The organism is Sphingopyxis sp. MC1 (genome assembly GCF_000371385.1).
GTDB lineage: Bacteria > Pseudomonadota > Alphaproteobacteria > Sphingomonadales > Sphingomonadaceae > Sphingopyxis > Sphingopyxis terrae.
Window position 1 is genome coordinate 446,366 of record NZ_AOUN01000003.1, and the last position, 107,972, is coordinate 554,337.

Annotated in this window: 123 protein-coding genes (2 of these 123 running past the window's edge); 68 read left to right on the top strand and 55 right to left on the bottom strand. The window is 65.5% G+C overall.

The features are described from left to right. A protein-coding gene (locus EBMC1_RS05935; RefSeq protein ID WP_003042029.1) for a PAS domain-containing protein crosses the window boundary here: on the bottom strand, positions 1–48 show its beginning. It extends 1,353 nt beyond the left edge of the window; the window shows 48 of its 1,401 coding nt (coding positions 1–48); its start codon is at positions 46–48; the stop codon falls past the left edge of the window. A 96-nt stretch (positions 49–144) separates the two neighbouring features. After that, the gene (locus EBMC1_RS05940; RefSeq protein ID WP_003042032.1) at positions 145–525 is read right to left on the bottom strand and encodes an OsmC family protein; all 381 of its coding nucleotides are present in this window, start codon (positions 523–525) and stop codon (positions 145–147) included. A 102-nt stretch (positions 526–627) separates the two neighbouring features. On the opposite strand from EBMC1_RS05940, the gene EBMC1_RS05945 reads away from it, so the two are divergent. Both EBMC1_RS05945 and EBMC1_RS05950 read left to right on the top strand, forming a co-directional pair. Continuing rightward, positions 628–1,647 carry a DUF2804 domain-containing protein gene (locus tag EBMC1_RS05945; RefSeq protein ID WP_040589497.1) on the top strand — a complete coding sequence of 340 codons (1,020 nt, stop codon included), beginning with the start codon at positions 628–630 and terminating at the stop codon, positions 1,645–1,647. A 124-nt stretch (positions 1,648–1,771) separates the two neighbouring features. Next, positions 1,772–2,377 carry a Yip1 family protein gene (locus EBMC1_RS05950; protein ID WP_003042038.1) on the top strand — a complete coding sequence of 202 codons (606 nt, stop codon included), beginning with the start codon at positions 1,772–1,774 and terminating at the stop codon, positions 2,375–2,377. A 54-nt stretch (positions 2,378–2,431) separates the two neighbouring features. Here EBMC1_RS05950 and queG read toward each other — a convergent pair whose 3' ends face one another. Next, positions 2,432–3,484: a tRNA epoxyqueuosine(34) reductase QueG gene (gene queG, locus EBMC1_RS05955; protein WP_003042040.1), complete on the bottom strand. Its 1,053-nt coding sequence runs from the start codon at positions 3,482–3,484 to the stop codon at positions 2,432–2,434. Between the two features lie 57 nt (positions 3,485–3,541). On the opposite strand from queG, the gene EBMC1_RS05960 reads away from it, so the two are divergent. From EBMC1_RS05960 to msrB, 4 genes are all read left to right on the top strand, one after another. Beyond that, positions 3,542–4,531, top strand: coding sequence for an ABC transporter ATP-binding protein (locus EBMC1_RS05960; protein ID WP_003042043.1), 990 nt, complete (start codon positions 3,542–3,544; stop codon positions 4,529–4,531). Then, a complete protein-coding gene (locus tag EBMC1_RS05965) occupies positions 4,528–5,775 on the top strand; it encodes an ABC transporter permease (RefSeq protein WP_003042046.1) in 1,248 nt (415 codons plus the stop codon). The genes EBMC1_RS05960 and EBMC1_RS05965 overlap by 4 nt, the downstream gene beginning before the upstream one ends. Before the next feature lie 123 nt (positions 5,776–5,898). Further along, complete coding sequence (locus EBMC1_RS05970; RefSeq protein ID WP_003042048.1) at positions 5,899–7,155, top strand: cytochrome P450; 1,257 nt, start codon at positions 5,899–5,901, stop codon at positions 7,153–7,155. Between the two features lie 106 nt (positions 7,156–7,261). Next, on the top strand, positions 7,262–7,702 hold the full coding sequence (gene msrB, locus EBMC1_RS05975; RefSeq protein WP_051066367.1) for a peptide-methionine (R)-S-oxide reductase MsrB: 441 nt from the start codon (positions 7,262–7,264) through the stop codon (positions 7,700–7,702). Between the two features lie 84 nt (positions 7,703–7,786). Here the strand turns inward: msrB and EBMC1_RS05980 are convergent, their stop codons facing one another. Next, entirely contained in the window at positions 7,787–8,515 is a 729-nt protein-coding gene (locus EBMC1_RS05980; RefSeq protein WP_003042056.1) for a Bax inhibitor-1/YccA family protein, read from the bottom strand. A 139-nt stretch (positions 8,516–8,654) separates the two neighbouring features. Here EBMC1_RS05980 and thpR point away from each other — a divergent pair, with 139 nt between their 5' ends. Continuing rightward, positions 8,655–9,272 carry an RNA 2',3'-cyclic phosphodiesterase gene (gene thpR / locus EBMC1_RS05985; protein ID WP_003042060.1) on the top strand — a complete coding sequence of 206 codons (618 nt, stop codon included), beginning with the start codon at positions 8,655–8,657 and terminating at the stop codon, positions 9,270–9,272. On the opposite strand, the gene EBMC1_RS05990 is transcribed toward thpR, so the two are convergent. After that, complete coding sequence (locus tag EBMC1_RS05990; protein WP_003042063.1) at positions 9,179–9,667, bottom strand: low molecular weight protein-tyrosine-phosphatase; 489 nt, start codon at positions 9,665–9,667, stop codon at positions 9,179–9,181. The two genes, thpR and EBMC1_RS05990, sit on opposite strands and share 94 nt — an antisense overlap. A 105-nt stretch (positions 9,668–9,772) precedes the next feature. Between EBMC1_RS05990 and EBMC1_RS05995 the strand changes: the two genes are divergently transcribed. Further along, positions 9,773–11,377 carry a spinster family MFS transporter gene (locus tag EBMC1_RS05995; protein WP_003042064.1) on the top strand — a complete coding sequence of 535 codons (1,605 nt, stop codon included), beginning with the start codon at positions 9,773–9,775 and terminating at the stop codon, positions 11,375–11,377. 16 nt (positions 11,378–11,393) lie between these two features. Here the strand turns inward: EBMC1_RS05995 and EBMC1_RS06000 are convergent, their stop codons facing one another. From EBMC1_RS06000 to EBMC1_RS06020, 5 genes are all read right to left on the bottom strand, one after another. Beyond that, on the bottom strand, positions 11,394–11,966 hold the full coding sequence (locus tag EBMC1_RS06000) for a superoxide dismutase family protein (protein ID WP_003042066.1): 573 nt from the start codon (positions 11,964–11,966) through the stop codon (positions 11,394–11,396). A 189-nt stretch (positions 11,967–12,155) separates the two neighbouring features. Next, the gene (locus EBMC1_RS06005) at positions 12,156–12,581 is read right to left on the bottom strand and encodes an ExbD/TolR family protein (protein WP_040589500.1); all 426 of its coding nucleotides are present in this window, start codon (positions 12,579–12,581) and stop codon (positions 12,156–12,158) included. Between the two features lie 32 nt (positions 12,582–12,613). Continuing rightward, positions 12,614–13,105 (bottom strand): ExbD/TolR family protein, encoded by a 492-nt coding sequence (locus EBMC1_RS06010; RefSeq protein WP_003042070.1) that lies wholly within the window; start codon positions 13,103–13,105, stop codon positions 12,614–12,616. Between the two features lie 120 nt (positions 13,106–13,225). Continuing rightward, on the bottom strand, positions 13,226–13,981 hold the full coding sequence (locus EBMC1_RS06015; protein ID WP_051066368.1) for a MotA/TolQ/ExbB proton channel family protein: 756 nt from the start codon (positions 13,979–13,981) through the stop codon (positions 13,226–13,228). Between the two features lie 126 nt (positions 13,982–14,107). Beyond that, positions 14,108–14,764 carry an energy transducer TonB gene (locus EBMC1_RS06020; protein ID WP_040589502.1) on the bottom strand — a complete coding sequence of 219 codons (657 nt, stop codon included), beginning with the start codon at positions 14,762–14,764 and terminating at the stop codon, positions 14,108–14,110. A 267-nt stretch (positions 14,765–15,031) separates the two neighbouring features. On the opposite strand from EBMC1_RS06020, the gene EBMC1_RS06025 reads away from it, so the two are divergent. From EBMC1_RS06025 to EBMC1_RS06035, 3 genes are all read left to right on the top strand, one after another. Next, positions 15,032–15,916: a hypothetical protein gene (locus EBMC1_RS06025; RefSeq protein ID WP_003042082.1), complete on the top strand. Its 885-nt coding sequence runs from the start codon at positions 15,032–15,034 to the stop codon at positions 15,914–15,916. Positions 15,917–16,027: 111 nt separating this feature from the next. Beyond that, on the top strand, positions 16,028–17,347 hold the full coding sequence (locus EBMC1_RS06030; protein ID WP_003042083.1) for a homoserine dehydrogenase: 1,320 nt from the start codon (positions 16,028–16,030) through the stop codon (positions 17,345–17,347). A 60-nt stretch (positions 17,348–17,407) separates the two neighbouring features. Then, a complete protein-coding gene (locus EBMC1_RS06035; RefSeq protein WP_003042085.1) occupies positions 17,408–18,232 on the top strand; it encodes a hypothetical protein in 825 nt (274 codons plus the stop codon). A gap of 9 nt (positions 18,233–18,241) precedes the next feature. On the opposite strand, the gene EBMC1_RS06040 is transcribed toward EBMC1_RS06035, so the two are convergent. Next, positions 18,242–18,628 carry a hypothetical protein gene (locus EBMC1_RS06040; protein ID WP_231292871.1) on the bottom strand — a complete coding sequence of 129 codons (387 nt, stop codon included), beginning with the start codon at positions 18,626–18,628 and terminating at the stop codon, positions 18,242–18,244. A 129-nt stretch (positions 18,629–18,757) separates the two neighbouring features. On the opposite strand from EBMC1_RS06040, the gene glpX reads away from it, so the two are divergent. Further along, a complete protein-coding gene (gene glpX / locus EBMC1_RS06045) occupies positions 18,758–19,732 on the top strand; it encodes a class II fructose-bisphosphatase (protein ID WP_003042088.1) in 975 nt (324 codons plus the stop codon). Positions 19,733–19,766: 34 nt separating this feature from the next. Here glpX and EBMC1_RS06050 read toward each other — a convergent pair whose 3' ends face one another. The 9 genes from EBMC1_RS06050 to EBMC1_RS18315 all read right to left on the bottom strand — a co-directional run bounded on the left by EBMC1_RS06050 (position 19,767) and on the right by EBMC1_RS18315 (position 30,601). After that, the gene (locus EBMC1_RS06050) at positions 19,767–22,559 is read right to left on the bottom strand and encodes an MSCRAMM family protein (protein ID WP_003042089.1); all 2,793 of its coding nucleotides are present in this window, start codon (positions 22,557–22,559) and stop codon (positions 19,767–19,769) included. A 33-nt stretch (positions 22,560–22,592) separates the two neighbouring features. Next, positions 22,593–23,420, bottom strand: coding sequence for a fimbrial biogenesis chaperone (locus EBMC1_RS06055; protein ID WP_003042090.1), 828 nt, complete (start codon positions 23,418–23,420; stop codon positions 22,593–22,595). A 225-nt stretch (positions 23,421–23,645) separates the two neighbouring features. Continuing rightward, positions 23,646–24,143 (bottom strand): DUF4402 domain-containing protein, encoded by a 498-nt coding sequence (locus EBMC1_RS06060; RefSeq protein ID WP_003042091.1) that lies wholly within the window; start codon positions 24,141–24,143, stop codon positions 23,646–23,648. Between the two features lie 284 nt (positions 24,144–24,427). Beyond that, entirely contained in the window at positions 24,428–25,387 is a 960-nt protein-coding gene (locus tag EBMC1_RS06065; RefSeq protein WP_003042092.1) for a ParB/RepB/Spo0J family partition protein, read from the bottom strand. Continuing rightward, the gene (locus EBMC1_RS06070) at positions 25,388–26,170 is read right to left on the bottom strand and encodes a ParA family protein (RefSeq protein WP_003042095.1); all 783 of its coding nucleotides are present in this window, start codon (positions 26,168–26,170) and stop codon (positions 25,388–25,390) included. After that, positions 26,167–26,823 carry a 16S rRNA (guanine(527)-N(7))-methyltransferase RsmG gene (gene rsmG, locus EBMC1_RS06075; protein WP_003042098.1) on the bottom strand — a complete coding sequence of 219 codons (657 nt, stop codon included), beginning with the start codon at positions 26,821–26,823 and terminating at the stop codon, positions 26,167–26,169. The genes EBMC1_RS06070 and rsmG overlap by 4 nt, the downstream gene beginning before the upstream one ends. Before the next feature lie 195 nt (positions 26,824–27,018). Continuing rightward, positions 27,019–28,890: a tRNA uridine-5-carboxymethylaminomethyl(34) synthesis enzyme MnmG gene (gene mnmG, locus EBMC1_RS06080; protein WP_003042101.1), complete on the bottom strand. Its 1,872-nt coding sequence runs from the start codon at positions 28,888–28,890 to the stop codon at positions 27,019–27,021. Between the two features lie 86 nt (positions 28,891–28,976). Further along, entirely contained in the window at positions 28,977–30,296 is a 1,320-nt protein-coding gene (gene mnmE, locus EBMC1_RS06085; protein WP_081611145.1) for a tRNA uridine-5-carboxymethylaminomethyl(34) synthesis GTPase MnmE, read from the bottom strand. Positions 30,297–30,304: 8 nt separating this feature from the next. After that, on the bottom strand, positions 30,305–30,601 hold the full coding sequence (locus EBMC1_RS18315; protein WP_003042105.1) for a DUF6489 family protein: 297 nt from the start codon (positions 30,599–30,601) through the stop codon (positions 30,305–30,307). Between the two features lie 93 nt (positions 30,602–30,694). Between EBMC1_RS18315 and EBMC1_RS06095 the strand changes: the two genes are divergently transcribed. Genes EBMC1_RS06095 through EBMC1_RS06105 form a run of 3 tightly spaced genes read left to right on the top strand, consistent with a single transcriptional unit; the run spans position 30,695 to position 33,414 of the window. Then, positions 30,695–31,393, top strand: a complete 699-nt coding sequence (locus EBMC1_RS06095) for a dienelactone hydrolase family protein (protein WP_003042109.1) — start codon at positions 30,695–30,697, stop codon at positions 31,391–31,393. Next, complete coding sequence (locus EBMC1_RS06100) at positions 31,390–31,800, top strand: nuclear transport factor 2 family protein (protein WP_003042111.1); 411 nt, start codon at positions 31,390–31,392, stop codon at positions 31,798–31,800. The genes EBMC1_RS06095 and EBMC1_RS06100 overlap by 4 nt, the downstream gene beginning before the upstream one ends. A 15-nt stretch (positions 31,801–31,815) precedes the next feature. Then, positions 31,816–33,414: an FMN-binding glutamate synthase family protein gene (locus EBMC1_RS06105; RefSeq protein ID WP_003042114.1), complete on the top strand. Its 1,599-nt coding sequence runs from the start codon at positions 31,816–31,818 to the stop codon at positions 33,412–33,414. On the opposite strand, the gene EBMC1_RS06110 is transcribed toward EBMC1_RS06105, so the two are convergent. The 6 genes from EBMC1_RS06110 to hemE all read right to left on the bottom strand — a co-directional run bounded on the left by EBMC1_RS06110 (position 33,411) and on the right by hemE (position 37,829). Next, the gene (locus tag EBMC1_RS06110; RefSeq protein WP_003042117.1) at positions 33,411–33,812 is read right to left on the bottom strand and encodes a DUF1489 domain-containing protein; all 402 of its coding nucleotides are present in this window, start codon (positions 33,810–33,812) and stop codon (positions 33,411–33,413) included. The genes EBMC1_RS06105 and EBMC1_RS06110 overlap by 4 nt on opposite strands. A gap of 63 nt (positions 33,813–33,875) precedes the next feature. Next, a complete protein-coding gene (locus EBMC1_RS06115) occupies positions 33,876–34,586 on the bottom strand; it encodes a TerC family protein (RefSeq protein ID WP_040589709.1) in 711 nt (236 codons plus the stop codon). A gap of 8 nt (positions 34,587–34,594) precedes the next feature. After that, a complete protein-coding gene (locus EBMC1_RS06120; protein ID WP_003042123.1) occupies positions 34,595–34,888 on the bottom strand; it encodes an antibiotic biosynthesis monooxygenase family protein in 294 nt (97 codons plus the stop codon). A gap of 6 nt (positions 34,889–34,894) precedes the next feature. Further along, on the bottom strand, positions 34,895–36,151 hold the full coding sequence (gene rho / locus EBMC1_RS06125; protein ID WP_003042126.1) for a transcription termination factor Rho: 1,257 nt from the start codon (positions 36,149–36,151) through the stop codon (positions 34,895–34,897). Between the two features lie 192 nt (positions 36,152–36,343). Continuing rightward, the gene (locus tag EBMC1_RS06130; protein WP_003042130.1) at positions 36,344–36,796 is read right to left on the bottom strand and encodes a CopD family protein; all 453 of its coding nucleotides are present in this window, start codon (positions 36,794–36,796) and stop codon (positions 36,344–36,346) included. Positions 36,797–36,800: 4 nt separating this feature from the next. Next, on the bottom strand, positions 36,801–37,829 hold the full coding sequence (gene hemE / locus EBMC1_RS06135) for a uroporphyrinogen decarboxylase (protein WP_003042131.1): 1,029 nt from the start codon (positions 37,827–37,829) through the stop codon (positions 36,801–36,803). A 336-nt stretch (positions 37,830–38,165) separates the two neighbouring features. On the opposite strand from hemE, the gene EBMC1_RS06140 reads away from it, so the two are divergent. The 12 genes from EBMC1_RS06140 (at position 38,166) to EBMC1_RS06195 (ending at position 46,467) form a co-directional block, all read left to right on the top strand. Beyond that, the gene (locus tag EBMC1_RS06140) at positions 38,166–38,984 is read left to right on the top strand and encodes a pyruvate, water dikinase regulatory protein (RefSeq protein ID WP_003042133.1); all 819 of its coding nucleotides are present in this window, start codon (positions 38,166–38,168) and stop codon (positions 38,982–38,984) included. Then, positions 38,981–39,580, top strand: a complete 600-nt coding sequence (locus EBMC1_RS06145) for a Maf family protein (protein WP_003042135.1) — start codon at positions 38,981–38,983, stop codon at positions 39,578–39,580. Before EBMC1_RS06140 ends, EBMC1_RS06145 begins: the two co-directional genes overlap by 4 nt. Beyond that, positions 39,577–40,401, top strand: a complete 825-nt coding sequence (aroE, locus tag EBMC1_RS06150) for a shikimate dehydrogenase (protein ID WP_040589714.1) — start codon at positions 39,577–39,579, stop codon at positions 40,399–40,401. The genes EBMC1_RS06145 and aroE overlap by 4 nt, the downstream gene beginning before the upstream one ends. Further along, on the top strand, positions 40,398–41,021 hold the full coding sequence (gene coaE / locus EBMC1_RS06155) for a dephospho-CoA kinase (RefSeq protein ID WP_003042141.1): 624 nt from the start codon (positions 40,398–40,400) through the stop codon (positions 41,019–41,021). The genes aroE and coaE overlap by 4 nt, the downstream gene beginning before the upstream one ends. 19 nt (positions 41,022–41,040) lie before the next feature. Beyond that, entirely contained in the window at positions 41,041–41,742 is a 702-nt protein-coding gene (gene dnaQ / locus EBMC1_RS06160; protein ID WP_003042143.1) for a DNA polymerase III subunit epsilon, read from the top strand. A gap of 47 nt (positions 41,743–41,789) precedes the next feature. Next, a complete protein-coding gene (gene hpf / locus EBMC1_RS06165) occupies positions 41,790–42,365 on the top strand; it encodes a ribosome hibernation-promoting factor, HPF/YfiA family (protein ID WP_003042145.1) in 576 nt (191 codons plus the stop codon). Between the two features lie 164 nt (positions 42,366–42,529). Continuing rightward, positions 42,530–42,994 (top strand): PTS sugar transporter subunit IIA, encoded by a 465-nt coding sequence (locus tag EBMC1_RS06170; protein ID WP_003042148.1) that lies wholly within the window; start codon positions 42,530–42,532, stop codon positions 42,992–42,994. A 21-nt stretch (positions 42,995–43,015) separates the two neighbouring features. Next, complete coding sequence (locus EBMC1_RS06175) at positions 43,016–43,354, top strand: DUF1491 family protein (protein ID WP_003042150.1); 339 nt, start codon at positions 43,016–43,018, stop codon at positions 43,352–43,354. Between the two features lie 195 nt (positions 43,355–43,549). Next, positions 43,550–44,182, top strand: a complete 633-nt coding sequence (locus tag EBMC1_RS06180; protein WP_040589509.1) for a cell wall hydrolase — start codon at positions 43,550–43,552, stop codon at positions 44,180–44,182. A 73-nt stretch (positions 44,183–44,255) separates the two neighbouring features. Then, complete coding sequence (locus EBMC1_RS06185; protein ID WP_040589719.1) at positions 44,256–44,882, top strand: DUF4136 domain-containing protein; 627 nt, start codon at positions 44,256–44,258, stop codon at positions 44,880–44,882. Further along, positions 44,879–45,988, top strand: coding sequence for a M14 family metallopeptidase (locus EBMC1_RS06190; RefSeq protein WP_003042159.1), 1,110 nt, complete (start codon positions 44,879–44,881; stop codon positions 45,986–45,988). The genes EBMC1_RS06185 and EBMC1_RS06190 overlap by 4 nt, the downstream gene beginning before the upstream one ends. Continuing rightward, positions 45,985–46,467: a GNAT family N-acetyltransferase gene (locus tag EBMC1_RS06195; protein ID WP_003042162.1), complete on the top strand. Its 483-nt coding sequence runs from the start codon at positions 45,985–45,987 to the stop codon at positions 46,465–46,467. The genes EBMC1_RS06190 and EBMC1_RS06195 overlap by 4 nt, the downstream gene beginning before the upstream one ends. A gap of 82 nt (positions 46,468–46,549) precedes the next feature. On the opposite strand, the gene EBMC1_RS06200 is transcribed toward EBMC1_RS06195, so the two are convergent. After that, complete coding sequence (locus EBMC1_RS06200; RefSeq protein ID WP_003042165.1) at positions 46,550–47,005, bottom strand: Hsp20 family protein; 456 nt, start codon at positions 47,003–47,005, stop codon at positions 46,550–46,552. Between the two features lie 207 nt (positions 47,006–47,212). Between EBMC1_RS06200 and gpmA the strand changes: the two genes are divergently transcribed. Beyond that, the gene (gpmA, locus tag EBMC1_RS06205) at positions 47,213–47,899 is read left to right on the top strand and encodes a 2,3-diphosphoglycerate-dependent phosphoglycerate mutase (RefSeq protein WP_003042166.1); all 687 of its coding nucleotides are present in this window, start codon (positions 47,213–47,215) and stop codon (positions 47,897–47,899) included. A gap of 90 nt (positions 47,900–47,989) precedes the next feature. Here gpmA and dapD read toward each other — a convergent pair whose 3' ends face one another. Both dapD and EBMC1_RS06215 read right to left on the bottom strand, forming a co-directional pair. Then, positions 47,990–48,832 carry a 2,3,4,5-tetrahydropyridine-2,6-dicarboxylate N-succinyltransferase gene (dapD, locus tag EBMC1_RS06210; RefSeq protein WP_003042169.1) on the bottom strand — a complete coding sequence of 281 codons (843 nt, stop codon included), beginning with the start codon at positions 48,830–48,832 and terminating at the stop codon, positions 47,990–47,992. Between the two features lie 14 nt (positions 48,833–48,846). Continuing rightward, positions 48,847–49,521 (bottom strand): pyrimidine 5'-nucleotidase, encoded by a 675-nt coding sequence (locus tag EBMC1_RS06215; RefSeq protein ID WP_040589723.1) that lies wholly within the window; start codon positions 49,519–49,521, stop codon positions 48,847–48,849. A gap of 115 nt (positions 49,522–49,636) precedes the next feature. Between EBMC1_RS06215 and EBMC1_RS06220 the strand changes: the two genes are divergently transcribed. Continuing rightward, entirely contained in the window at positions 49,637–50,938 is a 1,302-nt protein-coding gene (locus EBMC1_RS06220; RefSeq protein WP_003042174.1) for a metal-dependent hydrolase family protein, read from the top strand. 97 nt (positions 50,939–51,035) lie between these two features. On the opposite strand, the gene EBMC1_RS06225 is transcribed toward EBMC1_RS06220, so the two are convergent. Then, positions 51,036–51,533, bottom strand: coding sequence for a DNA-deoxyinosine glycosylase (locus tag EBMC1_RS06225; RefSeq protein WP_003042177.1), 498 nt, complete (start codon positions 51,531–51,533; stop codon positions 51,036–51,038). Positions 51,534–51,822: 289 nt separating this feature from the next. On the opposite strand from EBMC1_RS06225, the gene rpsL reads away from it, so the two are divergent. The 29 genes from rpsL (at position 51,823) to EBMC1_RS06370 (ending at position 69,604) form a co-directional block, all read left to right on the top strand. Further along, positions 51,823–52,194, top strand: coding sequence for a 30S ribosomal protein S12 (gene rpsL, locus EBMC1_RS06230; RefSeq protein ID WP_003042180.1), 372 nt, complete (start codon positions 51,823–51,825; stop codon positions 52,192–52,194). Positions 52,195–52,267: 73 nt separating this feature from the next. After that, positions 52,268–52,738: a 30S ribosomal protein S7 gene (rpsG, locus tag EBMC1_RS06235; RefSeq protein ID WP_003042192.1), complete on the top strand. Its 471-nt coding sequence runs from the start codon at positions 52,268–52,270 to the stop codon at positions 52,736–52,738. 96 nt (positions 52,739–52,834) lie between these two features. Next, a complete protein-coding gene (fusA, locus tag EBMC1_RS06240; RefSeq protein ID WP_003042194.1) occupies positions 52,835–54,928 on the top strand; it encodes an elongation factor G in 2,094 nt (697 codons plus the stop codon). A gap of 153 nt (positions 54,929–55,081) precedes the next feature. Then, entirely contained in the window at positions 55,082–56,272 is a 1,191-nt protein-coding gene (tuf, locus tag EBMC1_RS06245) for an elongation factor Tu (RefSeq protein ID WP_003042197.1), read from the top strand. Positions 56,273–56,419: 147 nt separating this feature from the next. Next, the gene (rpsJ, locus tag EBMC1_RS06250) at positions 56,420–56,731 is read left to right on the top strand and encodes a 30S ribosomal protein S10 (protein WP_003042199.1); all 312 of its coding nucleotides are present in this window, start codon (positions 56,420–56,422) and stop codon (positions 56,729–56,731) included. Positions 56,732–57,034: 303 nt separating this feature from the next. Further along, on the top strand, positions 57,035–57,793 hold the full coding sequence (rplC, locus tag EBMC1_RS06255) for a 50S ribosomal protein L3 (protein ID WP_040589724.1): 759 nt from the start codon (positions 57,035–57,037) through the stop codon (positions 57,791–57,793). A gap of 2 nt (positions 57,794–57,795) precedes the next feature. Next, positions 57,796–58,422 (top strand): 50S ribosomal protein L4, encoded by a 627-nt coding sequence (rplD, locus tag EBMC1_RS06260; RefSeq protein WP_003042204.1) that lies wholly within the window; start codon positions 57,796–57,798, stop codon positions 58,420–58,422. Continuing rightward, the gene (locus EBMC1_RS06265; protein ID WP_003042207.1) at positions 58,415–58,723 is read left to right on the top strand and encodes a 50S ribosomal protein L23; all 309 of its coding nucleotides are present in this window, start codon (positions 58,415–58,417) and stop codon (positions 58,721–58,723) included. Before rplD ends, EBMC1_RS06265 begins: the two co-directional genes overlap by 8 nt. A gap of 22 nt (positions 58,724–58,745) precedes the next feature. Continuing rightward, the gene (rplB, locus tag EBMC1_RS06270; RefSeq protein ID WP_003042210.1) at positions 58,746–59,582 is read left to right on the top strand and encodes a 50S ribosomal protein L2; all 837 of its coding nucleotides are present in this window, start codon (positions 58,746–58,748) and stop codon (positions 59,580–59,582) included. A gap of 3 nt (positions 59,583–59,585) precedes the next feature. After that, on the top strand, positions 59,586–59,861 hold the full coding sequence (gene rpsS / locus EBMC1_RS06275; protein ID WP_003042215.1) for a 30S ribosomal protein S19: 276 nt from the start codon (positions 59,586–59,588) through the stop codon (positions 59,859–59,861). Beyond that, positions 59,861–60,241 carry a 50S ribosomal protein L22 gene (gene rplV, locus EBMC1_RS06280; protein WP_003042218.1) on the top strand — a complete coding sequence of 127 codons (381 nt, stop codon included), beginning with the start codon at positions 59,861–59,863 and terminating at the stop codon, positions 60,239–60,241. The genes rpsS and rplV overlap by 1 nt, the downstream gene beginning before the upstream one ends. Before the next feature lies 1 nt (position 60,242). Next, complete coding sequence (rpsC, locus tag EBMC1_RS06285) at positions 60,243–60,950, top strand: 30S ribosomal protein S3 (RefSeq protein WP_003042222.1); 708 nt, start codon at positions 60,243–60,245, stop codon at positions 60,948–60,950. Positions 60,951–60,961: 11 nt separating this feature from the next. Further along, a complete protein-coding gene (rplP, locus tag EBMC1_RS06290; RefSeq protein WP_003042223.1) occupies positions 60,962–61,393 on the top strand; it encodes a 50S ribosomal protein L16 in 432 nt (143 codons plus the stop codon). A 5-nt stretch (positions 61,394–61,398) separates the two neighbouring features. Then, a complete protein-coding gene (rpmC, locus tag EBMC1_RS06295; RefSeq protein ID WP_003042226.1) occupies positions 61,399–61,602 on the top strand; it encodes a 50S ribosomal protein L29 in 204 nt (67 codons plus the stop codon). A 10-nt stretch (positions 61,603–61,612) separates the two neighbouring features. Further along, positions 61,613–61,879, top strand: a complete 267-nt coding sequence (gene rpsQ, locus EBMC1_RS06300) for a 30S ribosomal protein S17 (RefSeq protein ID WP_003042229.1) — start codon at positions 61,613–61,615, stop codon at positions 61,877–61,879. A gap of 68 nt (positions 61,880–61,947) precedes the next feature. Further along, positions 61,948–62,316 (top strand): 50S ribosomal protein L14, encoded by a 369-nt coding sequence (gene rplN / locus EBMC1_RS06305; protein WP_003042233.1) that lies wholly within the window; start codon positions 61,948–61,950, stop codon positions 62,314–62,316. Positions 62,317–62,318: 2 nt separating this feature from the next. Further along, entirely contained in the window at positions 62,319–62,639 is a 321-nt protein-coding gene (gene rplX, locus EBMC1_RS06310) for a 50S ribosomal protein L24 (protein ID WP_040589516.1), read from the top strand. After that, positions 62,632–63,210 (top strand): 50S ribosomal protein L5, encoded by a 579-nt coding sequence (gene rplE, locus EBMC1_RS06315; RefSeq protein WP_003042239.1) that lies wholly within the window; start codon positions 62,632–62,634, stop codon positions 63,208–63,210. Before rplX ends, rplE begins: the two co-directional genes overlap by 8 nt. A gap of 52 nt (positions 63,211–63,262) precedes the next feature. Further along, on the top strand, positions 63,263–63,568 hold the full coding sequence (gene rpsN / locus EBMC1_RS06320; protein WP_003042242.1) for a 30S ribosomal protein S14: 306 nt from the start codon (positions 63,263–63,265) through the stop codon (positions 63,566–63,568). Positions 63,569–63,580: 12 nt separating this feature from the next. Further along, a complete protein-coding gene (rpsH, locus tag EBMC1_RS06325; RefSeq protein ID WP_003042244.1) occupies positions 63,581–63,985 on the top strand; it encodes a 30S ribosomal protein S8 in 405 nt (134 codons plus the stop codon). After that, positions 63,985–64,518 (top strand): 50S ribosomal protein L6, encoded by a 534-nt coding sequence (gene rplF / locus EBMC1_RS06330; protein WP_003042248.1) that lies wholly within the window; start codon positions 63,985–63,987, stop codon positions 64,516–64,518. Before rpsH ends, rplF begins: the two co-directional genes overlap by 1 nt. Before the next feature lie 3 nt (positions 64,519–64,521). Beyond that, the gene (gene rplR, locus EBMC1_RS06335) at positions 64,522–64,875 is read left to right on the top strand and encodes a 50S ribosomal protein L18 (RefSeq protein WP_003042250.1); all 354 of its coding nucleotides are present in this window, start codon (positions 64,522–64,524) and stop codon (positions 64,873–64,875) included. Positions 64,876–64,877: 2 nt separating this feature from the next. Then, positions 64,878–65,591, top strand: coding sequence for a 30S ribosomal protein S5 (gene rpsE / locus EBMC1_RS06340; protein WP_003042253.1), 714 nt, complete (start codon positions 64,878–64,880; stop codon positions 65,589–65,591). A 4-nt stretch (positions 65,592–65,595) separates the two neighbouring features. Continuing rightward, entirely contained in the window at positions 65,596–65,781 is a 186-nt protein-coding gene (gene rpmD / locus EBMC1_RS06345; RefSeq protein WP_003042255.1) for a 50S ribosomal protein L30, read from the top strand. Position 65,782: 1 nt separating this feature from the next. Beyond that, complete coding sequence (locus EBMC1_RS06350; RefSeq protein WP_003042257.1) at positions 65,783–65,989, top strand: DUF1737 domain-containing protein; 207 nt, start codon at positions 65,783–65,785, stop codon at positions 65,987–65,989. A 43-nt stretch (positions 65,990–66,032) separates the two neighbouring features. Continuing rightward, positions 66,033–66,515 (top strand): 50S ribosomal protein L15, encoded by a 483-nt coding sequence (rplO, locus tag EBMC1_RS06355; RefSeq protein ID WP_003042260.1) that lies wholly within the window; start codon positions 66,033–66,035, stop codon positions 66,513–66,515. 237 nt (positions 66,516–66,752) lie between these two features. After that, on the top strand, positions 66,753–68,126 hold the full coding sequence (gene secY, locus EBMC1_RS06360) for a preprotein translocase subunit SecY (protein ID WP_003042263.1): 1,374 nt from the start codon (positions 66,753–66,755) through the stop codon (positions 68,124–68,126). Between the two features lie 47 nt (positions 68,127–68,173). Next, positions 68,174–68,836: an adenylate kinase gene (locus EBMC1_RS06365; RefSeq protein ID WP_003042266.1), complete on the top strand. Its 663-nt coding sequence runs from the start codon at positions 68,174–68,176 to the stop codon at positions 68,834–68,836. Positions 68,837–68,884: 48 nt separating this feature from the next. Further along, entirely contained in the window at positions 68,885–69,604 is a 720-nt protein-coding gene (locus EBMC1_RS06370) for a hypothetical protein (protein ID WP_003042268.1), read from the top strand. Between the two features lie 15 nt (positions 69,605–69,619). Here the strand turns inward: EBMC1_RS06370 and EBMC1_RS06375 are convergent, their stop codons facing one another. Both EBMC1_RS06375 and EBMC1_RS06380 read right to left on the bottom strand, forming a co-directional pair. Further along, entirely contained in the window at positions 69,620–70,147 is a 528-nt protein-coding gene (locus tag EBMC1_RS06375; RefSeq protein ID WP_003042270.1) for a YceD family protein, read from the bottom strand. Then, entirely contained in the window at positions 70,144–70,674 is a 531-nt protein-coding gene (locus EBMC1_RS06380; protein ID WP_003042274.1) for a ubiquinol-cytochrome C chaperone family protein, read from the bottom strand. Before EBMC1_RS06380 ends, EBMC1_RS06375 begins: the two co-directional genes overlap by 4 nt. 171 nt (positions 70,675–70,845) lie before the next feature. On the opposite strand from EBMC1_RS06380, the gene EBMC1_RS06385 reads away from it, so the two are divergent. Next, on the top strand, positions 70,846–71,334 hold the full coding sequence (locus tag EBMC1_RS06385) for an outer membrane protein assembly factor BamE (protein ID WP_003042276.1): 489 nt from the start codon (positions 70,846–70,848) through the stop codon (positions 71,332–71,334). Between the two features lie 71 nt (positions 71,335–71,405). Here the strand turns inward: EBMC1_RS06385 and EBMC1_RS06390 are convergent, their stop codons facing one another. Continuing rightward, positions 71,406–73,670, bottom strand: coding sequence for an NADP-dependent malic enzyme (locus EBMC1_RS06390; RefSeq protein WP_003042279.1), 2,265 nt, complete (start codon positions 73,668–73,670; stop codon positions 71,406–71,408). 132 nt (positions 73,671–73,802) lie between these two features. Here EBMC1_RS06390 and mutS point away from each other — a divergent pair, with 132 nt between their 5' ends. Further along, positions 73,803–76,463 (top strand): DNA mismatch repair protein MutS, encoded by a 2,661-nt coding sequence (mutS, locus tag EBMC1_RS06395; RefSeq protein WP_003042283.1) that lies wholly within the window; start codon positions 73,803–73,805, stop codon positions 76,461–76,463. Continuing rightward, on the top strand, positions 76,460–79,216 hold the full coding sequence (locus EBMC1_RS06400) for a [protein-PII] uridylyltransferase (protein ID WP_003042285.1): 2,757 nt from the start codon (positions 76,460–76,462) through the stop codon (positions 79,214–79,216). The genes mutS and EBMC1_RS06400 overlap by 4 nt, the downstream gene beginning before the upstream one ends. Positions 79,217–79,218: 2 nt before the next feature. On the opposite strand, the gene EBMC1_RS06405 is transcribed toward EBMC1_RS06400, so the two are convergent. The 10 genes from EBMC1_RS06405 to EBMC1_RS06450 all read right to left on the bottom strand — a co-directional run bounded on the left by EBMC1_RS06405 (position 79,219) and on the right by EBMC1_RS06450 (position 88,888). Then, positions 79,219–79,638, bottom strand: a complete 420-nt coding sequence (locus EBMC1_RS06405) for a GFA family protein (protein ID WP_003042288.1) — start codon at positions 79,636–79,638, stop codon at positions 79,219–79,221. Next, complete coding sequence (locus tag EBMC1_RS06410) at positions 79,635–80,594, bottom strand: alpha/beta hydrolase (RefSeq protein ID WP_003042291.1); 960 nt, start codon at positions 80,592–80,594, stop codon at positions 79,635–79,637. Before EBMC1_RS06410 ends, EBMC1_RS06405 begins: the two co-directional genes overlap by 4 nt. Before the next feature lie 28 nt (positions 80,595–80,622). Beyond that, positions 80,623–83,004, bottom strand: coding sequence for a phenylalanine--tRNA ligase subunit beta (gene pheT / locus EBMC1_RS06415; RefSeq protein ID WP_003042295.1), 2,382 nt, complete (start codon positions 83,002–83,004; stop codon positions 80,623–80,625). Further along, complete coding sequence (pheS, locus tag EBMC1_RS06420) at positions 83,001–84,095, bottom strand: phenylalanine--tRNA ligase subunit alpha (protein WP_003042297.1); 1,095 nt, start codon at positions 84,093–84,095, stop codon at positions 83,001–83,003. Before pheS ends, pheT begins: the two co-directional genes overlap by 4 nt. Before the next feature lie 161 nt (positions 84,096–84,256). Further along, complete coding sequence (locus tag EBMC1_RS06425) at positions 84,257–85,159, bottom strand: helix-turn-helix domain-containing protein (protein ID WP_081611147.1); 903 nt, start codon at positions 85,157–85,159, stop codon at positions 84,257–84,259. Positions 85,160–85,484: 325 nt separating this feature from the next. Beyond that, positions 85,485–85,850, bottom strand: a complete 366-nt coding sequence (gene rplT / locus EBMC1_RS06430) for a 50S ribosomal protein L20 (protein WP_003042303.1) — start codon at positions 85,848–85,850, stop codon at positions 85,485–85,487. A gap of 14 nt (positions 85,851–85,864) precedes the next feature. Then, positions 85,865–86,068 carry a 50S ribosomal protein L35 gene (rpmI, locus tag EBMC1_RS06435; protein ID WP_003042306.1) on the bottom strand — a complete coding sequence of 68 codons (204 nt, stop codon included), beginning with the start codon at positions 86,066–86,068 and terminating at the stop codon, positions 85,865–85,867. Positions 86,069–86,291: 223 nt separating this feature from the next. Then, positions 86,292–87,074, bottom strand: a complete 783-nt coding sequence (gene hisN / locus EBMC1_RS06440; RefSeq protein ID WP_003042309.1) for a histidinol-phosphatase — start codon at positions 87,072–87,074, stop codon at positions 86,292–86,294. A gap of 4 nt (positions 87,075–87,078) precedes the next feature. Beyond that, on the bottom strand, positions 87,079–88,014 hold the full coding sequence (locus EBMC1_RS06445; RefSeq protein ID WP_003042312.1) for a ribose-phosphate pyrophosphokinase: 936 nt from the start codon (positions 88,012–88,014) through the stop codon (positions 87,079–87,081). A gap of 82 nt (positions 88,015–88,096) precedes the next feature. Beyond that, positions 88,097–88,888, bottom strand: a complete 792-nt coding sequence (locus tag EBMC1_RS06450) for a LytTR family DNA-binding domain-containing protein (protein ID WP_003042316.1) — start codon at positions 88,886–88,888, stop codon at positions 88,097–88,099. Positions 88,889–89,063: 175 nt separating this feature from the next. Here EBMC1_RS06450 and EBMC1_RS06455 point away from each other — a divergent pair, with 175 nt between their 5' ends. The 5 genes from EBMC1_RS06455 to rpmG all read left to right on the top strand — a co-directional run bounded on the left by EBMC1_RS06455 (position 89,064) and on the right by rpmG (position 93,884). Continuing rightward, positions 89,064–89,576, top strand: coding sequence for a DUF2306 domain-containing protein (locus tag EBMC1_RS06455; RefSeq protein ID WP_003042319.1), 513 nt, complete (start codon positions 89,064–89,066; stop codon positions 89,574–89,576). A 31-nt stretch (positions 89,577–89,607) separates the two neighbouring features. After that, positions 89,608–91,281, top strand: a complete 1,674-nt coding sequence (locus EBMC1_RS06460; protein WP_003042322.1) for an NAD+ synthase — start codon at positions 89,608–89,610, stop codon at positions 91,279–91,281. 35 nt (positions 91,282–91,316) lie between these two features. After that, positions 91,317–92,627, top strand: a complete 1,311-nt coding sequence (gene gltX, locus EBMC1_RS06465; protein ID WP_003042325.1) for a glutamate--tRNA ligase — start codon at positions 91,317–91,319, stop codon at positions 92,625–92,627. Between the two features lie 130 nt (positions 92,628–92,757). After that, entirely contained in the window at positions 92,758–93,486 is a 729-nt protein-coding gene (locus EBMC1_RS06470; protein ID WP_003042328.1) for an energy transducer TonB, read from the top strand. A gap of 230 nt (positions 93,487–93,716) precedes the next feature. Beyond that, positions 93,717–93,884, top strand: a complete 168-nt coding sequence (gene rpmG / locus EBMC1_RS06475; protein WP_003042331.1) for a 50S ribosomal protein L33 — start codon at positions 93,717–93,719, stop codon at positions 93,882–93,884. A 150-nt stretch (positions 93,885–94,034) separates the two neighbouring features. On the opposite strand, the gene EBMC1_RS06480 is transcribed toward rpmG, so the two are convergent. The 8 genes from EBMC1_RS06480 to ectA all read right to left on the bottom strand — a co-directional run bounded on the left by EBMC1_RS06480 (position 94,035) and on the right by ectA (position 102,634). Further along, positions 94,035–95,075, bottom strand: coding sequence for a rod shape-determining protein (locus EBMC1_RS06480; protein ID WP_003042333.1), 1,041 nt, complete (start codon positions 95,073–95,075; stop codon positions 94,035–94,037). 181 nt (positions 95,076–95,256) lie between these two features. Then, positions 95,257–96,588 carry an MFS transporter gene (locus EBMC1_RS06485; RefSeq protein ID WP_003042336.1) on the bottom strand — a complete coding sequence of 444 codons (1,332 nt, stop codon included), beginning with the start codon at positions 96,586–96,588 and terminating at the stop codon, positions 95,257–95,259. A 7-nt stretch (positions 96,589–96,595) separates the two neighbouring features. After that, positions 96,596–97,834 (bottom strand): MFS transporter, encoded by a 1,239-nt coding sequence (locus tag EBMC1_RS06490; RefSeq protein ID WP_003042338.1) that lies wholly within the window; start codon positions 97,832–97,834, stop codon positions 96,596–96,598. Positions 97,835–97,857: 23 nt separating this feature from the next. Further along, a complete protein-coding gene (locus EBMC1_RS06495; RefSeq protein ID WP_003042342.1) occupies positions 97,858–99,318 on the bottom strand; it encodes an aspartate kinase in 1,461 nt (486 codons plus the stop codon). Next, positions 99,315–100,235, bottom strand: coding sequence for an ectoine hydroxylase (gene thpD, locus EBMC1_RS06500; protein WP_003042345.1), 921 nt, complete (start codon positions 100,233–100,235; stop codon positions 99,315–99,317). Before thpD ends, EBMC1_RS06495 begins: the two co-directional genes overlap by 4 nt. Positions 100,236–100,261: 26 nt before the next feature. Further along, positions 100,262–100,687: an ectoine synthase gene (locus EBMC1_RS06505; RefSeq protein WP_003042348.1), complete on the bottom strand. Its 426-nt coding sequence runs from the start codon at positions 100,685–100,687 to the stop codon at positions 100,262–100,264. A gap of 16 nt (positions 100,688–100,703) precedes the next feature. Next, positions 100,704–102,008: a diaminobutyrate--2-oxoglutarate transaminase gene (gene ectB / locus EBMC1_RS06510; protein ID WP_003042350.1), complete on the bottom strand. Its 1,305-nt coding sequence runs from the start codon at positions 102,006–102,008 to the stop codon at positions 100,704–100,706. 38 nt (positions 102,009–102,046) lie between these two features. Then, positions 102,047–102,634, bottom strand: a complete 588-nt coding sequence (gene ectA, locus EBMC1_RS06515; protein ID WP_331270947.1) for a diaminobutyrate acetyltransferase — start codon at positions 102,632–102,634, stop codon at positions 102,047–102,049. A 193-nt stretch (positions 102,635–102,827) separates the two neighbouring features. Between ectA and EBMC1_RS06520 the strand changes: the two genes are divergently transcribed. Further along, on the top strand, positions 102,828–103,307 hold the full coding sequence (locus tag EBMC1_RS06520) for a MarR family winged helix-turn-helix transcriptional regulator (protein WP_003042359.1): 480 nt from the start codon (positions 102,828–102,830) through the stop codon (positions 103,305–103,307). A gap of 28 nt (positions 103,308–103,335) precedes the next feature. Here the strand turns inward: EBMC1_RS06520 and EBMC1_RS06525 are convergent, their stop codons facing one another. Then, positions 103,336–103,716 carry a hypothetical protein gene (locus EBMC1_RS06525; RefSeq protein ID WP_003042361.1) on the bottom strand — a complete coding sequence of 127 codons (381 nt, stop codon included), beginning with the start codon at positions 103,714–103,716 and terminating at the stop codon, positions 103,336–103,338. Between the two features lie 12 nt (positions 103,717–103,728). Then, the gene (locus tag EBMC1_RS06530) at positions 103,729–104,406 is read right to left on the bottom strand and encodes an EI24 domain-containing protein (protein ID WP_003042363.1); all 678 of its coding nucleotides are present in this window, start codon (positions 104,404–104,406) and stop codon (positions 103,729–103,731) included. 109 nt (positions 104,407–104,515) lie between these two features. On the opposite strand from EBMC1_RS06530, the gene EBMC1_RS06535 reads away from it, so the two are divergent. Beyond that, the gene (locus tag EBMC1_RS06535; protein WP_003042365.1) at positions 104,516–105,514 is read left to right on the top strand and encodes an adenosine kinase; all 999 of its coding nucleotides are present in this window, start codon (positions 104,516–104,518) and stop codon (positions 105,512–105,514) included. A gap of 9 nt (positions 105,515–105,523) precedes the next feature. Here EBMC1_RS06535 and EBMC1_RS06540 read toward each other — a convergent pair whose 3' ends face one another. Further along, positions 105,524–107,062: a lipopolysaccharide biosynthesis protein gene (locus tag EBMC1_RS06540; protein ID WP_003042368.1), complete on the bottom strand. Its 1,539-nt coding sequence runs from the start codon at positions 107,060–107,062 to the stop codon at positions 105,524–105,526. Between the two features lie 94 nt (positions 107,063–107,156). Beyond that, positions 107,157–107,972, bottom strand: partial view of an NAD(P)H-dependent glycerol-3-phosphate dehydrogenase gene (locus tag EBMC1_RS06545; protein ID WP_003042372.1) — the 3' portion only. Its footprint extends 192 nt past the window's final position; only the last 816 of its 1,008 coding nucleotides appear in the window; the start codon falls outside the window, past its right edge; its stop codon occupies positions 107,157–107,159.

Genomic DNA, 107,972 nt, shown 5'->3' on the forward strand with positions numbered 1-107,972 from the left:
ATCGTCCTGATCGTGGCTGCCCGAAAGCAGTCCGCGCATGCTGTCCATCATTCGTCCCCAGTCGCAAACATCGGGGATGTCATGCACCGACAGTGGTAAAAGTGGCGTAAACGATGCGCTCCGCAGGCACCGCGCGCCGCGCCGTCAGGCGAGCGTGGTGGTGATCGGCAAACCGGCCTTCAGCGTCAGCGTGACCGGCGTACGCTCGGCGATGTCGGCCATGCGCGCGCGCTGTTCGTCGTCGAGCCCGACGATCGCCAGCGAGCGGTCGATCCGCTTCTCCTCGCGCCCCGACAGACGCAAACCGACCTCGACCGATTCGAGCGGCCAGCCCTTGCGATCGGCGTACATGCGCAGCGTGATCGCGGTGCACGCGCCCAGGCTCGCGAGCAGCAGATCGTAGGGCGCCGGGCCAACCCCGCCGCCGCCGAGCGCGGGCGGCTCGTCGGCGATCAGCGCATGGCCGCCGACATCGATCTCGGTGCGATAGCGGTCCTTGCCGATTCGCGCGCTGCCCTGCGCCATGCCATCCTCCTGCATCCTGCGTCGTGCGCAGCCTATCAGATGCACCGCCCGTTGCCAGCCGCCGTGCGCGGCTGGCATAGACGGCCCCGCAGGGAGGCGAGGATGCAGACAAAAATGGGAGCAGGACCGCTGCTCGACGCGCGCGGGCAGCTCGCCGAACGCGGCTGGGCGACCGCCGAGGTGCGCCGCTACGACCGCGCGCGGATCGCGGCGGGCAAGCTGCGGATCAAGGAGTGGGACTATTATTGCATCCTCACCGACGCCTTCGGGATCGCGCTGACCGTCGCCGACAATGGCTATCTGGGCTTCCTCGGCGTGTCGTGGATGGATCTGGCGGCTGGAACGGCGATCAACGACGGCGCGGTGATCCCTTGGCCGATGGGCCGCATGCGGTTGCCCGAAAGCGCCGATGCGGGCGATATCGAACAGCGCCGCGGCGGCATGTTGCTGCGCTTCCGGCACGAACCGGGCGGCCGGCGCCTGACGGTCGAGGCCCCGAATTTCGGCGGCGGACAGGGGCTCGCAGGTGAATTATGGCTCGCGCAGCCGCCGATGGACCGCATGGTGATCGCCACACCTTTCTCGGGAGCGCCAAGGGCCTTCTATTATAATCAGAAGATCAATTGCCTCGCCGCCGAGGGCGAGATTCGGGTGGGGAACACCCTCCATCGCTTCAGCCCCGACCGCGCCTTTGGCGTGCTAGACTCGGGGCGCGGCGTCTGGACCTACGACAATGTCTGGTATTGGGGGTCGGCCTCGGGAATGGCGGACGGACGCCGCATCGGGTTCAACATCGGTTACGGCTTCGGCGACACGGCGGCGGCATCCGAGAATATGGTGTTCGTCGACGGCACCGCGCACAAGCTCGACCGCATCGCCTTTCATATGCCGGCGGGCGGACCCGACGCAGGGCCGTGGCGCTTCACGAGCAACGACGGACGGTTCGAAATGACGATGGACCCGATCGTCAATCGCCACCACAGCACCAACCTCGGCCTGTTCAGGACGGTGCAGGATCAGGTCTTCGGCCGCTTTTCGGGGCGCATCATCCTCGACGACGGCAGCGCGCTCGACATTGCCGGGCTCACGGGCTTTGCCGAAGAAGTGCGCAACCGCTGGTAGCCGGCCCTGTGCGCCTGCGCACAGCAATGCACACCCTTGCGCCCTATCCCCGAATGCGAGACTATCGCGGTCCATCGGGGGAAACATCCGGGGTCGCGGTTCAGCCATTGGGTGGAGACCGACTATGACAGGGAATGACCAGCAGCCGCGCTCGATCGTCGATCGCGTGAAGAATATCTTGCTCCAGCCCGCGCGCGAGTGGGAGGTGATCGAGGGCGAAGCCGAAACGATCGGCGGCCTCTATCGCCGCTATATCATCCCGCTGGCGGCGATTCCCGCGGTGGCGGGGCTGATCGGCATGCTCGCCTTCGGCTTTTCGGTAATGGGCTTCACCTATCGCCCCTCGGTCGGCTCGGCCGTCGCCTCGGCCGTCGTGCAATATGCCACGACCTTGATCGGGGTCTTCATCCTCGCGCTCATCATCGACGCGCTCGCCCCCAGCTTCGGCGCGACGCAGAACCGCGTTCAGGCGTTCAAGGTCGCGGCCTATTCGGGCACCGCGAGCTGGGTCGCGGGCATTTTCGCGATCCTGCCCGCGCTTTCCTGGCTGTCGCTGCTCGGCCTCTACGGCCTCTATCTCCTTTACCTCGGACTGCCCCGCCTGATGCGCGCGCCGCAGGACAAGGCGATGACCTACACGATCCTGATCGTCGTCGCGGCGATCGTCGTCGCACTCGTCATCGGCGCGATTACCGCCCCGATCACCGCGACCTTCATGCGGGGGTTCTAGGCAAGAAGGCGGGCCGGCGACGGAGGGGGGCGGCACGATCGCCGTCTCCCGCCGTCAGTCCGCCAGTTGATCGAGCGCCCATCGTGCGGCATCGGCGACCATCGGCGATTCGTCGCTCGCCAGCGCCATCAGGCGCGGCCGCAAGCCGCGATCGCCGCTGTTGCCCGCCGCGATCGCGGCGTTGCGCACCATGCGGCCCCGCCCGATCCGCTTGATCGGCGAGCCTGAGAAGACCTGCCGGAACCCCGCATCGTCGAGTGCGAGCAGATCGGCGAGCGCGGGCGCCGCCAGTTCGCCGCGCGGCAGAAAGGCCCGGTGCCGCGCCGCGGTGTCGGCAAACTTGTTCCACGGACACACCGCCAGACAATCGTCGCAGCCATAGACGCGGTTGCCGATCGCGCGCCGGAATTCGGTCGGGATCGGCCCGTCATGCTCGATCGTCAGATAGGAGATGCAGCGGCGGGCATCGACGCGATAGGGCGCCGGAAAGGCCGCGGTCGGGCAGGCCTGCTGGCAGGCGGTGCAACTGCCGCACCGATCGCGCCCCGGAACCGACGGCGCGAGATCGAGCGTCGTGTAGATCGCGCCCAGAAACAGCCAGCTGCCATGCGCGCGGCTGACCATATTGCTGTGCTTGCCCTGCCAGCCGAGCCCCGCGGCGGCGGCGAGCGGCTTTTCCATCACCGGCGCGGTGTCGACAAAGACCTTCACTTCCGCCCCCGGCGCCTCGGCGACGAGCCAGCGCGCGACATGCTTCAGCGCCTTTTTGACGACGTCATGATAATCGGCCCCTTGCGCATAGACCGAGATGCGGCCGCGGTCGGGCGCCCCCGCGAGCGCCATCGGATCGGTGCCGGGGGCGTAGCTCATGCCGAGCGCGATCACCGACCGCACCTCGGGCCACAGCCCTTGCGGCGATCCGCGCTGTTCGGCGCGGCTTTCCATCCAGATCATGTCGCCATGGCATCCGTCGGCGAGCCATTGCTTCAGCCGCGCCGCGGTTTGCGGTGCCGCGTCGGCGTGCGCGATGCCGAACGCCGCGAAGCCATGCGCGCGTGCGGTGGCCGCGAGCCGCTCTTCGATCGGGGGCAAGGCATTGGAAAGCATTGCGCCCCTATACGACAGGCGGCGGGCCGTGCCATAGAGCGATGATACAGTGATGACATGCCGGCCGATTCAACGAGCGGGGACCAGCGTTTGACCGATTATTGCGTGGAGGCGCGCGGCCTCACCAAATATTTCGACGAATTCAAGGCGGTCGATCATGTCGACCTCGAGGTGCCGGTCGGCAGCATCTATGGCGTTCTCGGTCCCAATGGCGCGGGCAAGACCACCAGCCTGCGCATGACGCTGGGCATCATCGATCCCGACGAGGGGACGAGCCGCCTGTTCGGCAGCCACAAGCCGCAATCGGTGCGCCACCGCATCGGCTATCTGCCCGAAGAACGGGGCCTCTATCCCGGTATGAAGGCGCGCGAGGCGATCGCCTTCATGGGGGCGCTGCGCGGGCTCGACTGGGGCGAAGGCCGCCGCCGCGCCGCGACCTTCATGGCCGAACTCGGGCTCGAGCGCGTCATCGACGAAAAGATCCGCAAGATGTCGAAGGGCATGGCCCAGATGGTTCAGCTCATCGGCTCGATCGTCCATGCTCCCGACCTGATCGTGCTCGACGAACCCTTTTCGGGACTCGACCCGGTCAATCAGGAGCGACTTGAAACGCTCGTGCGGCGCGAACGCGATCGCGGCGCGACGATCCTTTTCTCCACCCATGTCATGGCGCACGCCGAGCGACTGTGCGACCGGCTCGCGATCATCGCGCGGTCGCAGCGCCGCTTCGAGGGCACGGTCGACGAGGCGCGCGCGCTGCTGCCGATGCAGGTGCGCTACGCGCCGCGCACCGGCGCCGACGATGGCGTGATCGCGGCGCTGCTGCCCGCCGATGCGCAGCGGCGCGGCGACGCCTGGCATTTCGCGATCGACGACGCGGGGGTCGAACCGCTGCTCGCGCGGATCACCGCCAGCGGGCACGGCGTCGCCGGCCTCTCGATCGCGCGCCCCGGCTTGCACGATGCCTTCGTCCATATCGTGCGTCAGGTCGACGCGGGCTTCGCCGCCGACGCCGCCGAAGAAGCCGCTGCGGAGGCAAGCGCATGACCCCCTTTCTGAAAAATATGGCGGTCGTCGCGCGCCGCGACTTTCTCGCGATCGTGGCGACGCCGACCTTTCTCCTCTTCCTGCTCGCACCGCTGTTCATGCTGGGCATGAGCCTGGTCGGCGGCCTCGGCGCATCGCAGCTCGCCGACAGCGCGCGCGGCGCAGGGCGCATCGTCGTCGTCGCCGAAGCGGGCGATGTCGCGGCGCTGCGCAGTGCCGACACGCGCTTGCGCGACGCGCTGGGCGGCCGCGGTCCCGCGACGCTCGACGTGCGGATTGCCTCGCCGAAGGGCAACGATCCGCTGGTCATCGCGCAGGAAAAGGGCGCCGACACCTATGCGGTGATGGTCGGCCCGCTCGCCGCGCCGCGCATCGTCGAACGCGAGGAGGGCAGCCGCGCGGGTCGCTATCTTGTGCTGCTCGCGGAAGAGGTGCTGCGCGACCGCGCTGCCGGCGCGGTGCCGCCGGTCGCCCCGCATTTCGAATCGATTCGCAGCGGCGGGACGAGCATCGCGGTGCAACAGTCGATGGGCTTCGGCGCGGTCTTTGCAATCTTCCTGATGACGCTGCTGCTCGCCGGACAGACAGTCAGTTCGCTCGCCGAGGAAAAGGGCAACAAGGTCATCGAAATCCTCGCCGCCGCGGTGCCGCTCGAAAGCGTCTTTCTCGGCAAGCTGCTCGGCATGCTCGGCGTCGCGGTGCTGTTTATCGCCTTCTGGCTCGCGATGGCGGCAGGCGGCGGACTGATCGCGGCAACCCAGATCGACCCGGCCACGCTCTCTGCGGCAGGCGCGGGCAAGCCGGTTGCGGCGATGCTCGCGGTGCCCGCTACCGGCTGGGGCTTCTTCGTCGGCATCTGCTTCGTCTATTTCATCATGGCTTTCCTCCTGCTCGGCGCGGTGTTCCTCGGTGTCGGCGCGCAGGCGGGAACGGTGCGCGAAATCCAGATGCTCAGCCTGCCGATCACCATCTTTCAGGTCGGCATGTTCAGCCTCTCTTCGGCCGCCGCGAGCGCGCCGGGCAGCCCGCTCGCGCGCTTCGCCGAAATCTTTCCCTTTTCGTCGCCCTTCGCAATGGCGGCGCGCGCTGCGACCGACGATGCGAAGGCCGTCCATCTGCTTGCGCTCGGCTGGCAGTTGCTCTGGGTCGCGCTCGTCATCTTCCTGTCGGTCCGGATGTTCCGCGCCGGGGTGCTGAGCGGCAAGGCGGGCTGGAAATTCTGGAAACGGCGGCAGCGCGCCTGATGTCCGGCGACCGCTGCCATTTCTAGGGTGATCGCCCCAAAGGTTCATTGACAAAACTGTAAATAGTGGCATTCTGCAACCCAATCGGCCGCGCCCGACGGCCTTGAGAGGAGCTGCCCCCTTATGGCCACCCAGATTCGCGTCGAACCCGAAACCGTCAATCCGCTCGACGTGAGCCGCGCCGACATGTGGCGCGAGGATCGCTGGCAGCAACCGATGGCGCAGCTGCGCGCCGAATCGCCGATCTATTATTGCGACGATTCGAAATTCGGTCCCTATTGGTCGGTGACCACCTACAAGCCGATCCAGCATATCGAGGCGCTGCCCAAGATCTTCTCCTCCTCGTGGGAATATGGCGGCATCACCGTCGCGGGCGACGGCATCGAACATCTGCAGGAGGGCGAAATCCCGATGCCGATGTTCATTGCGATGGACCCGCCGCAGCACACGGCGCAGCGCCGCACCGTCGCGCCGGCCTTTGGCCCTTCCGAAATCGAACGGATGCGCGCCGACACGCTGCGCCGGACGAGCGAAGTGCTCGATTCGCTGCCCATCGGCGAAACGTTCGACTGGGTCGAAAAACTGTCGATCGAACTGACGACGCAGATGCTCGCCATTCTGTTCGACTTTCCCTTTGAAGAACGCCACAAATTGACCGCCTGGTCCGACGCGCTCGGCGACATCGAAAGTTTCAATACCCTCGAAGAACGCCAGGCCCGCCTCGCGATCGCGTTCGAAATGGGCGCCGCGTTCAAGGAATTGTGGGACCGCAAGGCGCAGAATCCCGGCACGCACGACCTGATTTCGATCATGCTCCAGTCGGATGCGATGAGCCACATGAGCCATGAGGAATTCATGGGCAACCTCATCCTGCTGATCGTTGGCGGCAATGACACGACGCGCAATTCGATGTCGGCCTACGCCTATGGCCTCCATCTTTTCCCCGAGGAGCGCGCGAAGCTGGAGGCGAATCACGATCCCGAACTCGCGGTCAACGCGATGCACGAGATCATCCGCTGGCAGACCCCGCTTGCCCACATGCGCCGTACCGCCACCGAAGACACCGAATTGTTCGGGCACCAGATCAAGAAGCGCGACAAGATCGCGCTGTGGTATGCGTCAGCGAACCGCGACGAGAGCATCTTCCCCGACGGCGACCGGATCATCGTCGATCGCGAAAATGCGCGGCGTCACCTCGCCTTCGGTTACGGCATCCACCGCTGCGTCGGCGCACGCGTCGCCGAGCTTCAGCTTACCGCACTGATCTCCGAAATGCAGCGGCGGCGGCTGCGCGTGAATGTGGTCGGCGAACCCGACCGGGTGAACGCCTGCTTCGTCCACGGCTATCGCCACCTGCCCGTTGTGCTCGAGAAATATTGACGCGGCACTGAAACCGGGATCAGACCGGCATCGTATCTAGAAGGCAGAGGAGCCTGCCATGATCGAACGTCGTTATCTGCTTTCGGGCCTCGCCTTGGGCGGCGCGATGATCGCCGCGCCGATGCTGTTCGCCAAGCCCGGCAAGCGCCCGCTGGCGCAGCCGGGTTGGCGCCTGTCCGATGCCGAGTGGAAAAAGCGCCTCACCGCGACGCAATATGCGGTGCTGCGCGAGGCCGCGACCGAGCGCCCCTACACCAGCCCGCTCAACAAGGAGCATCGCGCCGGCACCTTTGCCTGCGCGGGCTGCGCGTTGCCGCTGTATTCGAGCAAGACCAAATATGACAGCGGCACCGGCTGGCCGAGTTTCTGGGCGCCGCTGCCCGGCGCGATCGCGACGTCGGTCGACCATGAGCTCGGCTATCCGCGAACCGAGGTCCATTGCCCGCGCTGCGGCGGCCACCTGGGCCATGTCTTCGACGATGGGCCAAAGCCGACGGGCAAGCGCTATTGCATGAACGGCGCCGCGCTCCGCTTCGTCCCCGCCTGACCCCGCGCCGATTGACGCACGCTCCAAACGAAAAGGCCCGGCGGATCGCTCCGCCGGGCCTCTGCCGTTCCGATGCGCCGCCGCTTAGTCTCGGCTGCCCATCAGGTTGAGCAGGAAGGTGAACATGTTCACGAAGTCGAGGTAGAGCGTCAGCGCGCCCATCACCACCGACTTGCCGACAAAGTCGGTGCCGCGGACATAGAAGTACATGCTCTTGATCTTCTGCGTGTCATAGGCGGTGAGGCCGGCGAACAGCAGCACACCGATCACGCTGATCGCGAGGTTGAGCGCGGTCGACTGCACGAAGAGGTTGATCAGCATCGCGACGAGGATGCCGACGACGCCCATGATCAGGAAAGTGCCGAAGCCCGACAGATCCTTCTTGGTCGTATAGCCGTAGAGGCTGAGACCGAGGAAGGCCGCTGCGGTCGCGAAGAAGGTCGTCGCGATCGAGGTCTGGGTGAAGGCGAGGAAGATCGTCGACATCGACAGACCCATGATCGCCGCATAGCCCCAGAACAGCGCCTGCGCCGCGCCGGTCGACAGCTTGTTGATCCCGAAGCTGAGCACCATCACGAAAGCGAGCGGTGCAAGCATGACAACCCACATCAGCGGGCTGCCGATCAGCGACAGGGTGAAACCCGTCGAATAGGCGAGCATCGCGACGATGCCGGTAAGCAGCACGCCCGAGCCCATATAGTTATAGACCGACAGCATGTACGACCGCAGGCCGGCATCGACGGCCTGATCCATCGCGCTCGCGCTGCCAGGAAAGCCGGACGCCGCCATATTGGGGTCGTTCCAATTAGCCATTTTCAAATCTCCATCACCGGCCAGCCCATACCGGCCGTACTGCCAATATCAGTATTTTCGCCCTCCGTTTCAAGCGAAACCGGTCCGGGCGCCTTCGGCGCTGTCGCGCGCGGTGCAAAGGCCCTATGACGGGCGCACCATGTCCACGCACCGTCTGTTCGTCGCCCTGCGGCCGCCGCGGCCGATTCGCGCCCGGCTGATCGCCGCGATGCACGGCATTTCTGGCGCACGCTGGCAGGATGACGACCAGCTTCACCTGACCCTGCGCTTCATCGGTGAAGTCGACCGCCATCGTGCAGAGGACATCGCCGCGGCGCTCGGCGCCCTGCACGCCCCCGCCATCGCCGCGCGCATCGCGGGGGTCAGCCTGTTCGAGCGGCACGGGCGGCCGCATATGGTATGGGCGGGGGTTGAACCCGCCGAACCGGTCGCGGCACTGCACCGCAAGGTCGACCAATTGCTGATGCGCGTCGGGATCGAGAAGGAGACGCGCGCCTTTCTGCCGCATGTCACGCTGGCGCGGCTCAATCGCGGATCGGGGCCCGTCGCGCCCTTTCTGGCCCTGAACGGCGATCTGGCGACGCCCGATTTCCTCTTCGCCCACGCCACCCTCTATGAAAGCGAGCTTGGCCATGGCGGATCGCGCTATCACCCGATCGCGCGCTATCCGCTCGACGCCCCGGTCGCGGCAACCAGCGCGGCGGCGACCGCGCTGACATCGGCCCAGGTTTCGGCAAAGCCGTCGTCGGCGCCATAATAGGGATCGGTCACGCTCTCGCCCGCCCGTCCGGGTACGAGATCGAGCATCAGCATCAGCCGCGCCGTCGCGTCCGCCGGGGCGAGCGCACGTGCGGTCCGCAGATTGTCGGCGTCGGCGGCCAGAATCAGATCGAAGCGGTGAAAGTCGCCGCGCACGAGCTGGCGCGCGCGCAGATCGTCGATATCGACGTCATGCCGCCTCGCCTCCGCCTGCGCGCGGGCGTCGGGCGGGTGGCCGACATGCCAGTCGCCAGTCCCCGCAGAATCGAGCCGCACCGCGATTCCGGCGTCGGCAAAGGCGGCACGCGCCGCGCCCTCCGCCAGCGGCGAGCGGCAGATATTGCCGAGACAGAGAAAAAGGATGGCGGGCGCATCGCCCCGGTCGTCGGTCATGTCATGTCCTTCTTCACAAAGTTGAACCGGTTTTCAACTTGCGCTGCCCGGCGGCTCTGCTAGCCATGGCGGCCAACGATAATGACTGAGGGAGCGCGGTGCCAGATGGCTGAGACGAGCAACGATCCGGGGACAGGCGTCGAAAGTGCGGAGACCGAACCGCGCGCGACGGGATACAGCTGGTATGTCCTCGGCGTCCTCGTCGTCGTTTATATCCTCAACTTCATCGACCGCCAGATCGTCAGCATCCTCGCGGTCGACATCAAGGCCGACCTCGGCCTGACCGACGCCGACATGGGCTTCCTTGGCGGTGCCGCCTTCGCGGTCTTCTATGCGCTGTTCGGCATCCCACTCGGACGCCTCGCGGACAATTGGAACCGCGTGAAGCTGCTGTCGATCGGCCTCGCACTGTGGTCGACGATGACCGCCCTGTCGGGGTTCGCACGCAATCAGGTGACGCTGACCTTTGCCCGCATGGGCGTCGGCGTCGGCGAAGCGACCGCCAGCCCGACCGCCTATTCGCTGATCTCCGACTATTTCCCCAAGCGGCAGAAGGCGACCGCGCTCGCCATCTATTCGTCGGGGCTCTACCTTGGCGGCGGCGTGTCGCTGTTCATCGGCGCCTCGATCGTCGAGGCGTGGAACCGCACCTGGCCGAACGGCGGGCCGATGGGGCTGGTCGGCTGGCACGGCGCCTTTCTGGCCGTCGGCATTCCCGGCCTGCTCGTCGCGCTGTGGGTCGCAACGCTGCGCGAACCCGCGCGCGGCGCGATGGACGGAGTCGCGAGCCACAGTTTGCCCCATCCCTTCCGCGAATTCTTTCGCGACCTGTCGACGATCGTCCCGCCCTTCACCCTTTTCGGCGCTGCACAGCGCGGCACGACCGCGCTGGCGGTAAACATCGGCTTCGCCGCCGCGATCGCCGCCTTTGCGTGGTGGATGATTCGCCTGACGGGCAATTTCCCGCAATGGTCGGCGGTCGGGCTTGGCTATTATGCTGTCTTTTCATGGGCCTCGACGCTGCGCGCGCGCGATCCCGCGACCTTCCGTCTGATCTGGGGCACGCCTGCCTTCATCTGCACAACGCTGGGTTACGGGCTGGTGAGCCTTGCCGCCTACGCCCTCGCTTTCTGGTCGCCGCCCTATGCAGAGCTTGTGCTGAAGCTGCCCAAGCAGGAACTGGCATTCATCCTCGGCGCCAATGGTGCGCTCGCAGGGTTCGTCGGGGTCATTCTGGGCGGCCGCATCGCCGACGCGCTGCGCGCGCGCAATCCGGCGGGCCGCATCCTGACGATCATCTTCGGCGTCGTCGCGCCGATCATCCCGATCTGGATCGGCTACACGACCGAAAGCAGCTTCATCTTCTACGCGATGAACTTCCTTGCCGGCATGTTCGGTGCTGCAGCGCTCGGCGCCGCCGCCGCTACGACGCAGGATCTGGTATTGCCGCGCATGCGCGGGACGGCGACCGCCGCCTTCTTCCTTGGCACGACGCTCGTCGGTCTGTCATTTGGTCCCTATATGGTCGGACAGATTTCGGACCTCGCCGGCACGATGGTCGACGGCAAGCCGGTGGGTGACCTGCGGACCGGCATATTGTCGCTGATCGGCGTCGCGCCGATCGCGCTGGCCCTGCTGATCTATGCCTATCGCACGGTGCCGCAGGCCGAAGCGACGATTGCCGAGCGCGCGGCGAGCGCGGCCGCCTGACCGCGCCCGCGCGCGATCAGTTCGCGGCGCCGAGCTGGATCACCCCGCAGGCAACGCGGCCGCCGCTGTTGCCGCTCGGATCGGTCTTGTAATCGTCGGGACCGGCGTGGATGACGAACGCCGCGCCATCGGCGTCGAGCAGTCCGCCCTCGCCGGTCAGCCGCGAACCGACGACCTGCAGCGTCGCGCGGCCAATCGTTCCCGATTCGACGACGAGGTTGGGCAGGTCGCCATGGTGCGCCCCCATCGGATTGTCACGCCCGTGCTGGGCATGGGTCGGGTTCCAGTGCGGCCCGGCGCTGCTGAAATCGGGCGGGGTGCATTGGCCGACGGCGTGCAGATGCATGCCATAGGTGCCGGGGGCAAAGCCGCGCGCGACCAGTTCGATGCGCAGGCCCGTTCCGTCCTTGTAGATATCGACGCGCCCACGGTCGGCGCCCGACGCGTCGTAAAGCTGGGCATGGGCATCGGACGGCGGCATCGTCGTCGTCGGCCCCTTCGATCCGCTGGCGCAGCCGCCAAGGGCGAGCAGCGAGGCGGCGCACAGCGCGGCGGTCATCGTCGGGCGAAAAGTGGCGGCAGGCTTCATCGATCGGCTCCCCATCATCTGGCGCGCGGTGCGGCGCTTGCGGGAATCCTACGCCGCGGCGCGGCGTTCGTTCCCAGGCCCGCAGGATGCCCCGCCGAAGCCGCCGCGCCAAGCGCTTTCACGCCCGGCAAAGCAAAAGGGCCGCGGATCACTCCGCGGCCCTTCGCTGGCACATATCCGATCTAGCGATCAGAAAACGCGCGCATATTGTTCATTGCCGACGAAGCCGAGCTTGCCGACGCCGCTACGCTTCACGACCGCCATGACGCGATCGACCACGATATAGCGGGCGTAGGGGTCCGGCTGGATCTGCAGTTCGGGTTCGACCGGCAGCGCCTTCGTCTGCTCGAGATAATCCGAAAGCTGCGCCAGATCGACCGGAACGCCGTTCCACGTGACCGTCCCCGCGGGGTCGATCATGATCTTGTTCTTTTCCGGGTCGACATTGTTCTTCGAATCGGTCGGAACCGGCAGGTCGATCTTCACCGCGTGGGTCTGGACCGGAATGGTGATGATGAACATGATGAGGAGAACGAGCATGACGTCGATCAGCGGCGTCGTGTTCATTTCCATCATCGGTTCATTATCGTCCCGATCCCCAACAGCCATAGCCATGAGACTATTCCTTCATTCCTTGGCGGACCGCCTTAGAGGCGGCCCAGCGTGGCCGAACCAGGGGCAGGTTCCGAAATGAACCCGATCTTCTGGAAACCGGCATATTGCATCGTGTAGATCACACCGCCGATGCACTGGTACGGCGTGTTGATGTCGCCGCGGATATGCACTTCGGGGAAGTTCTCTTCGGTGATATTCTGGGGCCCGCCGATATCCTTGAGAAGCTTTTCAAGCTTGTCTTGGCCGCGCTTGAGCAATTCGCGCGAATCGACCGGAGCCTGGCCCCAATATACTTCGCAGCTACCGGGGGTTGCGCCCGCTCGAACCGAGATGTTCACATTCTCGGGCTTCGTCGTCGTCGGCTCAAAAGCGACGTCGGGCAGCTTGAGCTCCACCGTCTCCAACACCACGGGAACCGTGATGAGGAAGATGATGAGAAGCACAAGCATGATATCCACGAGCGGCGTCGTGTTGATGTCGGACATCGGGGCATCTTCGCCCTTTGCGCCTGCACTCATCGCCATAGGATTAGCATCCTGTCACAAAATTACTGTCATGGACCTGCGAAAAGCCTGCCGAAGCGCGCCTTTTCGCTGTCCAGCGGCCCCGCCGATCGCCTGAGCGGCCGACGGGGCGCGAGAGTCTTAGGCCTTCTTCGGCGCGGCGGCGGGAGCAGCCTTGGCGGGCGCAGCGGCAACCGCCGGCTTCACCTGGCCGCCCGACATGATCGAGCCGAGGACGTCGTTCGAGAAGGTCGACAGACGGCGGGCAATCGCCTTGTTGCGGCTCTGGAGCCAGTTGAAGGCGAGAACCGCGGGAACAGCGACGATCAGACCGATGGCGGTCATGATGAGTGCTTCGCCAACCGGGCCGGCGACGGTGTCGATCGAGGCCTGGCCCGATGCACCGATCTTCACGAGGGCGCGAAGAATACCGATAACCGTACCGAACAGGCCGACGAACGGCGCGGTCGAACCGACGGTCGCGAGGAAGGCGAGGCCGCCGTTGAGCTTCGAGTTGATGTGGTTCTGCGAACGCTCGAGCGTGCCGTGCATCCAGTCATGCGCTTCGACCGGGTCGGTCAGCTTGTTATGCTCTTCGTTGGCGCGCAGACCGTCTTCGACGACCTGACGATAGGCGCTGTTCTTTTCGAGCTTGTTCATGCCTTCGGCGAGGGTCGGCGCACGCCAGAAGTTCGCGTCGACCGCCTTGCCCTGGTTGATCACCTTATTCTGTTCGAACAGCTTGGTGAACAGGATGTACAGCGTGCCGATGAACATGATCAGCAGGACGAGGAAGGTGATCTGCGACACGATACCGCCTTCGCACAGCGCCGGGACGAGACCATAGGGGTTCTCGCCCTCTTTCTTGACGCACATCGACGCGGGCATGAGGCTCATCCCGACATCGTGGGCACCAGCCGCAGCAGCGGCGTTCGCAATCAGATTGAACATTTCGATATTCCCTCTCAAAAAATCTAAACCGGGGGTCGGCATTGCTGCCGGAAAATTCAGGAAAAGCGATGCTTAGCGATCGATCTTCCAGGTAAAGCGGCTCGACCAGCTACCCGTCGTGGGGTTGCCGTTCCGATCGACGGCCGGTGCGAATTTCGCACGGCGCATCAGCAGCTTGCACGCTGCATCGTCGAGGTCGGAATGCCCGCTGGACGATGTGACCGAACAGCCGGTGGGCCTGCCGTCGGTGCCGATGGTCAGACGGAAACCCGTTGTCCCTTCGCGTTCCTGACGCTGCGCGCTCGGCGGATAGTCGTCGTTCGTCACCCAGCGGCCCGGAGACCCCTTCGGCGACGCGCCCTTCGACATGTCGGGGGTCGGCGGCGGAGCCGGCGGCGCGGGCGGCGTATAGACCTGCGGCGGCGGCGCCGGCGGCGGCGTCGGAACCGACTGAATCTGGTTCGCGGTGCTCGGCGGCGGGATCGGCGACGGAGGCGTCACGACCGGCGGCGGCGGCGGCAGCTTGTTATCCGGCGGCGGCGGCGGCGGCGGCTCCTCCGGCGGCGGCGGCTCTTCGACGTCCACCACGTCCAATTTTTCGGCAATTTTCTTGACGATGCTGATATTCAGGCCGTTCACCAGGCCGTAGCCCAGCACTGCCGTCAGCAAGCCCACCAAGACAATTGCCACTACCCTGTTTTTAGGGTCGACATTATCACCATAAGCCATTCAGGGACGACGCTCCTTGCTAGATCATCCTGACACCAAATCCGCACCATCGGGTTCGGTTGCCAATTGCCCGGATATTTTCCGATGCGCTCCGCAGACCCGATGGCTTAGCAGCCGGCTTGTTCTGTTTATGCCGGACGCTTCACCGCTCGTCCTATCGCGGTGGCGAGAAGTTCGCAAACCCTTTATCAGCGGTTAATGTGCACTTGTCCATGATGGGCAATTGGCCGCCTTTCGAGGCAGGATGGAACAGAAGGTGGATCGAATATGCGCGCCCTCGCCCTGGCTACCGTGGCCGGCATTGCTTTGTTTACTAATTGTTTTTCAGATGCTTACGCCGAGTCGCCGACCCCCGCCGCGGTCGCCGAAAGCCCCTGGAGCTATGCCGATCTCGCCGATCTGGCGACAGTTGCCCCGATGGTGATCGAGGCGCGCCTCTACAGCACGGCGCTGCTGAAACCCGAACGCGCACCGGGGCTCGCGGCGGGCTTCGCGCGATTCTATGTCGAGGCTGATGTGGTCAGCCTGATTCGCGGATCGGGCCCGCTGGCGGCGCGGATCAGCTATCTCGTCGACCTTCCGCTCGACGCAAAGGGCAAGCCGCCGAAGCTCAAAAAGAAGCAGCCCGTGCTGCTTTTCGCCCGCCCGGTCGCGGGCGCGGCGGCGGGGAGCAGCAGCACCGGCAGCGTCCAGCTGATCGCGCCCGACGCCCAATTGCCGTGGGACGCTGCGACCGAATCGCGGCTGCGCGCGATCCTGACCGAGCTGGTCAAGCCCGGCGCGCCGCCCGCGATTACCGGAATCGCCAACGGCTTCCACGTCCCCGGCACGTTGCCCGGCGAGGGCGAGACGCAGCTGTTCCTCGACACCAAAACCGGCGAGCCGGTGTCGATCACCGTCCTGACCGCGGCCGACGGGTCGCGCCGCTGGTCGGCCGCGTTCGGCGAGATCGTCGACGAAAGCGCGCCGATTCCGCGCCAGAACACGCTGGGTTGGTATCGCCTCGCCTGCGGCCTGCCGCGCAGCCTGCCGCTCAGCAAGCTCGGCGGCACCGCCCCCGAAGACCGCAAAAAGGCGGCCGCCGACTATGCCGTCGTCCTCGGCGCGCTCGGCCAATGCACGCGCACCCGCACGCCGCCGCCGGGCCTCTGATCCAGCCGAATTGCCGGGCCTGCGGCAACGCGGGGCCTTGTTTCCGGGCGAAAAGCCGATAGGGGCGCAGGCGACCGCGGGCTTCGGCCCGCCCTGCCAAGGAGTGCCTGCATGTCGCCTCAGCCCGTCCCCGCTGCCCCGCGCCCGCCGTTGCGTGTCGCGCTCGCCGGTATCGGCGTCGTCGGCGGCGGCGGCGTCCGGTTGCTCGAGGCCAATCGCGACCTGATCGCCCGCCGCGCCGGCCGCGCGGTCGAGATCGTCGCCATCTCCGCGCGCGATCGCCAGAAGGATCGCGGCGTCGATCTGTCGCCCTATCGCTGGGAAGACGATATGGCGGCGCTGGTCGAGGCCGACGATGTCGATGTGGTGGTCGAAATGGTCGGCGGCGCCGACGGCCCGGCGCTGACGCTCGCGCGTCAGGCGCTGGGCGCCGGCAAGGCGCTCGTCACCGCGAACAAGGCGATGATCGCGCATCACGGGCTCGATCTGGCGCGGATCGCCGAGGCGCAGGACAGGCCGCTGAAATATGAAGCCGCCGTCGCGGGCGGCATCCCGGTCATCAAGGCGATCCGCGAAGGCGCGTCGGCGAACGAGATCGCGCGCGTCTACGGCATCCTCAACGGCACCTGCAATTATATCCTGACGCTGATGGAGCGCGAGGGCGCGAGCTTCGCCGATGCGCTCGCCGCGGCGCAGGCCGAAGGCTATGCCGAGGCCGATCCGACCTTCGACGTCGACGGGATCGACGCCGCGCACAAATTGTCGATCCTCGCCGCGCTCTGCTTCGGCACCCGGCTCGATTTCGACACGGTGACCGCCGAGGGTATCCGCGGCCTGATCGCCGCCGACATTCGCGAGGCCGCCGCGCTCGGACACCGCGTCCGCCTGATCGGCATGGCCGAACGCTACGAAAGCGGTCTCTATCAGCATGTCCAGCCGTGCCTCGTCCCCGCCGACCATCCGCTGGCCTATGTCCCCGGCGCGCTCAACGCCGTCGTCGCCGAGGGCAATTTCGTCGGCCGCCTGTTTTTCGAAGGCGCGGGCGCGGGCGCGGGGCCGACGGCGTCGGCGATCGTCGCCGACATCATCGACATCGCGCGCGACGAATATGGCCCCGCCTTCGCGATGCCGGTCGATGCGCTCGATGCCGCTCCCGCCGCCGATGCGGGCGCGCGCGTCGGAAAACATTATGTCCGCCTGATCGTCGAGGACCGGATCGGCGTCCTTGCCGAGATCGCGACCGCGATGCGCGACGCCGGCGTTTCGATCGAAAGCTTCATCCAGCGCGGCGACGATGCCGAAGGCGGCGTCCTGATCGCGCTCGTGACGCACGAAGGCCCGGGCCGCGCCGTCGCCGCAGCGCTCGCCGCGCTCGCGGCTTCGGATCATGTCATCGGTACGCCGATGCACATGCCGATTCTGGCGCTCTGACCCCGCTTGCATTCGCAAATCCCGCTGTTAGCTCTCGCTGAGGGGAACGGGGGGACAGAAATGGACATAGCGATCCGCGAGGGCTTGGCCGAAGCACGCGCGCTGGCCCGCCAGCATTGGCAAGCGCTGCTGACCTATGTCGGCCTCGGCGTCGTGCTGCCCTTTCTGCTGCTGTCGAGCGAGCCGATCTTCGATCTGCGCACCCTTGTCGCCATCGCCGCCGATCCCTGGACCTATCGCGTCAGCGGCTCGATCACCGGACCGCTCTATCTTCTGGGTATCGTCAGCCTGATCGTCAGCGGCGCGCTGCTCGCGGCGTGGAATGCGCTGCTCGCCGACATCCGCGAGGGTTATATTTCGGAGATCATGTACGGGCTCGTCGCGGGGGCGGCCTATCTGGCGGTCAATATGATCCTTTATTTTGGCGTCGGAATCATCTTGTCGCTGCCGATCCTGCTGCTCGCCGCATTTCAGCCTGTTCAGAGCTATGGAATCGCCCTCGCGATCCTCCGCTATATCGTTTCGGCGCTGCTTGGCTCGTGGATCTATGCGCGCTTCTGTCTCGTCGGCCCGGTAATGGCGGCGAGCGGGCGGCTCGAGCCGGTATCGGCCTTTGCCGAATCCTGGCGCCGCACGCGAAAGGCGTGGTCGCGCCTTCTCGGGCTCTATCTCGCCATCTATGTCGTGTCCGGCCTGCTGACGCTGGCGCTACTCGCGCCGCATCTGTTCATCCTGTTCAACAGCGCTCCCGGCAGCTTCGCCGAAACGGCGATGAGCGTCGGGTGGCTATTGTTCTGGGCCGCCTATTTCCTGATGCTGCTGCTCGTTCCCGCGGGTCTGTACCGTGCATCCGAGGGTCGGGCCGCGGTCGAGGTCTTTGCCTAGGCTGCGCGTCTAGGGCTCCTCGGGCAGCGCGGGGGTGCCCGTTTCGGGATCGGTCGCGCGCTTCGCCATCTCGTAAAGCGGATTATATTCGGGGCCGGGCTTGTACCCCCCGCCGATCGGCATCCAGTTATAGGGCAGCTTGTCGAGGCTCATCGCCTTCGCCTCGGCGCGCGGGATTTGCGGCGATGCATCCTGACCCACCCCGGCGATGGCGCGCAGTTCGGGCGACAGGCGATTGCGGTCGGTATCGGAGCCACACACCAGAATCTCGCCGGCCTTGATCGGGCCGCAGCGGCGCACGGGGTCGGGCAGCACCCGGCTGCGCGCGATCGCCCCCTCTGCGTCCTGCGCGGGCGGCGGCGACGCCTCCTGCGCCGCGAGCGGCGGCGCTGTCATGCCGATGACGCACGACAGCGCAATCACGCCCCCGAATCGGGCGAAGCGATCTCGACAAGCGGGGCGCACGACCATATGGCGCCCAGCATGCCGATGGGGCGGAGCAAGTAAAGACGGAGATGTGTACCGATGGCAAAAAGTGGCGGTAGCAACCTCGACCGGGTCCTGGTGCTCGAAATGGTGCGCGTCACCGAAGCCGCGGCGATCGCCGCCGCCAAGCTGATCGGCCGCGGTGACGAAAAGGCGGCCGATGCCGCCGCCGTGGAGGCGATGCGCAACGCGTTCAACACGCTCTATATGGACGGCACGATCGTCATCGGCGAAGGCGAGCGCGACGAAGCGCCGATGCTCTATATCGGCGAAAAGGTCGGCAATGCGCCGGGCAAGGGTCCGAAGATCGACATTGCGGTCGATCCGCTCGAAGGCACGACTATCACCGCCAAGGCCGGCCCCAACGCGCTCGCGGTGCTCGCGATCGCCGAAGAAGGCTGCCTGCTCAACGCCCCCGACGTCTACATGGACAAGCTTGCGGTCGGCCCCGGCTATTCGCCCGGCATCGTCAATTTCGACAATAGCGTGCGCGAAAATGTCGAAGCGGTGGCCCGCGAAAAGGGCTGCGCGCCGGCCGACATCATCGTCTGCGTCCTCGACCGCCCCCGCCACGAAGCGATCATCGCCGAACTGCGCGCGATCGGCTGCGGCGTTGCGCTGATCCCCGACGGCGACGTCGCGGGCGTGATCGCGACGACCAATCCCGAAACCAATGTCGACATCTATATGGGATCGGGCGGCGCCCCCGAAGGCGTCCTCGCCGCAGCGGCGCTGCGCTGCGTCGGCGGCCAGTTCAAGGGTCGCCTGCTTTTCCGCAACGACGACGAGCGGCTGCGCGCGAAGAAATGGGGGATCGAAGATCTCGACCGCGTCTACGACCTCGAAGATCTGGCGAAGGGCGATGTGATCTTCGCCGCAACCGGCGTCACCGACGGCTCGCTACTGCGCGGCGTCAAGCACCGGCGCGGCGGCATTTTGACCACCGAAACGGTCGTGATGCGCGCATCGTCGGGCACCGTGCGCTGGGTGAAGGGCGAACATCGCCTCGGCTGAGGATGCCCTGCCACCCCAAAGCGGGATCAGGACTCTAGCCGCCGCCATCCCTCGCATCATCGGGCGGTGCCCGTGCGCCGCCCTGTCCCCCGTCGGCGGCGTCCCCGCCCGCCAGCGCGCGCGCCAGCGGCCTTAGCGCCAGCGTTCCGAGCCGAACGCGCGGCATCTGCTTGCCGGGGACGGCGGACAGCACGAAAGCGGGATCGAGCCGCAAAGCGGCCGCCGATGCCTTCGCCATCCGCACTGTGTAACGCCCGTAAGCTACGCTTTCGAAAAGGAAATATCCGTCAAACTCGGTCAGCGTGGTCGCGCGCACCCGTCCTTCGGCATCGACCAGCTCGAGCTGCAATCCCTCGATCGCATTGCCGCCGTCGCGCATTGCGACGCCTTCGATTTCGCCGGCGGCGGTCAGCGGCAGCGCGACCCGCGTCGCGACGCCGGGCCGCGGCGTGACGACCACACCGGGCAGCGCGGGCTGGACATAGGGATCGGGCAGGCTCCCGGCGTCGATGCCGATCATCACCGGACGAAAGGGTTCGAGTCCGTCGATCGTGGCGCTGCCATCCTTCGCGGTCGCGCGATCGACAAAGGCATTGCCCGCGGTCAGCGGGACGTCGGCGACCGCCGCTTCGCCCGGCTGGCGGATGCCGTCGGCATTGTCGTCCATCCACACTTCGGCGAGCACCTGACCGCGGCTCGCCAGTTTTTCGCTCGACACGCGCCAGCCCCCGCTGCCGCCATCGGCCCGGCTGCGCGGCCCGAAGCTGAAGGCGAGCGACAATGACGCCGCGACCGAGCCGTCGCTCGCCACCTCACCGAAGCCCGAAAGCTGAAACTTGTCGAAACGGCGCGTGTAGCCGATCCCGGCGCGCGCGCGGTCGAGCCCCTTGTCATAGCCCAGCTCGGCGCGCCATTCGGCGTCGCGCTTGCCCGACCATTCGGCAATTGCGGTCAGGCGCGAATCGGCGTTTGATCCCGCCAGCGCAAAGCGCGCCTCACCGCGCAGGCGGACGCGCCCGATACGCGCATTGGCGAGCAGTGTGGCGGTCAGATTGTCGGGCGGGTCGGGGCCATAGGGCACATCCGATCGCGACCAGTCGATCTGCCCGGTCAGCGTCATGGTGCGGAAACTCGCCGAGGCGCGCGCCGAGGCCTCGATGCTCGAAACGCCCGAGGTCCGGTCGATCTTCGCCAGATCGACGTGCAAGGGCAGCACCGTCTGTCCCAATTTTACCGACTGGTCGATCGACACCGAATAGAGGCCGTTGATATTGTTGATGAAACGGTCCGAAACAAAACCGCCCCAACCGCGCATGGCGTCAGCGCGGATATAGGTTTCGCCAAAGCCGGCGAGCCAGCTGGCCCGCAGCGCGCGACCGCCGTCGTCGGCATAGGCAGCGCCGACCTCCAGCAAGGTCGGTCCGATCGAACGGCGCAGCGCCGCTTCGCCATAGTTGCGGCGGACATTTTCGATCAACAGGCTGTGGAAATAGGCGGCGATCGAGGTGCGGGTATCGAGGCCGCGCTCGATCCCCGCCGAACCGCGCCAGCCGCGCCGGAAGGCGCCGCCGCGCGGCCCGCCGAACTCGATCAGGTCGGTATCGTCCTGGGCAATCCCGGCCCAATACCAGGTCTTTTGCGGCGGAATCGAATCGAGCCCGACCTGCAACTGCCGGATTTCGCGCCGCACTTGCCCCTGCGGGCCATAAAGGACGATTTCGAACCGGTTCGATCCATATTGCAGTGGGACGCCCAGAAATTCGTAGCGGCCATCGCCATTGGGGCTGGTAAAGGCCAGCAACTGGCCGTTGCGATAGAGTTCGGCGTCCCATCCGGCGGGCAAATCACCGCGGAAATCGGTCTTGTCGAACGCGTCGGGGCGTTCGACCGGGCGATTGGTCAGGACCGCGCCGCGGCCCGGTACCGATTGGGCGACGATTCCCGTCGACAACAGGCTGACATCGCCGACCGCATAATGCGTCGCGCGGAGCGGGCCGAGAAGCTGGCCGGTGGGATCGGTGCGATAGAGCCGCAGGCGAAGACTGTCGGGGACGCCCTTGTCGTCGGACGACAGGCGCGCATCGAAGCTCTGCTTGAGCAATTCGCCGGCCGCGAAGATTTCGTAGCGCGCCTGCGTCGAAGAGCCGCCCTGCTTGTCGGACACCACGCCTGCCGAAGCGACAACGTCGACCGACGGCGTGCTCCACGTTCGGTAGGGGCGCGTCGTTTGCGGCAGGCTGGCGAGGTCGAAGCGCGTCTGCGGACGGATCGTTGCGGCGCGCGCGCGGCGTTCGGCGGCGAGCTGAAACGGCAATTTTTCCTTCGAATCGATGCGCAGAACCGCATTCGACAGGTCGGCGCTGATCGGCACGCCGATCCATTTCGACAGGCTGGCAAGGTCGACGCACCACCCCGCCGCCGTGTCGCGGATCGTATTCGCCCCGATCCGGATGCGCTCGCTGCCCGCGCGGACTTCGCCCGCGTCGCGGTCGATCAGGAAGGTGCGGCGCTCGTCGAGCACCCAGCCGGTTGCGCGGCGCAACTTACGGTCGACGCGCACCGCGAGATCGAGTGCGAGCACGACATCGGCAAGATCGACGCACAGCCCCTGCGGCGTCTGATAACCCCGCACCCCGTCGCCGAGCCGATATTGGCCCGAGCGCAGATCGAACAGCCAGCGGTCGTCTTCGTTCGGTTTCCAGCCGTCGCTAGGAATTTGAGAAATATCTGTTTTTTCAGCGGCATGGGCGCCGGTGGGCAGCGTGCCCACCAGCGCCATCCCGGCAGCGAGCGCCGGCAGCAGGCGTTTCAGGAGGGCGCCGAGCATCGCCGCCTCCGCCCGATCCCGCGCGCCGTCCGGCTATTTCACCACCCGGTCGGCCTGATCGATCGTCGCGCCGCCGACTTCGCGATCCTCCGAATAGCGGATCTGCACCGGCCCCTTCAGCTTCGCCGCGACCTCGGCCGGCACGCGCAGCGAAACGGTGCGCTCGCCGACCTCGGGATAGACGGCGATGCCGCGCGCCAGCAGCAGCGGCTCGGCCACACCCGGCCGCGTCACCGCGATATCGCCATAGACCGACCGGTTGCCGGTGCGCGTCAGGTGGAAATTGAAGGCAGGTCCGTCGCGCGTATCCCCAACCCAAGCCTCCCCGATCTTTGCGGTCGCGGCGAGGTCGCCGACGCGCACGATGATCGGGATAGTGATGCCATAGATGGGGGTAAGCGCGATCGACACACCTTCGCCCTTCGGCTTGGCAGGATCGGCGACGGCCGGTGCCGCATCGGGAACCGCGCGGAACAGCATATGCGCGCGATATTCACCCGGCGCGAGCCCTTCGGGGATACGCACGCCGATGCGGATCACCTGCGGCTGGTTCGGCGGCAGCGTCACGCGGCGCGGGCTGAAGGCGATCATGTCGAGCGCGGCGCGTTCGGCAGCGTTCGCGTTCGCCTCGTCGATCTCGTCGAGCCCGCCCTCGGCGGTCATCCGCTTGACCTCCAGGCTGACGCGGTAGGTTGCGGGTTCGGCCCCGATGTTGTTGAGCACCACCTCGGTGCCGCGCGATCCGTCGAGAATCACGCGCGTCGGTGCCACGAGCAGATCGCCCGCGGCGTGCGCGGACGGCGCGGTGCTGCTGCACACAGCCGCCGCGAGCAGGCAAAAGCCCCTGAAAAAGCGAAACATAGATACGATCCCCACAATCGTGCGGGGGCCGCGGTCGCCGCCCCCAGGTTGGTCGCATCCCTGTTGCGCCATCATGGTTGATATTTCGCTAACCATGCCGGGGCCCGCGCAGGTAGTCCTGCGCCGCGCATACGAAAAGGGGCCGCCGGAGCTGGTATCCGGCGACCCCTTTCGATGGCCGGCACGCCCACAGGCGCGCCGATCCCCCCACCTGATAATCAGGGTTTACTGGTAGTTGGCAGTGACGTTGAACGTGCCGCTGTAATCGCCAGCCGTCTGGTTGGCGCCAACGCTGAGCGTGCCGCCGACCTGAAAGCTGCCGCCGGTCGCACCGAGCGTGACGTTCGTCGCCGAATAGCTGAGCGTCGAGGTCATCGTGCCGCCGAGCGATCCGTTGAGCGTGACATTCGCGTCGCCGCCGACCACGACAACCGCACCATTGGTGCCGGTGATGTCGAAATTGGCCGCCGTCGTGGTGCCGGTGCAGGTCAGCCCGGTGCCGCAGGTCACGCCGCCCGCGGTCGACACCGCGACCGTCGAGGCGGTCGCGCCGCTGATGACGGTCGCGAACTGCAGGTCGCTGGTGTTGGAGAGCGTGATCTGGCGAAGGATCTTCGCCTTCGCCGTACCCGTGGCCGTCGCCGCATGCGCCGCCGGGGCGTTCATGGCAAGAGCAGCAATAGCGGCGCCGATGAGGGCGCGCTTCATTCCAATGGTGCGCATAAGTTGGTCCCTTGAACAGTCGATAATCGAATGGAAATCCCACCCCATTCGCCGCCCCCTTTAGCGGGCGACCGGTTCAGCTTTTGCCCAACAAGCATGGTTAACAGCGCATATAGAATTGGCCCGCCTTGCGGGGTGCAAGCGAGCAAAAACAAGGCGTTAAGCCAGTATTCGGCCAATCGTGGGGATTGCCGTCGCCTCTTTAACGGCCCGCGGCGGGACAGATTAAGCGCGTCGGATAGAAAAATATCAGCAGCGAATCGCGATAGGTCGGCACGCGCCGATCAGATCGATTCGCCCGACAGCCGCTGGCAGATCATGTCGAGCTGGTCGAGCGACGCGAATTTCAGGGTCAACGCGCCCTTGCCGCCGCCCGCATAGTGAATCGCAACGCCAATTCCGAGCAGCTCGGACAGATGCCGCTCGACCGCGACGATGTCGGGATCGCGCCCGCCGCCAGCCGCGCTCGGGCTTTCGGCGGGCGCCTTGCGGCCGCCCCCCTTCGCCTCGCGCACCAGCGCCTCGACCGTACGCACCGACAAGCCTTCCTGGACGACCCTGCGCGCGATCGCTTCGGCGCCGTCGGCCCCGATCAGCGCGCGCGCATGACCCATCGACAGCGATCCGTCACCGACCAGATCCTGCACTTCGACCGGAAGGTCGAGCAGACGCATCAGATTCGCAACATGGCTGCGCGACTTGCCGACCAGCTTTGCCAGCGCTTCCTGGCTGTGACCGAAATCCTCGATCAGCTTGCGATAGGCGCTCGCCTCTTCGATCGCGTTCAGATCCTGGCGCTGGATATTCTCGACCAGCGCAATCTCATAGGTCGCAGCGTCGTCGAGCTCGCGGACCAGCGCGGGAATCTGGTGCAGTCCCGCGCGCTGCGCTGCGCGCCAGCGGCGTTCGCCGGCGACCAACTGGTACCCCTCGCCTCCCGGGGCGCGCCGGACGATGATCGGCTGCAACAGGCCGCGCGTCCCGATCGAATCGGCAAGCTCGGCAATCGCATTTTCATCGAAGTGGCGGCGCGGCTGGCCGGGAAGCGGGCGAATCGCGCCCACCGCGATATGCTGCACCGAATCGCCGGCAGGTGCCGACGTCGCCGGGCGGGCGGCACCGGGACTCGCGAGTACCGGGGCTTCTGCCGCTACGTCGCCGAACAGCGCGTTCAACCCGCGGCCGAGTCCCGACGGGCGTTTGCGCGGCGCAGATGGTCCGGTTTCTTCTTTATTATCAGCCATTTATGCAGCCTTGCGAACGTTGGGCAGGCGGTCGATCAGTTCGCGCGCGAGCGCGATATAGGCGGCTGAGCCGGCGCAGCGATGATCGTAGATCAGCGCCGGAAGCCCGTGGCTCGGCGCTTCGGACAGCCGCACGTTGCGCGGAATGACGGTCTGAAAGACCACCGGCCCCAGCACTTCGCGCACATCGTCCGAAACCTGGTCGGTCAGCCGGTTGCGGCGATCGAACATCGTCAGCGCGACGCCGAGAATTGACAATTTCTGGTTGAAGCGACCGCGTACGCGCTCGACCGTAGTGAGCAGTTGGCTCAACCCTTCGAGCGCAAAGAATTCACACTGCAACGGCACGATCAGCGATTCGGCGGCGATCAGCGCGTTCAGCGTCAGCATGCCGAGCGACGGCGGACAGTCGATCAGGCAGATATCCCACTGCCCCGCCTCGGCACTCGTCAACGCCTGCTCAAGGCGATGGAGCCGATCGGCAAATTCGATCAGTTCGATCTCGGCACCCGACAGATCGACCGTCGCAGGGACGATATCAAGCCGCGGCACTGCGGTCGGGACGGCACAATCGGCCAGCTGCGCATCGCCGCGCAGCAATTCATAACTCGAAAATTCGCGCTGCGACTGCGCGATTCCGAGCCCCGTTGAGGCGTTGCCCTGCGGATCGAGGTCGATGATCAGCGTGCGCCAGCCCGTCGCCGCAAGCGCGGTCGCCAGATTGATCGCGGTCGTCGTCTTGCCGACCCCGCCTTTCTGGTTCGCCACGGCGATACGGATCATCGCTTTCCTCGCTGTTTTGCGCCGATCGTCCCCATGCCGACCAATATCTGGCTCTCGGCGTCGGTCCGGCTCTGTTCCACGTGAAACATTCTCTGCCATGGCTGCGGCAGAGATGCCAGTTCCTTAACTGCATTTCGCCCCTTTGGCAGCAGCCACCGCGTCGATTCGGTGGAAAAACGCGTGGATAAGGCGATCAGCTTGTCGAGCGGCGCAAAGGCCCGCGCGCTGATCGTCGCGGCGGGGCGCGTTTCGATGCGTTCGAGCGGCGCTTCGGCAACCTCGACGTGCGCGAGATCGAGCTCGCTCGCGACCGCACGCAAAAAATCGCAGCGCCGACGCCGTGATTCGACAAGCAGCATCGGGCGCGGCGACAGGATTGCGACGACCAGCCCGGGCAGTCCCGGCCCGCTTCCCAGATCGATCCAGAGCCCCTCGAGCGCACCGTCGAGCGCCAACAACTGCGCGCTGTCGGCGATATGCCGCACCCACAAGGTCGAGACTGTCGATGCAGCGATCAGATTCTGCCGGGCATTCTCCTCGACCAGCATCGCGGCAAAGCGCTCGAGCTGCGCCCATTGCCGTTCGTTCGGCGCAAAGGTCGCCCCGATCCAACTCCGTGCCTCCGCTTCGCTTGTCAGCAATTCGACCGTCATGCGTATATTGTCCCGTCGATCAATGGCCCTCGACCTCACCCACCCTAGCGCCTTGTGAGCGGCATTCGAATCCCGCGGCGGGCGCGCGAGGTCTTTCACGCGGGTGTGCTTCATCGCTAGCCAGCCGGGGGATGCACCGAGAAGCAGCAGTCACATGTCCGATCACCCCTGTTAGAAATGTCGGCCACACCCACCTCACGCCGCCCTTCGTCGACTATGCACCATGATCGCGGTCAGCGCAGCTGGGGTCACGCCGTCAATGCGCCCCGCCTGCCCGAGTGTTTCGGGTCTAGCCTTGGTTAGGCGCTCGACCATTTCGCGCGAAAGGCCGCCGATCGCGGCATAGTCGAGCGCGGGGTCGAGCAAGATAGCCTCATTCGCCGCGAGTGCGCGCAGTTCGGCGTCCTGCCGCGCGATATACGGCGCGTAGTGCGCATCCTCTGCAAGTTCGGCGAGCAATGTCGGATCGATGTCGGCAAGCTCTGGCGCGAGCACCGCAAGGTCGCTGATCGCGATACCCGAATAGCGCAACAGGTCGATTCGCGTCCGCTGCGTCCCGTCGCCCGGCAATGCCAGGCCGATGGCGGCATAATCGGCGCTCGCTACCGGCGCTGACAACAGCTCGGTCGCTTTGGCGCGCTCCGCCATGCGCGCATCGAACTGCGCCGCCGTCACCGGTCGCACCAGCCCCAGCGCGATCCCCTTCGGCGTCAACCGCGTCGCGGCATTGTCGGCGCGCAGCCGGAGGCGATATTCGGCGCGCGCGGTGAGCATGCGATAGGGCTCGGTGACACCCTGTAACACCAGATCGTCGACCATCACCCCGATATAGGATTCAGACCGGTCGAGGATCAGCGGCTCGCGGCCCTGCGCCGCCAGTGCGGCATTCGCCCCCGCAACCAGTCCCTGTGCCGCCGCTTCCTCATATCCGGTGGTGCCGTTGATCTGACCCGCGCACCACAGGCCGGCGATCGCGCGCACCTGCAGACTGCGATCGAGCGCCCGCGGATCGACATGGTCATATTCGACCGCATAGCCGGGCACGGTCATCTCGACGCGTTCCAGACCCTCCATCGAGCGCAGCATCGCGAGCTGGACATCGGCGGGCAGCGATGTCGAAATACCGTTCGGGTAGACGAGCGGCGAATCGAGCCCCTCGGGTTCCAGAAACACCTGATGCCCGTCGCGGTCGGCGAAGCGGTGGATCTTGTCCTCGATCGACGGGCAGTAACGCGGCCCTGCCGCCCCGATCGCGCCGGTGAAAAGCGGCGAGCGGTGGAGATTGTCGGCGATGATGCGGTGCGATTCGGCATTGGTGCGCGTGATTGCGCAGAAAATCTGCGGCACTGTCCGCTCGCTGTTCCACGTGGAACAGGTCCAGCGCGCGCCTTCGGCGCTGTCCGACGGTTGTTCCTCGAGCCGCGCCCAATCGATCGAGCGCCCGTCGAGCCGCGGCGGGGTTCCGGTCTTGAGCCGCGCCATCGGCAAAGCCGCAGCACGCAATTGCTCGGCGAGCCGGTGTGCGCCGGATTCGCCGAGCCGCCCGCCCGCCATGCGCTCCTCACCCCGAAACAGGCGCCCGCCGAGGAAGGTGCCCGTCGCGAGCACTACCGCTGGGGCAACGAGACGCGTCCCGTCGCCCAGTTCGATACCTTCGACGCGCGCGCCATTGTCACCCAGCACCAGCGCAGCGGCTTCGCCCGCCACGACAAGAATCCTCTCCTCCGCTGCAAGCAACGCCTGGATCGCGTCACGATAGAGTTTGCGGTCGGCTTGAATGCGCGGCCCCTGCACCGCAGCGCCCTTCGACGCGTTGAGCATCCGATAGTGAATCGCGGCGGCATCGGCGGCGCGCGCCATCCAGCCGTCGAGTGCATCAACTTCGCGCATCAGATGGCCCTTGCCGAGGCCACCGATCGCCGGGTTGCACGACATCGTGCCGATCAGCGCCGGGTCGAAACTGACGAGCGCAACGTGCGCGCCGAGCCGCGCCGCGGCACCCGCGGCCTCGGTTCCGGCGTGCCCTCCGCCGACGACGATCACGTCGAAAATCTTGCTGCTATCCATGATTGCCGCGCCCTTAGCTGATTCGGCGGGGTCGGTCTATGGCGCCAGCGCGCATGGGGCGGCATGAGCCTGTTCCACGTGGAACATCATTTGCCGATGCAGAAGCGTCCGAACAATGCATCGAGCATATCCTCGACGCCGGCGCGCCCGGTGATCCGGTCGAGCACCCCGGCAGCAAGTCGCAGGCGCTCGGCAATAAGGATCAGGTCGCCGGCCTCGCGCGACCTAGGGTCTATGCCAAGCCATTGCTGCGCTTCGGCGAGTGCAGCGCGTTGACGCTGGCGCAGCGCCGCTTCGCCTTCGCGGGGCAGCAGCGTTCGCGCGATATCGACAATCATGCCATGCAGCGCTTCCATCCCTTCACCCGTCGCCGCCGACAGGATCAGGTCGCAGCGAGCAGCATCGGCCTCGGCAGCAGCATCGCCGCGCCAGTGATCGGCCTGCGCCGCAATCAGGATGCAGCGGGGATGGTCGGGGGCGTCACGCGGCGGGCCGAGCCACAGGACGATGTCTGCGGCCTCCACCGCGGCGCGTGCGCGATCGATGCCGATCGCTTCGACGACATCGGCGCCTTCGCCGCGCAATCCCGCGGTGTCCGAAAAGCGCATCGCAATACCATCGAGCGCCAGCGGGGTTTCGATGATGTCGCGCGTCGTCCCCGCGACGGGCGATACGATTGCCAACTCGCGCTGCGCCAATGCATTGATAAGCGTGGATTTTCCTGCGTTCGGCGGCCCGGCGATCACCACCGACAGCCCTTCTGCGATCACTTCGGCCGCCGGTCGCGCCAGCCACTCACCCAACTCCGCCGCCAGCGCCGCCATCCCCGCAACCAACCGCGCAGCAGCGCCTTCGTAAACGTCGACGTCATCCTCGTCGGCAAAGTTCAGCTCGGCCTCTGCCGCCGCCATCAACGCCAGCAAGCGTTCCTGCCACGCGGCCACCGCGCGCGACACATGGCCGCTTGCTAGCCCGAGCGCCTGCACCCGCTGGCTTTCGGTTTCGGCCGCGAGCAGGTCGGCAAGCCCCTCGGTCTCGGCCAGATCGATCCGGCCATTCAGAAAAGCGCGCCGGGTGAATTCGCCCGCCTCGGCGCGGCGCAACCCCGGAAGCGCTGTCAGCGCCGCTTCGACCGCAGCGACGACTGCGCGGCCGCCATGCAGATGAAACTCGGCCAGATCTTCGCCCGTCGCCGTATTCGGTCCCGGAAACCAGAGGATAAGCGCCCGATCGAGCGGCGCGCCCGTTGCATCCGTCAGATCGGCAAGCGATGCATGACGCGGCGGCGGCAGGCGCCCCGCTAACGCCCGCACGGCATCGGCGGCGTGTGCGCCGCTGACCCGCACGACCGCGATCGCCGCCGGCGGCATCCCGCTCGACAGGGCAAAAATTGTTTCGCTTGCCAGCGTGTTGATCAGCGCTTGCTTCCCCGCGCCGGCTTGTCATCGTCATCCTTGGCCGCGGGCTTCGTCGCTGCCCCCATCAGCCCGCCACCGAACTGACCGAGCAGCGATTGCACCAGGTTCAATCCGCTCTCGCCCATCGGGACCCAGCTCTTGACCATCGACTGGACCATGTCGGGCGTGATCCCCTTCGCCATCAGTTCCTTGACGCGGCTGAGGTAGATGTCGTGCAGCGGCTCGAGGTCGGGAAGTCCGAACAAGCGCCGCGCCTCTTCGGGCGTGCAATCGACCTCGATATTGAACTTCATTGTTTTCCGCCCTTTCCGCGCTTGAGCGTCGCCCTGTCGGCGGCTAGCTTCGCGCTTTCACAGCCAATAAGCAAGAGTCAGGAGAGCCCCCTCATGTCGCCAACCAACAGCGAAATCGCCGCACTCGACGGCGAAGGCCGGATTCCCGCCTATGTCGCGCGGCCCGATGCCGACACGACGCGCGCGATCATCGTGATCCCGGAGATTTTCGGCGTGAACGAAGGCATCCGCAAAAAGGCCGACGACTGGGCGGCGCTTGGCTATCTGGCGATTGCGCCCGATATTTTCTGGCGGTTCGCGCCCGGTGTCGAACTCAGCCCCGATATCGAATCCGAATTTCAGGAAGCGCTTGGCTATTTCGGGCAATATGATGCCGATCTGGGTGTCAAGGATATCGAGGCCGCGATCCGGTGGCTGCGCAGCCAGGGCGCGACCAAGGTCGGCTGCGTCGGCTTCTGCCTTGGTGGACGGCTGGCCTATATGGCGGCGACGCGAACCGATATCGATGCTTCGGTCGGCTATTATGGCGTCATGATCGACACGATGCTGAACGAGGCGCATGCGATTGCCAAGCCGCTGATGCTCCACATTCCGACCGAGGATCATTTCGTCGATCATGCCGCGCAGGCAAAGATCCACGAAGCGCTCGATCCCAATCCCAAAGTCACGCTCCACGATTATCCCGGCCTCGACCATGGCTTCGCGGCAACGATGGGCAATCGCCGCAACGACGATGGCGCGCAGCTTGCCGATAGCCGCACGCGCGACTTCTTCGCCGAGGCTCTTGCATGAGCGCCGGATCCGACGTCCATCCCGGACTTGCCGCCTGGCACGCCTATATGGCGGCGGGCGGCGATCCGGAAACATTGCGCGCGATGCTGGCCGACGACGCGGTATTCCATTCGCCCGTCGTTCACTCGCCGCAAGCGGGCCGCGACAAGGTGTTCGCCTATCTGCACGCGGCGAGCCATGTGCTCGGCGGCGACAATTTCCGCTATCTGCGCGAAATCGCCGACGGCAACCAGGCTTGCCTCGAATTTGCGACCGAGCTCGAAGGTATCCACATCAACGGCGTCGACGTCATCCGCTGGAACGATGATGGAAAGATACAGGATTTCAAGGTGATGGTTCGCCCGCTCAAGGCGATCAACAAGGTTTGGGAGAAGATGGCGGCGATGCTTGCAGCGCAGGCGGGCTGACCGCGTTTCCCTGTCATGCGCCGCTGGATCGTCTTTCCCGTCCTGATAGCTGCGATTGCGCTGGCGCTATGGTGGGCGCCCGCGCGCTGGAGCTTGCTGATCTGGATGCCGTTGCTGCTCGTGGCGCTCTACGACGTCATGCAGTCGCACCATTCGCTGCGTCGCAACTATCCGCTGATCGCGCGCATCCGCTGGTTGTTCGAGGCGTTGCGGCCCTTTCTTTACGCTTATGTCGTCGAAAGCCCGCTCGACGGCCGCCCCTTCGCGCGCAACGAACGCGATCTGGTCTATGCCCGCGCCAAGGGGCAACTCGACAGCCATCCCTTCGGAACCGAACTCGACGTCTATTCGGACGAATATGAATGGATGAGCCACAGCATTGCGCCCGCCGAAGCGCATGACCGGACGCGGCGGGTCCGCGTCGGAACCGCGCAATGCGCGCGGCCTTATGATGCGGCCCTCCTCAATATTTCGGCCATGAGCTTCGGGTCGCTCGGCGCCAAGGCGATCGAGGCGCTCAATCTTGGCGCCAAGGCGGGCGATTTCTACCACGATACCGGCGAAGGCGGCTTCAGCCCTTATCACCGTGTCCACGGCGGCGACATCGTTTGGGAATTGGGCAGCGGCTATTTCGGTTGTCGCGACGATGGGGGTCGTTTCGACCCCGATCGCTTTCGCGATGCCGCGCAACATGATCAGGTCAAGATGGTCGAAATCAAGCTCAGCCAGGGCGCGAAGCCGGGCCATGGCGGCGTCCTCCCCGGCCCGAAGGTGAGCGCCGAGATCGCTGCGACGCGCGGCGTTCCCGAAGGCAAGGATTGCGTATCGCCGGCCTCGCATTCCGCCTTTTCGACTCCGATCGGAATGGTCGAATGGGCGGCGAAGCTGCGCGATCTGTCCGGCGGAAAGCCGGTCGGGATCAAGCTTTGCGTGGGCCAGCCGCACGAAATCTATGCCGTCATGAAGGCCATGCTCGAGACGGGAATCCGCCTCGACTATATCGTCGTCGACGGCGCCGAAGGCGGCACCGGCGCCGCTCCGGTCGAATTTTCGAACCGCGTCGGCATGCCGCTTCGCGAAGGCTTGATCTTCGTCCGCAACGCGCTTGTCGGCTGCGGACTCAAGGAAGAAATCCGTCTCGCTGCATCGGGCAAGGTGCATTCGGGCGCCGGGCTCGCGGTCAACTGTGCCCTCGGCGCCGACTGGTCGAACGCGGCGCGCGCTTTCATGTTCAGTCTCGGCTGCGTCCAGTCACTCAAATGCCACACCGACGAATGTCCGACGGGCGTGGCAACGCAGGATGCCGGGCGCCAGCGCGGTCTGGTCGTCGAGGACAAGGCCGAGCGTGTCCGCCGATTCCAGGCGTCCACCGTGTCGGCGCTATGGGATATCAGCTGCGCAATGGGGCTCGACGATCCATGGCAGATAAGGCCGCACCATCTGCACGAGCGGCTGAATTCAGCGCGCTCGGATTCGATCGACCGCATCTACAGCTTCTACCCGCGCTCCATTCTGCTCGACGATCCGGGATCGGTCGCCAGCGCACGCTATTGGGCGATGGCGCGTGCCGACAGCTTTCGCGCCGCCATCGAGGGCACACCCGGCGAGCGCTAGATCAGGCTGATCGCCGCCAATTCGCGATAGAGTTCGGGCGGCAGATCGCCGATTCCGCTCGCGCCATCCGCAGTCTTGGGCGCGTCGGCCTCGCTCAGATAACGCCAGCCCTGGTGCGCACGCTTGGGCTGCGGATGAACGGGTTCGAGCCTGGCCGCACAGACGATATCGACCCGCCCATCGTCCCGATCGTCAAAGGCCAGGATTTCGACGCGCCCGACGATCATATGGCGAATGATGAAATGCAATCTGCCGCCGATCAGGTCGTCGGCACGTTTCGGCTTGAACCGCGTCGTGAACCGCACTTCGCCCTGCTCCGCACGTGCGGCAATCCGCGCATCCAGCGACGGATAGTCGGGACAACCCACAGCAACACGGGTGAGATGGAGCTTTGCCATATCCGCCAAATGGGGATTCCACCGGCAAAAGAAAAGCCGGCCTCTCACGAGACCGGCCTTTACTCAGCCGAACAGAGTTCCCAGCCCGACCGCGGGGTCGATCCAGCCTTCGTGGATCATCTTGACCGCGACATAGAGGATGACGGCAAGGCCGACATAGGCGATCCAGCGATAGCGCTCGATATATTTGGCGATGATATTCGCCGCGACACCCATCAGTGCGACCGCGAAGATCAGCCCGACGATCAGGATGCCCGGATGCTCGCGCGCCGCGCCGGCAACCGCAAGCACATTGTCGAGGCTCATGCTGACATCGGCGATCGCAACCGCCCAGGCGGCGGCGGCAAAGCTTTTCGCAGGCTTCAGCCCCGAATGTTCATCGCCCTCGATCTCGGGCGATCCGGCCGAATGCGCGCCTTCGCGCAGTTCGCGCCACATCTTCCAGGCGACCCAGATCAGCAGCAGACCGCCGACGAAGATCAGACCTACAATCTGCATCAACTGCGTGACGACAAGTGCGAAGGCGATGCGCAGGACGAGCGCCGCCAGAACGCCGATCAGGATCACCTTCTTGCGCTGATCGGCGGGCAGCCCAGCGGCGAGCGCGCCGACGACGATCGCATTGTCGCCGGCCAGCACGATGTCAATCATCAGCACCTGCACGAAGGCAGCGAGCGCAGCGGGTTCGGTGATGTTCGAAAAATCGGCGACGATGTGCGACCAGATTTCGCCGAACCCACCGGGCCCGGCAGCGGTCGCCGCCTGCGTCAACATTTCCAAAATCACACGGCGTCTCCGAAATAGCTGACCCCCGGCACGGGGTCGTAAAAGCGATGCAACAGCGCCCGCCACCGTTCATAGCGGTCGGATCGACGAAAACCATCGCGATGATCCGCAACGGTGCGCCATTCTGCCAACAACAGATAGGGCTGCCCGGTTCCCAATGGCCGGCGAATTGTCAGCGAAAGGAAGCCGGGCGAGGCTTCGATCAGCGGCCGCGCTTCCGCAACGGCCGCTTCGAATTCCACTTCCATTCCAGGCCGGACCGGCAGCAAGGCATGCTCGATCACGGCCATCGCGGCTTACTGGTTCATGCTGTCGAAGAAATCTTCGTTGGTCTTGGAATCCTTGATCTTGTCGAGCAGGAATTCCATCGCATCGACCGTGCCCATTTGCATGAGGATGCGGCGCAGCACCCACATCTTGCTGAGCTTGTCCTTCTCGACGAGCAGTTCTTCCTTGCGGGTGCCCGACTTGCCGACGTCGAGGGACGGGAAAATGCGCTTGTCGGCGACCTTGCGGTCGAGGACGATTTCGCTGTTACCCGTGCCCTTGAATTCTTCGAAGATCACTTCGTCCATGCGGCTGCCGGTATCGATCAGCGCGGTCGCGATGATCGACAGCGATCCGCCTTCCTCGATATTGCGCGCGGCACCGAAGAAGCGCTTGGGACGCTGAAGCGCGTTCGCATCGACACCGCCGGTCAGAACCTTGCCCGAGCTCGGCACAACGGTGTTGTACGCGCGGCCGAGGCGGGTGATCGAGTCGAGCAGGATGACGACATCCTTTTTGTGCTCGACCAACCGCTTCGCCTTTTCGATCACCATTTCGGCGACCTGGACGTGGCGCGTCGCGGGCTCGTCGAAGGTCGAGGAAACGACCTCGCCATTGACGCTGCGCTGCATGTCGGTGACTTCCTCGGGCCGCTCGTCGATCAGCAGGACGATCAGATAGACCTCGGGGTGATTGTCGGTGATTGCCTTCGCAATATTCTGGAGCAACACCGTCTTACCCGTGCGCGGCGGCGCGACGATCAGCGCGCGCTGGCCCTTGCCCTGCGGACTGACGAGATCGATCACGCGCGCCGACTTGTCCTTGACGGTCGGATCGATCGTATCGAGCTTGAGCTTCTGGTTCGGATAGAGCGGCGTCAGATTGTCGAAATTGACGCGGTGGCGCACGACCTCGGGATTGTCGAAATTGACGCTGATCAGCTTGGTCAGCGCGAAATAGCGTTCGCCGTCCTTCGGCGCGCGAATCTCGCCCTCGACGGTGTCGCCGGTGCGCAGACCATATTTGCGGACCTGATTGGGCGACACATAGATGTCGTCGGGACCGGCAAGATAATTGGCTTCGGGACTACGCAGAAAACCGAAGCTGTCGGGCAGAACCTCGATCGTTCCCGATCCGATGATTTCCTCGCCCTCTTCGGCGAGTTCCTTGAGGATCGAGAACATCAGATCCTGCTTGCGCAGCGTCGAGGCGCCCTCGACGCCCAGCTCTTCAGCCATTTCGACGAGTTGCGCGGGCGATTTTGTCTTGAGTTCTTTAAGATGCATGGATGGATTCCAGGTAACAGAAATATAGGAAAATTCGTTCGATACGGCGCACCAGGCGGTGCCTATCCGGCCGGGGGACGACCGTTCACGATAGCTTCGGCGCCAAGATCGCGCCGCCGACGGAAAGCCGGGTTGATCGGCCCCTAAGCCGCCGATTTCGTCAAGTCAATCGGCTGTCGCCGAGACGACCGGTCAAAAGGGCCGGACGACCGCCAGAATGACGATGATCGCCGCGGCCACGCCCGGCACCTCGTTGAGCATCCGCAGGCGCTTTTCGGACAGCGGTCGTTCGCCGCGCTTCAGCTTCTTGAAATAGCCAATTGTCCAGCCGTGATAGCCCGACAGCAGCAGGACAAGCAGGAGCTTGGCGTGAAACCAGCCCTGCGACCAATAGCCGCCATTGAAAGCGAGCATCAGACCCAGAATCCAGACGATGACGAGCGAGGGATTGAGGATGATCTTGCGCAGGCGATCTTCGCGCTCGATCCATTTCCTGTCCTCGTCCGATCCCACCGCACATTGGTGATGATAGACGAAAAAGCGTGGCATCATGAACAGCCCCGCCATCAGGAAGATGACGAAAATCACATGCGCCGCTTTCACCCACAACATCGTGACCCCCAGAAATCCAGTCCAGTCTGCCATCCCGCTACTCGCCTCGCACGCGCCTGATCAGATGTTCGACATGGGCTATGGGCGTGTCGGGCACGATACCATGGCCGAGATTGAAGATATGGGGCCGTTCGGGGAAAGCTGCAAGGATGCGATCGATCGCAGCGTCAAGAGCCGGGCCGCCGGCGACCAGCGCAAGCGGATCAAGATTGCCCTGCACCGGTAGATGACCGGGAAGAATATCGTTGGCCCAAGCGGGATCGACCGTTTCGTCAAGACCGATCGCATCGGCGCCGACGCCGCGCGCATAAGCCGCTAGCTTGCCGCCCGCGCCCTTCGGGAAACCGATGATCGGCGTGTCGGGATGGAGCGCCTTCAGCCGGCGGACGATTTCGGCATTGGGCGCGATCACCCAGCGTTCGAACTCGGCGGGCGACAGGCTTCCTGCCCAGCTGTCGAACAACTGGACCGCCTCGACCCCCTGTTCGATCTGCCCCGACAAATAGGTCACGCTGAGGTCGACGATCGCATCGATGATCGCCCCGAACGCCGCCGGATCGGAAAGCGCCATGCGCCGGGCGGCCGCCTGGTCCTTCGATCCTTGGCCGGCGACCATATAGGTGGCGACTGTCCAGGGACTGCCGGCAAATCCCAGAAAGGTCGTCTGGGGCGGCAAGGCGGCTGCCACGCGCGCTACCGTTGCATAGACCGCGTCAAGCCGCTCGGGCGCCGCCTCGAGCGACGCCAGGGCGCTATCGACGAGCGGCGGGGCGAGCCGCGGCCCCTCACCCGTCTCGAACCACAGCCGCTGGCCCAGCGCATGCGGCACGACCAGAATGTCCGAAAAGAGAATGGCGCCGTCGAAACCGAAGCGGCGGATTGGCTGCAGCGTCACTTCAGCTGCGGCCTCAGGATCATAGCATAGTTCCAGGAAGCCGCCCTTGGTCGCCCGCAACGCACGATATTCGGGAAGATAACGACCGGCCTGACGCATCAGCCACAGGGCAGGCCGTTCCTGCCGCACCCCACGCAGCGTTGCCAGCAAGCTCTTCGATGACGCCTTCACGCGGCCCCTCTTTCTCTCTTCATAATATATATAAATGATTGTGGTGGATTGTTGGCGGGCGGATAAGCGCGCTTTAGGCGCAGCCGCCCTTTTTGCCAACAGCTTGACTCCCGCTGGCCCGCCAGACCCCACAGAGTCGTTGGCTCTCATCCCCGCTATTCACAGCCTGTGGATAAGACTCGTTCCTTGTGGATAAGCGGTGGGGCGGAATCGACGCGGCCGGGGATGGAATCGCCCTGCCGATTTCATCCCGGGGCTTGTCCGCGAACTTATCCACAGCCTCGGAAATTCGCTTCACGGCTTGCCTTTTCGGATCGCAAGGCGGCAAGAGAGGCGATGGACCGCCTTCACCTTCACCTCATATCCGATTCCACCGGCGAAACGCTCGAAAATATTGCCAAGGCCGCGATCGCACAGTTCGACGATGTCGAAGTCGTGCGCCATTTCTGGCCGATGGTGCGCTCGGAATCGCATCTCGACCGGATCATGGCGGAGGTTCAGGCGAGCCCGGGCATGATCCTCTTCACCCTCGTCAACGGTGAGTTGCGCGCCAGTCTCGAGCGCCGCGCCGAGGCTCAGGGCCTGCCGCTTGTTCCTGCGCTCGACGCCGTAACCGACGCCTTGTCGCGCATGCTCGGGCAGGAAGCCAAGGCGCGACCGGGCCGTCAGCATGCGCTCGATGCCGCCTATTTCGCGCGCGTCGAGGCGATCCAGTTCACCGTCGCACATGACGACGGGATCGGCTGGGAAAATTGGGAACAGGCCGACATCCTGCTCGCCGGCGTATCGCGAACCTCCAAAACGCCGACGAGCATCTATCTGGCGAATCGGGGATACAAGACGGCCAATATTCCGATCGTTCCCGAATCGCCGCCGCCCGACGCGCTCTATCATCTGAAGCGTCCGCTCGTCGTCGGGCTGACGACCAGCCTCGACCGCCTTGTCCAGGTTCGGCGCAACCGTCTGCTCTCGCTCAATCAGGCGCCCGAAACCGCCTATGTGGACGATGAACGCGTGAAAGCCGAAATCGCCTATGCCCGCCGCATGTTCGCCGACAATGACTGGCCGGTGATCGACGTCACACGCCGTTCGATCGAGGAAACGGCGGCTGCGGTGATCAAGCTGGTCGAGGATCGCGGAGGCCGGCCGGCATGACGCAGATCGTCCTTGCATCGCAGAGCAGCGGCCGTGCCGCGATGCTGCGCGCGGCCGGAATCGCGTTCGAAGCAACCGCGGCGCATGTCGATGAAGAGGCGCTGACGGCCGGTCTCGTTGCCGCCGGCCAGACGGCGCGCAACATCGCCGATGCGCTGGCGGAGGCCAAGGCGATCAAGATTTCTTCTCGGCTGCCCGGCGTTACCGTAATCGGTGCCGATTCGACGCTCGCGCTCGCCGATGGGACGATGCTCGCCAAGCCTGAGAGCCCCGATGAGGCAGCAGACCATCTGCGCCGCATGGCGGGAACGCGGCACAAATTGTTCAGCGCGGTCGTTGTGGCGCGCGACGGCGCGCCGGTCTGGCGCGCGATCGGTGAGGCGCGGCTGTGGATGCGGCCCTTGTCGGACGCCTTCATCGCCGACTATGTGGCGCAGCATTGGGACAGCATCCGCTGGACCGTTGGCTGTTACGAAATCGAGGGGGCGGGCGTGCAATTGTTCGATCGGGTCGAAGGCGATCCCTGGACGATCATCGGCATGCCGATGCTGCCGTTGATGGCATGGCTGCGCGCGACCGGGCTGGCGCCGCAATGAGCGCTGCCGATTCTGCCCCTTATGCCGAGGTGATCGGCGATCCGATCGCCCAGTCGAAATCGCCGCTGATCCATGGCTTCTGGCTCGATGCGCTGGGCATGAAGGGCGAGTATCGGCGCGCGCATGTGAAGCCCGACGATCTGGCGGCCTATATCGCCGAGCGCCGGACCGATCCCGCCTGGCGCGGATGCAATGTCACCATTCCGCACAAGATCGCGGTGATGGATCTGGTCGATGATCCGGGCGACATTCGCGGCACGATCGGCGCGATGAATACGATCGTGCGGCAGCGAGACGGGGCGCTTATCGGGACCAACACCGATGCTGCGGGCTTCTATGCCCCGCTCGCCGAACTCGATCTCGAAGGCGCGCCGGTTGTGCTGATCGGCGCGGGCGGCGCAGCGCGGGCGGTGCTTTTCGCGCTCGCGCGCGCGAAGGTCGGGCATGTCACCATCCTCAACCGTTCGCCGCTGAAGGCGATGGGCCTGCTTGCCACCTTCGGGCTCAAGGGCGATGTCGTCGCGCTCGATGCCCCGCTTCCGCCCGCTGCGCTGCTCGTCAATTCGAGCAGTCTCGGCATGATGGGTCAGCCGCCGCTCGACCTCGACCTGTCGCCGTTGCCCGACGATGCGATCGTATACGATCTTGTTTACGCACCGCTGATAACAGGGCTGCTCCGCGCTGCGGACGCGCGCGGGCTGGACATCGTCGATGGGCTCGACATGCTGATCGGTCAGGCGGCCCTGGCATTCGAGCTGTTTTTCGGCGCGCCGCCGCCCGAGGGACGCGACGAGGAATTGCGCGCGATTCTGACGGCATGACGCATTACAAGCGCCCCGGATCGCGGCTTCGCCGACCGTTCATTCTCGGCCTGACGGGTTCGATCGGCATGGGGAAATCGACCGCGGCGACGATGTTCGAACGCGAAGGGGTGCCGGTGTTCGATGCCGATGCCGAAGTTCACCGCCTGCAAGGTCCCCGCGGTGCCTTGGTCGCCGCGATCGAGGCGCGCTTTCCCGGCACCACCGGTCCGCGCGGCGTCGATCGCCAGGAACTCAGCCGCCGCGTGCTCGGCAACCGTCACGAGCTTGCCGCACTCGAAGCGATCGTCCATCCCGCAGTCGGCCGCGCGCAGAAGAAATTCCTTGCCCGTCACCGCGCGCGCGACGTCGTCGTGCTCGACATTCCGCTCCTGTTCGAAAAAGGAGGCTGGCACCGCGTCGGCGCCGTCGCCGTCGTCACCGCACCGATGTGGATCCAGCGCAAACGCGTGCTGCGCCGGCCCGGCATGACCAACGCAAAGTTCAAGGCGATCCGGGGCCTGCAGGTTCCCGATCGCGTCAAGCGCGCGCGCGCCGATTTCCTGATCGAAACCGGCCGCCCGAAAAGCGAGACCCATCGTCAGGTTCGGCGGATCGCCTCTTGTTTCCATGCGCAATAGGGTCCAGATTGTTTGAAAGATGCGTGAGATAATCTTCGATACGGAAACCACGGGACTCGACCCCAGAACGGGGCACAGGCTGGTCGAAATCGGGTGCATCGAATTGATCGACCGCCGCGAATCGGGGCGGACCTTTCACGCCTATTTTCACCCCGAACGCGATATGCCGGCCGAGGCCGAGGCGGTGCACGGCCTTTCGATCCAGTTTCTGTCCGACAAGCCGCTCTTTGCCGCGCGCGTCGACGAATTGCTCGACTTTCTTGGTGATGCGCCGATGGTGGCGCACAATGCTGCTTTCGACTTCGGTTTCGTCAACGCCGAACTGGCGCGCGTCGGCCGGCCGCCGCTCGATATGGCGCGCATGTGCTGCACCGTGCAGATGGCACGCAAGCTTCATCCGGGCGCCAAGCACAGCCTCGATGCGCTTTGCACGCGCTACGGCATCGACCGCAGCCACCGCGTCAAGCACGGCGCGCTGCTCGACGCCGAACTGCTGGCGCACCTCTATATCGAAATGACCGGCGGGCGGCAGATCGGGCTGGGGCTCGCCGCCGAACCCACCGCCGCGGCGCGGGGTGCCGCCCCGGCACCAGTCCGATCGGTCGCCCCCACCCGCCCGTTTCGCGAACCGCGCCCGCACGGTGCAACCCCGGCCGAACTGGCGCGTCATGCAGAATTCGTCGCCACGCTCAATCAACCCCTGTGGCACGATAGTCCCTGATCGCGGCTCCCCCGCGATCCCGTGGACATGACTGAAGGAGAAGAAAAATGGAAATCCGCGTCTCTGGCCACCAGATCGAAACCGGCGAAGCGCTGCAGGCGCATGTGTCGGACCGGATGAACGCGATTGCCGACAAATATTTCTCGCGCGCGATCGGGGCGCACGCGACCTTCGGAAAGGGACCGCACGACAGTTTCCAGTGCGACATCGTCGCGCATGTCATGCAGGGTCTGGTCCTGAAAGGCCATGGCCAGGCGCAGGACGCGCATGTCGCGTTTGAGGGCGCGGCCGACCGTATCGAAAAGCAGCTGCGCCGCTATATGCGTCGGCTGAAGGACCGCAACAACGGCAATGGTGCGCAGTTGGTGACGATCGAGACGATCGAGGACAATGCCAGCTATGTCGTTTTCGACGGCGGCACCGATGATGAAGATGCGGGCGATGCGCCGGCGATCATCGCCGAAACCCGCGTCGATATCCCGACGAGCAGCGTGTCCGATGCGGTCATGATGCTGGATTTGCGTGACACCAATGCGCTGCTTTTCGTCAACAGCAAGACCGGGTCGCACAACATGGTCTATCGCCGCCGCGACGGTACGATCGGCTGGGTCGAGCCCCGCTAGTAGACAATAGGGCTGGATTTTCTCTGCCGTTCGGCCTAAGGGCCGCGCCCAACAAAGCCCGAAAGCCGGACGGCGGGGGCCAGCCTAGTCCGCTCAAGCGAACCAACGCCAACAGGATGACCCGCGTGGCGTCGCCTTGCGGCCATGCAGATTTGACCAGACCGATGAACCTATCCTCCCTCCTGTATCCGGCCACCGTGCGTGCCAATGTGCAGCTTGATGCCAAAAAGGCGCTGTTCCCCTATGTGGGCGAACTGGCGGCGCGGTCGCTGGGGCTCGACGCGGGCGAAGTGAGCGAGGCGCTGCTCGAGCGCGAACGGCTCGGTTCGACCGGCTTCGGTCGCGGCATTGCCTTGCCGCATGCCAAGATGGCCGATCTCAACGGCGTGCGCGGCATGTTCCTGCAGCTCGCGCGCCCGATCGATTTTCAGGCGGTCGATGGTTTGCCGGTCGATCTTCTCTTCGTACTGCTGTCGCCGCTCGACGCGGGCGCCGACCATCTGAAGGCCCTCGCCGGCGTATCGCGGATGCTGCGCAACGACAGCATTGCCGAACGATTGCGCGGTGCGAAGAATGACGAAGCGCTTTATGCGATGCTCGTCGATGCCGAAGCGCGCGACGCGGCCTGACCTTCCGGGGCGGCTGCTCCGATGACGCGCTTCACCAGCCGGTTCCTCGTCGATCTTCTTATCCGCGAAACCGAGGCCGCGGGCGGATTCGCTGCGGTTCTTGCCGCGGGCGACGATCATTCCGGCTCGATCCTCGTCCAGTGCAGCGACCGCGGGGTCGCGGGGCCGCTGCTCGAACGCCGCTTTGCGATGACCGGTAATTATGTATGGGAAGCGGTCGGACCCGACCCCGCTAGCGATGGTGAAGAACGCGTAAACTATCAGGACCGGCGGCGAAAGGCCGATCCCGACTTGTGGATCGTCGAACTGGATATCGCAGATGCGCCACGACTCGTCGCGGAGTGGGGCGCGTTAACTTGACTCTGTTGCGGCGCACAATAGGTGCCCGGCCACTTGATAACGCGTAGGTCGTATCGCGGGTTGCATCCGTCTTTTCGGACAGGCCCGATTTACCGATATGGACACGCAGTCGGATGACGACCGCAGGTGGTTCAGGATCGACGATCCCCCAGCCTGTTAGATTTAGGTTCGTCAGCCGCCCTTTTGACGGATTAGATGAGTCGTATTCTGAACGCTGCCAGCGTGGCTGCCGTGGGCATGACTGCCTTTGCCGCGCTGTCGTTGGCCGAACCCGGCTTCGCCAGTGACCTGGCTGCCGACGCCAACATCCCCGCAATCACGCTGCCCGCCGCCCATGCGCCGACTGACAGCGATGCGGCAGCTCCGTCGACCGAAGCCGAAACGCCGGTCGATATCGCCACCGACGACAGCGCTGTTGCCGATACGCTGGCCCAGTTGGTCGCGGCGACCCCGAAGCCCGAGACGATCGATCCCGAACTGCGCTGCCTGGCACAGGCGGTCTATTTCGAATCGCGCGGCGAATCGCTGGCGGGACAGCTCGCGGTCGCGCATGTCGTGATCAACCGCGCGAAGTCGGGCCGCTTCCCGACGACCCTGTGCGGCGTCGTCCATCAGCCGAGCCAGTTCAGCTTCGTGCGCCGCGGCAAGATGCCCGCCGTGCGCAATGCCGTCCAATGGTCGAACGCGCTGGCGATCGCGCAGATTGCGCGCGACGACAGCTGGCAGAATAGGGCGCCCGGCGCACTGTTCTTCCATGCGCGCTACGTCTCGCCCGGCTGGCGCAAGACGCGCATCGCGCAGATCGACAACCATATCTTCTATCGCTGAATTCGCGGGTGCGGGGGCCACGCCCCCCACCTCGTTCATTGCCAAGCCATTTTTGCTGGCGCATGATGCGGGCATGACGCGTCATTTTTCCGTCGCCCTGCTCGCGGCAGCGGCGCTTGCGCTCGGCGGTTGTGCCACGGCGGTTCCACCCGTCGAGGTTACCCGCTTCCATAACAATGCGACCGCCGGCCTGGGCCCAGGCACGCGCTATGCCGTCGAGGTGCTGCCGCACGGCGATGCCTCGGCGACGGGCGGCGCGGCGCAGCCGTCGCTCGAATGGAACAGCTATCGCATCGCGGTGGAGCGTCAGCTGCAATTGCTGGGCTTCGTCGCTGCGCCCGAAGGCACCGCCGCGCCGCTGAAGGTTCGCATCGCCTTCGACCGAAACGATCGCATGCCGCTTGCAAAGCGTTCGCCGGTTTCGGTCGGTGTTGGCGGATCGACCGGCAGCTATGGCTCGGGGGTGGGCCTCGGGATCGGCATCAATCTTGGTGGCGGGCCGAAACAGATGCAGGATTTGCAGCTGTCGGTGCGCATCGATGACGCGGCCACGGGCCAGGCCGTGTGGGAAGGCCGGGCGCTCAGTGCGGTGCCGGTGAAGGCGCCTGCGGCACAACCGTCGATTGCTGCGGCGAAATTGGCCGAAGCCCTATTCAAGGACTTCCCCGGCGAATCGGGACGCACTATCAGCGTCCCATGACAATCAGCATCAACGCCGCTTTCGACAGCGGCAATATCGTCGTGGATTCGATCGATGGCACGCGTGCCCGCCTTTCGATCCGCAAGGATCGCGAATCCGATTTCTTCCAGTGGTTCCATTTCCGCGTGGCCTGCGCGGTGGGCGATGAACTTGAACTGGCGATCGCCGGGCTGGGCGATTCGGCTTATCCCGATGGCTGGCCCGGCTATGCCGCCTGCGCCAGCTATGACCGCGAAAACTGGTTCCGGCTCGACACCGGCTACGATGCCGGGACGCTCACCATCAACCACAGCGCCGAAGGGCAGATATTGTGGATCGCCTATTTCGCGCCCTATTCGATGGAACGGCATCACGACCTGGTCGCCTCTGTCGCTGAATGCGACGGCGTTTCCTATCGCTGTCTCGGCGCCAGTCTCGAGGGGCAGCCGATCGACTGCCTCGAAATGGGCACCGGGCCGGTCCAGGTGTGGCTGTATGCGCGCCAGCATCCGGGCGAGAGCATGGCCGAATGGTGGATGGAAGGCGCGCTTGAAAAGCTCACCGATCCGGCCGATCCCCATGCCCGGTCGCTACGGCAGAAATGCCGATTCCACATCGTCCCGAACATGAATCCCGACGGGTCGCGCCGCGGTCATCTGCGCACCAACTTTGCCGGGGTGAATCTCAACCGCGAATGGGACAATCCGACTGCCGATCGCAGCCCCGAAGTGCTCGCGGTGCGCAATGCGATGGACGAAAGCGGCGTCGACTGGGCGATGGACGTTCATGGCGACGAGGCGATTCCGGCGGTGTTCCTCGCGGGTTTCGAGGGCATCCCGTCGTTGAAGGACGAGCAACAGGCGCGCTATCTGGCCTTCCAGTCCGCCCTTGCCGCCAACACGCCCGATTTCCAGACCGCCCTCGGCTATGAAAGCTCGGCGCCGGGCAAGGCCAATCTGTCGATGTCGACGACGCAGCTCGCCGAACGCTTTGGTGCGGTGTCGATGACGATCGAAATGCCGTTCAAGGACAATCGCGATCTGCCCGATCCCGTCGCCGGCTGGTCGCCCGAACGATCGAAGCTGCTGGCGCACGCGTGTCTCGCGACGCTGGACCAGATGCTTTGACCGATGCCGCGGATCGGGATGGCTGGCGTATCGTCGAGGACGATCTGTCGGGCGCCCCGATCCGCGCGCTGCTCGAACGGCATTTTGCCGGCATGCTCGCAAACTCGCCCGAGGAAAGCTGCCATTTCCTCGATTTCGAGGGACTGAAGGCGCCGGGTGTTACTTTCTGGTCGATCCATTGCGGCCCCGATCTGGCGGGCTGCGGCGCGCTGAAGCGACTCGATAGGCGGCACGGCGAAATCAAGTCGATGCGCACCGCCGACGCCTTTCTGCGCCGCGGCGTCGCCGCGCGGATGCTGGGCCACATCATCGAAGCGGCCCGCGCGGGCGGGCTTGAGCGGCTCAGCCTCGAAACCGGGTCAGGCGCTGCCTTCGAGCCGGCACTTGCGCTCTACCGGCGGCATGGCTTCACGGACTGTGCGCCTTTCGCGGATTACAGGCCCGATCCATTCAGTCGCTTCATGACGCGCGCAATCTAGCAACGCAAAACAGAAACGGGGCCCGGAAGGGACAGCCGGACCCCGTTCATACGGCCCATTCGGACCGGCGTTAGCCGCTGGCTTACGCGGCTTTCTTGGCTTCGATCGCCGTGGGCTGGGTGCCGCCGATGGCGATCTTGTGCGGCTTCATCGCTTCGGGCACTTCGCGCACCAGGTCGATGATCAGCAGCCCGTCGGCCAGGTCGGCGCGATCTACGCGCACGAAATCGGCAAGCTGGAAGCGGCGCTCGAAGGCGCGCGTCGCAATGCCGCTATACAGAAGCTGGCGCGTTTCGCCGTCCTTCGCGGGCGCCTTGCGGCCGCTGACGGTCAGCATATTCTGCTGCGCGGTGATGTCGATCTCGTCGCTCTTGAAACCCGCCACCGCGACAGTGATGCGGAAATGGTCGTCGGCGACCTTCTCGATATCGAAGGGCGGATAATTTTCGGCCGAACCGCTGTTTTCCAGAAAGTCGAACAGACGATCGAAACCGACGGTCGAGCGGCGATAGGGGGTCCAGTCAAAGCTGTTACGCATGGGTCATTCCTTCCTTGCAAAGCGAAGTCATCGGGCCGCAGCATGGCCTGCCGCGGCTTCCATCCGGCCCCGTTTCGGCAACCGGATGAGACGAATCTGGGATGGCGCCGACCCTTTTCAAGAGGGGCGGTGGTCCTTGCCCGAAAGCCGCGCTATGGCGCCCCCGAATCGCCCGCGCGGGCGCGCCCTTTATCGAAAGGACAGATCATGCCGCAGCTCATCCTCATCCGTCACGGCCAGTCGCAGTGGAATCTCGAAAACCGTTTCACCGGCTGGTGGGACGTCGATGTCACCGAAAAAGGCGCGGCCGAGGCGTGGGCGGCGGGCGAACTGATGAAGGAAAAGGGTATCGCACCCGACACCTGCTTCACCTCGGTCCAGACGCGCGCGATCAAGACGCTCAACCTCGCGCTCGAGGCGATGGGCCGGCTCTGGCTGCCGGTGACGAAGGATTGGCACCTCAACGAACGCCATTATGGCGGGCTCACCGGCCTCGACAAGGCGGAGACCGCGGCCAGGCATGGCGAGGATCAGGTGAAGATCTGGCGCCGCAGCTTCGACACCCCGCCGCCGCCGCTTGAGGCCGGCTCGCCCTACGACCTGTCGCGTGATCCGCGCTACGCGGGCATCGCGATCCCGGCGACCGAAAGCCTGAAAGACACGATCGCGCGCGTTCTTCCTTATTATGACAGCGCGATCGCGCCGCAGTTGCGGGACGGCAGGACGGTGCTGATCTCGGCGCACGGCAACAGCCTGCGCGCGCTGGTGAAGCATCTGTCGGGCATTTCCGACGCCGACATCACCGGCCTCGAAATCCCGACCGGCCAGCCGATCGTCTATGATCTGAACGACGATCTGACGGCGCGCGAACGCTATTACCTCAGCGAGCGGTAAGTCCTGTCGCCCCCGCGAAGGCGGGGGCTGCTATCGGCATGGCACAAGGCCTCCACCGGCCCCCGCCTTCGCGGGGGCGACGCATCTGCTTTAGTCGCGCAGCAGCTCATTGATCCCTGTCTTCGCGCGAGTCTGCGCATCGACGCGCTTGACGATGACGGCGCAATAGAGCGACGGCCCCGGCGTTCCGTCGGGAAGCGGCTTGCCCGGAAGCGAACCCGGGACAACGACCGAATAAGCCGGAACCTCGCCGATGAAGACTTCGCCGGTCGCGCGGTCGATGATCTTGGTCGACGCGCCAAGATAGACGCCCATCGACAGCACCGCGCCTTCGCGCACGATCACGCCCTCGGCCACTTCGGCGCGCGCGCCGATGAAGGCGCCATCCTCGATCACCACGGGTCCGGCCTGCAGCGGTTCGAGCACGCCGCCGATCCCGGCGCCGCCCGAGAGATGGACGTTGGCGCCGATCTGCGCGCAGCTGCCGACGGTGGCCCAGGCATCGACCATCGATCCCTCGCCGACATAGGCGCCGATGTTGACGAAGCTCGGCATCAGCACGGCGCCCTTGCTGATGAAGGCGCCCCGGCGGACGATCGATCCGGGAACGGCGCGGAAGCCGGCATCGCGGAAGCGGTTCTCGCCCCAGCCGGCGAATTTCGACGGCACCTTGTCCCACCAGGTCGCGCCGCCGGCGCCGCCCTCGATAATCTCCATGTCGTTGAGGCGGAAGGAGAGCAGCACCGCCTTCTTAAGCCACTGATTGACCTGCCACGTACCACCGGCATCGCGCTCGGCAACGCGGAAGCTGCCGTCATCGAGGCCCGCGAGCGCCGCCTCGACCGCGTCGCGCACCGCGCCGGTCGTCGTCAGCCCGAGCGTTTCGCGCGCATCCCAGGCGGCTTCGATCGTCGATTGCAGGTCGGTGCTCATGAAATTCCCCAAGGTTACGGCCCAAAATGTTCCGGAAGCGCATCAAGCCAGTCGGCGATGTCGTTCACATGAAAATCGACATGGTCCGGCAGGTGGTCGCGATGGCCGCTTTCGCTGCCATTGTCCAGCCATACGGTCGTCATTCCCAGCGCTTTGGCGGGGGTCAGATTGCGCGCCATATCCTCGACGAACAGGCTCTTCGCCGGATCGATTCCGAGATGGCCGATCATCATGCGATAAGCTTCGGCTTCGGGCTTCGGCGTATAGTGCGTCGTGCGAATATCGCAGATGCCGTCGAACAGATCGGCGATGCCCCGCGCGTCAAGCACGCGGGCCGCATAATCGGCATCGGCGTTGGTGAAGATCAGACGGCGGCCGGGTAGGCGTTCGAGGCCGGCACGCAGCCGCGCATCGGGCGCCAGCCGGTCGAGCGGGATATCGTGAACGTCGATCAGGAAATCTTCGGGATCGACGCCGTGGTGGCGCATCAGCCCCGCCATCGTCGTGCCATGATCGTGGAAATATTGCTTCTGCACGCGCCGCGCTTCGATGGCATCGACGCCCATCAGGCGCATGATGAAGGCGCCCATGCGCGCATCGATCAGGTCGAACAGCCGCGCCGACGGATGGTAGAGCGTGTTGTCGAGATCGAAGATCCAGCAGTCGATATGATCGATCGGTACCGTCATGACGCCGCGCGCCATAGGACGCGGCGCCCGCGACGGCAAGGTAGCCGTGGCACACTTTGCGGTTGCCATGTTACCCGGTTAAGCAGGCTGCCACTGGGCAACAGGGGACATATTTATGAAATCGACGATGCTTCTTCCGCTCGCGCTGGCAGGCGCGCTGCTTTCGGCGCCGGTTATGGCGCAGGCGCCGGCGCGCACGGTGATCCATGCGGGCAAGCTGATGGCCGAGCCGGGCAAGCCGGTGCGCGGCGCGACGACGATCATCGTCGAAAATGGCAAGGTCGTCGCGATCCTCGACGGCTTCCAGCCGGCCGATGCGGGCGCGGTGCTGATCGATCTCAAGGACAAATATGTCCTGCCCGGCCTGATCGACAGCCACGTCCACCTGACCAGCGATGCTGGCGGCCTGGCGGGTCAGCTCGAGGAAGTGACGCTCAGCCCTGCAGCACAGGCCTTCAATGCCGAGGTAAACGGCATGAAGACCCTGCGCGCGGGCTTCACCACGGTGCGCAATCTGGGCGATGGCGACGGCGCCACGCTGGCGCTGCGCGACGCGATCCTTGCGGGGAAGGTGGAGGGGCCGCGCATCGTCGATGCGGGTAATGCGATTTCGGGTAGCGCCGGGCATATGGACGGATCGCTCGGCTATCGGGACGAACTGCGCCCCTATTTCCAGGGAGCGGGCAACACCTGCAACGGTGCCGACGATTGCCGCCGCGCCGTCCGGCTTCAGGTCGGGCGCGGCGCCGACGTGATCAAATTCGCCTCGACCGGCGGCGTCAACAGCCGCATTGGCGCAGGGCTCGGCAAACAGATGTTCGACGACGAAGCCAAGGCGATCGTCGATACCGCGCATATGTTCGGCAAAAAGGTCGCGGTCCATGCGCACGGCGCCGACGGCATCCGCCTGGCGCTCGACGCCGGCGCCGATTCGATCGAGCATGGCACGATCCTCGACGAAGCGACGATCGCCGCCTGGACGAAGTCGAAGGCCTATTATGTTCCGACCCTGTCGACCGTGAGCGGCTACAAGGAACGGCTGGCGGCGAACGCGAATGCCTATGAACCCGATGTGCTCGCCAAGATTCGCTGGCGCATCTCGATCACCGGCAAAAGCCTCGAGCAACTCGTCCCGCGCGGCGTCCGTATCGCCTTTGGCACCGACGCGGGCGTGTCCAAGCATGGCCGCAACGCCGACGAATTCGAACTGCTGGTCCAGCACGGCATGACGCCGATTGACGCGATCAAGGCCGCGACGGTCAACGCCGCCGATCTGCTCGGCCTCTCCGACGAAATCGGCACGATCGCGCCGGGCAAGAGCGCCGATATCATCGCGGTGGCGAGCGACCCGGTCGCCGACGTGACCGTGCTGAAGAAAGTCGATTTCGTGATGGCGCGGGGGGAAGTGGTTGATTGACCCGCATCGTCATTGCGAGGAGTGAAGCGACGCGGCAATCCAGGGTAGCGTCAACCAGCTCTGGATTGCTTCGCTTCGCTCGCAATGACGAGCTTCATTATGCCAACGCCGCGCGCAACTCCAGCCACCGCTCCAGCTTCGCCGCATAGCCCACCGTATTCGCTGCGCTGCTTGATGGCAGATCGACGAGCGCGACGCCCTCAAGCACTGGCAATTGCCTTCGCCCGATCGCTGCGGCCTTGCCGCCGTTGAAGGCAATCATGCGCATGTCGGGCAGTGCCGCGATCAGTGTCGCAAGGTCGTGCGCCTCGGCCTCGCGGATCAGCGAATCGCTGCTCGTAAGCCGCTCGGCCGAACGGATCACGTCCCACAGCCCGATCTTCGCATCCGCGAGTGCGCCCAGCCGCTCGTCATAGGTCATGGTGGCGAGTGGCCGGTCGATCGCTGCGCCCACCAGCCGCCAGAACTGGTTCGTCGGATGCGCATAATAGCGCCGCTCGGCGAGCGACCGCGCGCCGGGCAGGCTGCCGAGAATCAGCAGGCGCGCGTCGGGCGCGACGTGCGGTGCGAAGCTGGCGTGGCGGACCGGCGGCATTTACGGGGCGCTACCGGCCGGAAATCCGCGGCGCAAGCCGCTTGACGCTTGACCGCAAAGGGAATCACCGCTAGGGGCGCCCCCGATCGAAAGCGGCGGACTTTTCGCCAAACTCGTTCACAACAGCGCTTGAACATTGCTGGCGCGGATGGAGCCTCCGGAGGACGAATGTGTCCGCCGGGGTCTTTTGCTGTTATCAGGTCGGGGCATTTCGATGCCCCGGAGCTTCATCCACCGCGGTAGAGTAACCGTTCGCTCCGATGGGCGGACACTTGAAGGTGAAGCATTCATGCCCACGATCAACCAGCTGGTCCGCAAGGGCCGGACTCCGCAAAAGGTGAAGTCCAAGGTCCCGGCGATGGAAGCGAACCCGCAGAAGCGCGGCGTTTGCACCCGTGTCTATACGACGACCCCGAAAAAGCCGAACTCGGCGCTCCGCAAGGTTGCGAAGGTCCGCCTGACCAACCAGCGCGAAGTTATTTCCTACATCCCCGGCGAAGGCCACAACCTCCAGGAACACAGCGTCGTGCTGATCCGCGGCGGCCGTGTGCGCGACCTTCCCGGTGTCCGTTACCACGTCCTGCGCGGCGTTCTGGACACCCAGGGTGTGAAAGACCGCAAGCAGAGCCGTTCGAAATACGGTGCGAAGCGTCCGAAGTAAGGACGGCTTTTTCGGCTATTTGATCATCCCGCGGGCGCGTTGCGCCGGGATGCTGTTGTAAAAGGAATTACCTATGGCTCGTCGTCGTCGTCCTGAACGCCGCGAAATCCTGCCCGATCCCCGTTTCGGGGATGTCGTACTGTCGAAGTTCATGAACAGTGTCATGCTCGACGGTAAGAAGTCGGTCGCCGAAAGCATCGTCTATGGTGCGCTCGAAGCGGTCGAAGCCCGCGCCAAGAAGGAACCGCTCGGCGTGTTCCATGAGGCGCTCGCCAACATCCGTCCGAACATCGAAGTGCGCAGCCGCCGCGTCGGCGGTGCGACCTATCAGGTTCCGGTCGAAGTCCGTCCGGACCGCGCGCAGGCGCTCGCGATCCGCTGGCTGATCACCGCGGCGCGCAACCGCAGCGAAACCACGATGGCCGCGCGCCTGTCGGGCGAACTGCTCGATGCGTCGAACAATCGCGGCAACGCGGTCAAGAAGCGCGAAGACACGCACCGCATGGCCGAAGCGAACCGCGCCTTCAGCCACTACCGCTGGTAATTTGCGAGGGCGCCCCCCGGCGTCTCGCAATCGCAACAAAACTTCCTATATCGGGGGCGGCTCCAAAGGCTTCCCCCAAAAACCGAGGAAAAGATCATGGCACGCAGCCATCCGCTCGAACGCTATCGTAATTTCGGTATCATGGCGCACATCGACGCCGGCAAGACCACGACGACCGAGCGCATTCTCTATTACACTGGCAAGTCCTACAAGATCGGCGAAGTCCACGACGGCGCTGCCACGATGGACTGGATGGAACAGGAACAGGAACGCGGCATCACGATCACGTCGGCTGCCACCACCTGCCTGTGGAAAGCCGATGAAGGTCAGGGTCCGGAACACCGCCTGAACATCATCGACACCCCCGGCCACGTCGACTTCACCATCGAAGTCGAACGTAGCTTGCGCGTCCTCGACGGCGCCGTCGCCGCGTTCGACGGCGTTGCCGGTGTCGAACCCCAGTCGGAAACCGTGTGGCGTCAGGCGGACAAGTACAAGGTTCCGCGGATGTGCTTCATCAACAAGCTCGACCGCACCGGCGCCAATTTCTATTACTGCGTCCAGACGATCATCGATCGCCTGGGTGCGGTGCCGGCCGTCCTGTACCTCCCCATCGGCGCGGAATCGGACTTCAAGGGCCTCGTCGACCTCGTCAACGAACGCGCGATCATCTGGAAGGATGAAAGCCTGGGCGCCGAATTCTTCTACGAAGACATCCCGGCCGACCTCGCCGACAAGGCTGCCGAATATCGCGAAAAGCTCGTCGAACTCGCCGTCGAACAGGACGACGATGCGATGGAAGCCTATCTCGAAGGCACGCTGCCCGACGTCGCGACGCTGAAGGCGCTGATCCGCAAGGGCACGCTCGGTCAGGCGTTCGTACCGGTCCTGTGCGGCTCGGCGTTCAAGAACAAGGGCGTCCAGACGCTGCTCGACGCGGTCGTCGACTATCTGCCTTCGCCGCTCGACATCCCCGACGTCCAGGGCATCAACCCGGACACCGAGGAAGCCGATTCGCGTCCGACGTCGGACAGCGCACCGCTGTCGATGCTCGCGTTCAAGATCATGAACGACCCGTTCGTCGGCTCGCTCACCTTCGCGCGCATCTATTCGGGTACGCTCTCGAAGGGCACCTACCTGAACTCGGTGAAGGACAAGAAGGAAAAGATCGGCCGTATGCTCCTCATGCACGCCAATTCGCGTGAGGACATCGAAGAAGCCTATGCGGGCGACATCGTCGCGCTCGCCGGCCTCAAGGAAACCACGACGGGCGACACGATCTGCGCGAGCAATGCGCCGATCATCCTCGAACGGATGGAATTCCCCGAGCCGGTCATCGAGCTGTCGGTCGAACCCAAGACCAAGGCCGACCAGGAAAAGATGGGCGTTGCCCTCAACCGCCTGGCTGCCGAGGATCCCTCGTTCCGCGTCTCGACCGACCATGAATCGGGCCAGACGATCATCAAGGGCATGGGCGAGCTTCACCTCGACATTCTCGTCGATCGCATGAAGCGCGAATTCAAGGTCGAAGCGAATGTCGGTGCGCCGCAGGTGGCGTATCGCGAAAGCCTCGCGAAGCCGGTCGAAGTCGACTACACCCACAAGAAGCAGTCGGGTGGTTCGGGTCAGTTCGGTCGCGTCAAGGTCCAGGTCACCCCGGGCGAGCGCGGCAGCGGCGTCACTTTCACCGACGAGATCAAGGGCGGCAACATTCCGCGCGAATATATCCCGGCGGTCGAAAAGGGTTTCCGCGAATCGGCTGAAAACGGTCACATGATCGGCTTCCCGATCATCGACTTCGACATCAAGCTGATCGACGGTGCGTACCACGATGTCGACTCGTCGGCGCTGGCGTTCGAAATCGCGGGCCGTGCGGCGATGCGCGAAGTGGCGGCAAAGGCCGGCATCAAGCTGCTCGAACCGGTGATGAAGGTCGAAGTTGTTACCCCTGAAGAATTCATGGGCGACGTGATCGGCGACCTCAACAGCCGTCGTGGCCAGATCCAGGGTACGGACAGCCGCGGCAACGCCCAGGTGGTTGAAGCCATCGTGCCGCTCGCCAATATGTTCGGCTACGTCAACCAGCTGCGTTCTTTCACCCAGGGCCGCGCCCAGTACACGATGCAGTTCTCGCACTATGAAGAAGTGCCGAACAACGTCGCGGACGAGGTGAAGGCGAAGATGGCCTGATCCGGTTTGGCCGTGCGGGGCTTGCCTCGCACGGCGGACCCGGACAAGCGCGGGCTTGCACCGCGCGGCAAGACCTACTAAGGGCGGCGCCTGATTCAGCAGGCTCGTCCAGGACTGATCAACTCAACACGCGAACAAGAAGGTTCAAGAAACATGGCTAAGGCTAAATTTGAGCGGACGAAGCCGCACTGCAACATCGGCACCATCGGTCACGTCGACCATGGCAAGACCTCGCTGACCGCTGCGATCACCAAGGTGCTCGCCGAAGAAGGTCTGTCGCAGAAGGTCGACTTCGAAAACATCGACAAGGCTCCCGAAGAGCGCGAACGCGGCATCACCATTTCGACCGCGCACGTCGAATATGAAACCAAGGAACGCCACTATGCGCACGTCGACTGCCCAGGTCACGCCGACTATGTGAAGAACATGATCACCGGCGCGGCGCAGATGGACGGCGCGATCCTGGTGGTTTCGGCTGCTGACGGCCCGATGCCGCAGACCAAGGAGCACATCCTGCTCGCGAAGCAGGTCGGCGTTCCGACCATGGTCGTCTTCCTGAACAAGGTTGACCAGCTCGACGATCCCGAACTGCTCGAACTCGTCGAACTCGAAATCCGTGAAGAACTTTCGAAGCGCGACTTCGACGGCGACAATATTCCGATCATCGCGGGTTCGGCTCTGGCCGCCCTCGAAAGCCGCGACGACAACATCGGCAAGGAAGCGATCCTGAAGCTGATGGAAGCCGTCGACAGCTGGATCCCGCAGCCGGAACGTCCGCTCGACAAGCCCTTCCTGATGCCGATCGAAGACGTGTTCTCGATTTCGGGTCGTGGTACGGTTGTCACCGGCCGCGTCGAAACCGGCATCGTCAAGGTTGGTGAAGAAGTCGAAATCGTCGGCATCAAGGACACCAAGAAGACGACCGTCACCGGCGTCGAAATGTTCCGCAAGCTGCTCGATCAGGGCCAGGCTGGCGACAACATCGGTGCGCTGATCCGCGGCGTCGGTCGTGAAGAAGTCGAGCGTGGCCAGGTTCTGGCGAAGCCCGGCTCGATCACGCCGCACACCGAGTTCACCTCGGAAGTGTACGTCCTGTCGAAGGACGAAGGCGGCCGTCACACGCCGTTCTTCGCGAACTATCGTCCGCAGTTCTACTTCCGCACCACCGACGTCACCGGCGAAGTCATCCTGCCGGAAGGCACGGAAATGGTCATGCCGGGCGACAACGTCCAGCTGACGGTCAAGCTCATCGCTCCGATCGCCATGGACCAGGGCCTGCGCTTCGCGATCCGCGAAGGTGGCCGCACGGTCGGCGCAGGGGTTGTGGCCTCGATCATTAAGTAATATAGGGCCACGAGCCGCTCGAATCGGGTGATTCGGGCGGCTCGTAGCTTTTGAGATTTTTGATGGCCTTTCCGGCCTCCATGCGGGGGTCGGGACGGGCCATTTCGGCTCTTTCGCATCGTCAGACGGGATTCGACTGGAATAGTCATGGAAACGCAGAATATTCGCATTCGCCTGAAGGCCTTTGATCACCGCGTGCTCGATCAGGCCACCACCGACATCGCCGATACGGCACGTCGTACGGGCGCCCTCATTCGCGGTCCCATCCCGCTGCCGACGCGCATTGAAAAATTCACCGTGAACCGCGGTCCGCATGTCGACAAGAAGTCGCGCGAGCAGTTCGAGGTGCGTACCCACAAGCGGTTGCTCGACATCGTGCAGCCCACCCCGCAGACGGTCGATGCGCTGATGAAGCTCGACCTCGCCGCGGGCGTGAACGTCGAAATCAAGTTGGCCTAAATAGCCAGCGTGCTCCGGACTTGATCCGGAGCCCAGGGTAGAAGCGGCCGATAGGTCGCACTGAAACCGCCCTGGGTTTCTGCTTTCGCAGGAACACATTCAGGTTTCGGAGGATACCGCCGGATTGATCCGGGCTGCGTCCCCCGTCTTGCCGCTGATCCCACGGGAAAGCGGCACCTCAGCCCGGACGGGGCGATGCATCGAAATTTCGGGCTGGGAGGACAGTCATCGAACGCAGGTTCGGTGGGGTCCACACGCCGTGCGGAAATGGTTCTGCCCGGCCTCTGTTAGGAGTGAATGATCATGCGCACTGGCGTGATCGCGAAAAAAATGGGGATGACCCGCCTGTTTCAGGACGATGGCCGCCATGTGCCCGTCACCGTTCTGAGCCTCGAAGGCTGCCAGGTCGTCTCGGTTCGCGAAAAGGAACGCGACGGCTATGTGGCCGTCCAGCTCGGTGCCGGCTCGGCAAAGGCGAAGAATGTCGCCAAGCCGCAGCGCGGGGCCTATGGCAAGGCCGAAGTCGAGCCCAAGGCGAAGCTCGTCGAATTCCGCGTTGCTGACGACGCGACGCTCGACGTCGGCGCCGAACTGTCGGCCGACCATTTCGTCGCCGGCCAGATGGTCGATATCCAGGGTGTCACCCAGGGTAAGGGCTTTGCCGGTGCGATGAAGCGCTGGGGTTTCGGCGGTATGCGCGCCACCCACGGTGTTTCGATCAGCCACCGTGCCCATGGTTCGACCGGTAACCGCCAGGATCCGGGCCGCGTCTTCAAGAACAAGAAGATGGCCGGCCACATGGGCGCGCGCAATCGCACCCAGCAGAATCTCGAAATCGTCCGCACCGACGCCGAGCGCGGTCTTCTCTTCGTCAAGGGTTCGGTCCCTGGCTCGAAGGGCGGCTGGCTGCTGGTTCGCGATGCGATGAAGCTGCCGCGTCACCCCGAAGCCCCTTATCCGGCGGCGGTCAAGAGCGCGGCGAACAGCAACAATGCCCCGGCTGAAACCCCTGCGGAAGCAGAGGTCGAAACGACCGCGGCCGACGGCGCACAGGAGTCCTGATCATGAAGGTCAAGGTACAGACCCTCGATGGCAAGGCTGGCGCCGACATCGATCTTAACGACGACGTCTTCGGCGTCGACGCGCGGGCGGACATCCTCCACCGTGTCGTCGCCTGGCAGCTCGAAAAGCGTCGCGGCCCCGCCCGCGCCGCCCGCGAGCGCAGCGACGTTGCCCGCACCGGCAAGAAGTTCGGTCGCCAGAAGGGCGGCGGTACCGCCCGTCACGGCGATCGCAAGGCGCCGATCTTCATCGGCGGTGGCAAGGCGCACGGTCCCCGGGCCCGCACTTTCGGCCACTCGCTGAACAAGAAGATCCGCGCTCTTGGTCTCAAGATGGCGCTGAGCGACAAGGCAAAGGGCGGCAAGCTCGTTGTCATCGACACGCTCGAGCTCAAGGAGGCCAAGACCAAGGTGCTGGCCGGCAAGCTCGGCAAGCTCGACCTCGGTCGCCGTGCGCTCTTCATCGACGGCGATGCGGTCCATGACAGCTTCGCCCAGGCTTCGGCCAACATCGTCGGCGTCGATTCGCTGCCGGCGATCGGTGCCAACGTCTATGACATCCTTCGCGCCGACACGCTGGTCCTGACCCGCGCGGCGGTCGAAAAGCTGGAGGCCCGCTGCAATGGCTAAGGCAAAGACCATCGATGCGCGTCACTATGACGTGATCCTGTCGCCAGTGATCACCGAAAAGTCGACGCTGCTCAGCGAAAACGACGCCGTCGTCTTCCGCGTCGCCAACGACGCAACGAAGCCGGCGATCAAGGCCGCCGTCGAGGCGCTGTTCGATGTCAAGGTGCTCAGCGTGAACACGCTGGTCACCAAGGGCAAGACCAAGCGCTGGAAGGGCAAGCCCTACACCCGCAGCGACGTGAAGAAGGCGATCGTTCGCCTGGCCGAAGGCCAGTCGATCGACGTCACCACCGGCGTCTGACGGATAGGGGAAAGCAGAGAAAATGGCACTCAAATCCTATAATCCGACCAGCCCTGGACAGCGTGGCCTGATCCTCGTCGACAAGTCGTCGCTGTGGAAGGGCAAGCCCGTCAAGGCGCTGACCGAAGGCAAGCGCAAGACCGGTGGCCGCAACAACAAGGGCCATGTGACCTCGCGCGGCATCGCCGGCGGTCACAAGCAGAAGTATCGCTTCATCGACTTCAAGCGTCGCAAGTGGGGCGTTCCGGCGACCGTCGAACGGCTCGAATATGACCCGAACCGCACGGCCTTCATCGCGCTCATCAAATATGAGGACGGTGATCTGGCCTATATCCTGGCGCCGCAGCGCCTGGCGGTCGGCGATACGGTCGTCGCGGACAAGAAGACCGACGTGAAGCCCGGCAATGCGATGGAATTGTCGCAGATGCCGGTCGGCACGATCGTCCACAATATCGAGATGAAGCCGGGCAAGGGCGGCCAGATCGCCCGTTCGGCCGGCACTTATGCCCAGGTCGTCGGTCGTGACCGCGGTCTTGTCATCGTGCGTCTCGGTTCGGGCGAGCAGCGCTACATTCGCGGCGAGTGCATGGGCACGGTCGGTGCGGTGTCGAACCCCGACAACCAGAACACCAACCTGGGCAAAGCCGGCCGCAGCCGCTGGCTCGGCAAGCGTCCGCTGACCCGCGGCGTCGCCAAGAACCCGGTCGACCACCCGCACGGCGGTGGTGAAGGCCGCACCTCGGGCGGCCGTCACCCGGTCACCCCGTGGGGCAAGCCGACCAAGGGCGCCCGTACCCGCCACAACAAGTCGACCGACAAGATGATCATCCGGTCGCGTCACGCGAAGAAGAAGAGGTAAGCCATGGCACGCTCGGTCTGGAAGGGTCCGTTCGTCGACCTTCATCTCCTCAAGAAAGCCGAAGCGGCTCAGGACGGCGGCAGCTCAGCGCCGATCAAGACCTGGTCGCGTCGCTCCACTATCCTGCCGCAGTTCGTCGGGCTGACCTTCAACGTCTACAACGGCCGCAAGTTCGTGCCGGTGTCGGTCAATGAAGACATGGTCGGCATGAAGCTGGGTGAATTTGCGCCGACGCGCTTCTTCCCCGGTCACGCGGCCGACAAGAAGGGCAAACGCTAATGGGCAAGGAAAAATCCCCTCGCCGCGTTGCGGACAATGAGGCGCTGTCGGTCGGCACGCAGATTCGCGGTTCGGCGCAGAAGCTGAACCTCGTTGCCGCGCTGATCCGCGGCCGCAAGGTCGAAGACGCGATGAACGTCCTCGCTTTCTCGAAGAAGGCGATGGCTGTCGACGTGCGCAAGGTTCTCGCCAGCGCCGTCGCCAACGCGGAAAACAATCACAACCTCGATGTCGATGCACTCGTCGTCAAGGAAGCGAGCGTCGGCAAGTCGTTCACGATGAAGCGCTGGCATGCGCGCGGTCGCGGCAAATCGACCCGGATCGAAAAGCCGTTCAGCCGCATCCGCATCGTCGTCCGCGAACAGGAAGAAGAGGCGTAAGATGGGCCAGAAGAGCAATCCGATCGGCCTGCGCCTGCAGGTCAACCGCACCTGGGACAGCCGCTGGTTCGCGGAAGGCCAGGATTATGGACGCATGCTTATCGAGGATCTGAAGATCCGCAAATATGTGTTCAAGACCCTGCCGCAGGCAGCGATTTCGAAGGTCGTCATCGAACGTCCGGCGAAGCTGTGCCGCGTGTCGATCTATGCCGCCCGTCCGGGCGTCATCATCGGCAAGAAGGGCGCGGACATCGAAAAGCTGCGCAAGGCGCTCGGTGAAATGACCGGCAGCGACGTGAGCCTGAACATCGTCGAAATCCGCAAGCCGGAAGTCGATGCCAAGCTCGTCGCGCAGGGCATTGCCGACCAGCTCGAACGCCGCGTCGCCTTCCGCCGTGCGATGAAGCGCGCGGTTCAGTCGGCGATGCGTCTGGGCGCCGAAGGCATCCGCATCAACTGTGCGGGTCGTCTCGGCGGCGCGGAAATCGCCCGCACCGAATGGTATCGCGAAGGCCGCGTTCCGCTGCACACGCTGCGTGCGAACGTCGATTATGCCGAGGCCGAAGCCCACACCGCCTACGGCGTGTGCGGCATGAAGGTCTGGATCTTCAAGGGCGAGATCCTGGGCCACGACCCGATGGCGACCGACCGGCTGATGCTCGACGCGCAGACGTCGGGCGTTCGCCCGGCGCGCGATGAACGCCGTTAAGGAACGCTGACATGTTGCAACCGAAGAAAACCAAGTTCCGCAAGGCCTTCAAGGGCCGCATCCATGGCAATGCCAAGGGTGGCACCAGCCTGAACTTCGGCTCCTACGGCCTGAAGGCGATGGAACCCGAGCGCATCACCGCGCGCCAGATCGAAGCGGCTCGCCGCGCGATCAGCCGTGCGATCAAGCGTCAGGGCCGCCTCTGGATTCGCGTGTTTCCCGACCTTCCCGTGTCGTCGAAGCCCGCCGAAGTCCGTATGGGTAAAGGCAAGGGCGCGCCCGAATATTGGGCCGCTCGCGTCAAGCCCGGTCGCATCCTGTTCGAACTCGACGGCGTTCCCGGCCCCGTGGCCGCGCTGGCGTTCGAGCGTGCGGCGATGAAGCTGCCGATCAAGACGAAGGTCGTCGCCCGCCTCGGCGACACCTCGCACCTGGAGGGTTGAGGGCCATGGCCAAGACCGAAGATGTGACCAAGAAGACCGACGACCAGCTCGCCGAACAGCTTGGCGAACTGAAGCGCGAGGCATTCAACCTCCGTTTCCAGGCCGCCACGGGCCAGCTTGAAAAGGCTTCGCGGGTCAAGGAAGTGCGGCGCACGATCGCCCGCATCAAGACCGAACAAACCGCGCGCGTTCGCGCGGCGGCGAAGTAAGGAGACTGTCATGCCGAAGCGCATTCTGACCGGCACGGTAGTGTCCGACAAGGGCGACAAGACCGTCGTGGTGAAGGTGGAGCGTAAGGTTAAGCACCCGCTCTACGGCAAGATCATCCGGCGTTCGAAGAAGTATCACGCCCATGATGAGGACAACGCCATCAAGGCTGGCGAAACCGTCCGCATCGAGGAAACGAAGCCGATTTCGAAGCTGAAGACGTGGAAGGTTCTCGAAAAGGTCGAAACCTCCACCAAGCCGAAAGCGGCCGAAGCCTGAGGGCTTCACGCAAGTTTCACGGAACCGCCGGGATGGCCCGGTAGGCCAAGGAAGAAGGAAATGCATCGATGATCCAGATGCAGTCACAACTGGAAGTCGCCGACAACAGCGGCGCGAAGCGCGTCCAGTGCATCAAGGTGCTGGGCGGCTCGAAGCGTCGCACGGCCGGCGTGGGCGACCTTATCGTCGTCTCGATCAAGGAAGCCCAGCCGCGCGGCAAGGTGAAGAAGGGCGACGTGCATCGTGCCGTCATCGTTCGCACCGCGAAGGACGTTCGTCGTGCCGACGGTTCGGTGATCCGTTTCGACAGCAACGCCGCCGTGCTCGTCAACAAGAATGAAGAGCCGATCGGCACCCGTATCTTCGGCCCCGTCGTCCGCGAACTTCGCGGCAAGGGCTATATGAAGATCATCAGCCTGGCGCCGGAGGTGCTTTGACCATGGGTATGGCCAAGATCAAGAAGGGTGACACCGTCGTCGTCCTGTCCGGCAAGGACAAGGGCAAGACCGGCGAAGTGACGCAGAGCCTGCCGAAGGACGGCAAGGTCGTCGTCGCGGGCGTCAACATCATCACCCGCCACAAGAAGCCTAACCAGCAGGATCCGCAGGGCGGCCTCGAGCGCAAGGAAGCGCCGCTGCACGTCAGCAAGGTCGCGGTTGCCGATCCCAAGACCGGCAAGCCGACGCGCGTCCGCTTTGAAACCAAGGACGGCAAGAAGGTCCGCGTGGCCGTGAAGTCCGGGGAGACGATCAATGGCTGACAACTACACCCCGCGCATGCGCAAGCTCTATGACGACCAGATCGTCAAGGCGATGACCGAAAAGTTCGGTTACAAGAATGCGATGGAAGTTCCGAAGATCGAGAAGATCACGCTCAACATGGGCGTGGGCGATGCGGTCCAAGACAAGAAGAAGGTCGAAACGGCCGCTTCGGAAATGGAACTGATCGCGGGCCAGAAGCCCGTTATCACCAAGGCGAAGAAGTCGATTGCCGGCTTCAAGCTGCGTGAAGGCATGCCGATCGGCTGCAAGGTGACCCTGCGTCGCGAGCGGATGTATGAATTCCTCGACCGCCTGATCACCATCGCGATGCCGCGCATCCGCGACTTCCGCGGCGTGTCGCCGAAGAGCTTCGACGGTCGGGGCAACTATGCCCTCGGCCTGAAGGAACAGATCATCTTCCCCGAGATCAACTATGACCGCATCGATCAGGTGCGCGGCATGGATGTGATCGTGACCACGTCGGCACGTACGGACGAGGAAGCCCGCGAACTGCTCAAGCTGTTCGGCTTCCCCTTCCCGATCGAAGCCCAGGCCAAGGAAGCCGCCTGAGTCCCCGCTGGGACCTCGGGCCGGACAGGAACAAGGAAAGAGAACTTAAGTCATGGCGAAACTGAGTTCGGTGAACAAGAATGAGCGTCGCAAGAAGCTGGTGAAGAAATATGCCGGCCGCTATGCGAAACTGAAGGCTATTGCGGCCGACACCTCGCTCGACGACGGCGAGCGTCTGATCGCGCGCCTCAAGATGGCGGAAATTCCGCGCAACGGTAACCCGACCCGTATCCGTAACCGGTGCGAACTGACGGGCCGTCCGCGCGCTTATTATCGCAAATTCCGGCTGTGCCGTATTCAGCTCCGCGATCTGGCCAACAAGGGCCTGATCCCCGGCGTTGTGAAGTCGAGCTGGTAAGGAACACGCAACATGGCAATGACCGATCCTTTGGGTGATATGCTCACCCGCATCCGCAACGGCCAGCAGGCGAAGAAGGACAGCGTCCTGACGCCGGCTTCGACGCTGCGTGTCCGCGTTCTCGACGTGCTCAAGCGCGAAGGCTACATCCGTGGCTACAGCGAAGAAGTGCTCGGCACCAAGGGCCAGCACAAGGGCATCCGCATCGAGCTCAAATATTTCGAAGGCCAGCCGGCGATCCGCCACGTGGCGCGCGTCTCGAAGCCGGGCCGCCGCGTCTATTCGGGTTCGAAAGAACTGCCGGTGGTTCGCAACGGCCTGGGCATCACCATCGTGTCGACCCCGCGCGGCGTCCTTTCGGACGCCGAAGCACGCGAGCATAATGTCGGCGGCGAAGTGCTGGCGGAGGTGTTCTAATGTCGCGCATCGGTAAAAAGGCAGTGGCGATCCCCAGCGGCGTTACCGCTGCGATCGACGGCGGCCAGCTGTCGGTCAAGGGCCCCAAGGGCACGCTGGCGATGCCGCTGTCCGACAACATCAAATATGAAGTCGGCGAAGGCGCCATCTCGGTGCAGCCCGCGAACGAAAGCCGCGAAGCGCGCGCTTTCTGGGGCATGCAGCGCACGCTGGTGCAGAACCTGATCACGGGCGTGACCGAAGGCTTCACCAAGGTGCTCGAAATCACGGGTGTCGGCTACCGCGCCAACGCGCAGGGCAAGAATCTGAAGCTGCAGCTCGGCTACAGCCACGATGTCGATTTCGCGGTGCCGGAAGGCATCGAGATCAAGACGCCGGATAACACGACGATCGAGATCAGCGGTATCGACAAGCAGCAGGTCGGCCAGGTCGCGGCGGAAATCCGTCGCTGGCGCAAGCCCGAACCCTATAAGGGCAAGGGTATCAAGTATCGCGGCGAGTACATCTTCCGCAAAGAAGGCAAGAAGAAGTAAGCCATGGCACATCTTACCCCTTTCGAAAAACGCCGCCAGCGCGTTCGTACCGCACTCCGTCTGCGTGCTGCCGGGCGTCCGCGCCTTTCGGTGCACCGCTCGGGCCGCCACATCTATGCGCAGCTCATCGATGACGCCGCCGGCAAGACGCTGGCTGCGGCTTCGACGCTCGACAAGGATCTGCGCGGCAAAACCGGCGCGACGGCTTCGGCTGCTGCCGAAGTCGGCAAGCGCCTTGCCGACGCCGCCAAGAAGGCGGGCGTGACGCAGGTCGTGTTCGACCGCGGCGGCTTCCTGTTCCACGGGCGCATCAAGGCGCTGGCCGACGCGGCGCGCGAAGGCGGATTGGAGTTCTGATTATGGCTGACGAAAACACCACGGGTCAGGGCAACCAGCCCGAGGCGATCCTGGCGCCTGAAACCACCAACGCCGAAGTCACGGGTCGCCGTGGTCGCGGCGGTCGTGATGGCGGACGTGGCGGTCGCGACGGTGGCCGCGGTCGCCGCGACGATCGGCGTCCGCGCGACGAGGACGGTGGCGAAGAGCTGATCGAAAAGCTCGTTCACATCAACCGCGTTTCGAAGACCGTGAAGGGCGGCAAGCGCTTTGGTTTCGCCGCGCTCGTCGTCGTCGGTGACGGCAAGGGCCGCGCCGGTTTCGGTCATGGCAAGGCGCGCGAAGTGCCCGAAGCCATTTCGAAGGCGACCGCCGCTGCGAAGAAGGCGATGATTCGCGTTCCGCTGCGCGACGGCCGCACGCTGCACCATGACGGTCGCGGCCATTTCGGCGCCGGCAACGTCACCGTGCGTTCGGCGCCTGCAGGTACCGGCATCATCGCTGGTGGCCCGATGCGTGCCGTGTTCGAATCGCTCGGTGTTGCCGATGTGGTGACCAAGTCGGTCGGCACGTCGAACCCCTACAACATGATCCGCGCGACCTTCCAGGCGCTCGGCGAACAGACCAGCCCGAAGTCGGTCGCGCAGCGTCGTGGCAAGAAGGTTTCGGACCTGATCAAGCGCGGCGGCGTGTCCGATCGTGCAGCCGAGGCTGAGGCCGCGGCGGTGACGGAGTAAGACAATGGCCGACAAGAAGATCAAGATCCGCCAGATCGGTTCGCCGATCCGTCGTCCCAAGGACCAGCGCAAGATCCTGACCGGCCTCGGCCTGGGCAAGATGAACCGCGAAGTCGAACTGGTCGACACCCCGGAAGTGCGCGGCATGATCCGCAAGCTTCCGCACATGGTGGAAGTAATCGAGGGCTAAGGTGAAGCTCTATCGCCTGTTGACCGGTCCCGATGATGCCGCCTTCTGCGCGCGTGTCGAAGGGCTGCTCAATCGGGGGTGGCAACTTCACGGAAGTCCGTCGATCACCTGCGTCGATGGCCGCGGCCATGTGGCGCAGGCGATCGTGATGGAAAAGGCCGGGCCCTATCCCGGCTTCCAACCGTCGAGTGAAATCGAACCCGACTGAAACACCGGGTTCAAAGCGCGACAAAAGCGAAAGCGAGTGCAAAATGACTATCAAGCTTAACGATCTTCGTGACAACAACGGCGCCCGCAAGGGCCGCATGCGCGTCGGACGCGGCATCGGTTCGGGCAAGGGCAAGACCGCCGGCCGCGGCCAGAAGGGTCAGAAGGCGCGCAGCGGTGTCGCGATCAACGGCTTCGAGGGCGGCCAGATGCCGCTCCACATGCGCATCCCGAAGCGCGGCTTCAACAACATCTTCGGCAAGGAATTCGCGATCGTGAACCTGGGCCAGGTGCAGAAGCTGGTCGATGCCAAGAAGCTCGACCCCAAGGCGACCGTCGACCATGCGGCGCTGAAGGCTGCCGGTGTGGCCCGCGGCGGCAAGGACGGCGTCCGTCTCCTCGCCAAGGGCGAACTGACCGCGAAGCTCAACTTCGCCGTTGCCGGCGCGTCGAAGGGCGCGATCGAGGCGGTCGAAAAGGCGGGCGGCAAGGTCGACCTGCCGGCGGCCGAAGCGAAGGCCGAGTAATTCGGACAAGGGGCGGTTCCGAAAGGGATCGCCCTTCGTCTTTGTGATCATCTCTATTCCCGCTCGATAGCGCAGGTTCGAGAGCCGTACCGGCCCCGCCAGATGCGAGCGGATCGATGGGGCGAATGAACGCCCCATCAAAAATGGGCCTTTCCCCTTGCGCTTCGTAACCGCCGAACGCACATAGGCGCGGGGTCGCCGGGGGCGCGGTCCGGAATATCCTCGAGGAAACTACCCATGGCCTCTCGCGCCGACCAGCTTGCTTCCAGCATCAATTTTTCGAAGTTCGGCAAGGCGACCGAACTCAAGAACCGCATCTGGTTCACGATCGGTGCGCTGATCGTCTTCCGCTTCCTGTCGTTCGTGCCGCTGCCCGGGGTCGACCCCGTGGCGCTGTCGCGCCTTTACAGCCAGGCGGCGTCGGGCGGCATCCTCGACATCTTCAACACCTTCTCGGGCGGCAGCCTGGAGCGCATGAGCATCATCGCGCTCGGTGTCATGCCCTATATCACGGCGTCGATTGTCGTGCAGCTCGCCGCGGCGCTGGCCCCGAGCCTCGCCGCGCTCAAGAAAGAGGGCGAAAGCGGCCGCAAGAAGCTCAACCAATATACGCGCTACGGCACGGTGCTGCTCACCGCGATCCAGGGCTATTTCATTGCCGTCGGCCTGGAAACGCTCGGGCAGAGCCAGGGCATCGCTGCGGTCGTCGACCCAGGCATGATGTTCCGCGTCGGCGCAGTCATCAGCATCGTCGGCGGTACGCTGTTCCTGATGTGGCTTGGCGAACAGATCACCAGCCGCGGGATCGGCAACGGCGTCTCGCTGATCATCATGGCGGGCATTCTCGCGCAGCTTCCGCGCAGCTTTGCCCAGATGTTCACGCAGGTTCGTGAAGGATCGATGGGCGGCGGCACGATCGTCGCAGTCATCGGCGGCGCGATCATCATCATCGCCTTCATCAGCTTCATGGAACGCGCACAGCGCCGCGTGCTGGTGCAATATCCGAAGCGCGCGACGCAGCGCGGCGTGATGCAGGCCGAGCGCAGCCACCTGCCGCTGAAGGTCAATACTGCGGGCGTGATTCCGCCGATCTTCGCCTCGTCGCTGCTGCTGATGCCGCTGACCGTCACGCAGATGCTGGGCAATAATGTGAAGGGCGACACCGCCTGGGGCGATTTCCTCATCACGATCAACCAGTATCTCGCGCACGGCCAGCCGCTCTATATGGCGCTCTATGCCGCGGGCATCATCTTCTTCTGCTTCTTCTACGTCGCGGTCGTCTTCAACCCCGAGGAAACCGCCGACAATCTGAAGCGCCAGAACGGTTTCATCCCCGGCATCCGCCCGGGCAAGAATACCGCGGCCTATCTCGATTTCGTGCTGACCCGCATCACCGTTATCGGCGCCGGCTATCTTGCGCTCATCTGCCTCATCCCGGAATATTTCATCGCCGGATCGGGCCTGCCGTTCCAGCTTGGCGGCACCAGCCTGCTGATTATCGTCAATGTCACCATCGATACGATCAGCCAGATCCAGAGCCACATGCTCGCGCACCAATATGGCGATCTGATCAAGAAGGCCAAATTGAAGGGCGGCATTGCGCGCCGCTGACGCGGTCGCTAGGCGAAATCCTGACAGGGTAGGCAACAGGGGGCGTCATGACGCTGAACATCATTTTGCTTGGACCGCCGGGAGCCGGCAAGGGAACGCAGGCTTCGCGTCTGGTGGAAGAGCATGGGATGGTCCAGCTTTCCACCGGTGACATGCTCCGCGCGGCCGTCAAGGCGGGAACGCCGATCGGCCTGCAGGCCAAGGCGGTGATGGACGCGGGCGAACTGGTGTCGGACGAAATCGTCTCGGGCCTGATCGGCGAGCGGCTCGACGAGCTCGGGAACGAAACCTCCGTCATCTTCGACGGCTATCCGCGCACCGCGGCGCAGGCCGAGGCGCTCGACGGCATCTTGTCGGCGCGCGGCCGCAAGCTCGACCATGTCATCGAACTGGTCGTCGACGAAGATGCGCTGGTCGACCGGATCACCGGACGCTTTTCGTGCGCCAATTGCGGCGAAGGCTATCACGATCGCTACAAGCTGCCGAAGGTCAAAGGCACCTGCGACGTGTGCGGCAGCCATGATTTCAAGCGCCGTCCCGACGACAATGAGGAAACGGTGCGCACGCGCATGGCCGAATATCGCGCGAAGACCGAACCGATCCTGCCGATCTACGAAGCGCGCGGGATCGTCAGCAAGGTCGATGGCATGGCCGCGATCGACGCCGTCAACGATGCGATCGAGGCGATCCTACAAGGCGACGCCAGCTAGTCAGCCCCCCTGGCGCCGTCTATGAAGATGGCGAAGGGGGAATGATCCATGCATGTGAAATCGTCTTTCGGCGTGCTCCTGTTCGCGGCTACGTGCGTCGCCTCGCCGGCAGCGGCCAAGGTCATCGACCAGAGCGACATCGGTTTCACCGTCGCGCATACGGCGCAGGTCGCCGCGACGCCCGAAGATGTGTGGAAAATGCTCCGCACGCCCGACAAATGGTGGTCGAAGGAGCATAGCTGGTCGGGCGATGCCGCCAATTTCTGGCTCGATTCGCAGGCTGGCGGCTGTTTCTGCGAAAAACTTCCCGACGAAGGACAGGGCGTCGGCAGCGTCCAACACGCGCGGATCATCTTCGCCAAGCCGGGTGAAATGATGCGCCTGTCGGGCGCGTTCGGGCCGCTGCAGGGCGAGGCGGTCACGGGGACGCTCACGATCCAGATCAAAAAGACGCCGACGGGCAGCGCGATCCGCTTCGACTATGTCGTCGGCGGCTATATGCGCTTCAAGGTCGCCGACATCGCGCCGGCCGTCGACAAGGTGCTGGCCGAACAGATGGTCGGGCTCGCGAACGCGCTCGGCGGATCGCTCCCGGTCGCGCGCGGTGACAAGCCGGCCGAGGATAAGTCCGGCGAAGGCGCGGACGAAACGGCCAAACCGGCGGATAGCAATGCCGATGCGGACGGCGCGGCGGAGCCGGAACCCGCCGATTCGGGTCTCGACGCCGCGGTCGCAGATCTCGTCAAGGACGAGCCCAAGCGCGACTGACGCCCGCTGCCGACGTCAGGAAGCGTCCTTGCCGCGCAGCTGGGCGAGCGCGCCGAAGGGACCGGCCTGTTCTTCGGTCAGCACGCCCTTTTCGGCGAGGATGCGGTCGGCATCGGGATGGCGCGGAAAGGGCTCGAGCGCCAGCGACAGCGTCTGCACCGCGGCTTCGCCGATATCGACGCGATCGCCTTCGAGCGGCAGGACATCGCAATCATCCGCGCTGATCTCAACCTCTTCCTCCTCGCTCGCGTCGGCGCCGATGTCGCGCAGGAAGCGCAGGTCGAAGGGGTCCGCGATGTGCGCAGGGACGGGGAGATCAGTGGCGGCGCACGCCTGTACCACGTCTGCGGTGATGCTGCCTCGTGCGGTGATTCCGCCGGCGACGGCGAACACCTCTGCCTCGACGACGAAGCGATCGAGCGCGATCAGGCCGAGTCGCTTGGCAATCGCGGCGCGGGTCGCTTCGTCGGTGTCGAGCGCGACCTTGCGGCCCTGCATCGCGTCGGCGAGGGTGACGATGTGCGAAAGCTCGGGATTGGTCATGCGGGCTCTCCGGGCAAGCGGTCGGCGACGACCAGGTCCGCAACCGGGATCGCGGCAAGCCCCGTGCGCAGGGCCGCGACCGCTGCCATGACATGCGCCAGTCCTTCGGCGGGCGGCGCCTTGCCGCGCCACAGATTGCGCACCAGCGCTTCTTCCAGCGCCGCCGATCCGTCGGGCGCGCGATAGGCTCCCAGCCGTCCGCCGAGCGCACCAACCATGCGACCGACCTGTTTGCCGACCACCATGTCGCCAAAGCCGATCTGGCGCATCTGCCCATCCATGTCGGCGACGAACAATTCGGTCAGTTCAACCCCCGCCAGCGCCTGGTCGGGATCATCGTCGATGCGATGGAGGACGAGCGCCAGCACCAAGCTGACCATGTCGAAGCGGCCGTCGAGCGTGTCGGGAACCTGTCCCGCCAGATACCAGTGCGGCGCACGCGCGGCCGCGACGACGGCATTCCAGAGCGGACGCCGCGCTTCGCGGGGATCGGGGGCGGATCGGAAGAATTTGCTGATCGAGAACATGGCCCACCGCTTAGGCCCATTCGGCGTCGCGGAAAAGAGGCACCGGTCAGCCTGCAGCAAGCTTTGCGGCGGCATAAGCCGCTTGTGCGTCCCGTCCGCTTGCGGTTAAGAGGCGCACAAGCCAGCGCCTGCGCCGCCGTCCGGCGAGCCGCGCGCAACGGAGACCGATTGATGCCGAAAACCATTGCCTCGCTTACCGGCCGCCGCGCGGGCCTCATCCTTGCCGGGGTCGCGCTTGCGCTGTCGGCGGGGGGATGCGCCCAGCTCAAGGGGCGTCAGGGTTATATCGTTGATCCGGTGCTGACCCAGGCGATCACCCCCGGCGTCGACAATCGCGAGTCGGTGGAAAAGACGCTTGGCCGTCCGACCTTCGTCGGCCAGTTCGGCAACAATGAATATTATTATCTGTCGCGCGAAACGCGCCAGCTCGCCTTCGCCCACCCGCGGCCCGTGGCACAGCAGGTGCTGCGCGTCAGCTTCGATCCCGCAGGCAATGTCGTCGGCGTCGATCGCACCGGGCTCGAACAGGTGAGCAAGATCAGCCCGAACGGCGACAGCACGCCGACGCTGGGCCGTCATCGCAGCTTCTTCGAGGATATTTTCGGCAATATCGGCGCGGTCGGCGCGCCGGGTGTCGGGGGCGGCGCACAGGGGCAATAAACCTCGCTTGCCGATCGGCAGAAGAAAGCAAAACGGCGCCGATCCATGGATCGGCGCCGTTTTTCGTTTGATCAGACTGCGATGCCGCCGGCCGCCAGAACCGCCAGCGTGACCAGATCCGAGGCGGTGGATGCCATGGTTGCAATCTGCACCGGCTTTTCCATCCCGATCAGCATCGGTCCGATGACGGCGCTGCCGCCGAGTTCGCGCAGCAGCTTTGCCGACAGATTGCCCGACTGCAGCCCCGGCATCACCAGAACATTCGCGGGGCCCGAGAGGCGGCAGAAGGGATAATTGGCCATGACGCGCGGATTCAGCGCGACGTCGGGCGACATTTCGCCTTCATATTCGAAGGCCGGCTGGCGATCGTCGAGGATGTGGACAGCATCGCGGATATTGTCGAGCCACGATCCCGGCGGGTTGCCAAAGGTCGAATAGGACAGGAATGCGACGCGCGGTTCGTGACCCATGCGGCGTGCGACCTGCGCCGTGCGGTCGGCGATGTCGGCGAGCATTTCGGCCGAGGGGCGTTCGTTGACCGTCGTGTCGGCCATGAAGATGGTGTGATGCTGTCCGACGAGAACGTGAATGCCGAAGGCCGTCTTGCCCTCGGCAGGGTCGATCACCCGCCGCACTTCGCGCATCGTCTGCGAATAAGTGCGCGTCACGCCGGTGATCATCGCATCGCCAAGGCCGAGTTTGAGCAGCAGCGAGCCGAAGATGTTGCGATCGCGGTTGACCATACGTTCGATGTCGCGGCGCAGATAGCCGCGGCGCTGGAGCCGCTCATAGAGCATTTCGACCATCTGCGGGACATGCGGCGAATTGACGCTGTTATGAACCTCGAAGCTTTCGGGGTCGGCGACGCCCATGTCGCGCAGCTTGTTGTGCAGACCTTCGCGCCCGACGAGGACGGGGATGCCATAGCCGCCGTCGCGGAACTGGATCGCGGCGCGCAGCACCACTTCTTCCTCGCCCTCGGCAAAGACGACGCGCTTCGGATTGGCGCGCGCCGCTTCATAGGCGAGGGTGAGGACCGATGTGGTCGGATTGAGCCGGGCACGCAGCCGCGTGCGATACGCCTCCAGATCGTCGATCGGCTGCTGCGCGACGCCCGTCTCCATCGCCGCCTTCGCGACCGCCGCGGGGACGATCTCCATCAGCCGCGGGTCGAAGGGCGAGGGGATGATATATTCGGGGCCGAAGCTCGACGCGCGGCCGCCATAGGCCGCCGCCACTTCCTCGGGCACCTGCTGGCGCGCGAGATCGGCGATCGCATAGGCGGCGGCAATCTTCATCTCTTCGTTGATCGCGGTCGCGCGCACGTCGAGCGCGCCGCGGAAGATGAAGGGGAAGCACAGCACATTGTTGACCTGGTTGGGATAGTCCGAACGCCCCGTTGCGATGATCGCGTCGGGGCGCGCAGCACGGGCATCGGGGGGCGAGATTTCGGGGTCGGGGTTCGCCATCGCGAAGATTATCGGCGCGGGCGCCATGTCCTTCACCATCTCGGGCTTGAGCGCGCCCGCCGCCGACAGGCCGAGGAACACGTCCGCGCCGCTAAGCGCTTCGGTCAGGTCGCGCGCTTCGGTCGGAACGGCGTGGGCCGATTTCCACTGGTCCATTCCTTCGGTGCGGCCCTGATAGATGGTGCCCTTGCGGTCGCACATGATGACATTTTCGTGCCGCACGCCCATCGCCTTGATCAGCGCGGTGCAGGCGATGGCCGCAGCGCCGGCGCCGTTGACGACAACCTTGATGTCGGCCAGATCGCGCCCGGTCAGATGGCACGCGTTGATGAGCCCGGCGGCGGTGATGATCGCGGTGCCATGCTGGTCGTCATGGAACACCGGGATGTTCATCTTTTCCTTGAGCGCCGCCTCGATGATGAAGCAGTTGGGGGCCGCGATGTCCTCAAGGTTGATGCCGCCGAAGCTCGGTTCGAGCAGTTCGACCGCGTCGATGAACGCCTGCGGGTCTTCGGTCTTGAGCTCAAGGTCGATCGAATCGACGTCGGCGAAGCGCTTGAAGAGGACGGCCTTGCCTTCCATCACCGGCTTCGATGCAAGCGCGCCCAGATTGCCGAGACCCAGGATCGCGGTGCCGTTCGAGATGACGGCGACGAGGTTGCCCTTCGCGGTGTAATCATAAGCGGCCGCCGGATTTTCGGCGATGGCGTTGACGGGGACGGCAACGCCGGGCGAATAGGCGAGGCTGAGGTCGCGCTGCGTCGCCATCGGCTTCGACGCGATGATCTCGATTTTCCCTGGCCGCCCATAGCTGTGATAGAGCAGGGCCTCGCGGTCCGAAAATTGCACCTTGCTGCCGCCGTCCATTCTTTATCCCCTACTTCGATTATCAGGATGCGCGTCCGAGCCCATTCCCTAGCGTCGGCTTGGCGAAATGGAACCCTGTGTTTCTGGCCCGCGCGCCTTGCCATGCGAGCCCCAATGACTAAGCAGGGGCGGATGTCCGTTCCCGCTCCCGCCAACAGCAACAGCAAGGCCCCTCCCGCCGCGACGCCGATGATGGCGCAATATTGGTCGCTCAAGGAAAAGGCCGGCGATTGTCTGCTCTTCTACCGCATGGGCGATTTCTTCGAACTGTTTTTTGACGATGCCAAGGCAGCCGCCTCGACGCTCGACATCGCGCTGACCTCGCGCGGCGAGCATGGCGGCGAGCCGGTGCCGATGTGCGGCGTCCCCGTCCATTCGGCCGAATCCTATCTCGCCCGCCTGATCCGCGCCGGCCACCGCGTCGCGATCGCCGAACAGGTCGAAACCCCCGCCGAGGCCAAGGCGCGCGGCGGATCGAAGGCGCTCGTCGCGCGCGACATCGTGCGCTTCGTCACGGCGGGCACGCTGACCGAAGAGGCGCTGCTCGAAGGGCGCAGCGCGAACCGGCTTGCGGCGCTTGCCGAGGTCGGCAGCGAAGGGCTGGTCGCCATCGCCGCCGCCGATATCTCTACCGGGCGGTTCGAGGTCGTCGCGGTGCGGCGCGAAGCGGTCGATGCCGAACTGGCGCGGCTGGCCCCGTCCGAACTGCTGATCAGCGAGGCGGCGGACGAACAGCCGCCGTCGGCGGCGCGCCAGATCGTTCGCCGCCCCGCCGCCGAGTTCGCGAGTGGCGCGGGGCAGAAACGGCTCGAGACGCTGTTCGGGGTGCAGACGCTCGACGGCTTCGGCAATTTCTCGCGCGGTGAAATCGCCGCCATGGGCGCGATCGCCGCCTATCTCGACCATGTCGGCACCGGCGGGGCGGTCTTTCTGCAGCCGCCCGTGCGGCACAGCGCGGGCGACCGGATGGCGATCGACGCGGCGACGCGCGAGAGCCTGGAGCTGGTTCGCACCATGGCCGGCGCGCGCGACGGCAGCCTGCTCGGCACGATCGACCGCACCGTGACCGCGGCGGGCGCGCGGCTGCTTGCCGACGACCTTGCAAGCCCGCTCACCGACAAGGGCGCGATTCTCGACCGGCTTGATCTCGTCGATGCGTTGGCTCGCGATGCCTTGTGGCGCGCCGATCTGCGCGCCGCCTTGCGCGCGCTACCTGACGCGGGCCGCGCGCTCGGCCGTCTTGTCGCTGGGCGCGGCGGGCCGCGCGATCTGGCGCAGCTTCGCGATGCGCTCGGCGGTGCACGCCTCCTGCGCGAGCGGCTTGCGCTGCGCGGCGATCTTCCGCCGCTGCTTGCGCGGCTGCTTCCGGGGCTCGATGGCCATGGCGCGCTCGTCGATGAACTGACGCGTGCGCTGATCGAAACCCCGCCGGTCGATGCCGCGCAGGGCGGCTATATCGCCGAAGGCTATGACGCCGCGCTCGATGCTCTGCGCGAGACCGCGCGCGACGGGCGCAAGGCGATCGCGGCGCTCGAAGCGGGCTATCGCGACCGCACGGGCATCGCGGCGCTCAAGATCCGCCACAATGGCGTGCTCGGCTATCATGTCGAGGTGCCGGCGCGCCACGCCGATGCGCTGATGGCGCCCGGATCGGGCTTCACCCATCGTCAGACGCTGGCGGGCGTCGTTCGCTTCAACTCGTCGGATCTGCACGAAGCGGCGACGCGCGTGACCCAGGCGGGGGTGCATGCGGTGGCAGCCGAAGCTGCGCATCTCGAAGCGCTGAGCGAAGCCGCGACCCAGCGCCGCGAGGCGATCGCCGCGAGCTGCGACGTGCTCGCGCGGATCGACGTCGCCGCGGCGCTCGCCGACCATGCGATGAGCCACGACTGGTGCCGGCCGGACATCGCCGACGAACCGTGCCTCGACGTAAGGGGCGGGCGACATCCGGTGGTCGAGGCGGCGCTCGCGAAAAGCGGCGAACGCTTCGTCCCCAATGATGTGTCGCTGTCCGAAGCCGACCGGCTTTGGCTTGTCACCGGCCCCAATATGGGCGGTAAATCGACCTTCCTGCGCCAGAACGCTTTGATCGTCGTGCTCGCGCAGGCAGGCGCCTTCGTACCGGCAAGCGCCGCGACCCTCGGGCTGGTCGACCGACTGTTCAGCCGCGTGGGGGCGAGCGACAATCTGGCGCGCGGGCGATCGACCTTCATGGTCGAGATGGTCGAGACCGCGGCGATCCTCGCGCAGGCGACCCCGCAGAGCTTCGTGATTCTCGACGAGGTCGGGCGCGGCACCTCGACCTATGACGGGCTCGCGCTCGCCTGGTCGGTGGTCGAGGCGGTGCACGAGGTGAACCGGTGCCGCTGTCTGTTCGCAACCCATTATCACGAGCTGACGCGGCTTGCCGAAACGCTGAACGCGCTTTCGCTCCACCACGTCCGCGCGCGCGAATGGCAGGGCGATCTTGTCCTGCTGCACGAGGTGGCCGAGGGGCCTGCCGACCGGAGCTACGGTCTGGCGGTCGCGCGGCTCGCCGGTGTGCCCGCCGGCGTCGTGAGGCGCGCCGAGGCGGTGCTCGCCAAGCTGGAGGCGGGACGCGAGGCAACCGGCGGACTGGCGGCGGGGCTCGACGATCTGCCGCTGTTCGCCGCGACGCTCGCCGAAGCGCCCGCAGCGGCAAAGGACGCGCTGCGCGAGGCGCTCGCCGGGATCGACCCCGATGCGTTGGCGCCGCGCGCCGCACTCGAAGCGCTCTATCGGCTCAAGCAGATCGTGGCGGAGGAAGGATGAGCGACATTTTCAGCGACCTTCCCCACCGCCGCGCGATCATCGACCGGCGCCTGCTCGCCGATCGGCTCGATGCCATCGCCGCCGAGACGGCCGACGCCGGCAAGCGCCGCGGCGCGATGGTCGCGTTGCTGAAGGAGGCATTGGAAGACGGCCGCGCAGAGATCGCCCGCCGCCTGCTCGACCACCCGTCTTCGGGGCGCGTCGCGGCGCAGGCGACGGCCTTTCTGATCGACCAGATCGTTCGCCTTTCCTATGATTTCACCGTCGATTATCTCTATCCCGCAAGCAATCGGTCGGCGGGCGAACGGATTACGGTGATCGCGGTCGGCGGCTATGGCCGTGCCGAAATGGCGCCGTTCAGCGACGTCGACATCGGCTTTCTGACCCCGTTCAAGCAGACGAGCTGGACAGAGCAGGTCATCGAAGCCCAACTCTACACGCTGTGGGATCTGGGCCTGAAGGTGGGGCATTCGTCGCGTTCGCTCGATGAGATGGTGCGCACCGCGAAGGACGATCTGACGATTCGCACCGCGCTGCTCGAGGCGCGCTTCATCTGGGGCGACCGCGCGCTTTATGATCAGGCGGCGGCGCGCTTCGATGCCGAGGTGATGGCGGGCAATGCCCGCGCCTTCGTCGCCGAAAAACTCGCCGAGCGCGATGAACGGCACAAGCGCATGGGCGATTCGCGCTATGTCGTCGAGCCCAATGTGAAGGAAGGGAAGGGCGGGCTGCGCGACCTGCACACCCTGTTCTGGATCGGCAAGTTCATCCACCGCGTCCGCACCGTGCCCGAGCTCGTCGATGCGGGGCTGCTCAGTGCGCGCGAACTGCGGCAGTTTTCGCGCGCCGAAAATTTCCTGCTCGCGGTACGCTGCCACCTTCATATCCTCGCCGGGCGCGCCGAGGACCGGCTGACCTTCGATTTCCAGCGCGAGATCGCGGCGCGGATGCAATTTGCCGATCGGCCCGGCAAAAGCCCGGTCGAACGCTTCATGCAGCTCTATTTTCTCCACGCGAAGAGCGTCGGCGATCTGACGGGCACCTTTCTCGCGCATCTCGACGAGCAGCTCGCGGCGCGCGGGCGGCGCTTTCTGCCGACGCTGCGGCGGCGGCCGGGCCGGCTCAACGGCTTCGTCCTCGATCGCGGCCGGCTTGCACTGCCGTCGGACGACTATTTCCGCAAAGACCCGGTCCGCCTGCTCGAGATATTCCAGCTCGCCGACAAATATGGCCTCGAAATCCACCCACAGGCGATGCGCCAGGCGCGCCACGATGCGAAACTGATCGACGGCAAGGTGCGGCGCATCGCGCGCGCCAATGCGCTGTTCCTCGATGTGTTGACCTCTCCGCGCGATCCCGAAACGGTGCTGCGCTGGATGAACGAGGCCGGGGTCTTCGGCCGCTTCGTGCCCGATTTCGGCCGCGTCGTCGCGCAGATGCAGTTCGACATGTATCATCATTATACGGTCGACGAGCATACGATCCGCGCGATCGGCCTGTTGTCCGACATCGAACAGAACCGGTTGAAGGACGATCATCCGCTGTCGACCGCGATCATGGACCAGATCCACTCGCGGCGCGTGATCTATGTCGCAGTGCTGCTCCACGATATCGCCAAGGGGCGCGGCGGCGACCATAGCGTGCTGGGCGCCGAACTGGCGCTGCGCGTCTGTCCGCGGCTTGGGCTGAACGAGGCGGAAACCGAGACAGTGTCATGGCTTGTCCGCCACCACCTGCTGATGTCGGCGACCGCTTTCAAGCGCGACCTTGCCGACTTCAAGACGATCCTCGACTTTGCGCAGCTCGTGCAGAGCCCCGAGCGGCTTCGCCTCCTGCTCGTGCTGACGGTTGTCGATATTCGCGCGGTGGGCCCGGGGGTCTGGAACAGCTGGAAGCGGCAATTGCTAACCGAATTATACGATGCGGCCGAGGAAGTGCTGCGGCTTGGCCACAAGCAGCGCGGCCGCGAGGTGCGGATCGCCAGCAAGAAGGAGGAGGCGCAGGCCCTGCTCCAGATGGGCGACAAGGATTTCGGGAAGCTCGCCAAGCGCCTGCCCGAAAGCTACTGGATTGCCGAGCCGGTCGAGGTGATCGCGGCCAATTTGATCCATATCCAGAAATCGTCGGGAGCGCCGCTCCATATCGCGGCAGTGCCCGACGACGATCGCGGCGCGACGCTGGTGATGGTGCTCGCCGCCGACCATCCGGGGCTGTTCTATCGCATCGCGGGCGGCATTCACCTCGCGGGCGGCAACATCATCGATGCGCGCATCCACACGACGCGCGACGGGCTGGCACTCGACAATTTCCTGGTCCAGGATCCGCTCGGCCGCCCGTTTGCCGAGGCCGAACAGATCGTCCGGCTGACCCGCGCGATCGAGGACGCGCTCGCCAACCGGCATAAACTGCTGCCCAAGCTCGAGGCGCGCGCGCTGCCGCGGACCCGCGCTGAAGCCTTTCGCATCGCGCCCAATGTCTTCATCGACAACAAGGCTTCCAACCGGTTCACGGTGATCGAGGTCAATGCGCAGGACCGCCCGGCGCTATTGAACCAGCTCGCCTATGCGCTCTTCCAGTCGAAGGTGACGGTGCACAGCGCGCATGTCGCGACCTATGGCGAGCGCGCCGTCGATACCTTCTACGTCACCGATCTGATTGGCGACAAGATCGACAGCACGGCGCGCGTGAAGTCGCTCGAAAAGCGCCTGCTCGAAGCCGCGGCGAGTCGCAGCGAGGAGGCGGTGGCGGCCTGACCTCAGGCGCGTTTCACCGGATTGCGTGCGTGCGCAGCAACCGCTGGCGGCAGGTCGAGCCACGCATGGCGGTCGTCGCACCAGACGGCCTGTTCGGGCATCGGAAAATCCGGGTCGGCAAAGGCGCCGACTGCGACGCCGGAGAGGTGCGGCATCCGGTCGGGTTCCCACCACAGGTTCGATCCGCAATCGGCGCAGAAATGAAAGGTCACGTCGTGGCCGCTCGCCGAAGGCCGGCGGAAGCTCTGCGCCGAACCGGCGGCGACGGCCACCGCTTCGCGCGGGAAGAAGGCGGCGACGCTGAACAGCGATCCGGTTCGCCGTTGGCAATCGCGGCAATGGCACATCGAAATCTTGACCGGATCGCCGCTGCATCGAAGCTGCAGCAAGCCGCAGTGGCAGGTGGCGACCCGCCCGCTCATCCTGCCGCCGGGGCCGTCATCGCGGCGGCGGCGGCGAGCAGCCCGGCGGTGAAGCGCTGGCTGATGGCGGCAGTCGGGATTGCGTTGAAGGCGTGGATGGCGCCGGCATAGCTGTGCAGCTCGACCGGCACCCCCGCCGCAGCGAGACGGCGCGCATAGTCGAGATTTTCATCGAAGAAGAGGTCGAGGCCGCCGGTCGCGATATAGGCAGGCGGCAGGCCGGAAAGATCGTCGGCGAGGCTCGGTGAAAACCAGCTGCGCCGGTCGTCGTCGGCCGCGTAGGCGCCGCGCAGCGCGCTCCATCCGAAGCGATTGCTTGCGCGCGTCCAGATGAACTCGCCCGTGACCGGATTGCGATAGGGGCAGGCATCGCCGCCCGTCCGGTGATCGAGCATCGGATAGGTCAGCAATTGCCCCGCAAGCGCCGGCCCGCCGAGGTCGCGCGCCATGATCGCCAGCGCCGCGGCGAGGCCGCCGCCCGCGCTTTCGCCGGCAACGACGATGCGCTGCGCATCGAAGCCAAGGGCATCGGCCTGTCCGGCGAGCCAGACGAGCGCCGAATGGCAATCCTCCTGCGGCGCCGGGAAGGGATGTTCGGGCGCGAGCCGATATTCGACCGACAGCACCGGCACGCCCGCGGCCGCGGCAAGCGCCGCCGGTCCGGCCTGCATCTGACGCACCGATCCCATCACCATGCCGCCGCCATGGATATGCAGGATCGCACCCGCACCGGCGCGCGCCTGAGCCGGGCGGAAGAGGAAGGCCAGCATGTCCGGCCCGCCGTGGATAGACGGGATCAGCAACTCTTCGGGCGCGATGGCCGGCGGCGGCAGGATCGCATAGGTTTCGGCCGCCTTGGCGCGAATGTCGGCGATCGGCGCGGCGTCGAGGTCGACGCGTCCGAACAGGTCGATCAGGGGCTGAAGCTCGCGATCGACCAGGTGGCGCGTATCCATGACCCTTTTCCCTTCTGCCGTCGCCGGCCTATCCGCGCAGCACCGCGCCCAGTTTCGCGGCGGCGGCGACCACCTTGTCGGCGATCGCCTTCAGCTCGGCGTCGGTGAAGCTCTTGTCCTGCGGCTGCAGCTCGACCTCGACCGCCAGGCTGACCTGTCCGTCGGGGACGCCCTGGCCGGCGAAACGGTCGAACAGCCGCGCATCGATGATGCTCGCCTTGTCGGCGCCCTTGACCGCGCGGACGAGATCGCCCGCCGCCAGTGTTTCGGGCGCGAGGAAGGCGAAATCGCGGCGCACCGATTGCAGCGCAGGTGGCGTGAAGGCCGCACGCGTCGGGCCGCTTGCACGCTTCGCCGGAATCGCGTCGAGGAAAATCTGCACCGCCATCACCGGCCCGTCGACATCGAAATGCTTCGCGAGCGCGGGGTGCAGCGCACCGAATTCGGCGAGCACCGCCTTCGGCCCCAGTCGTAGCGTTGCCGACTGCCCGGGATGCCAGATCGCCCCATCGGCGACCGGCTCCATCACCTGCAGACGGTCGGCAGGGGCACCCGCAGCATCGAGCAGGGCGAGCGCTGCCGCCTTGGCGTCGAAAGCGTCGAACGGCGCGGCCTTGCCCGCCTGCCAGCCGCGCGGATGCTTGTCGCCGGCCATCAGCAGCGCGAGCGTCGGATGCTCGGCGTCGGCCAGATAGCGCCGCCCGATCTCGAACAGACGGATGCTGTCGGCGCCGCGGTTCTGATTGCGCGCCGTGGCGGCGAGCAGGCCGGGCAGCAACGACGGCCGCATGACCTTCAGATCCTCGCTGATCGGATTGGCGAGCGTCCAGGCGCCGCCGCCGAAGGGCGCCGCTTCGCGTTCGGAGACGAAGGACCAGGTCACCGCCTCGTGGAATCCCGCCGCCGCTGCGCCCCGGCGCAGCCGCCGTTCGATCAGCTGTTCGGGGGTTGCCGTCGGCCGGGCGACGCCGTCGGCGCGGGGCAGGGCGACCGATGCGATGGCGTCGAAACCCGCGATCCGCGTCACTTCCTCGACCACGTCGGGCGCGGCGTCCATGTCGCGGCGCCAGCTCGGCACCGCAATCTGCCAAGGCGTGCCTTCGGTGACGCCGAAGCCCAGTGCCTCGAGGATCGCGCGCTGCCGCGCCGGGTCGATCGCGATCCCGCCGAGCGTCGCCGACAGGGCGGGATCATAGGCAATCGTCTTCGCCGCGATCGGTGGCTCGCCCGCGCGCGTCACGGTCGAAGCGGTGCCGCCACAGATGTCGAGGATATATCCGGTGATGATCGCGGTTGCATCGTCCAGGAATGCCGGATCGACGCCGCGTTCGAAGCGGCTGCGCGCATCGCTGGTCAGGCCGAGCGCCTGTCCGGTCAGCGCGATCCGTTCGGGCGTGAAATAGGCGACCTCGAGCAATACGTCGGTCGTCGTTTCGCTGCACCCGCTATGCTCGCCGCCCATGATGCCGGCGATATCGTGAACGCCGCTGTCGTCGCCGATCACGGTCATGCTGTCGGTCAGCACATAGTCCTTGCCGTTGAGCGCGGTCACCGTCTCGCCGTCGCGCGCGCGCCGGGCGACGAGCGCGCCGTTCAGCGTGGCGCGATCGTAGACATGGCTCGGCCGGCCGAGGTCGAGCATCACATAGTTGGTGATGTCGACCAGCGCCGAAATCGAACGCTGCCCCACCGCTTCGAGCCGCCGCCGCATCCATTCGGGAGCGGTGCCGTTGACGACGCCGCTGATCGTGCGACCGAAAAAGGCCGGGCAACCTTCGGTGTCGTCGGTGCGGATCGCGGTTTCCGGGGCGCCTTCGCCCGCGATGACCGGAACGTCGAGCGGCTTCAGCGTGCCGAGCCCCGCGGCGGCGAGGTCGCGCGCGATGCCGCGCACGCCCATGCAATCCTGCCGGTTGGGGGTAATCGAAATATCGATCACCGGATCGCCCGCGCCCGAATAATCGGCGAAGGCGGTGCCGATCGGTGCGTCGGCGGGCAATTCGATGATGCCGTCATGATCGTCGCCGAGTTCGAGTTCGCGCGTCGAGCACATCATGCCGTTCGAGGTGACGCCGCGGATCGCCGAGATTTTCAGCTCCATGCCGTTGGCGGGCACCACCGCACCGGGCAGCCCGAGCACACCGACCAGTCCCGCGCGGGCGTTGGGCGCGCCGCACACGACCTGGAGCGGGGCGCCGTCGCCGGCATCGACCGTCAGCACCTGCAGCTTGTCGGCCTGCGGATGCCGTTCGGCGGTCAGCACCTTGGCGACGCGAAAGCCCGCGAGCTTCTCGGCGGGATTTTCGACGCCTTCGACTTCCAGCCCGATGCGGTTGAGCGCCGCGACGACATCGTCGACGGTCGCATCGGTGTCGAGATGCGCCTTCAGCCATTCGAGGGTGATCTTCATGCCGAAATCCCCCCGCTGAGCGTCGGTACATTCAGTGCGCCGAACCCATAGTGCGACAGCCAGCGCAGGTCGCCGTCGAAGAAGGCGCGCAGATCGTCCATGCCATATTTGAGCATCGCGAGCCGGTCGATACCGATGCCGAAGGCGAAACCCTGCCACGCGTCGGGATCGAGGCCGCAATTGGCAAGGACACGGCGGTTGACCATGCCGCTGCCGAGCAATTCCATCCACGCATGGCCGTCGTCATCGCCATGTCCGCCGACGATCCGGCGCCCCTTTTCCTGGCGGTAACCGACATCGACCTCGGCCGACGGTTCGGTGAAGGGGAAATAGGAGGGCCGCAGCCGCAGGACGATGTCGTCGCGTTCGAAAAAGGCCTTCAGGAAGGTTTCGAGCGTCCATTTGAGATGGCCCATATGGATATCGCGATCGATCACCAGCCCCTCGACCTGATGGAACATCGGCGTGTGCGTGGCGTCGCTGTCGCTGCGATAGACGCGGCCGGGCGCGATGATGCGGATCGGCGGCTCCTGGCTCATCATCGTGCGGACCTGCACCGGCGAGGTGTGGGTGCGCAGCAGCATCGCGCGGCCTTCGGCATCCTCGTCGGGGAAATAGAAGGTGTCGTGCATCGCGCGCGCGGGATGCGTTTCGGGAATGTTGAGCGCGGTGAAATTGCGCCAGTCGTCCTCGATCTCGGGCCCGGTCGCGACCGCAAAGCCCATGTCGGCGAATATTTCGGCGATTTCGTCCATGACCTGGCTCACCGGATGGACGCTGCCTTTGGGGGCGGCGTCGGCAGGCAGCGTCATGTCGAGACGCTCGGCGGCGAGCTTCGCCTCGAGCGCCGCGCCTTCGAGCGCGGCCTTGCGCGCGGCGAGCGCGTTGGTGACGGCTTCGCGCAGCGCGTGGATCTGCGGCCCCTGCGTCTGGCGTTCGTCGGGGGTCATGCCGCCCAGCGTCTTGAGCAGGGCCGACACGCTGCCCGCCTTGCCAAGCGCCGCGACGCGCAGCGCCTCGACCGCGTCGAGGTCGGCGGCGGCGTCGATCTCGGCCACCAGCTTGGCCTGCATGGCCTGATAATCGCTCATCGTCTTTTCGTCCTGCGGCGGCCGCGCACCGGTTCGCGTGCGACCGTCTTTAGCCTGTTTCTGTCCGGCCTGCGGCGGCGCAAAGCCTGCCATTGCCCCGTCGCCGCTTGCACCGAAGGACGCGCGCGGGTCAACCCCGAAGCGCGCGGCGGGCGGGCGGTTCAGCCTGCGGGCTTGTGGAGGCCCTGAACCGCCGCACCGGCGGCGGCGGCGCGCGCTATTGCGGCGGCGCCGAGGATGGGCTTGGGCCGCGCCGCATAGTCGCGCGGGCCGATGCCCATGAAAGCCTTGAAGTCGCGGGTGAACTGCGCCTGATCGTAATAGTGATAATCGAGCGTATCGATCCACGCCATCGAGGGGTCGAGCATGAATCGGGCAAGGCTGCGCAGGAAGCGCTGACGGCGCAGCAGCAGCTTGGGCGAAAAGCCGAAGGCGCGGTGACTGAGCCGCTCGACTGAGCGTTCGGACATACCCAGCTTGCCCGCCAGATCGCCGACGCTGCCGAGATCATCGTCCATAAGCGCCGCATGGGCGGCGGCAATCGCCGGATCGTCGGGCGGTGCGTTTGCGAGCATCGCTGTAAAGCGCGCATCGATCAGCGCAGCACCAACCTCAATATCCGCGATCGCGGCAAGCTCGTCGAGCAGGGGAGCGAGTGCCGCGAAGGCTGGGTGCGTCGCCCCGTCGCAAAAGCGATCGGCCATCGAATCGGCTGCAATGTCGAAGAATTTCGCCCAACCGGTCGGCAGGATGCCGATCCCCCAGGCCCGCATCGCGCCGCACGAAAAGAAGGTCGCGCGGCTTGTCGGACCGGTCGCGATGAAGGGCGCGGTGGCGCTCGGCGCATCGCTGCCGACCGACGCGAGCGGCGTCGTTCCGGAAATAAAGCGCAGATTGGCCCATTCGGGGTGCAGATAATCGTCGATGCGCACGCCCGCAGGGGCATCGACATCGGTGCGGTAGATAATGCTGCAATAGGGGCGCAGGGCTTCCGACACGGGAAAAAAGCGCGTCACGACGCGCACATCCTGCGGCAGATTCTGGCTCGCCCTGGTCCCTGGCATGGCGCCACCCTGCAAAGCGATGCGCAAAAAAACAACAGGCTAGGTGACGCGTCTGTCGGATTTTTACAATTTTTCCCGGCGATGCGGCGTCATATGTCGCGGCACAGGGATACTTCCGCCGGCCGTCAGCTTATCTGCGACCCACGGCTATTCGGTACGGAGGGAGGGGGGCGGTGCATCCATTCGGGTCATCGTCGAGACGGCGCGGCGCTTGCAAGCTCCGCGCCGTCTCTCTTTGGAAATCCTGTCCACCCGGCCGTTAGCGCGCACGAAAAAGGGCGGCCCCTTGCGGGACCGCCCTTTTGTTTCGTCGGTGCCGGCGGCCTCAGGCGGCCTTGGGCAGCGCCGCCTTCGCCTGCGCGATGATGGCGGTAAAGACACCGCCTTCGTTCATCGCGAGATCGGCCATGACCTTGCGGTCGAGTTCGATGCCGGCGAGCTTAACGCCGTGCATGAACTGCGAATAGGTCAGGCCTTCGGCGCGAACCGCAGCGTTGATACGCTGGATCCACAGGGCGCGGAAGTTCCGCTTCTTCACCTTGCGGTCGCGATAGGCGTACTGGCCGGCCTTCTCGACCGCCTGCTTGGCGACGCGGATGGTGTTCTTGCGACGGCCGTAATAGCCCTTCGCCTGCGCCAGAACGCGGTTGTGCTTGGCGCGCGTGGTGGTGCCGCGTTTGATACGGGACATGGGTCAGGCGCTCCTTACTTCAGGCCGTAGGGCGCCCAGAGGCGCACATGGCCCGCATCGGCATCGCTGAGCACGCTGGTGCCGCGATTGGTGCGGATATATTTGCTATTGTGCGAAATCAGGCGGTGGCGCTTGCCGGCAACGCCGTGCTTCACCTTGCCCGAGGCGGTGAATTTGAAGCGCTTCTTCACACCGCTCTTGGTCTTCAGCTTGGGCATTTTCGTCTCCTTGGTTAGCGACGATATCGACCGGCCCTGGCAGCCCTTTCAGCCAGGCAGGTCAGCTTGCTATCGTGCGAAGGCGCGCGCCTAGACGGATTCGCGCGGAAATGCAAGCATGGCGCGCGATTTCCCTTATGTCACGCGAAGGTGCGCAAGCGATGCGGCAGGGCGCGCTGCCCTCCTTGTGTCTTTGTGCGAGGCCTTTTAAGGCAATCGCCCGTCAATGGTGGCAGGCCAGCCCCTCGATCACGTCCTCCAGACGCGCGGGATCCCCCAAGGCGATCACATGCCCGCTGCTGTCGGCGTGGAGCGGGTCGCCGTTCCAATCGCACATTGTTCCGCCGGCGCCTTCGACGATGGGGACGAGCGCCGCATAATCGTGCAGTTTCAGCCCCGCCTCGACCACCAGATCGATATGTCCGCTGGCGAGAAGGCCATAATTGTAGCAGTCGCCGCCGAACACCATCCGCTTGTGCGCGGTCTGCGCTGCCAGCGCCATGAAATGTTCACCGTCATGATCGCTGAAATATTGCGGCCCCGTCGTTGCGAGCACCGCGTCGGCAAGGTTGCGGCAGGTTCGCGTCGTTGCCGGGTGGCCGTTGAACAGCGTGGGCTCGCCCATCGCGCCGGTCCAGCGTTCGCCCGAAATCGGCTGGTCGATGATACCGAGCACGGGCCAGCCGTCCTGCAGGAGAGCGATCAGCGTGCCGAAGATCGGCCGGCCGGCCATGAAGCTGACCGTCCCGTCGATCGGATCGAGGACCCACTGGCGCGCGGCGTCGGCCCGTTCGGCCCCATATTCCTCGCCGATGATCCCGTCGCGCGGGGCTTCGGCGTCCAGCAATTTGCGCATTGCCGCTTCCGCCGCGCGATCGGCTTCGGTGACGGGCGACGCGTCGGCCTTGGCTTCGTGCGACCAGTCCGAACGGAAAAGCGGACGGATTGCGGCGCCCGCCGCATCGGCGAGACGATGCGCGAGCGCGATGTCGGTTTCGAGCGACATAGGATCAGTCGAAGAGGCTGCTGACCGAGCTTTCGTCGGCGATGCGTTTGATCGCTTCGCCGAGCAGCGGCGCTACGGTCAGCGCGCGCACCTTGCTGCTGTCGTTCACGGCATCGGTCGGTTGGATCGAATCGGTGATCACGAGCTCGGTCAGTTCGCTCGCATCGACACGGGCGACGGCGCCGCCCGACAGCACGCCATGGGTGCAATAGGCGACGACGCCCTCGGCCCCCGCGGCTTTTAGCGCGGCGGCGGCGTTGCACAGCGTACCCGCCGAATCGACGATATCGTCGATCAGAACGCAGAAGCGCCCTTCGACGTCGCCGATGATGTTCATCACTTCGGATTCGCCGGCGCGTTCGCGGCGCTTGTCGACGATCGCCAGCGGCGCGTTGTCGAGCCGCTTGGCCAGCGCGCGGGCGCGCACGACGCCGCCGACGTCGGGCGAGACAACCATCAGATTCTTGTCGCCGAAGCGCGCCTGGATGTCGGCGCTCATCACCGGCGCGGCATAGAGATTGTCCGTCGGGATGTCGAAGAAGCCCTGGATCTGTCCGGCGTGCAGGTCGATCGCCAGCACGCGGTCGGCGCCTGCGGTGGTGACGAGATTGGCGACCAGCTTGGCCGAGATGGGCGTGCGCGGGCCGGGTTTGCGATCCTGGCGGGCATAGCCGAAATAAGGGATCACTGCGGTGATGCGCTTTGCCGAGGCACGGCGCAGCGCGTCGGTGATGATCAGCAGTTCCATCAGATTGTCGTTCGCCGGGAAGTTGGTCGGCTGAACCACGAAAACGTCCTGACCGCGGACATTTTCGTGGATTTCGACGAAAACCTCCTCGTCGGCGAAGCGGCGCACGCTGGTATCGGTCAGCGGCAGTTCCAGATAGTCCGCGATGGCGCGGGCGAGGGGAAGATTGCTGTTGCCGGAAATCAGTTTCATGCGCGGGGCCCCTTGTCGCCGATTGGGGATGGATGCGCGCCCCTTAGCCAGCGGGGGCGCGAAGGGAAAGGGGCAATCCCGTCTAAATCCACCCCGCGGCGCGTAGCGCGGGCATCATGTCGCGCGCAACGGGCGCTTCATGGCCGCTTGTCAGCGTGACGATCGCGGTGCGGCCGTCGCGGCGGACGGCAGCGACGGCGGCGCGTGCGACCCACCAGCTGCGATGGGTGCGCAGGCCGTCGGCATCGCCCAGCCGCGCGATCGCATCGCGCATCCGCACAAGGATGAGCTCTTCCGATCGCGTACCGATCACCCGGACATAATGATCCTCGCCCTTCAGCGCGAGGATGGCGCCGAAACCGGGCGGTAGCGGCAGGGCTGCGCCATCTTCCGGTGCTGCGGGGGTCGGCGGTGGCGCTGCAGGCGGCGCTGCGGCCGGGGCTGTCATCGGCGTTTCGGGTCCGGGCGGCGGGCCATCGTCGGCTTGCGCGCGGAAGCTCAGCCCCATCACGCCCACGACCACTGCCGACACGATGCTGATATAGAGATACATCGTCCAGAAGCCCGGCCAGCGCAGCGCCTCGCCGAAGCTCATCTGCATCGCCATCATCGTGACGACGAGCGTTACCGGCACGCTGGCCACGATCAGCGCGACCAGCTGCCCACCAAACGGCGGAAGACCGGTCGCGTCGCATAGCCAGCCCGCAACAACCCCGGTGGGCCGATAGAAGATATAGCCCGCGAGCAACCACATCACCCAGTTGAGCATCCGGATGGCCGGCGGATTGTTGAAGGTGCCGAACGGCCCGAGTAGCCCGATCAACAGGCCGAGCGCGATCATCGCGAGCAGTTCGATCGTCAGCCGTTTCGCCATATCGCCCCGTTTGTGCGTGCCATTTCACGAAGCGTCAACGGGCAAAGCGGCGGATTTGCGAACTATTCGGCCGCCTTGGCGAAGGCGGGCTTGTCCGTGAACGGCGTAGGACCAGGAAGGGGGCAACCGCCGGTGACGCGCCGGAACAGATCGGTCTTCGAAAGGAAAAGCCGCCATGACCAGCATCCTAGCCCCCGCCGTCACGGCGCGTCGTCCCGCCAAATTGTCGCGCCGCTTCGGGTTGACCGCGCTCCTCGTTCTCGGCGGCATCGTTGCGGCGCTGCTGGCGCGTTCGTTCATGGGGCCGTCGACCTATCGTACGCCGATGTGGGCGATCTGGCTTCATCTTGCGACTGTCGTCCCCGCCGTGCCGCTTGGCGCCTGGCTGCTCTGGCGCCGCCGCAAGGGCGACCTGGCGCACAAGATCGGCGGGCGCGCCTGGGCCGCGATGATGGTCGTGACGGCAATCGACAGCTTCTGGATCCGGACCGTCACCGGGACGATCAGCCCCATTCACATCCTTTCGGTGATCGTGCTCGTCCAGCTGCCGCGGGCGATCCGGTTCGCCCGGATGGGCGACATCGACCGCCACCTCAAGCTGATGCGCGGCATCTATATCGGTCTGATCGCGGCCGGCTTCTTTGCGATGGCGCCCGGCCGGACGCTGTGGATGCTGGCTTTCGGTTGAATTTGGGGCGCGGTGGCCTATTGGCGGAAGCATGACCGACACCCCCGCCGCCACGCTGTCCATCGTCCTGTCGCAGATGACGCAGAGCGTCGGCGACCTTGCCGCCAATGTCGATGCGATGCGCGCCGTCCGCGCGCGGCACAGCGGCGCCGACCTGATCCTCTATCCCGAACTGCAATTGATCGGCTATCCGCCCGAGGATCTGGTGCTAAAGCCCGCGCTCGCCGACCGCGCCGCGCGCCTGCTGACCGAGCTGGCGGCGGACACTGCCGATGGCGGTCCGGCGATGCTGGTCGGTTCGGTCGAGCGCGACGGCGACGGCCGCCTCTACAATATCGTCGCGCTGCTCGACGGCGGGCGGATCGTCGCGACGCGGCGCAAGCACGAACTGCCCAATTATGGCACCTTCGACGAAAAGCGCGTCTTCGCACCCGGCCCGCTGCCCGATGTCGTCGAATGGCGCGGGGTGCGGCTGGGACTGCCGATCTGCGAGGATGGCTGGTTTCCCACGGTCTGCGCGCATCTGGCGGCGCAGGGCGCGGAGCTGCTGATATCGGTCAACGGCAGTCCATATGAAATCGACAAGGACGACCGCCGGCTGACACAAGTGTTCGCAGCGCGTGTCGCCGAAACGAAACTGCCGCTCATTTTCCTCAATCGCATCGGCGGGCAGGACGAGCTGGTGTTCGACGGCTGCTCCTTCGTGCTGAACGGCGACGGGCGCGCGGCGCATCGCCTGACCGACTGGGAAGCTGAAGAGCGCGTCACCCGCTGGACGAAAGAGACCGACGGCTGGATCTGCGCGCCCGGCGCGATCGCCGAATGGGACGCGCATCCCGCCGACATATATGACGCGATGGTGCTGTCGTTGCGCGATTATGTCGAGCGCAATCGCTTTCCCGGCGTCGTGCTGGGCCTGTCCGGCGGCATAGATTCGGCGATCTGCGCCGCGATTGCCGCCGACGCGCTCGGCCCCGACAAGGTGTGGTGCGTGATGCTGCCGAGCCGCTTTACCAGTCAGGACAGCCTCGACGATGCGGCGGGCTGCGCGGGCATGATCGGGTGCCGGCTCGACACGATTTCGATCGTCCCGGCGGTCGAGGCCTTCGATACGATGCTGTCGGACAGCTTCGCCGACGCGGCGGTCGATACGACTGAGGAGAATGTCCAGTCGCGCATCCGCGGCGTCACGCTGATGGCGCTCAGCAACAAGTTCGGCCCGATGCTGATGACGACGGGAAACAAGAGCGAGATGAGCGTCGGCTATGCGACTATCTATGGCGATATGGCGGGCGGCTATAACCCGCTGAAGGATGCCTACAAGACCACGGTGTTCGCGGTATCGCGCTGGCGCAACGCGAATGTCCCGCGCCTGTCGCGCAATCCGGTGACGCCGGTGATGCCCGACCGCATCATCACCAAGCCGCCCAGCGCCGAACTCCGCCCCGACCAGAAGGACGAGGACAGCCTGCCGCCCTATGAGGATCTTGACCGCATGCTCCATATGCTGGTCGAAGAAGAAGCGAGCGTCGACGATGTGGTCGCGCGCTACGGCTTCGACCGCGACGTGGTGGCGCGCATCGAACGGCTGCTGGCGATCGCCGAATATAAGCGGCGCCAGGCGCCGCCGGGGGTCAAGCTGTCGACGCGCAATTTCGGCCGCGACCGCCGCTATCCGATCACGCACGGCTTTCGCACCGCCTGACTCGCATCGCGCGCGAAACCGGCTATAGGCGCGCCATGACCGTCATCACCCGCTTCGCTCCCTCGCCGACCGGCAGCCTGCACGTCGGCAATGTCCGCACCGCGCTCCACAACTGGATCTGGGCGCGCAAGCATGGCGGGCGCTTCCTGCTCCGCATCGACGATACCGATCTCGAACGCTCGAAGGAGGAATATGTCGAGGGCATCCGCACCGATCTCGCATGGCTGGGTCTCGATATCGACGGCGAGGCGCGCCAGTCGGCGCGCTTCGCGCTCTATGAGGCCGAGTTTGAAAAGCTGAAGGCGGCGGGCCGCGTCTACGCCTGTTACGAGACGCCCGAGGAGCTGGAAATCCGGCGCAAGATTCTGCTCTCGCGCGGGCTGCCGCCGGTCTATGAGCGTAAGCCCGCCGACGCGCCGGTGCCCGAAGGCGTGGCGCCGCACTGGCGCTTCCGCCTCGACGACGGCGCGCCGATCGAATGGACGGACCTGATTCGCGGACCGCAGCATTTCGACCCCAAGACCATGTCCGACCCGGTCGTGCGCCGCGCCGACGGCAGCTGGCTCTATCTGCTGCCCAGCGTGATCGACGATATTGCCATGGGTATCACGCATGTCGTGCGCGGCGAGGATCATGTGTCGAACACCGCGGCGCAGATCCAGATGTTTCAGGCGCTCGGCGCGACGCCGCCCGCATTCGCGCACGAGGCGCTGCTCGTCGGCACCGAAGGCAAGTTGTCGAAGCGCCTCGGCTCGCTCGGCATGGCAGCGCTGCGCGAGAATGGTATCGAACCGATCGCGCTCGTCGCGCTGCTTGCTCGCCTCGGGACGAGCGATCCGGTCGAGCCGGTGACGAGCGCGGGACCGCTGATCGAAGCGATCGACTTCGCGCGCTTCGGCCGCGCGCCGGCGCGCTTCGACGAGGCCGAGCTGGCGCTGCTCAACCAGAAGATTCTGCACCACACTGATTATCATGCGGTTGCGCCGCGCCTGCCGCTCGCGATCGGCGCCGCGCGCTGGAACGCGATTCGTCCCAATCTGATGACCGTGGCCGAGGCTGCGGAATGGGTTCCGGTGTTCGACGGGCCGTTCGTGCCGCCCGTGCCCGACGCCGCCGATCGCCCGGTACTTGCCGCCGCTGCGGCCGCGGCACCCGCGCTCGATTGGGATGCCGACCCCTGGCACGCGCTGACTGCCGCGGTGAAGGCCGCGACCGGCGCGAAGGGGCGTGCGCTGTTCCTGCCGCTGCGCCGCGCGCTCACCGGCCGCGACCATGGGCCCGATATGGCCGAACTGCTGCCGCTGATCACCAAGGATCAGGCGATAGCGCGTCTCTCCATTTCCTGAACGCGCGGCGTCGGCGCATTCCTATCTTGCCGCTTGACAATATTTGTGACGATATAATATCACACAAACTGATCCGGCAGACAGCTCGGTCAGAAACGGGCGGAGCCGGTCACAGGCAAGGAGAGAGGCCATGACCCTGATTCCCCTGATCTCGGCGATCATATCGGCGCCCGAGGCGACCACCGCAGTTGCCGGCGCCGCGCCGCCGCGCCGCAATAGCTACGATCCCGGCGCGGGCCATCGGCCCGTTGCGTTCGCCTTCGCGGTCGGCCTGCCGGTGGCGCTCGTCGTTGCGGTCGCATTGTCGCCGATCATCATCGAAAAGGCGCCTGTGCTCGCGCCGCTGACCGGCACGCTGATTGAAATCGAAAAGCCCAAGCCGCCCGAGGCGAAGCCCGAGGTCAAGCCCAGCCCCAGAAGCAACACGCCGACCGAGGCGGTGCGGCCGCTGGTCGATACACTCCCCCCGGCCGACCGCGGGGTCGAGGTGAAGCCAGTGGTGCCCGACCCGCTTCCCTATGATCCCGGCCCGACGACGGTCCGGCCCGCCGATCCGCCCAAGCCGCCGCCGCTCGTCCTGGCCGAACTCGACCAGCGCTTTGCCGGCAGCTTTCAGCCCGATTATCCGGCAAGCGAACAGCGGCGCGAGATCGAAGGCAGCGCGAAGGTGCGCGTGCTGATCGGTACCGACGGCCGGGTCAAGGCGGTCGAACTGATCAGCACCGACAGCCCGGGCTTTTTCACCGAAACGAAACGCCGCGCGCTCGCCAAATGGCGCTTCAAGCCCGCGACGCGCGGCGGGGTGGCCGAGGAAAGCTGGAAGGTGATGGTCGTGCATTTCCAGATCCGCAACGGCTGACCCCATCGCAAGACCCCTCCCGGGGGGCGGGCACACCCCATCGGCCCGCCCCCTTTTCGACCACAGATTGCTTGACATTGACCGCGAATCCGGCCAATGGCGCCCGGATAAATGAGGGCGGCGCCCGCGCGCGGCCCTCTTTGTTTTTCATAGCAACCGTCGGGGCCCCCAGTCCCGCCACATGTGCCGGACGATCCGGCGGATGTGCCAATAGTTCGAGGATCAGGGCCATGGCCAAGCCGACGACCGTCAAGATCAAGCTGGTGAGCACCGCCGACACGGGCTTTTTCTACGTCACCAAGAAGAACCCGCGCACGATGACCGAAAAGATGTCGGTGCGCAAATATGACCCGCGTGCGCGCAAGCACGTCGAGTTCAAGGAAGCCAAGATCAAGTAAGCCCGTTACCCGCGTCCCGATGGCGCGGGCCGGCAACGGCTTGTCCCGGCACGGCCGGGATTGCGAAGGGCGGCGCTGAGCCGCCCTTTTTGCGTGCGCGAGCAGCGCGCGGTAAAGCGCCCGCACCGCAGGACGGCGCGGCGAGGGAAATCAGGCGGCCATCAATATGCCGCTGTAGGACCGATCGTCGAACGTCAGCCCGGCCCCCATGGCGACGCAGATCAGCGCATCGTCGGCGACCAGCACCGGCAAGCCGGTTGCCGCGGAGATGGCCTGATCCATCCGGCGCAGCAGCGCGCCGCCGCCGGTGAGCATGATCCCCGCATCGATGATGTCCGCCGACAATTCGGGCGGGGTCCGTTCGAGTGCCGCCTTTACCGCGCTGACGATCTGGCCCACCGGTTCGGCCAGTGCCTCGGCGATTTCGGCTTCGGACACGCTGATTTCGGACGGGCGGCCGCTAACGAGATCGCGCCCTTTGACGGCCATGACGACGCCTTCGTCCTGCGGCGGCACCGCGGAGCCAATCGCGAGCTTGATGCGCTCGGCCGTCATCTCGCCGATCATCATATTATGCTTGCGGCGGATATACGACGCGATCATGTCGTCCATCTTGTCGCCGCCGACGCGTACCGAACTGCTGTGCGCGACGCCGCCGAGCGACAGCACGGCTACTTCGGTAGTGCCGCCACCAATGTCGACGACCATCGTTCCCTGTGGTTCTGTGACGGGCAGGCCGGCGCCGATCGCCGCGGCGAGCGGTTCCTCGATCAACTGAACGCTGCTCGCGCCGGCGTTGGAGGCCGCGTCGCGGATCGCGCGCCTTTCGACATGCGTCGACCCCGACGGCACGCAGACCACGACATGGCCGCGGCGCCGCAGGCGGCTTGTGCCGTCGAGCGCCTTGTCGATGAAATGCTTGATCATCTGTTCGGCCAGGTCGATGTCGGCGATCACCCCGTCGCGCAGCGGTCGCAGCGCCTCGAGATTGGCGGGCGTCTTGCCCATCATCAGCTTGGCATCGGCGCCGACCGCCTTGACGCGGCGCACGCCGTCGCGCGTTTCGATCGCGATCACCGATGGTTCGTTGAGCACGATACCGCGGCCGCGGACATAGATGACGGTGTTGACCGTGCCGAGATCGATCGCGACATCCTGTGCGTGCGATGCGAAGCGTTGGAAAATCTTCATAAGCGGGGCGAAACCTCGATCCTTCCAGAATCCGATACAAGCGCCCCGCCCCCCGGCCTTCGCTCGCTCAATCCATAGGTCGCCGCTTGGAAAACTGCGCCCGCCAGGTCAATGCCCGTGCGAGCCAAAGCGAGGGTTTCGCGCGCCTGATCGATAAGCCGGGCCGGAACTGTGCCGGTTTCTAGCGCCGGAACGGGTCGTCGCGCAGCGAACGGCCGGCGGTTTCGGGCATGTAATGAAGCGCGACGAGCCCGACGAGACACGCCGCCATCATGTAATAGGCAGGCATCAGCGGGTCGCCGGTCGCGGAGATCAGCGCGCTGCCGACCATCGGTGCGGTGCCGCCGAAGATCGACGTCGAGATATTATAGGCGATCGCAAAGCCGGCAAAACGCACCGCGGTCGGAAAGAGCGCGGGGAAGGTCGCAGAGATCGTCGCGAGCTGCGGCACGTAGAGCAGGCCGAGCAGCAGGAAGCCCGCGACCGCTCCCGCGAAGCCCGTGCCGATCAGCATATAGAGCGGCACGACCGCGACGAGCAGCGCGATGAGCGAAAAGCGCCACATCGGCCGCCGTCCGACCCGGTCCGACAGCGCCCCGGCAAAGGGCAGGAAGACCATCATGAACAGCATCCCGATGATCGGGACGAGCAGCGCCTGATCGGGCGCGAGGCCGATCCGCCGTTCCAGATAGGTCGGCATATAGCTGAGCAGCGTATAGTTGACGACGTTGAGCGCGACGACGAGCCCGCCGACGACGAGCAGTGGCCGCCAGTGATCCCGGCCCAGCGCGGCGAGTCCGGGCGAGGGCCGGTCCTCGGCCGCTTGCTGCGCCTCCAGGAAGACGGGCGTATCCTCCATCTTCGAGCGGACATACATGCCGATCAGCCCGATCGGACCGGCGACAAGGAAGGGGATGCGCCACCCCCATTCGTGCATCGCCGCATCGCCAAGGTGCAGCGAATAGCCAAGCATCAGCGCGGCGCCGAAGGAAAAGCCCGCGAGCGTTCCGAATTCAAGGAAACTGCCATAGAAGCCGCGCCGGGCGTCGGGGGCATATTCGGCCATGAAGGTCGCCGCGCCGCCATATTCGCCGCCGGTCGAAAAACCCTGGACCATCCGCAGCAGGACGAGGATCGCGGGCGCCCAGAAGCCGATACTGTCATAGGATGGGATCAGGCCGACGGCGAAGGTCGCACCCGCCATCATCAGGATCGTCATCGCGAGCACCGACTTGCGGCCGATGCGGTCGCCGAGCGGCCCCCAGAACAGCCCGCCGAGGGGGCGGACAAGGAAGGAAATGGCGAAGGTCGCGAGCGCGAACAGCACCGCCTCGCTCGCCTCGCCGGGGAAAAGCGCGGCCGAGATATAGGTGACGCCATAGGCGTAGATGCCATAGTCGAACCATTCGACCGCATTGCCGAGCGCCGACGCCCCGATCGCGCGGCGCAGCGTCGATTGGGTGGGGAGCGGCGCGGGCTGTCCGGCGGCGGGGAGCGGGGACGAACGGTCCATGGGTCGGTTAATCCTTTACGGTGGCGGCTTCGGGGCCGGAGGGGTCGAGCAGCGCCGCGACCGGGGTCGTGCGGGGCAACATCTGGAAATCCTGCTGCGCCGGACCAGGCACCGGCGCGGTGGCGGCAAGCCGCCACAGGCTGAAACCCAGCATCGCCGCGGCGCAGGCCGCGATGAACAGGAACAGGCCGCCCGGACCCATCCAGTTCATCGCCGCGGCGCCGCCAAGCGGGCCCAGCGCGGCTCCCGCCGAATAGAGAAGCACAAGCTGGCCGCTGGCGCTTACCCGCTCGGCCGGGAGCAGGCGGTCGTTGGCGTGCGCGACGCACAGCGGATAAAGCGCGAAGCTGAGCCCGCCGAAGGCCGCGCCGAACAGCAGCAGCAAGCCGCCCCCGGGCGCGGCGGCGAGCGCCACGCTCACCGTCAGTGCAAGCGCGAAGCAGGTGATGATGACGCGGCGGCGATCATAGCGGTCGGAGAGGCGTCCCAGCGGCCATTGCAGCGCCACGCCGCCGAGAATCACCGTCATCATGAAGGTGGCGATCGCGCCGAGCCCCAAGCCGATCCCGCGCGCATAGATCGCAGCCATGCCGTAGAAGGCGCCAAGGATCAGCCCGGTGATCGCCGCCCCCGCCAGCCCGAGCGGCGAGGCGGCAAACAGCCGCGCGAGGGGAAGATTGTCGGCTTCTCCCAAGGTCGGTGCGGTGCTGCGCGTGAGGCAGACCGGCAGGATGGCGAGCGAAATGAGGATCGAGGCGATCTGGAAGGGTACGGCCGGCGTTGCCGCGCCGGTGCTCAGGAAAAGCTGTCCGATGGCCTGTCCCGAATAGAGGGCGACCATATAGGCGGCGAGGATACCGCCGCGCGTCTCGGGTTCGGCGCGGTCGTTGAGCCAGCTTTCGACGCAGATGAACATGCCTGCGACGCACACGCCGTCGACCAGCCGCAGCAAGGCCCACAGCAGCGGGTGCTGGACCAGCGCATAGGTGAGCGTGCTCGCTGAAAGCAGCGCGACGAAGGCGGCAAAGGCGCGGATATGCCCGACGCGGCGGACGATCGCGCCGGCGCGCAAGGCGCCGAGCGTCAATCCGCCGAAATAGGCGGTGGCGACCAGCCCGATCAGGATCGTGTCGCTACCCGCCCGTTCGAGCCGCAGGCCGATCAGCGTCGACAAGAAGCCGCTGCCCGCCATCATCACGAAGATGGCGAGCAGCAGGCTGCGAACGGGAGCGAGGGTGGCGAGCATCGGAAGGGTGCGGGTGCCGCGCGTCAGGCGGCGCGGCGCCCTTCTGCCCCGCCGGAATCCTCTTCGATCAGCGTGCGGTGCAGCGCGCGGACGGCGGCATCGAAATCGCGGCTTTCGACGATGAACTGGACATCGACGTTACGGATCTGATGCTGCATCGCGATCATTGCGACACCGGCGTCGTCGAGCGCGCGCAGCGCATCGGGCACCAGCCCCGGCCGCGCGATGTCGCTGCCGATCACCGACACCATTGCGACCGGATGCGCCGATATCGCGGCGTCGGGATATTGTTTTTGCAGATCGGCGATCACCTTCTTCACCGCGCCGGCGCTGGCCGACAGATAGTGGGTGATGGTGTTGGCATTCGACGCCTTGCTGACAATCCAGAGGCCGTGACGCGTCAGCACGTCGAGGATTGCGGCATCATAACCCTTCACCCCGACCATATCCTGTTCGAAGAATTGCAGCGCCTGCATCTGGCGGATGCCGGTGACGATCTCGACCCGCGGCACGTCGGAGACATAGGTGCCGGTGACGAGCGTGCCGCCATCTTCGCGATCGAAGGTGTTGCGAACGCGTAGCGGAATGTCGGTCTGCCTGAGGCCGCGTCCAGCGCCCGGATGGATCGCCTCCATGCCCAGATTGGCGAGCTGATCGGCGACATCGTAATTGGTGCGACCGATCTTGCGCGCTTTATCCTCGCCGACCAGCTTGGGATCGGCGCTCGACAGGTGAAATTCCTTGTGGATGATCGCCTCGCGCGCGCCGGTCAGCACCGCGATGCGCGAGAAGGTCATCTCGGTATAGCCGCGCGCAAAGCGTTTCACCATGCCGCCCTGGCAGCCGGCATAGCCGGTGACGATCGGCAGCGTCGTCGCCAGATCGATGTTGGCAAAGGCCTCGGTGATCCGCTCGTCGAGCGTACGCAGATCCTCCTGATCCCAGGGGGTCAGATCGATGAAGCGCGCGTTGACGTCGCGATCGCGCAGCAGCAGCGCGGTGCTGTGGGCGCTGTGCGCTTCGCCCAGCCCGGCGAGCAATTCGCGGGCGGTGACGAGCTGTTCCTTGACGCAGAAGCGGCCGTGGCTGCGCAGCCGCGCCAGATCGTCGAGGCAGGCCGCGACCGCATCGAGTCGCATGTCGACGAAGGCATCGGCCTCGTCGCGGCTCTCGCGGCGCGCGAACATCGCTTCGTTGCGCGCGTGCATCGCACCGCGCACCGCCTCCATCGCGCGGCGCCAGCCATCGCTGTCCTCGTCGTCGGCGACGAAGCGCCCGAACACGCCGGGTTCGCCGGTTTTCTTGTCTTCGAGCAGCAGATTGGTGATCCCGGCATAGGCCGACACCACGAAAATGCGATTGTAGAGATCGGCGCCCGAGCGGCCAGCGATCAGCACATTGTCGAACAATGTCGCGGTCGCCGCCATCGACGTGCCGCCGATCTTTTCGACGCTGTGTCCACCCTTTTTGACGTCCTGTGTCATGCCGCGATCCTTTCGATCAGCGGGCCCGCCTCGATGGCGAGCGGTTCGGGGACGCCGCGATGCGCGAGGAACCAGGGGCGCGGCTTGTCGACCCCGAACGGCTTTTCGAGCCGGTTGCTCACCGCATTATAGACGAGGAAGGCATTCGCGCGAGGGAAGGGGGTGATGTTGCCGTTCGACCCGTGCATCAGGTTGCAGTCGAACAGGATCACGGTTCCCGGCGCGCCGGTCGGCGCAACGATACCGTGATCATGCGCCAGTTCGGCGAGACTGTCCTCGTCGGGAACGCCATATTCCTGGCGCTTCAGCGACTGGCGATAATGGTCGTCGGGTGTTTCGCCGACGCAGGTCAGATAGGTGCGATGCGACCCCGGAATGACCATCAGCGGGCCATTGTGCGGCGTGTTCTCGGCGAGCAGAACCGACATTGAAAGCGCGCGCATCCGCGGCATGCCGTCCTCGACATGCCAGGTTTCGAAATCGCTGTGCCAGTAAAATTCCTTGCCCTTGAAGCCGGGTTTGTAGTTGAGGCGCGACTGGTGGATGTAAACCTCGTCGCCGAGCAGGAAGCGTGCGATCCCCGCCAGCCGCTCGTCTGCAGCAAGCCGCGCCATGATCACGCTCTGGTTGTGAATGTCGAAGATCGACCGGATTTCGCGGCTCTGCGGCTCGGTGACGATCGTTTCCTCGTCGAGCGCGTCGGGATCGGCGAGCAGCTTGCCCGCGGCGCGCTGCAAATAGGTCACTTCCTCGTCGTCGAAGAGGTTCTCGAGCAGCAGATAGCCGTCGCGATCGAAGGCCTCCGCCTGCTCGCGGCTGATCGGTGCGTCGGGCGTCCACGCGCTGCGGACGACCGGGTCGAGCCGCGGCCGCATTTCTGGCGCGGCCGCGTGACGCGATGGGTAGATGTCGGTCATGGGACTTCCCCCTGTTGATATGGGTTTTACTCTGCGGGCGCGGCCTCGCGCGCCGGCTCGCTCGCCATGTCGGCCTCGGCCGGATAGGCGCCGCTTGCGTCATGCACTTCCTTGCCGGTGACCGGCGGATTGAAGGCGCAGGCGGTCAGTATGTCGGTTTCGGGACGCACGATGTGGCGGTCGTGCTTGTCGAGCGCATACATCACGCCGGGTTCGAGCCGATGGATTTCGCCGCTGTCCAGATCCTCGATCGTCCCCGTGCCCTTGAGCACGAACACCGCCTCGAGGTGGTTCTGATAATGCATTTTCAGCTCGCTGCCCGCGAACATGGTGGTGACGTGGAAGGAAAAGCCCATCCCGTCATCCTTGAGCAGCATGCGCGCGCTGGCCCAGCCGTTCGAGCGGACGTTGCGGTCGGATTTGCGGATCTGGTCGAGATTGCGGATGATCATGGTCAGTCTCCTGTCTTCATTCGGCGGCGACGGCGTAATCGTCGGCCATCGCTTCGCGGATCTTGGTTTCGAGAATGTCGAGCCCTGCCGAGAGCAGGGCGTCATCGATGACGAGCGGCGCGAGCACCTTGACGATTTCGTCGTGCGCGCCGCTGGTTTCGATGATGAGGCCGGCGTCGAAGCAGGCGGCGGTGATCGCCCCGGCGCGTTCTCCCGACCCGACGTTGATGCCGCGCATCATCCCGCGGCCGCGCGTTTCGAAGCCATGTTCGGCGGCGATGCGCGCGAGCCGCTCTTCGAGCAGCGCCCCGCGGCGGCGCACATCGTCGGCGAAAGCGTCGCTGCTCCAGAAATGGCCGAGCGCGGCGGTCGCGGTGACGAAGGCGTGGTTGTTGCCGCGGAACGTCCCATTATGTTCGCCGGGCGACCATTGGTCGAGTTCGGGGCGGAACAGGGTCAGCGCAAAGGGCAGGCCCATGCCCGACAGCGATTTGGCAAGCGTGACGATGTCGGGGGTGAGGCCCATTTCCTCGAAGCTGAAGAAGCTTCCCGTGCGGCCACAGCCCGCCTGAATGTCGTCGACGATCAGCAGCGCGCCGTGGCGCTTTGCGATGTCGGCGATCTTGCGCAGCCATTCGGGCGAGGCAGCGTTGAGGCCGCCTTCGCCCTGCACCGTTTCCACCAGGATCGCGGCGGGGGCGTCGAGGCCGCTCGACGGATCGGCCAACCGCTGGTCGAGCAGTTCGGCGGTGTCGACCTCGGGGCCGAAATAGCCGTCATAGGGTTCGTGCGCGACATGGGCGAGCGGGACGCCCGCGCCGCCGCGCTTGGCGGCATTGCCGGTGCAGGCAAGCGCGCCGAGCGTCATACCGTGAAAGCCGTTGGTGAAGGCGATAACCAGTTCGCGACCCGTCACTTTGCGCGCGAGCTTGATCGCTGCCTCGACCGCGTTGGTGCCGGTCGGGCCGGTGAACATGACGCGATAGTCGAGTGCGCGCGGCTTCAGGATCACATCCTCGAACGTGTCGAGAAAGGCAGCCTTGGCATCGGTGTGCAGGTCGAGCCCGTGGGCGATGCCGTCGGCGGCGATATAATCGAGCAGCGCCTGCTTCAAAATCGGATGGTTGTGACCATAGTTGAGCGTCGAACAGCCCGACAGGAAGTCGAGATAGCGACCGCCCTGATCGTCGTGCATCCATACGCCTTCGGCCTTGCCGAACTGACGCGGCATCGCGCGGGCATAGCTGCGGACCACCGATTCGCGGCGTTCGTAAATGCTCCGGTCGGGAATGGACCCGGACGGTTTGGGTGCGTTGATCATGTGAATACCCCTATTCTGCCTGTGTCATTGTGCCTGAGTCATTCAGGCGATGTCGTATCGGTCGGTGTCGTATCGATGGCGAATGGCCCGATGCGGGCTTGAAACTCGCTGGGATGGACGCCCGCGAAATGGGCGTCGCGCTCGAAGACGATACTGCGGTCGAGCGTCGTATCGTGGCGCCGGGCAAGGCCGTGGAACAGCGCCCACGACGCCGCATTGTCGGCGGTGATCGTCGCCAGAACGTGCGTCACGCCCGCCTGCGCCGGCCGCGTGAGCAGTTCGTCGAGCATACGGCTGGCGAGCCCCTGGCCGCGTCCTTCGGGCGCGACCGCGACCTGCCAGACGAAGAAGGCGCTTGGTTCGGCGGGCGGGCGATGCCCCGAAATCCAACCGAGAATGCGACCGCCGCGTTCGGCGATGATGCAATTGTCGGCGAAATGGGTGCACTGGATCAGATTGAAGTAGCGCGAATTGCGGTCGAGCGGCGGGCAGGCCGCGATCAGCGCGGTGATCGCCGGCCCGTCGGTAGCGACCGGCTTGCGAAATTGCAGCGACGCGGCGGGTCGGCCGGACGGCGTGTCCTTTGCGGATGGCGCCGTGTCCCGTTCCTGTGGCCGGTCAAATATCTTTCATCTCCTGAAATATTGCTATGCGCACATTCGAGCCAACCGGCCCGGCATGCCGCGAAATATAGGATGTTCGTCGCCTCGTTCAACCCCGCGGCGACCATAATGTTTCATACAATGAAATAAAATTCTGCATCCCGGCGGGCGCGACTTTGCAATTGGCGCCCTCCGCGGGCGCGGCTAACAAGGCGGGATGGAGTCCGAAATTGCCAACGCCACCCTGCGCGCGCTGCGGCGCATCCTGCGCGCGACCGAGACGGGCAGCCGCAAGCTGGGCGCGGCGACCGGCCTGACGCCGTCGCAGCTGCTCGTGCTGCGCGATGTGGCGGGGGCGCAGGGCGCCACGCCGGGGCAGGTCGCACAGCGCCTGCAATTCAGCCACGCGACGATCACCGCCATCGTCGACCGGCTGGTTGCCATGGAGCTGGTGACGCGGACGCGAAGCGAGCGCGACAAGCGACAGATGCTGCTGACCGCGACCGACGCGGGGCAACGCCGGGTCGCCGAGGCGCCCGATATGCTGCAACAGATATTCGCCGACCGCTTCGCCGCGCTGCCCGCATGGGAACAGGCGATGATCCTCGCCGCGACCGAGCGGCTGGCGATCGTGCTCGGCGCCGCCGACATCGACGCCGCGCCGTTACTCGATACGGGCGCGATCGATCGCGCCTAGCGCACTTATTTCCGAATCGATCTTTGCCCTACCGCCGCAGCGCGGCGATGCAGCTGTCGACATCCGCGTCGCGCCCGTCGGGGGTGCGCGCGTCGACATGGGTGGCAAGCGCTTCGGCGCCTGAGCGCTGGGCGTAATAGTAAACATCCAATATGCACGCCGACCCGGCGAATTGCAGCTTGCGACCCGCGCCCTCGCTGACGTCGAGCCGCGGCTTGCCGAACAGGCGCAGCGCGCTGTTGGCATCGCGCCCGACGAGTGCATTATTCTGGGTGACCCGCGGCGGGTTGAGCGGCGCCGGGGCGCTGCTTGTCGGCGGCGGCGTCACGCGCGGCACCGCGGTAGCGGCGCAGCCGCCGAGCATCAGCGAAAGGCCGGCGAGTGCGGCCATGTTGGTGGTGCGGGTCAAGCCGGTTCCCCTTTATCTGTCTGCCCGGCGCAGATGGAGCATGTGGACGGCCATAGCCGCGCTCGCGATGGGCGCCAACAGATTGGCGACGGGAACCAGAAAGCTTGCGGCGGACAGCAGGCCGAGCGACCAGCGCGCCCGCCGCTCGAGGCGTGGCCGGCCGGGATGGCGGGCGAGGACTATCGCCTCGAGATCGCGGCCGAGCAGCAGCGCGTTGACGAAGAAGGCTAGGATCGGCGTGCCGATTCCCGTCACCAGGAGGAGGACATAAAAGGGCAGCGCGGCAAGATTGCCAAGGATCAGGCGCGCGAGCGATGCGAGCGCGAGGGCGACCGACTGCCGCCAGCCGACATCGACCGCGCCTGCCGCGGCGGCGGGATAGTGGCGCCCCTCGACATCGGCGACGATGGCGTCGGCGAACAGCCCGACGACGACAATCGCAACGGCGCGAAACAAGAGCCAGCTCCCCGCGATCAGCAGCAGCAGGATCAGCACGCTCGCCATGTCGATCCCCGCCGCGCCCAGCCACTGCCAATGCGTGAGCGCCCAGCGCGCGCCAGCCAGAAGCGCCGCGCCCACCGCAATGAACAGCAGCAGGGTGAGGGCAAGGCTGATCGCCAGGATGCGCAGCACCCGCGGGCTCGACAGGTCGCCGATGGCGAGGAACAGGGCTTGGACGGCACGGGCCATGCGTCCGAATGGCGCGGCGGGCGCTGCGTCGTCAAGCGTCGCGCTTGCCTTGGCGCGCGCGGCCCCCTAAGGCGCGCGGCATATTTTCCCACGCATCACAGGATTTTTCATGGCCTCCACCGCCCGTTTCGAAGTCGTTGCGATCGGCAATGCGATCGTCGATGTCATTGCCCGCGCCGACGACGCGCTGATCGAGGCCGAGGGCCTGACCAAAGGGTCGATGCGCCTGATCGATGCCGAAGAAGCAGGGCGGCTGTATGCGGCGATGGGTCCGGCGATCGAAATGTCGGGCGGATCGGCAGCGAACACGCTCGCCGGCATGGCCGCGCTCGGCCGCCGCTGCGCCTTCATCGGCCAAGTTGCCGACGACCAGCTCGGCAGCGTCTTCACCCACGATCTGCGCGCGCTCGGCGTCGCCTATGAAACTCCGGCGCTCAAGGAAGGCGCGCCGACCGCGCGCTGCCTGATCCTCGTCACGCCCGACGGCCAGCGGACGATGAACACCTTTCTCGGCGCAAGCCATCTGCTCGAACAGGCGATGATCGCCGAAGACTGGATCGCCGACGCCGACATCCTCTATCTCGAGGGCTATCTGTGGGATCCGCCGCTGTCGCGCGCCGCGATGCGCCGCGCGATCGACGTCGCACGCGGTGCCGGCCGCAAGGTTGCCTTCACCCTGTCCGACGCCTTCATCATCGACCGTCACGGCGATGATTTCCGCGCGCTGATCGGCGAGGGGCTGTTCGACATATTGTTCGCCAACGAGGTCGAGATCTGCGCGCTCGCCGGAACGCAGGACTTCGAAGCCGCCGTCGCGGCGATCGCGCCGCGCGTGCCGCTGCTCGTCGTGACGCGCAGCGAAAAGGGCGCGATCGCGGTCGCGAACGGTGAGCGCGTTGCGGTCGGCGCCGAGCCGATCGAGACGGTCGTCGATACCACGGGCGCCGGCGACCTGTTCGCCGCGGGCTTCCTTGCGGGCCAGGCCGAGGGCCGCTCGCTCGCCGATTGCCTGACGATGGGTGCGGTGTGTGCGCGCGAAATCATCGCGCAGGTCGGCCCGCGCGCGCAAAGCGATCTGAAAGCGGAGGTCGCCGCGCGGCTCGGCTGACGCGGCGGTTCAGCTTGCCGGCGCGGCCGTTTCGGGCTGCTTGCGGAACAGCGCCCGGTCGGCTGGGCCGAAGCCGCGCGTCCAGATCAGCCACGCATAGATGCCGAGGATGAAGGGGACGCCGATCAGCAGCTCGGCCCATTCGGGCATCTGCGTCGCGCCCCAGCCGAGAACCGTCGCCCCGGCGGTCGCCCAGACGAGCGCCCAGCGCAGGCTGTTGACGGGCGCCCCGAGAATACGCGCGAGCAGCCGCGCCTTCACCACCGAAGCGAAGCCGAGCGCGAGCATCAGCGCGAGCGCGACCGCGCCGGCATAGGCGATCGGCGGCAACCCCATCGATTTGGCGGTGAGGATCAGCGCGACGCTGAGTACCGCCTGCAGTGCGAGCGTCGCGATGCTGATGAGCAGATTGCGGTGGCGCGCGACATAGACGAGCGCGGCTTCGCTCACCACCGCCGTCGCCGCCACGACCTCCGCCGCGAGCAGGAAGGCGAGTGCGACATTGCCCTCGACGAACTGAGGGCCGACGAGGCCCATCACCGCTTCGCCAGGAATGCCGAGCGCGAGCGCGATTCCCGCCTGCGCCGCGATGATCCAGAAACCGACCTGGCTGACCTGCGCGGCGACCGCGGCGAGGCGGTTCTCCGCCAGATTGCGGGTGATGACGGGGCCGAGGATCGGCTCGAAGCTGGTCTTGAGCTTTTGCGGCAGCGAGGCAACCTGCTGCGCCATGTAATAGATGCCGTAGATCGCGGGCGAGGTGAACTGGCCGAGGATGAACAGGTCGAGCCGGCGGGTCCCCCATTCGATCGCATCGGCAGCGGCGAGCGGCGCGTTGCGGCGCGCGAGAGAGATGAGCTGCGCTGGATGCGGGCGCCAGACGCCGGGGCCGCCATAGTGGCGAATCATCGGAATGAGCGCGGTGAAGAAGGTCGCGATCATCGCGGCGGCGTAGGAAAGGATCAACCCGTCGCGCAGCGAATAGAAGGCGAAGCCGAACGCGGCGGCGCTGATCGCCCAGGGTTCGACGATCGAACGCGCGCGGACCGTAGCGCCGATGTCGTAGCGATAGGCGCAGGCGGCGAGTGCGATGTCGGCACCGGCGATCGCGAAGACGGTGATCGCCACCCAGCGATCCCAGCCGTCGATATCGCCCGAGGGGAACATGAGCTGCGGAAAGGCGAAGAGAATCGCCGAGCCGAACGCCGAGGCGAGGAAGGCGACGAACATGCCGTCCCACACGATATGACGATGATCGGCGCCCGGCTTGCTGAGCTGTTCGGCGAGGCCGCGCTTGAGCCCGAGAGTCGCAAGCTGCGCGATCAGCTCGATGACGAGCACGGCAAAGGCGAAGCGGCCGACCGCTTCGGGGCCATACCAGCGACCGGCGAAATAGAGAAAGGGCAGGCGCGCGACGAGGCGCAGTATGAAGCCGAAGAAATTGGTGCGGCCGCCCCTGGCGAGCGCGGCGGTGTCGGCATCCTGCCCGGCCGGGTCGGCCACGGTGGATGCGGAAGGGGGCGCGGCTGCGCTGTCCGACTGGCTCAAGCCTGACGCCCCTTCTGCTGCTCCCCTGTGCGCTGTTTAGCGCGCGAAAAAGGGCGAGGCAATCCGGGCAATTCAGGCAATCGGCAGCGGTGCATCATCGGCCCTCGGGTCGCAGCGGGCGGCTGAGCAGGGCCTGAATGGCGTCGGCAACGCGCGTTTCGCCCGCGACGAGCCGCGCCACCGCGTCGGTGATCGGCATGTCGATCGCATCGGCGCGTGCGGCGGCGGCGATCACCGGGGCGCTGAACGCGCCTTCGGCAACGGTGCGGCGGTCGGCCATCAGGGCCGCTGCGCTCTCGCCGCGCCCCAGCCCTTGGCCGAGCGCGAAATTGCGCGAGTTGGATGATGTGCAGGTAAGGACGAGATCGCCGAGCCCGGCGAGTCCGGCGAGCGTTTCGGCCAGTGCCCCGCGCGCGAGCCCGAAGCGCGTCATCTCGGCAAAGCCGCGGCTGATCAGCGCGGCGCGCGCGTTGAGCCCCAGCCCGGCCCCGTCGACGATGCCGCAGGCGATGGCGAGGACATTCTTGATCGCGCCGCCGATTTCGGCGCCGATCATGTCGGTCGACACATAAGGACGAAAATGCGGGCGGGCGAGCGCGCGGGCGAGCCCCTCGGCGAGCGCGGGGTTTTCGGCAGCGAGCGTGATCGCGGTCGGCAGCCCCGCTGCGACCTCGTGCGCGAAGGTCGGCCCCGACAGCACGGCGAAGCCGCGGCCGGGAAAGATTTCGCGCGCGATGTCGACCGGGAAGTCGAAGCTGCCCGCCTCCATCCCCTTGCTGCAGAAGATCAGCGGCGCATCGCCTGCGGGCAGCACCGCGAGCACGGCGCGCAGATAGGGCACCGGCACGACGACGAGCAGCGCGTCCAGCCCCGAAAGCGCGCCAAGGTCGCTCGTTGCCGTGAGCGAAGG

What these genes read in the sequence shown, in the direction of transcription:
- EBMC1_RS06140 (WP_003042133.1), top strand. Translation starts at nt 38,166, where the DNA reads ATGGACCGCCTTCACCTTCACCTCATATCCGATTCCACCGGCGAAACG.
- EBMC1_RS06215 (WP_040589723.1), bottom strand. Translation starts at nt 49,521, where the DNA reads ATGACGGTACCGATCGATCATATCGACTGCTGGATCTTCGATCTCGAC.
- EBMC1_RS05980 (WP_003042056.1), bottom strand. Translation starts at nt 8,515, where the DNA reads ATGGCTAATTGGAACGACCCCAATATGGCGGCGTCCGGCTTTCCTGGC.
- rpsC (WP_003042222.1), top strand. Translation starts at nt 60,243, where the DNA reads ATGGGCCAGAAGAGCAATCCGATCGGCCTGCGCCTGCAGGTCAACCGC.
- pheT (WP_003042295.1), bottom strand. Translation starts at nt 83,004, where the DNA reads ATGAAGATCACCCTCGAATGGCTGAAGGCGCATCTCGACACCGATGCG.
- ectB (WP_003042350.1), bottom strand. Translation starts at nt 102,008, where the DNA reads ATGATCAACGCACCCAAACCGTCCGGGTCCATTCCCGACCGGAGCATT.
- EBMC1_RS06505 (WP_003042348.1), bottom strand. Translation starts at nt 100,687, where the DNA reads ATGATCATCCGCAATCTCGACCAGATCCGCAAATCCGACCGCAACGTC.
- EBMC1_RS06425 (WP_081611147.1), bottom strand. Translation starts at nt 85,159, where the DNA reads ATGCCAGGGACCAGGGCGAGCCAGAATCTGCCGCAGGATGTGCGCGTC.
- rplC (WP_040589724.1), top strand. Translation starts at nt 57,035, where the DNA reads ATGCGCACTGGCGTGATCGCGAAAAAAATGGGGATGACCCGCCTGTTT.
- coaE (WP_003042141.1), top strand. Translation starts at nt 40,398, where the DNA reads ATGACGCATTACAAGCGCCCCGGATCGCGGCTTCGCCGACCGTTCATT.
- EBMC1_RS06050 (WP_003042089.1), bottom strand. Translation starts at nt 22,559, where the DNA reads ATGCTCGGCGCCCTCCTGAAACGCCTGCTGCCGGCGCTCGCTGCCGGG.
- mutS (WP_003042283.1), top strand. Translation starts at nt 73,803, where the DNA reads ATGTCCGTTCCCGCTCCCGCCAACAGCAACAGCAAGGCCCCTCCCGCC.
- EBMC1_RS06520 (WP_003042359.1), top strand. Translation starts at nt 102,828, where the DNA reads ATGGAGTCCGAAATTGCCAACGCCACCCTGCGCGCGCTGCGGCGCATC.
- EBMC1_RS05995 (WP_003042064.1), top strand. Translation starts at nt 9,773, where the DNA reads ATGGCTGAGACGAGCAACGATCCGGGGACAGGCGTCGAAAGTGCGGAG.
- rplD (WP_003042204.1), top strand. Translation starts at nt 57,796, where the DNA reads ATGAAGGTCAAGGTACAGACCCTCGATGGCAAGGCTGGCGCCGACATC.
- EBMC1_RS05950 (WP_003042038.1), top strand. Translation starts at nt 1,772, where the DNA reads ATGACAGGGAATGACCAGCAGCCGCGCTCGATCGTCGATCGCGTGAAG.
- EBMC1_RS06460 (WP_003042322.1), top strand. Translation starts at nt 89,608, where the DNA reads ATGACCGACACCCCCGCCGCCACGCTGTCCATCGTCCTGTCGCAGATG.
- EBMC1_RS06180 (WP_040589509.1), top strand. Translation starts at nt 43,550, where the DNA reads ATGAGTCGTATTCTGAACGCTGCCAGCGTGGCTGCCGTGGGCATGACT.
- EBMC1_RS06100 (WP_003042111.1), top strand. Translation starts at nt 31,390, where the DNA reads ATGAGCGCCGGATCCGACGTCCATCCCGGACTTGCCGCCTGGCACGCC.
- EBMC1_RS06450 (WP_003042316.1), bottom strand. Translation starts at nt 88,888, where the DNA reads ATGGCGAAACGGCTGACGATCGAACTGCTCGCGATGATCGCGCTCGGC.
- mnmG (WP_003042101.1), bottom strand. Translation starts at nt 28,890, where the DNA reads ATGGATAGCAGCAAGATTTTCGACGTGATCGTCGTCGGCGGAGGGCAC.
- EBMC1_RS06385 (WP_003042276.1), top strand. Translation starts at nt 70,846, where the DNA reads ATGCCGAAAACCATTGCCTCGCTTACCGGCCGCCGCGCGGGCCTCATC.
- rpmD (WP_003042255.1), top strand. Translation starts at nt 65,596, where the DNA reads ATGGCCGACAAGAAGATCAAGATCCGCCAGATCGGTTCGCCGATCCGT.
- rplR (WP_003042250.1), top strand. Translation starts at nt 64,522, where the DNA reads ATGGCACATCTTACCCCTTTCGAAAAACGCCGCCAGCGCGTTCGTACC.
- rplT (WP_003042303.1), bottom strand. Translation starts at nt 85,850, where the DNA reads ATGTCCCGTATCAAACGCGGCACCACCACGCGCGCCAAGCACAACCGC.
- thpD (WP_003042345.1), bottom strand. Translation starts at nt 100,235, where the DNA reads ATGACCGACATCTACCCATCGCGTCACGCGGCCGCGCCAGAAATGCGG.
- EBMC1_RS06405 (WP_003042288.1), bottom strand. Translation starts at nt 79,638, where the DNA reads ATGAGCGGGCGGGTCGCCACCTGCCACTGCGGCTTGCTGCAGCTTCGA.
- rplO (WP_003042260.1), top strand. Translation starts at nt 66,033, where the DNA reads ATGACTATCAAGCTTAACGATCTTCGTGACAACAACGGCGCCCGCAAG.
- EBMC1_RS06170 (WP_003042148.1), top strand. Translation starts at nt 42,530, where the DNA reads ATGAACCTATCCTCCCTCCTGTATCCGGCCACCGTGCGTGCCAATGTG.
- hisN (WP_003042309.1), bottom strand. Translation starts at nt 87,074, where the DNA reads ATGTCGCTCGAAACCGACATCGCGCTCGCGCATCGTCTCGCCGATGCG.
- EBMC1_RS06490 (WP_003042338.1), bottom strand. Translation starts at nt 97,834, where the DNA reads ATGCTCGCCACCCTCGCTCCCGTTCGCAGCCTGCTGCTCGCCATCTTC.
- EBMC1_RS06130 (WP_003042130.1), bottom strand. Translation starts at nt 36,796, where the DNA reads ATGGCAGACTGGACTGGATTTCTGGGGGTCACGATGTTGTGGGTGAAA.
- EBMC1_RS06410 (WP_003042291.1), bottom strand. Translation starts at nt 80,594, where the DNA reads ATGGATACGCGCCACCTGGTCGATCGCGAGCTTCAGCCCCTGATCGAC.
- EBMC1_RS06400 (WP_003042285.1), top strand. Translation starts at nt 76,460, where the DNA reads ATGAGCGACATTTTCAGCGACCTTCCCCACCGCCGCGCGATCATCGAC.
- EBMC1_RS06530 (WP_003042363.1), bottom strand. Translation starts at nt 104,406, where the DNA reads ATGGCCCGTGCCGTCCAAGCCCTGTTCCTCGCCATCGGCGACCTGTCG.
- EBMC1_RS06380 (WP_003042274.1), bottom strand. Translation starts at nt 70,674, where the DNA reads ATGTTCTCGATCAGCAAATTCTTCCGATCCGCCCCCGATCCCCGCGAA.
- rplV (WP_003042218.1), top strand. Translation starts at nt 59,861, where the DNA reads ATGGGCAAGGAAAAATCCCCTCGCCGCGTTGCGGACAATGAGGCGCTG.
- EBMC1_RS06030 (WP_003042083.1), top strand. Translation starts at nt 16,028, where the DNA reads ATGTCGCCTCAGCCCGTCCCCGCTGCCCCGCGCCCGCCGTTGCGTGTC.
- EBMC1_RS06000 (WP_003042066.1), bottom strand. Translation starts at nt 11,966, where the DNA reads ATGAAGCCTGCCGCCACTTTTCGCCCGACGATGACCGCCGCGCTGTGC.
- EBMC1_RS06535 (WP_003042365.1), top strand. Translation starts at nt 104,516, where the DNA reads ATGGCCTCCACCGCCCGTTTCGAAGTCGTTGCGATCGGCAATGCGATC.
- EBMC1_RS06225 (WP_003042177.1), bottom strand. Translation starts at nt 51,533, where the DNA reads ATGCCGCCGGTCCGCCACGCCAGCTTCGCACCGCACGTCGCGCCCGAC.
- secY (WP_003042263.1), top strand. Translation starts at nt 66,753, where the DNA reads ATGGCCTCTCGCGCCGACCAGCTTGCTTCCAGCATCAATTTTTCGAAG.
- rpmI (WP_003042306.1), bottom strand. Translation starts at nt 86,068, where the DNA reads ATGCCCAAGCTGAAGACCAAGAGCGGTGTGAAGAAGCGCTTCAAATTC.
- rplF (WP_003042248.1), top strand. Translation starts at nt 63,985, where the DNA reads ATGTCGCGCATCGGTAAAAAGGCAGTGGCGATCCCCAGCGGCGTTACC.
- gpmA (WP_003042166.1), top strand. Translation starts at nt 47,213, where the DNA reads ATGCCGCAGCTCATCCTCATCCGTCACGGCCAGTCGCAGTGGAATCTC.
- aroE (WP_040589714.1), top strand. Translation starts at nt 39,577, where the DNA reads ATGAGCGCTGCCGATTCTGCCCCTTATGCCGAGGTGATCGGCGATCCG.
- rpsL (WP_003042180.1), top strand. Translation starts at nt 51,823, where the DNA reads ATGCCCACGATCAACCAGCTGGTCCGCAAGGGCCGGACTCCGCAAAAG.
- EBMC1_RS06015 (WP_051066368.1), bottom strand. Translation starts at nt 13,981, where the DNA reads ATGAGCCTCATGCCCGCGTCGATGTGCGTCAAGAAAGAGGGCGAGAAC.
- EBMC1_RS06220 (WP_003042174.1), top strand. Translation starts at nt 49,637, where the DNA reads ATGAAATCGACGATGCTTCTTCCGCTCGCGCTGGCAGGCGCGCTGCTT.
- rpsE (WP_003042253.1), top strand. Translation starts at nt 64,878, where the DNA reads ATGGCTGACGAAAACACCACGGGTCAGGGCAACCAGCCCGAGGCGATC.
- EBMC1_RS06110 (WP_003042117.1), bottom strand. Translation starts at nt 33,812, where the DNA reads ATGGCAAAGCTCCATCTCACCCGTGTTGCTGTGGGTTGTCCCGACTAT.
- EBMC1_RS06265 (WP_003042207.1), top strand. Translation starts at nt 58,415, where the DNA reads ATGGCTAAGGCAAAGACCATCGATGCGCGTCACTATGACGTGATCCTG.
- rpsN (WP_003042242.1), top strand. Translation starts at nt 63,263, where the DNA reads ATGGCGAAACTGAGTTCGGTGAACAAGAATGAGCGTCGCAAGAAGCTG.
- rpsG (WP_003042192.1), top strand. Translation starts at nt 52,268, where the DNA reads ATGGCTCGTCGTCGTCGTCCTGAACGCCGCGAAATCCTGCCCGATCCC.
- EBMC1_RS05940 (WP_003042032.1), bottom strand. Translation starts at nt 525, where the DNA reads ATGGCGCAGGGCAGCGCGCGAATCGGCAAGGACCGCTATCGCACCGAG.
- hpf (WP_003042145.1), top strand. Translation starts at nt 41,790, where the DNA reads ATGGAAATCCGCGTCTCTGGCCACCAGATCGAAACCGGCGAAGCGCTG.
- EBMC1_RS06495 (WP_003042342.1), bottom strand. Translation starts at nt 99,318, where the DNA reads ATGACACAGGACGTCAAAAAGGGTGGACACAGCGTCGAAAAGATCGGC.
- dnaQ (WP_003042143.1), top strand. Translation starts at nt 41,041, where the DNA reads ATGCGTGAGATAATCTTCGATACGGAAACCACGGGACTCGACCCCAGA.
- EBMC1_RS06480 (WP_003042333.1), bottom strand. Translation starts at nt 95,075, where the DNA reads ATGAAGATTTTCCAACGCTTCGCATCGCACGCACAGGATGTCGCGATC.
- fusA (WP_003042194.1), top strand. Translation starts at nt 52,835, where the DNA reads ATGGCACGCAGCCATCCGCTCGAACGCTATCGTAATTTCGGTATCATG.
- glpX (WP_003042088.1), top strand. Translation starts at nt 18,758, where the DNA reads ATGGCAAAAAGTGGCGGTAGCAACCTCGACCGGGTCCTGGTGCTCGAA.
- rplN (WP_003042233.1), top strand. Translation starts at nt 61,948, where the DNA reads ATGATCCAGATGCAGTCACAACTGGAAGTCGCCGACAACAGCGGCGCG.
- EBMC1_RS05970 (WP_003042048.1), top strand. Translation starts at nt 5,899, where the DNA reads ATGGCCACCCAGATTCGCGTCGAACCCGAAACCGTCAATCCGCTCGAC.
- dapD (WP_003042169.1), bottom strand. Translation starts at nt 48,832, where the DNA reads ATGAGCACCGACCTGCAATCGACGATCGAAGCCGCCTGGGATGCGCGC.
- EBMC1_RS06455 (WP_003042319.1), top strand. Translation starts at nt 89,064, where the DNA reads ATGACCAGCATCCTAGCCCCCGCCGTCACGGCGCGTCGTCCCGCCAAA.
- EBMC1_RS06120 (WP_003042123.1), bottom strand. Translation starts at nt 34,888, where the DNA reads ATGGCCGTGATCGAGCATGCCTTGCTGCCGGTCCGGCCTGGAATGGAA.
- rplX (WP_040589516.1), top strand. Translation starts at nt 62,319, where the DNA reads ATGGGTATGGCCAAGATCAAGAAGGGTGACACCGTCGTCGTCCTGTCC.
- EBMC1_RS18315 (WP_003042105.1), bottom strand. Translation starts at nt 30,601, where the DNA reads ATGAAGTTCAATATCGAGGTCGATTGCACGCCCGAAGAGGCGCGGCGC.
- EBMC1_RS05965 (WP_003042046.1), top strand. Translation starts at nt 4,528, where the DNA reads ATGACCCCCTTTCTGAAAAATATGGCGGTCGTCGCGCGCCGCGACTTT.
- EBMC1_RS06365 (WP_003042266.1), top strand. Translation starts at nt 68,174, where the DNA reads ATGACGCTGAACATCATTTTGCTTGGACCGCCGGGAGCCGGCAAGGGA.
- EBMC1_RS06390 (WP_003042279.1), bottom strand. Translation starts at nt 73,670, where the DNA reads ATGGACGGCGGCAGCAAGGTGCAATTTTCGGACCGCGAGGCCCTGCTC.
- EBMC1_RS06065 (WP_003042092.1), bottom strand. Translation starts at nt 25,387, where the DNA reads ATGGCTGATAATAAAGAAGAAACCGGACCATCTGCGCCGCGCAAACGC.
- rsmG (WP_003042098.1), bottom strand. Translation starts at nt 26,823, where the DNA reads ATGACGGTCGAATTGCTGACAAGCGAAGCGGAGGCACGGAGTTGGATC.
- EBMC1_RS06035 (WP_003042085.1), top strand. Translation starts at nt 17,408, where the DNA reads ATGGACATAGCGATCCGCGAGGGCTTGGCCGAAGCACGCGCGCTGGCC.
- EBMC1_RS06060 (WP_003042091.1), bottom strand. Translation starts at nt 24,143, where the DNA reads ATGCGCACCATTGGAATGAAGCGCGCCCTCATCGGCGCCGCTATTGCT.
- rho (WP_003042126.1), bottom strand. Translation starts at nt 36,151, where the DNA reads ATGCATCTTAAAGAACTCAAGACAAAATCGCCCGCGCAACTCGTCGAA.
- rplP (WP_003042223.1), top strand. Translation starts at nt 60,962, where the DNA reads ATGTTGCAACCGAAGAAAACCAAGTTCCGCAAGGCCTTCAAGGGCCGC.
- thpR (WP_003042060.1), top strand. Translation starts at nt 8,655, where the DNA reads ATGTCCACGCACCGTCTGTTCGTCGCCCTGCGGCCGCCGCGGCCGATT.
- EBMC1_RS06020 (WP_040589502.1), bottom strand. Translation starts at nt 14,764, where the DNA reads ATGGCTTATGGTGATAATGTCGACCCTAAAAACAGGGTAGTGGCAATT.
- rpmG (WP_003042331.1), top strand. Translation starts at nt 93,717, where the DNA reads ATGGCCAAGCCGACGACCGTCAAGATCAAGCTGGTGAGCACCGCCGAC.
- rplB (WP_003042210.1), top strand. Translation starts at nt 58,746, where the DNA reads ATGGCACTCAAATCCTATAATCCGACCAGCCCTGGACAGCGTGGCCTG.
- EBMC1_RS06445 (WP_003042312.1), bottom strand. Translation starts at nt 88,014, where the DNA reads ATGAAACTGATTTCCGGCAACAGCAATCTTCCCCTCGCCCGCGCCATC.
- rpsQ (WP_003042229.1), top strand. Translation starts at nt 61,613, where the DNA reads ATGCCGAAGCGCATTCTGACCGGCACGGTAGTGTCCGACAAGGGCGAC.
- tuf (WP_003042197.1), top strand. Translation starts at nt 55,082, where the DNA reads ATGGCTAAGGCTAAATTTGAGCGGACGAAGCCGCACTGCAACATCGGC.
- EBMC1_RS06375 (WP_003042270.1), bottom strand. Translation starts at nt 70,147, where the DNA reads ATGACCAATCCCGAGCTTTCGCACATCGTCACCCTCGCCGACGCGATG.
- EBMC1_RS05990 (WP_003042063.1), bottom strand. Translation starts at nt 9,667, where the DNA reads ATGACCGACGACCGGGGCGATGCGCCCGCCATCCTTTTTCTCTGTCTC.
- EBMC1_RS05945 (WP_040589497.1), top strand. Translation starts at nt 628, where the DNA reads ATGCAGACAAAAATGGGAGCAGGACCGCTGCTCGACGCGCGCGGGCAG.
- rpmC (WP_003042226.1), top strand. Translation starts at nt 61,399, where the DNA reads ATGGCCAAGACCGAAGATGTGACCAAGAAGACCGACGACCAGCTCGCC.
- EBMC1_RS06370 (WP_003042268.1), top strand. Translation starts at nt 68,885, where the DNA reads ATGCATGTGAAATCGTCTTTCGGCGTGCTCCTGTTCGCGGCTACGTGC.
- EBMC1_RS06095 (WP_003042109.1), top strand. Translation starts at nt 30,695, where the DNA reads ATGTCGCCAACCAACAGCGAAATCGCCGCACTCGACGGCGAAGGCCGG.
- EBMC1_RS06055 (WP_003042090.1), bottom strand. Translation starts at nt 23,420, where the DNA reads ATGTTTCGCTTTTTCAGGGGCTTTTGCCTGCTCGCGGCGGCTGTGTGC.
- msrB (WP_051066367.1), top strand. Translation starts at nt 7,262, where the DNA reads ATGATCGCCGCGCCGATGCTGTTCGCCAAGCCCGGCAAGCGCCCGCTG.
- EBMC1_RS06105 (WP_003042114.1), top strand. Translation starts at nt 31,816, where the DNA reads ATGCGCCGCTGGATCGTCTTTCCCGTCCTGATAGCTGCGATTGCGCTG.
- EBMC1_RS06005 (WP_040589500.1), bottom strand. Translation starts at nt 12,581, where the DNA reads ATGGCTATGGCTGTTGGGGATCGGGACGATAATGAACCGATGATGGAA.
- EBMC1_RS06040 (WP_231292871.1), bottom strand. Translation starts at nt 18,628, where the DNA reads ATGACAGCGCCGCCGCTCGCGGCGCAGGAGGCGTCGCCGCCGCCCGCG.
- rpsJ (WP_003042199.1), top strand. Translation starts at nt 56,420, where the DNA reads ATGGAAACGCAGAATATTCGCATTCGCCTGAAGGCCTTTGATCACCGC.
- EBMC1_RS06190 (WP_003042159.1), top strand. Translation starts at nt 44,879, where the DNA reads ATGACAATCAGCATCAACGCCGCTTTCGACAGCGGCAATATCGTCGTG.
- gltX (WP_003042325.1), top strand. Translation starts at nt 91,317, where the DNA reads ATGACCGTCATCACCCGCTTCGCTCCCTCGCCGACCGGCAGCCTGCAC.
- EBMC1_RS06185 (WP_040589719.1), top strand. Translation starts at nt 44,256, where the DNA reads ATGACGCGTCATTTTTCCGTCGCCCTGCTCGCGGCAGCGGCGCTTGCG.
- EBMC1_RS06115 (WP_040589709.1), bottom strand. Translation starts at nt 34,586, where the DNA reads ATGTTGACGCAGGCGGCGACCGCTGCCGGGCCCGGTGGGTTCGGCGAA.
- EBMC1_RS06485 (WP_003042336.1), bottom strand. Translation starts at nt 96,588, where the DNA reads ATGGACCGTTCGTCCCCGCTCCCCGCCGCCGGACAGCCCGCGCCGCTC.
- EBMC1_RS06175 (WP_003042150.1), top strand. Translation starts at nt 43,016, where the DNA reads ATGACGCGCTTCACCAGCCGGTTCCTCGTCGATCTTCTTATCCGCGAA.
- rpsH (WP_003042244.1), top strand. Translation starts at nt 63,581, where the DNA reads ATGGCAATGACCGATCCTTTGGGTGATATGCTCACCCGCATCCGCAAC.
- EBMC1_RS06200 (WP_003042165.1), bottom strand. Translation starts at nt 47,005, where the DNA reads ATGCGTAACAGCTTTGACTGGACCCCCTATCGCCGCTCGACCGTCGGT.
- EBMC1_RS06010 (WP_003042070.1), bottom strand. Translation starts at nt 13,105, where the DNA reads ATGGCGATGAGTGCAGGCGCAAAGGGCGAAGATGCCCCGATGTCCGAC.
- EBMC1_RS06070 (WP_003042095.1), bottom strand. Translation starts at nt 26,170, where the DNA reads ATGATCCGTATCGCCGTGGCGAACCAGAAAGGCGGGGTCGGCAAGACG.
- EBMC1_RS06470 (WP_003042328.1), top strand. Translation starts at nt 92,758, where the DNA reads ATGACCCTGATTCCCCTGATCTCGGCGATCATATCGGCGCCCGAGGCG.
- EBMC1_RS06145 (WP_003042135.1), top strand. Translation starts at nt 38,981, where the DNA reads ATGACGCAGATCGTCCTTGCATCGCAGAGCAGCGGCCGTGCCGCGATG.
- EBMC1_RS06025 (WP_003042082.1), top strand. Translation starts at nt 15,032, where the DNA reads ATGCGCGCCCTCGCCCTGGCTACCGTGGCCGGCATTGCTTTGTTTACT.
- EBMC1_RS05960 (WP_003042043.1), top strand. Translation starts at nt 3,542, where the DNA reads ATGCCGGCCGATTCAACGAGCGGGGACCAGCGTTTGACCGATTATTGC.
- rplE (WP_003042239.1), top strand. Translation starts at nt 62,632, where the DNA reads ATGGCTGACAACTACACCCCGCGCATGCGCAAGCTCTATGACGACCAG.
- rpsS (WP_003042215.1), top strand. Translation starts at nt 59,586, where the DNA reads ATGGCACGCTCGGTCTGGAAGGGTCCGTTCGTCGACCTTCATCTCCTC.
- queG (WP_003042040.1), bottom strand. Translation starts at nt 3,484, where the DNA reads ATGCTTTCCAATGCCTTGCCCCCGATCGAAGAGCGGCTCGCGGCCACC.
- pheS (WP_003042297.1), bottom strand. Translation starts at nt 84,095, where the DNA reads ATGAGCGATTATCAGGCCATGCAGGCCAAGCTGGTGGCCGAGATCGAC.